A 113,055-nucleotide genomic window follows, 5' to 3' on the forward strand; every position below is an offset into this window, starting at 1 on the left:
GGTGTTCGCGCCGCCGCTGGCGGTGCCGATGGGCGGACCGCTGGCCAACGGCAACACGCCGCTGGCGCCGCCGCCCCGGCTGGTCAACTCGCCGGCGCCGGCCGGTGAAGCCAGCGTCTTCAATATGGATGGCCTGATGCGCGTGATGGGCAAGGACGCCAAGGGCCGCAGCGCCATGTTCAAGATGGTGCGCGGCGCGCTCGACAGTGGCATGGAACCGGTCGACCAGGCCGCCGTGGCGCTGCAGGAAGGGCGGCTGCGCGACGCCGCCAAGCTGTTCCACGGCCTGCGCGGCGCCGTCGGCGTACTGGGCGCCAAACGCCTGATCGACGCCACCATCGCCGCCGAAGACGCCATCGCCGACCAGCGCGAAGACGAGTTCGACAGCCGCTGCCAGGCCGTGCGCAGCGAGCTGGAACAAACCCTGGCCATGGCCCGCGCCTGGCTGGACCGCCAGCAGTCCTGAATCCCCGCGAAAGTCCGCCACCATGCCCCGGGCTCCATGCCCGGCCGCATGGTGTTTAGGCGTTTACGCAACAGTTTTGCACCAGTTTTCACGCTGCGCAGCACTTCTATAAATCATATTGATAATAATTCGCATTTACGTTTCAGAATTTTATTGTTACAATATTTCCCACTAAATTTACTCTCGACCGGCAAGCCAGACGCAGCATGAACACAGTTTCAGTGCGCAGCCAGCCCTCTCTTTTTTAACGAAAGAAGCACATGGCAATGATCAAAAGTCGCAAACATGCGCAAACGCGCTTTAACCAACACATGAGCGCAGCGCTGGCTGCGATGCTGCTGCCGGTGGCGGCCCAGGCTGCCGACGCCGTGCCGACCGAGGCGGACGCCCAGGCCAAGCCTCAGACCATGCAGGAAGTGCAAGTCAACGGTTCGCGGGAAAATGATTTCAAAGCCGAACGTGCTGCGTCGGCCAAATACACGGAAAAACTGGTCGACACCGCCCAGACCCTGACCGTCATCAAGAAAGAGCTGATCGAACAGCAAGGCGCCACCACGCTGACCGAAGCGTTGCGCAACACCCCGGGCGTCGGCGCCTTCTTCCTCGGCGAAAACGGTTCGACCAACACCGGCGACGCCATCTACATGCGCGGCTTCGACGCCTCGGGCAGCATCTACGTCGACGGCGTGCGCGACGTCGGCTCGGTGGCCCGCGACACCTTCAACATCGAACAGATCGATGTACTGAAAGGCCCGGCCGGCACCGACAACGGCCGCAGCTCGCCAACCGGCTCGATCAACCTGGTCACCAAGCAGCCACAACTGGAAAATGCCTACCAGGCGTCCGTCACCGGCGGCAGCGGCAAACAGAAACGCGGCACCGCCGACATCAACACCGTGATCGATGCCGACAGCGGCACCGCCTTCCGCCTGAACGTGCTGGACCAGGACAGCGGCAATCCGGCGCGCGACGTGGTCAAGAACAAGCGCTGGGCCATCGCGCCATCGCTGGCTTACGGCCTGAACAGCCCGACCCGCGTCTACCTGGACCTGCTGCACGTCAAGCAGAACAACATTCCCGACGGCGGCGTGCTGACCATCGGCCTGCCTGGCTACACCTCGCCGGACACCACCCGTCCGTTCCTGACCAACGCCCGTCCGGTCGATCCGAAGAACTTCTACGGTTCCACCCTGGACCACGACGATGTCAAAGCCGACATGGTCACGCTGAAAATCGAACACGACTTCGCCGGCGGCGCCAAGCTGGTCAACACCAGCCGCTACGGCAAGACCACCGAGAACTATCTGCTGACCTCGTTCATGGCGACCGCCGCCAACCTGGTGACGCCAAACGTCAACGATCCATCGACCTGGACCATGAAGCGCACCAACCTGACCTTCAAGGATCAGGTCAACGAAATCGTCGCCAACCAGACCACGCTGACCGCCGACATCACCAGCGGCGCCGTCAAGCACACGCTGGTCGGCGGCATCGAGTTCACCAACGAGAAGCAGACCAACTACACCTGGGCGGCCACCGGCGGCACCGCGCTGCCACCGACCAGCATCTACAATCCGAACCCGAACGCCGCGGTCAACGTGACCTACGCCCGCAATGGCGCCACCGGCAACGGCAGCACCAATACCGAGAGCATCTACCTGTTTGACACCGCCAAGATCGGCGACAAGTGGATCATCAACGGCGGCGTGCGCGTCGACCATTACAACACCACCTACAACGCGGTCACCGTGCAGGCTGCGGTCACCGCGCCGGCGCCGCAGGTGATCCCGGTCGGCACGCTGCTGGGCAGCTCGATCGAGAGCGGCGACACGCTGGTCAACGGCAAACTGTCGGTGGCCTACAAGCCGACCGCCGACAGCAGCGTCTACGGCCTGGTCGCCAGTTCGAAATCGCCTCCTGGCGGCACCACCTTCACCCTGAGCAGCGCCGCCAACAGCGCCGCCAACCCGAACTACGATCCGCAAACCACCACCAACTATGAAGTGGGCACCAAGTGGGATCTGCTGCAGCAGAAACTGTCGTTCACCGCTGCCGCCTTCCGCACCGAAGTGAAAAACGAGATCGAAGTCGACCCGACCAATCCGGCCGTGTACTACCAGAACGGCAAGAAACGCGTGCAGGGTATCGAGCTGGGCGTGACCGGCGAGATCCTGCCGAAATGGCTGGTCAGCGCCGGCTACACCCACCAGTCGACCAGCGTCGAATCGGGCAAGGTGGTGACCGCCAACGGCGAAAACCAGCTGAGCTACACGCCCAAGCAGGCGTTCACGCTGTGGACCTCGTACACGCTGCCGTTCGGCCTGCAACTGGGCGGCGGCGCCCGCTTCAGCGACAAGCTGCTGCGCGGCACCGACGGCGCCATCGGCACCCCGGCCTATGCCGATTCGTACTGGGTGTTCGACGCCATGGCGGCCTACCCGATCAACAAGAACATCGACCTGCGCCTGAACGTCTACAACCTGGGCGACAAGGACTATGTGCAGGCGATCAACAAGTCGGGCTACCGCTACACCCCGGGCGCACCGCGCTCGGCCAGCCTGACCGCCAACTTCAAGTTCTAAGCAACGGTCCCCGATTCCGTTGCCGACCCCGCCGTTATGCGTAACGGCGGGGTTTTTTGCTTTAGAGGAGTTTCATCATGATGCTGCACATTCCCGGCGTGCTGACGGCGCAGCAGGTGGCCGAGATGCGCCGCCGGCTCGATGCCTCGCAGTGGATCGACGGCCGCGCCACGGTTGGCGAGCAGGGCGCCAAGGTCAAGCAGAATCGCCAGTTGCCGGAAACCGCGCCGCTGGCGCTGGAACTGGGCCAGACCATCCTGGCGGCGCTGAACAATCATCCGCTGTACTTCTCGGCGGTGCTGCCGCTGCGCACCATTCCGCCGCTGTTCAACAGCTACGCCGGCGGCGAGCACTACGGCGCGCACGTGGATGGCGCGATGCGCCGCATGGCCGCCAGCGGCGACTGGGTGCGCACCGACGTCTCGACCACGGTGTTCCTGTGCGATCCGGAAGAGTACGACGGCGGTGAGCTGATCGTCACCGATGCCTATGGCGAACATGAGGTGAAACTGCCGGCCGGCGATGCCATCGTCTATCCGTCGACCAGCATCCACCGGGTGCAGCCGGTGACGCGCGGCGCCCGCGTCTGCTCGTTCTTCTGGACCCAGAGCATGGTGCGCGACGACATGCGCCGCAGCCTGCTGCTGGAGCTGGACCAGAACATCCAGAGCCTGCGCGCGCGCCTGGGCGACTGCCCGGAACTGGTCGGCCTCACCGGCCACTACCACAACCTGCTGCGCCAGTGGAGCGAGGTCTAGGCGGCGATTGAACCGTTACGCCAGCGCCTTCAGCTGGCCCTTGAACACCCCTGCCAGGGTCTGCGCCAGGAAGATCAGGATGGTCAGGCTGGCAATCGCCAGCACCACCAGCGCGATGCCGTCGGTGACCGGACTGCTGGCCTGGCCGGCATAACGGATCGCCGCACCGGCCGAGGCGGCCAGGGGGAAGCTGGCCGCCCACCACGACACGCGGAACGGCGAGCAGTGCGGCAGGTGACGCAGGCGGCCCAGCAGCACCGCCAGCACGAACACCATCAGCATGTACAGGATTTGCGCGAACAGATCGATGCCGCCGGTGGTGGTGACATAGGCGGTGAAGCCGACCGCGAACGGCGCCACCATGACCAGCAGCGAGGGCTGCATCGGCGGCGCCAGCGGCTCCTCGAGCACCAGCCGCTGGAAGATCAGCGTGAACAGCGGCACCGCGAAGAACAGGCCCACCGCCAGTCCGAACACCATCACGCCGTGCAGGCCGTCCCATTGCAGCAGTGGCACCGCCAGCGGCACGTCCAGCATGCCGACCACCGGCACGATCCAGGCTGGCGCCACTTGCGGCGCGGCCAGCCGCACCGTCATCCAACGCATGACGATGGTCCAGGCCAGCGCCGTCATGCCGATCGCGCCCAGCAGCCAAGACAGCCGCGCCAGCGCCAGGCTGTAGTCGACCAGCACGAATGGCAGCAATAGCAGACTGATCATCGGTGTGCCGAACAGGTTGGAAGCGATCGGATGATTGAACTCGGCGCGCACCGTTTCCCAGCCGGACCAGGCCTTGATGCCATAGGCGATCACCAGCGCCACGAACGCCGCCACGGCCGCCAGGCCAATCGCCTGGCTGATCCACAGCGGCGCGCCAAAGTGCTGGTGCGCCAGCTTCCAGGCCACCGACAGGCCGCTCAGGCCCATGACGCCGCCAAAAATACCAACCGGCAGGTAAGAGAGTGTGGTGGATTCGTTTTGCATGATGGTCAACCGGTAAAAGAATGGCTGCCATTGTCCGGCCGCCCGCCAGCGCTGACGATGCTCCGTAGGGTAGAGTTTTTGCTCTCCCGTCTCAATCGCTGCTCGCGGCGGTAGTTCCGATAACGCTTGCGCAGCGCATCCAGCCGACTATATACTTCGTATACGTTTCATATATGGAGATACGGATGGGCATTGTCAACATCGACGACGAGCTGCACGACCAGCTGCGCAAGGCCAGCGCGGTGGGCTGCCGCTCGATCAACGCGCAGGCGGCGTTCTGGATCAAGATCGGCATGCTGTGCGAAATGAATCCGACGCAGAGTTTCAACGACATCCTCGGGCGCGAGCTGCGCGCCGCCGGCGTCGATGCGCAAACGCTGAGGACGGTGCCGGTATGACCAAGCGGCCGGAGGAACTGGCGCTGATGGCGGAAGCGGGCCGGCTGCTGGCCAGCGTCTTCGGCCGGCTCGACCAGCTGCAGCTGATCGGCATGTCGACCATGCAGGTCAACGACCTGGTCGACCGCTTCATCGTCAACGACCTGCAATCGCGCCCGGCCAGCAAGGGCCAGTACGGCTACGCCTATGCGCTGAATGCGTCGCGCAACAGCGTGGTGTGCCACGGCGTGCCGTCGGCGGACGAGATCCTGCGGGACGGCGATATCGTAAATTTCGACATCACGCTGGAAAAGAACGGCTACCTCGCCGACTCCAGCAAGACCTATCTGGTCGGCGCCGTGTCGGCCGAGGCGCGGCGGCTGGTGGCGGTGACGTATGAAGCCTTATGGAAGGGCATCCAGGCGGTGCGGCCCGGCGCCCAGCTCGGCGACATCGGCTATGCGATCCAGCGCCACGCGCAGCGCCACGGCTATTCGGTGGTGCGGGAATACTGCGGCCACGGCATCGGCCGCGAGATGCACGAGGCGCCGCAGGTGCTGCACTGGGGCCGGCCGAAAACCGGCCTGATCCTGCGCGAAGGCATGGTGTTCACCATCGAGCCGATGCTCAACCAGGGCGAGCGCAAGGTGCATACGGAAGAAGACGGCTGGACCGTGGTCACTTCGGACGGCCAGTTGTCGGCCCAGTTCGAACACACGGTGGCGGTCACCCGCAACGGCGTGCAGGTGCTGACCCTGCGGCCCGACGAGACAGTCGCTTAACGGACGTCGAGCAGCTCGACGTCGAAGATCAGCGTGGCGTTCGGCGGAATCGGACCGGCGCCGCCTTCGCCGTAGCCCAGGCTGGCCGGCACGATCAGCGTGCGCTTGCCGCCCACCTTCATGCCCTGCACGCCATCGTCCCAGCCCTTGATGACCTGGCCGGCGCCCAGCGCAAAGCTGAACGGCTCGCGGCCGATCGAGGAGTCGAACTGCGCGCCATGCTGCGACGGCGCGGCCGGCTGGTACAGCCAGCCCGTGTAATTGACCACGGCCGTGGTGCCGGCCACCGCTTCCTTGCCGGCGCCGACCACGGTATCGATCTTCTGGAACGCCACCGCCGGCGCATCCGCCGCCGGTGCGGACGCTTGCGGCGCCGACGCCTGCGGCGCCTTGGCGCGGTCGCAGCCGGCCAGGGCCAGCGTGAGGGTCAATCCGAGGGCGCAGGAGGAGAGCAGCTTGTTCATGTGTTCTTTCGTGTTGGTTGTTGGTACGGGATGCCGCCGCAGCATACACCACGCGGCCCAAACATGATGGCCGAAAGCGAGGGTTTCTTGTCTCTTTCATCCGGTAAGCCGATCCTATAATGGATCAACAAGCAACGGATCGGGCGCACTCATGACAAGCAAGACACTACCACCGCGCCGCAAGGTTCTGATCCAGACCACTATTCCCACCACCGGCAACGATTGGGCGATTGCCCGCTTCAGCCGCCTTACCGGCTTGCTGGCGGCCAGCTTCGAGGTGCTGGCGCGCGACCGCGATCCCGGCGACGGTCCGGACAGCCTGCTGGCGCGCCTGGACAGCAGCGATATCGACGTGCTGTGGCTGATGGCGGTGGACACCGGCGCCGGCCTGCACGCCGAGGAATGCCAGGCCATCGAACGCTTCCGTCGGCGCGGCGGCGGCCTGCTGGCGGCGCGCGACCACATGGACCTCGGTTCCTCCCTCTGCGGCCTGCCCGGCATCGGCGCGGCGCATCACTTCCATACCCGCAACCAGGAAAGCGACCGCCGCCGCCACGTCAACGACGACCTCGGCACGCCCTACATCCAGTGGCCCAACTACCATTCCGGCCGCAACGGCGACTACCAGCAGCTGACGGTCAGCGGCGCGCTGCACCCGGTGCTGGCCGATCCCGACTCGGCCACCGGCGCGCTGCGCTTTTTCCCGGCGCACCCGCACGAAGGCGCGGTCAGCGCGCCGCCCGGCGAGCCGGCGCGCGTGATCGCCTGCGGCCAGAGCCAGGCCAGCACGGCGCGCTTCAACCTGATCGTCGCGTTCGAACGCAGCGCGGCGCGCGGCCGGGCCCTGGCGCACAGCTCCTTCCATCACTTTGCCGACTACAACTGGGACACCGCCAGCGGCTGTCCCGGCTTCGTCAGCGAGGCGCCGGGCGACGGCATGAGCACCAACCCGGCGGCGCTGCGCGACATCGAGCGCTATGCCGTCAACGCCACGCGCTGGCTGGCCGGCGACTGAGCACCTTTTTTTCAACCTGAGCGAGAGCCACAACATCATGAACAACCTGCTAAACCACGCCATCCAAGCACATGGCGGTCTCGACCGCTGGAATGCGTTCAGCACTTTGTCCGCGCACCTGTCGCAAGGCGGCGTGATCTGGCCGCTCAAGGGCAAGGGCGGCATGCTCGACGAGGTCGACATCCGCATCCAGCTGCACCAGCCGTGGACCTCGCACAGCCCGTTCGGCGCGCCGGAGCGCCGCACCGCAGTGACGCCGCAGCAGGTCCGCATCGAAACCGCCGCCGGCGCGCCGATCGAAGAAACGCTGGCGCCGCGCGCCTCGTTTGACGGCCACCAGCTCGATACGCCGTGGAGCGACCTGCAACTGGCGTACTTTGTCGGCTACGCGATCTGGAACTATTTCACCATGCCGTTCACGCTGGCGCGTCCGGGCTTTGCCGTGACCGAGCTGGCGCCGTGGCAGGAGAACGGCCAGGTATGGCAACGCCTGCAGGTCACCTTCCCGGCCGACGTGGCCACCCACAGCCCGGTGCAGACCTTCTACTTCTCGGCCGACGGCCTGCTGCGCCGCCACGACTACGAAGTGGCCATCAGCGGCGGCGCGCCGGCCGTGCATTACCTGTCGGAGCATGTGACGGTACAGGGCATCACGCTGCCGACCAAACACCTGATTTACGTGCGCGACGCCGACGGCGGACATCAGCCTGAACCTCTGGTGGTATCGATCCATGCCAGCGCCATTCGATTCGCCTGAGGCGGCCGCGGCAGCCACCGTGGCGGTGCACGTGCGCCACGGCGAGTCGATCGTCAACGCCGGCCTGAGCGCGCTGCTGGCGTCCTGCCCGCAGCTGCGCCTGACGGCGGCGGCGGACGACGCCGACGTCATCGTCACCGACTACGCCGACGCCCTGGCGCGGCTCGCGCACGTCGCGCCGAACGCTATCCCGCTGATGATCGTCAGCCAGCGCGAACGCGAATGGGACATCCGCACCGCGATCTCGGCCGGCGTGCACGGCTACCTGCCGCAGCGCTGCGCGGCCGGCGAACTGCTGACGGCGGTACAGGCGCTGGGCCATGGCCGGCGCTACTTCAATCCGGAACTGCTGGAGCGGGCCATGCAGCACATGGCCAGCGACAGCCTGACCTTGCGCGAAAGCCAGGTGCTGGAATTGCTGGCCATGGGCTGCTGCAACAAGCGCATCGCCAGCAAGCTCGACATCGGCGTCGGCACCGTGAAGACGCACATCAAGTCGCTGTTCAACAAACTCGGCGCTACCGCCAGGACCCATGCGGTCGTGCTGGCCACCCAGCGCGGCATGGTATCCTGAACCGGCGCCAGTCCTTCATCATCTTCTTTTTCCAGCCGGGGCAGCCGTGACAGCCAGAGTCGCATTGGTCATATTTCCCATGTTTCACATTCTCGACCTGTCGATCCTGTCGGTGTTTGGCGTCGCCAACCATTTTGCGCCGGGCAGCTACCAGGTGGACGTGGTGTCGATGACGGGCGGCCTGATCCGCAGTCAGTCGGGCGTCGGCATCGACACCATCCCCTTCTCCGACCAGCACTACGACACCGTGATCGTCGGCAGCACGCCCGGCCTGCCGGCGCCCGCGCCGGACATGGTGCAGCGGCTGCAGGTGGCCGCGCGCAGCGCGCGCCGCATCGCCAGCATCTGCACCGGCGCCTTCATCCTGGCCGAAGCCGGCGTGCTCGACGGCCGTTCGGTGACCACCCACTGGGGCTTCGCCGACGCGCTGGCGCGCCGCTTCCCCCGCATCCAGGTGGAGCCCGACAAGATCTTCGTGCGCGACGGCCATGTCTGGAGTTCGGCCGGCATGACCGCCTGCATCGACCTGGTGCTGGGCCTGATCGAGGCCGACCTCGGCCACGCGATCACCAAGCAGATCTGCAAGATCATGGTGCTCTACCACCGCCGCTCCGGCGGCCAGAGCCAGTTCTCGGTGCTGGCCGAGATCGATCCCAAGAAGGAGCGCATCCGCCGCGTGCTGACCTTCATCAAGGACAACCTGCGCGAGCCGCTGTCGATCCAGCAGCTGGCCGACCAGGTCAACTGGAGCGCGCGCCATTTCAGCCGCGCCTTCCAGGCCGAAACCGGCCTGACGCCAGCCAAGGCGATTGAAAAGCTGCGGGTCGAAGCGGCGCAGGCGCTGATTGAAAGCGGCCATACCTCGGCCGCCCGCATCGCCGACCAGACCGGCTTCGGCGACGACGAGCGCATGCGCCGCGCCTTCCTGCGCGTGCTCGGCGTGCCGCCGCAAAAGTTCGTCCGCGCATCGCGCAGCGTCAAGCTCGACGTCGGCCGCTGACGTCCGGGCCAGCATGGCCGTAATTGCGGCTTTTTGGTCCGTTTCATGCCGCAAGCGCTCCGTATAATCTTTCCAACACCCCCGCCAAGCCTGACCTGCGCACGCCCCCGACCGCAGGGCACATCTCACCGTTTTTTTTCGTTTATTGCGCAAGGAGCCTGCATGACCGATCGCCGATTCTTCCTCAAAGCCGTGGGCGCCGCCGGCGGCCTGCTGCTGCAAGTGGCCCTGCCGGCCGCCCGCGCGCGCGACGCCGCGCCGGGCGCCGACTGGGAGGCCAACGCCGTGGTGCGCATCGCCACCGACGGCAAGGTCCACCTGATCATGCCCTACGTGGAAATGGGCCAGGGCACCTATACCTCGATCCCGATGCTGATCGCCGAGGAGCTGGAGGTGGACCTCAAGGACGTGGTGCTGGAACACGCCGGCGCCGACGACAAGCGCTACATGAATCCGGCGCTGGGCTTCCAGGTGACCGGCGGCTCGACCACCATCCGCGCCGCCTGGATGCCGATGCGCCAGGCCGGCGCCGCCGCCCGCATGCTGCTGGTGCAGGCCGCCGCGCAGCAGTGGCAGGTCGCGCCGTCCAGCTGCCGCGCCGAACATGGCGCGGTGCTGCATCCGGCGTCCGGCCGCAAGCTGTCCTACGGCGCGCTGGCCGCCAGCGCCGCCAAGCTGCCGCTGCCTGCGGCCGACGCCATCGTGCTCAAACCGGCGCAGGAGTTCCGCCTGATCGGCAAGGCGGCGCGCCGCCTCGATACGCCGGGCAAGCTGAACGGCTCGGCGCAGTTCGGCATCGATGTCCAGCTGCCGGGCATGAAGGTGGCCGCGCTGGCGATCACGCCGGTGTTCGGCGGCCGCCTGGCCGGCCTGGACGAGGCGGCCGCGCTGAAGGTCAGGGGCGTGCGCCAGGTGGTGCGCCTGGACGACTGCGCCGCCGTGGTGGCCGACAACTACGGCGCCGCGCAGAAGGGCCTGGCGCTGCTGGCGCTGCGCTGGGACGACGGTGCGCACGCCAACGTGAACAGCGCCGACATCGTGGCCGACATGGTGCGCGCCGCCAACGCCGGCAGCGCCAAGGTGCGCGCCGACGGCAATCCCGAGCAGGCCTTCGCCGGCGCCGCGCGGGTGCTGGAAGCCACCTATGAACTGCCGTTCCTGGCCCACGCGCCGATGGAACCGATGAACTGCACGGTGTACGTGCAGGCCGACCGCTGCGACGTCTGGACCGGCACCCAGGTCATCACCCGCGCGCGCGCCGTGGCCGCCAAGGTCACCGGCCTGCCGGAGGAAAAAGTCCAGGTGCACAACCATCTGCTCGGCGGCGGCTTCGGCCGCCGCCTGGAAATCGACGGCGTCGAGCGCGCGGTGCGCATCGCGCAACAGGTCAGCTTCCCGGTCAAGGTGATCTGGAGCCGCGAGGAAGACATCCAGCACGATATGTACCGCCCGTATTTCTACGACCGCGTGCGCGCCGGCCTGGACGCGCAGGGCATGCCGGTGGCCTGGTCGCACCACCTGACCGGCTCGTCGGTGCTGGGCCGCTTCCTGCCGCCGGCGTTCAACAACGGCTTCGATCCGGAAACCGTGGATGGCGCCGAGGCGCCGCCGTATGCGCTGCCGGCGATCAAGATCGACTACACGCGCCACGAACCGGGCCAGATTCCCACCGCGTTCTGGCGCGGCGTCGGCCCCAGCCACAACGTGTTCGTGGTCGAGAGCTTCATCGATGAACTGGCGGCCGCCGCCAAGGCCGATCCGCTGCAATACCGGCTGGCGCTGCTGAAGCACAATCCGCGCGCCGAGCACGTGCTCAAGCTGGCGGCCGAGAAGGCCGGCTGGCAGGGCGCGCAGCACGGCAACGTCGGCCGCGGCCTGTCGGTGCAGTTCGCCTTCGGCACGTACACCGCGATGGTGGTCGACGCCCAGCTGGTCGACGGCGAGGTGCGCGTCAGCCGCGTGGTGTGCGCGGTGGACTGCGGCGTGGTGGTCAACCCGGACACCATCAAGGCGCAGATCGAGGGCGGCGTCATCTTCGGCATTTCCGGCGCGCTGTATGGCGACATCACCTTCAAGAACGGCCGCGTCGAGCAGAGCAATTTCCACGACTACCGCGTGCTGCGCATGCACGAAGCGCCGGTGATCGAAACCCACATCGTCGCCAGCAACGAAGCGCCCGGCGGCATCGGCGAGCCGGGCACCTCGGGGCTGATGCCGGCCCTGGCCAACGCGGTCCACGCCTTCAGCGGCCAGCGCATCCGCAAACTGCCGATCGCCACCGCCCTACAGCCAACTTTACAGGAGCAGCACGCATGATTTCACTGAACATCAACGGCAAAACCATGGCGGTCGACGCCGACGCCGACACCCCGCTGCTGTGGGTGCTGCGCGATGAGCTGCACATGTCGGGCACCAAGTTCGGCTGCGGCATGGCGCTGTGCGGCGCCTGCACCGTGCACATCGACGGCCAGCCGACGCGCGCCTGCGTCATGCCGGCCTCGGCGGCGGTGGGCAAGAAAATCACCACCATCGAGGCGATCGGCAACAGCGCGGTCGGCAAGCGCGTGCAGCAGGCCTGGGCCGAGATCGACGTGCCGCAATGCGGCTACTGCCAGTCCGGCCAGATCATGGCCGCCACCGCGCTGCTGAAGGCGATTCCGAAGCCGACCGACAAGGACATCGACCAGGCCATGTCCGGCAACATCTGCCGCTGCGGCACCTATCCGCGCATCCGCGCCGCCATCCACAAAGCAGCGGGGCAGGCATGATGCGCCGCCTGGGTTTGCTACTGGGCCTGGCGCTGGCCGGCCTGGCGCACGCCGCGCCGGAAAAGGGCGACGGCAAGCTGTTCGATCCGGTGGCCAGCGTGGTGATGACGCCGCGCTGCGTCAACTGCCACCAGGTGGAGGCGCCGCACCAGAAGGACATCGGCATCGTCCACGCGCAGCAGGTGGTGCGCGGCAAGGACGGCCACGGCTCGCCCGCGCTGCACTGCGCGGCCTGTCACCAGGCCAGCAACACCGCGCAGGGCAAGGTGCCGGGCGCGCCGAACTGGCACCTGGCGCCGCTCAGCATGCGCTGGCAGGGGCTGGACAAGAAGGGCGTCTGCCAGCAGATGCGCGACCCGGCCCGCAACGGCAACCGCAAGACCGGCGAACAGGTGATCGAACACATGAAAACCGATCCGCTGGTGCTGTGGGCCTGGAATCCCGGCAACAACCGCACCCAGCCGCCGATGTCGCACGAGGAGTTTGTCGCGGTGCTGGAAAAATGGGCGGCGGCGGGTATGCCGTGCCCTGACTAAGCCGGTTTCAGCAGCCCGAGCTTGATCAGGCTGTCGGCGGCGGCAACGATGGCGTCTTCGCGCGGGCGCGGCGTCCAGCCGAGCAGGCGGCGCGCCTTGTCGCTGGTGGCGTTCAGGTTCACGCCCAGCAGTGGCGTGATGCCTTTCAGCGACGGATTTTTCAGTGAGGCCAGACGCACCAGCCAGTTCGGCAGCACGCGCAGCGATACCTGGCCGGCGACGTTGCCCAGACGGCGCCGCAGCACTTTGGCGATGTCCACCATCCACATGCTGGCGCCGGCGGTGGCGATGAAGCGCTGGCCGCTGGCGGCCGGATGCGTCATGGCGCGCAGGTGCAGATCCGCCACGTCGCGCACGTCGACCACGCAGGTGTTGACCTGTGGCGACGCCTGCCCCGTCAGCATCGACTTGATCATGCGGATGGAGTGGGAATAGTCGGCGCCCAGCACCGGGCCGAGCACCGCCACCGGATTGATGGCCGACAGCTCCAGTCCGCCGCCTTCGCGGGCGATGAAGTCCCATGCCGCGCGTTCGGCCAGCGTTTTCGATTTCTGGTACGGCCAGACCTTGCCGCTCAAGTCGCTCCAGTCGGTTTCATCGAACGGCCGCTGCATCGACGTGTGGCCGGCGCAGATGGCGCCGAAGGCGGAAGTCAGCACCACGCGCTTGACGCCGGTCGCGCGCGCCGCACGCAACACCCGCAGATTGCCCTCGACCGCCGGCTGTATCCAGTCTTCCTCGCGGGTCTGGGCGCCGGACGGCGTCGGCGAGGCGCCGTGCAACACATAGCTGCAACCGGCGGCGGCCTCGGCCCAGCCGGCATCGGCGGTGAGGTCCGCCACCACGAACGACAGGCGCTCGCCGGCCTTCATGCCGCCGGTGGCGAGCTGGGTCCGCACTTCCATTTCGCGTTCCGGCGCGCGGATGGTGGTGCGCACCCGATAGCCGTCGCGCAGCAGCGCCAGGATGCAATGCTGGGCGATGAAGCCGGTGCCGCCGGTCACCAATACCAAATCTTCTTGATTCATGTGAACTCCTGTCTATATTCGATGCGGCGATCATAGAGCCCGGGTTTGGTACTGTGAATGCTTGAAAGTGCGGATTACTTGTGTGATAGTACAAAAATGCACGCCGATCCCTTTTCCGACATCCTCAAATTCACCCACGCCGAATCGCTGGTGACGGGCGGCTTCAAGGCCGGCGGCCGATGGGCGGTGCGTTTTCCGGCGCCGGAAAAGATCAAGTTCTTTGCGGTGGTGAAGGGCGCCTGCTGGGTCAGCATGGACGGCGTCGCCGAGCCGATCCGGTTTGAAACGGGCGATGTCGGACTGCTGACCGCCAGGCGCTCCTTCGTGCTGGGCAGCGATCCCGAGGTGCCGCCGCTGGATGCCATGAGCGTGTTCGCGGGCGGCAACGCGACGCTGGGCGACGGCAATGATTTCGCCCACATCGGCGGCCATGTGCTGCTCGATCCGACCAGCGGCCGCTTGCTGGCCGATGTGCTGCCGCCGTGGATACATGTGCCGGCGTCGTCACCGCAGGCGTCTACCTTCCGCTGGCTGCTCGATCATCTGATGGCGGAGCGCGCGGCCGAGTTGCCCGGCGCGCAGCTGGTTTCGGCGCAACTGGCGCAACTGTTGTTCATCCAGATTCTGCGCGCCCACCTGCAAACCGCCAGCGCCATGCCCAGCAGCTGGCTGCGGGCGCTGGGCGATCCGCGCCTGGCGCCGGCGCTGCGGCTGATGCATGGCGAACCCGCCCGCAGCTGGCACCTGGACCAGTTGGCCAAGGCCTGTGCGATGTCGCGCACCTCGTTTGCCGTGCACTTCCGCACGGTGGCCGGCGTCGCGCCGCTGACCTATCTGACAGCATGGCGCATGCGGCTGGCCGAACGCGCCTTGCGCGAAGAAATCACGCCGGTCGCGGTGCTGGCCCGCACGCTCGGCTACACTTCCGAAAGCGCCTTCAGCACGGCGTTCAAACGCGTGAACGGCAGCTCGCCCAAGGCGTTCCGGCAAGCCAGGCATCTTTCCGAGGGAAATGGATGAAGACACGATCTGTTTTGGCGCTGCTTATCGCGGCAGCAATGACATCGGGCGCCGCCTTGGCCGACCGTTTGCCGGCGGTCTCCCCCTCCGGTGTGCCGGCCTTCAGCGACGACATGCTGTCGCCGGATTTCTGGATACGTCGCGCACCCGCCGCCAATGCCGTGCTGCTGGACGCACGCCAGATCGCGGCGCAGCGCCAGCGCGTGCTCGGGCCACAGGGCGGCCTGTTCGATCTGGCCGCCATGCCCGCCACCCTGACGCAGGCACAGGTTGCGGCATGGGTGAGGGAAGCCGAGCAGACGCCGATCAAGCCCGTCATCGACGACGCTGGCCAGCCGGTCACGGAAGCGTTATTGCAATCGCTGCGCCAGAACAGCGCCGTGGCACGCATTCCGGCCAGCGCCACGGCGCGCCATGGCCTGAGCGTGCGCCGCACCTTCCTGCGCGCGCTGCCGTCCGACCGCGCCTTCTACGCCGCCAACGATGCGCGCGATTATGAAAGCCTGCAAGGCGGCGTGCTGTTTCCCGGCGAGGCGGTAATCGTCGGGCACGAAAGCGCGGACCAGCAATGGCTGCTGGTTTTCAGCACGCAGGGACCGGGATGGGTGAAGCGCAGCGATATCGGTATCGGCGCGGCCGACATGGTGTTTGCCTATACGAAGGCGCAGCCAGGCCGCGTGATCACAGGCGATCAGGTACGCACCGTGTTCACGCCGGAAGCGCCGGAGGTTTCGCAACTTGACCTCGACATGGGCGTCAGCTTGCCCGATGCCGGCGTTGCGCCGGGCGACACCATTAACGGCGCCAGCAGCTACGCCTCATGGGCGGTGCGGCTGCCGGTGCGGCGGCAGGACGGCACGCTGGCCTTCAGCAACGCCTTGATACGCCGCACGGCCGATACGGCGCGGGGCTATCTGCCGCTGACGCGCGCCAACATCCTGCGCCAGTCGTTCAAATTCCTCGGCGAACGCTATGGCTGGGGACACCAGTTCAACGCCCGCGATTGCAGCGGCCTGACCAGCGAAGTGTATCGCAGCATGGGCGTGATTCTGCCGCCCAACTCCGGCCAGCAGGGCAGCAGCGCCGCGCTGAACCATCGCGCTTTCAGCGCCGCCGACAGCCACGCCGAGCGCGTCAAGGCGCTGGCGCAGGCACAGGTGGGCGACCTGATCGTGGTGCCCGGCCATGTGTTGATGATTATCGGTCATCTCAATGGCCAGCCCTACGTGATCCAGGATGTGCCCTATGCGGTGTTCAAGGATCCGCAGACGGGACAGCGACGCAAGACCAAGCTGAATCAGGTGTCGGTCACGCCGCTGCTGCCGCTGTACGCCGACGACAACACGCTGTACGTGGACGCCATGACCAGCCTGGTGCATGTGACGCAACCGCTGCGGCCTTAGAAGGCGCTCTTCACCACGCCGCCGTCGACACGCAGCGCGGCGCCGGTGGTTGCCGAGGCCAGCGGACTGGCGACGTAGGCCACCAGCGAAGCCACTTCCTGCGGTGTGCCGAAGCGCTTGATCAAGGAGGTCGGCCGCACGTGATCGAAGAACTCGGTCTCGACCTGCTCGAAAGACTTGCCGCCCGATGTCGCCAGATCTTGAACGAAGTCGCCCACGCCGCGCGATTTGGTCGGGCCGGGCAGCACGCTGTTGACCGTGATGCCGCTGCCGGCGACCGATTCCGCCAGCCCGCGCGCCACCGCGATCTGCGCGGTCTTGGTCATGCCGTAGTGGATCATCTCGGTCGGGATCTGGATCGCGCTTTCGCTGGAGATAAAGATGATGCGGCCCCAGTCCGCCTTCTTCATTTCCGGCAGCACCAGCCGCGCCAGGCGCACGCCGCTCAGGACATTGACGTCGAAGAAACGCTGCCAGTCTTGATCGGGAATATCTTCGAAAGCCTTCGGTTCAAAGATGCCGAGATTGTTGACCAGGATGCTGATGCCCGGATGACGGCGCACCACCTCCTGCGCCGCATCGGCCTGGCTCAGGTCGCCGGCAAAGCCGTGCACCGTGCCCTTGGTTTCCGCGCGGATGCGCTCGACCGCCTCGTCGACACCCGCCTGCGTCCTGCCGTTGACGATGACGGTGGCGCCTTCCTGGGCCAGCGTCTGCGCGATGGCGTAGCCGATACCGGCCGTGCTGCCGCTGACCAGCGCCAGCTTGCCACTGAGTTTTAAGTCCATGTCGTGTCTCCTGAGTAGATTGCGGAAATGCAGCGAAGATGAAGCTTAAAATGGCGCCTGCCATATCGGCTGCCCTCCCACTCTACCAGGAAGGCGTGCGGCCAGCCTCTTCCTGTTGGCCTGGTGGCGGGGCCTTCTACCCACCTGGTTTCTGAAATTTCATTCCAAATTTTTATTTATTAATTATGCTTTGGTTTGACTTTTGGCTATTTTCCATGAGTGTTTTTAGTTTTTGAGGTACCCAGCCACTCACGGCATGATCACCATTTTTGCAATGCAATCCTGAAAAAAAGGTCGAGCACAAAAATTTATCATAGGCACTTTGTTGATAAAGAGTCTTAATGTCTTCTGTAGCGAGTAGGTAGGTGCGAATCTCACCTCCGTTGTAAAGGTTAACCATCCCGGTATACCCTCGCTCCCAGAACTCCCCGCCGAGCATGCGTCGATCTGCCTTCAGCGGCGGTGAGGGTTTCTTTTGCTGGCCAATGAAAAATTCATGAAAAACACTATCCCATTCTGATGGGATGGCTTCGCCAGCGTCACGAAAACGAAGTTTTCCATCGTCGATCGTGAAATTCTCAATATAATTTTTATCGTTGGATCGGTAAAGCAGCCAAACATTGTGATAAAACGCCGTTTCTCCGAAACGAATGATGGCAAATTGATCGACACCCCTGGCGCGTAACTGTTGTTCAGCTGCACGTGCAATTTTTTGGGTATTATCTAAAGTATTACTCAGTTGAGAAACATCTTCCGCGACCTGATTTTTTAACAAATTTTGTTGCATAAGCTCAAACGCCGTCGTTGAATCGCCATCGGCCAGAGCAGAATGTATATAAACAAATCCAATTATTAAAAATATTATTTTTTGTATCATTTTCATGATTTTGTAGAAATCATCCCATAAACCAAAAAAATAAAATACATCAAGTTAGTCCGAGTTCCAGGAGCAGCAGGATGCCGTCTAAGCCGATGCCAGGCGCATCTGCATTGCCGACTCCAGCACCATGGCTCAGGATGGTCAACAGCCGGGCAGCTTATTTTTCAGGCGCCCGGGGAGCCACAGGCTTTGCACCGGCGCGCAATAGCGCATTCACCATGTAGGTGTTCTTGCGTTCACTCGCCATTTCATAAGGCGTGCGTCCGTTTGGGCTGGTACTGTCGAGATTGACATTGACGTCGGCACCATACTGCAATAGCAGGTCGAAAACCTCCCGGTTGCTCCAATAAATCGCTGTGGTCAGCGGGATGTCATTTCGGCGCGAACGCACGTTGGGATTGGCACCATGTTCCAAGACTTTTTTGAGCAACGGAAAAGGCATTCCTTTCAAAGCACCTGCAATGTTGATGTCACGGCCTGACGTACCGTGCGCAAACATCAGGTCGGCAAGCATTGGCGCGGCGGAGTTAAATCCACTCTGAGAAACGATGGTCTGGAGCACATCGGTCCCCTTGGTGCCGGACACATCCACCAAGCCATCTAGCAAAAACTTGATAATCATTAGTCTGCCGGGATCACCCTCTGGCGTATAGGAATTCTTATAGCTGCCTACCGCGATTTGCAGTCCTTCCATAAGCTGATCGCTGCGAAGCGACGGCGTCAATTGCTTAAATTTGTCCAGGTCGCCCTCATCTATGACTTCGTACATGCGGTGGCTGGTTGCCTCCACCATAATGGTCTGGCTCATGACTTTCACCTCAACGCAAGGCCGCGCACTGGAACATTTGGCATCGTCCGCCGACACAGTACCGCTGATCATCAACAGCATCAGATTAATCGCACAAGTTTTTAACATAGGAAATCGAGAATGGTTTGCCTCACTGATCGCAAGCGTCGCACATCGTCTTTCGGGCAAAAGAGTTGCCAGCATATCAAATTACTTAAAGGAAATATTCACACATTGTCACGCCCGGCTGATCGGCTGGGTGTAAACGCGCATTGATGCCCGCCACAGGCAGCTGATCTTATAAATAAGCTCTGTATCGGGCCACTATGCTAAGTGGTTGAAAAATATAATCGTCTGTCTTGAAAAAATTTTAGGCAAATCTGTATCGTTACACTTGCGACGACTGATAGTCTCACTTTGAGAAAAGATAGTCAGTATCGGCATCCTCCAGCGCAAATAGGCGCCTTTTGACCCGACAGCGACCGTCGATGGACCAAAAAAGCTCGTTGCTGAGCCATAGAGGCTCAACTATGACCTGTATATGGGTCAAGCCAGAAAATTACAGCGGATGAAATCGGCAAAGGAACGAGATGGCCCTCTTTTGTTGGTAAGAAAATAGGGCCGTCATGCCCATTTTAGGTGCATGTAAGCCAGAAGATCTTCATTCGAAAAATTTGAAGTCTCCTGTTAGTCCTGAATTGAAAGTCTGCCGGTTAATTCCTCTTTCTGTAGGTCGTCAAGTTTAGTGGGCAGCGTTGAACTAACTTAAGTCAGGCATATCATAAATGCCGACAGCAAAAGCGCGGCGATATTTATCACCATCGTCGCGATCGCGTGCCACACGTTGTGCATGTACTCGGACCTGCAGCTTGCCGGCGAGTGCTTCCAATTGAAGAACGCCGGTCGCCGTCAGTTGGAGATAGGTGCCTTCGCCCCAAGACGCATCCTCATCTGCATCGACAGTGCCGCCCTCTCTCCACCACACAATATGCGCCATCGCGTTGCCGCAATCGTCCAAGTAAGTGATCGTTGTCCCGTACTCGACATTCCAATTCAAACGCCGCAACCATTCAGGGCAAATGCAAAACGCAACGTGTGGCATACCAGGCCAATAACTGAGAGACAGACGTCGCACGAGGAACGGTGCAGGCTCGCTTGAGAGCGGAACAACCTGATCGAACCAAATGGCGCGATCAGGCAGAAGATCGGCTATTTCCCAAGCCGGAAATTCAACGGCGCCAGCCCATGTCGGTACCCGCACGCGAATGGACTTGTACTGGCGGCGTGTCTTGCGCACATTGAATTCACTTACTTCGGCAATCACGACGCAGCTCCCCGTACTAACCGGACATAAATCTCCGTCCACCGAAGGCAGCCAGCCATGTTCAAGTGCTGCATAGCTCGGTTCGCGATCATCCGGCCGCACGATGACCGGTGGCCTGATGGCAGGCTGCGAACAAACGAAGGGATTGTAGGCAAAGCCCATGTGGTAGAGCAAAATGCCTGGTGGGGTAGGCAGCGCTCCGGCTCGTGCCAGTTCGCCGGCGACCTTCCGCAGTGCGCGTGCGGCGACAATCATATGAGGGCGCGCGTAGGTGATTTTTAGGTCCAACCGGCGGAGACAGGATTCAAGAGCTTTCGTCGCTGGAGTGCCAAAGCAGTCCAGGCCGCCCCATGCATCGATCAACATGGCAGCACGGTAGCGAATGTGCGTGGGCGAGATAGCGCCTTTAGCGATTGTCTCGACCAGATCGTCATATGCACGTGTCCAGCCAAACGGAGAGTTCACCAGCATAGCGCCTGTGTGTGGGTCGTAGAGTTCTTCAGGTGAAAAAGGTTCGATTTCGCCGAGATCCAACGAGTAAAACGTGGGTAGGGGCGTTCGCGCGAGTCGGACGGGGAACGCGAGAAATCGCGCTAACCGTTGGGCGATAGTGGCGACGGCGTAGTCGTCGTGACTCGTCAGCGCAACGATCTGAGGATGGTAATCGCGCAAGTGGTCCGCCGCCGGCTGGCATGCCAGCAAATGTATTCCGATGGCGGGGTGCTCGTCGTTCCCAGAGAGCAATAGACGCATGAGCTCCGTAAAGACTGGGCGCCCGGCGTCTGTTGCGTTCAATTCGGTGGCTGCAACATAGACATGCCGGCGCAAGTCGCTGATGCCGAGATCCAAGGCCCATACAAGCAGGCGTGCCAGTAGGCCGGCATCGTCGATTGGTGTGGGTACCCCCACCCCGTCTTCGACCCCGAGGCGGAATTCACGCGTCGACATGATCTGGTCTTGCGCGCACTCCCACATTTCGGACCAGTCCGGTTGTGCCGTGATTACTGGGAAAATGTCGTCGAATTCTGTGAGCAAGTTACGAACGGATTCGTGTTCGGCTGCCACGGTATTTACGAAGTCCGAATAAGCGGCCGCGTGAACCTCAGGCCCATCAAGACGCAGCTTTGAGCGGAAATAGCGAAAACGCTTACCGCCAAACCATGTCGCCCACGTCGCTTCAGGTCCAGTAACAGAAAGGCCGGCTAACAGTCGCCGCGCGCTTCCCAAATCACCAACGTCAATTGCCACATCGATGAGAGCGGCGCGGGCGAGTGATTCGCTCTGCAGGCCGGACCACTTCTCAAAAAGTTCCATGGCGAGCGCGTAGTTCTTTGCGCAGACCAAGCGCTTGAAAGCGTGCCCGGCTTCATAGCCAGGCGCGGGACGTCCCTCGCGTACTTCTTTTTCCATGCTGACTGCCAGAGCTTCCATCGACGTAACATCGGAATGACGCATGTCCGACGAGGTACGAGCTGGCGGAGGGCATTCAGCAGCCCACCGGACGAGAGCAGCATTGATGTCTGCGCAGTCCCCCCCCCGTTTCTCCGCTGCGAGACGCAAGTGATCAAGGAGGGCGACGCGGACGTCCGTTCGCGCTTCGATCTGAATGTGCCGGAGGAAGGCATCGCATACCGCTCTCACTTCTGATGCCAAAGCGCTGCTAATAGCGGCATCGATAAAGTCGCCCTGCTCGGATTCGCGGTAATAAGGTGCCTTGTAATAGGGCACGGTTAGTTGGCACCAGATGGGAACCGCCACCGACACCATGTCCGGCCTCCTGCGAACGAGGCCCTGGAGCGCGGCGTCCAACATGTGGGCCCAGCCGAGGGTGCCTAGCTCAGCAAGGTTCGATAAACTTGCCCATGCCGTCGTGGCGTCGCATAGTGCCGCCTCCTTGGCAACAGTGCCGGCAATGCGAAAGGCGGACGCATCCCCATCTGTGTCCATCATCCCCGCCAGAACGCGCAACATGATCTCAAGCCGACGAGCACGGCCGCCAGGTTCGCTGCGATTTGCCAAGGAAAACAAGTCGCGCCAAATCAAATACTGCGGATCTTTTTTTGGCGGGAGACTAAAGCCGAGGGACTCTTGAGGAACTTGAGTAAGCAGCGAAAGCGCTTGTGCGCGGTTACCCGTTTCGCTGTACGCGCACGCCAGATTCGCCATCGCTGCGATCTGCTGAGCGGGCGTTTGCCCGTGCAGGCTGGCGGCCACCACTCCTAGGCGGCGGGCCGCCGTTTCGCTGTCACGCGTGTGGTGGTAGATGGCGGTTGTGGCGGTGCGCAACAGGGCATCGCGCATTTCCCCCCCAACGGGCGCTTCCGCCAGAAGTTCTTCTACCACGCCGCTGACGGCGTCGAGTGCATCCTGTCCGCTGTACGCGGCCGCGTCTACCAGTGTGATGACCAAGGAGGGAGCTGCGCTTACAACTTGGTGGAAGGCGTAGAAGTCTCCGCCGCGTTGCGGCTTCATTCTGGTCAAGTAGAGTAAAACTGCGCGCGCCAACCGCGCAATTTCTGCCGCCAGAGTCGCGTCTGGAGCGCGGCGCGATCGCGCCGAAAGTTTGCCTACCGACTCCGTATGAATTTGCAAGGGACGAAGCATGCCGTTCGCGGGGCGCGGCACCTCCGGCACATCTTTGTCGAGCAGGGCCGCCAACTCAAAGTGTTCAAGGACAGCGCGAATGAGGTACGGCGGGGCATCGGACTCAGTGACCTGATCCAACTCTGCCAGCGTCGGTGCCAATAGCTGTCCAAAGAAACCCTCCGCGAGCGCGAGCGCGCCATGTCGTGCAGCCGACAAGGCCGCGCGACGACGCCAGCCGTTTGGCGTGTCGGAGAAACCGGGGTACTGCTTAGCTTGTCCAATGTAGATCAAGGCCGATGGAGCATTTCCTCGTTCGAATGCAGCGATGCCAGCCCGGAGAAAAACGGGAGCGCGGTCAGTCATGGTGAGACGGAATTGCGCACAAACAGTTTCGATGTCTGCCCCCCCCTGCGTGTCGACAGTGGCCAGCACGGCCTCTCTCCGCAAAGATGACGCGAGAGCCATTTCCTCTTCTTCCTCATGCTCTTCATGTGCAGCACGTGCGGCCGGTACCAATCGATCGATTGCCTTCAGTATCTGGTCTGGTGCGCGGAAATGGATGGCACGCCGCGCCCAATCGCACATCTCTTCGAATCGCACCGGGCTACCATAGCGGTGTTCTCGTAGCAGATCCTGGATCGGGTCTAGGTCGTCGAAGACGGCGCGCGCTCGTTCTCGTTGGCCACAGGCGATCAGCGCATCGACAACAGCGTAGCCATTGCTTGACACTTGCTCAACAAGCGAAACGGCGCCGTCCAAATCATTAACGGCGAGCAGGGCATCGATAATCTCGGGGACCTCTTCATACGCCGACCAACGACGATTCATTTCGTCGAAAATCAAGAGGATCTGGAACAGCATGACGTGATAGTCGCCGCATTGCGCCGACATCGCAGCCAGGCGCAAGTCCGCGTGCATTTCCGAAAACGGACGGCGTTCGACGAATTGCTCACGAAACCGTTGGGGGGTGCATAGGGCCAATACTGCATTATGGGAGTTCGCGCGCGCGAGATAGCGAAGTTCAAGCCAGTGTTGAGGACATGTGCGTTTGGCTTCGCGGGCCAATCCAGCGAGCTCAGTGTAGAGCTTGATTGAATAATCGCAGTCGGGGCGGCCAAAACGTAACTTCGGTTGTTCGCGAATGAACAATCGGAAACTATTATGAAAGACCTCCCAACCATGGCTGCCGTCCAAGAGCAAGTGCCTGGCCGCCTTTAGGGCGCGTTCAATGGCCGCCTCCGGCACTGATTTGACGAGTAATTCGAAGGGCATCGGCGCTTCGGAGCGCGCCAGATAGTCCAACACCAAGCGAGCGTTGTCGTCATCGGCCACGCTGCGCCAAGAGGCTTGATAGACGGTTGCTAAATCGCCTTGAAACGACAGGGCCCCGCCCAGCAAGGCCGTGCGCGTCGGCATGTCCGCCGTGCGCAAGGCTTCCACCAGATAACGTGTTACCAGTGGATGCCCGTGTGAATTGTCGTAAAGCCGCGTGCGATCTACGTCCTGATCGAGGCCCATCAGGTCGGCCATTCGTACGACGGCGTCGAGGGAAAGCGGTGCCACGCGCACTTGTCGCGCAACCGCCGCCGCTTGCTCGCGGACGGCAGGCGGCAAATCATCGAGCTCAACGCGCTGCGTGCCTAGCACGAATAGAACGCCCTCCGGAACAGCGGCGGGTAAGGGAAACTCACAGAGGAACGAACGTTGTGGCCGTTCTTCGCGCGGAACATGGTCTAAGCCATCGACGATGATCAAGGTCCGGATGCCATCGTCGCGAAAACGCTTTCCTGCCCCAATCAACAAAGTTTCGAACTGTTCCCGGCGCTGCGCCAATGAATCGTCATGGGCACGCAAACCTCCCAAGCCCGTCCGCCGCAACTGGGCGGAAACATCATCGAGAAAATCGTCCGCTTCTCCGCGGCCGACACCCTGAACGGCGTTCGGAATATAGGCAAGGTAACGCGCCACATACACTTGAGGTACGGCTTCAAGGGCGATTTGCAAAAGCGTCGATTTTCCGGCACCCGGTGGGCCAATTAGGCTCACGTATCCGCTCGGGTGTTCCTCGATGGTAGAGCGCAATTGTGCTTCCGTCTCTTCATTGCGCTGCACATAGGCACCTACTGGGAATTGATGAACACGTCGTGGTATAGAATCATCATTCCAGCCTAGTTCGTTAAGTAACTCTGCACGCGACCAGCGATCGCGATCTCGTACATCCGTAACCAAACGGGGGAGCAGCTTGGCAATTTGATCGACTAGGCGCATTTCGTCTTGCCGAAGACGGTGAACTCGTCCGAAATCAGCTGCCGTGCTGGAAACGATCCGCAATGCGCCCAAAAACCGCTCAAAGTCTCGTTCGTCAAGTCCCGCTTTTGCTTCCAACGCATCAATGAAGGAACGCCAGCGGCTTGCGCGCCACTGCGCCAGAGTAGGTGGTGGCACCGCCGTGTATTCGATAAGGAAGGTTGCGCTGTCTGAACCTGCGTCCTCGGTCAATTTGTCATCCGTCATGGCGTGGTCGTTCGTAACCAAGCGCACTTCCGTAGGCCGTCCCTCGCTACTGGCGCACAGTTGGCGCCAGGCTGCGGCCAATGGGACGAGAAGGCCATCAGCCCCCATGAGCAGCGTACGCAAACTGAATCGGCCCGGCAGGCGGGAAGTCTTGAACTGATGACCAATGACGCGGTCTGGAAAACCGAGCACAATATCATCCGCGATCCCTGCATCGCGATCGGCTACGCCGATCCATTCAAGCCCGCCCCGCTGCAAGCCAATGTAGGTCAGAACCGCAGCTTGATCGTATTGGCGCACATACCCCCGCATTGCCTGACGTTCACCCTCGGCCGGTGCTGGAGTAGGGCGCTTCTTGGCGCTGGATTTGGGAGCAAGCGGGCACATACTGGGCCGTTCATAAAAGACTACAAATTGCCCGAGTTCACGCGTTCCGCCGGCACTTGGGCCGGGCAGTTCGCCAGACAAGGGAACGTTAAAGCAGGGGCGGCTTGAAATATTATATCCGCCACACTGGATAAATACACAGCATCCGATCACTAAGTTCTTGGTATAAAAAAGAGTGGCGGAGTCAATCAGCAAGATTTTGCTGCCCATCCCTTACCCGCAATGCCGAGTACCACTAATTGTCGATTGTACGCAAATGGCACTTGGTATTCGTTGTTGATGCCGTACTCGCCAGTGTCTACATCACTTTTCTCCATCAGAATTTAGTTGGTCCCTAAAGGCAGCCATCCCATCCAGCAAATTTCTTTCGTTAGCTTAGTACGTTTGATTGAGAAAACTGTCTACCCTTCCACAAAATCATGCGTAGAAAGCGCTGAATTCATCTTGCAATATAGGTGCTGTAAGTTAATGTTTTTATAAGTATTCGGAGCATTTTGTGGGTCCATTTGCATGCAAATAGACCCATGTAAATATTTGCATCAAATGCTCCACCATCTAGCATCGCAGATCCACCACCGCTTTGCACTATGGTCCCGCCACCGATTTGCATCGCAGGCCCACCACTAACTACCAACTTCACTTGGTATCCGATAGACTAGCTTTTCTTGTTAGAAGGAGCCGCCGTGAACGAAAAAGACCGAGCAGAGCAGGCAGAAGTTTTGAGGAAGTTGATATATCAAATTGCGGCAGCCCTGCGATCTCCCTTAAGACCATTTTCTTTCACCGAGCATTTGGCTCAGGTCGAGCGTGACGTTAAAGAAGTTACCGAGTTCGTCCAGGCAGAGATCAGGCCTACTTATACCAACATCCCGTATCTATTTGCAGAGGGAGTTCGGGCGACTCGTGGCTTTGAGAACGAATTCAATCGCTTAAAATCGCGGGTACTGGACTACTACGTCGACGCATTGAGTGAACAAATTCCTGAGTTGGCGAAAGCATTGGAGGCGCCACCATTAGCGGCTACGAAAGCTGAGATGCGGCGTGAGACGCGCTCCTACGCGGCCAAAGAAATCATGCCAGTCATCGAGAAATTTTCCAGCGCAGGCGAGGATATCTGCCTGCAAATCTACGCATGGGTGTGGGATGCGGATACCACAAGTTTGGTAAATAGAGTTGCAGAGACAGGAATCGGCGCGCCGGAGTCCGTGCTTGCCACATACGGCATGCTGGGGTTGTTGATTGACGCTCGGAAAGCGTATGACGCCGGAAATGTGGAACAGGCGTATTCGTACCTGAACGACACTTCTTTCATGGTAGGCATGCGCGAAGGGTCGAGAGGCATTACTAAGCATTTACCCGAGCTAACGAAAAAGATGCACCAATCTTATCTGAGTCACAAAAGCCGTGCCAAAAAGCGCGAGGACAGTGTGAAGGCCGTGGAACTGTTCTGCAAGTTACGACCTGTAAACGCACACGGTGAGAAAATTGCATGGGATAAGGGTATCGTAGCTGCGATGGCAATATGGGAGGTGATGGAAAAGGATGCACACGAGGCGGGGATAATGCCCGCCCTCAGATTCAGTGGTTTAAAGACTTTGTGTGAGCGACTGGTGCGGGAAGAGAAAGAGGGCAGCACGCTTAATTTTGAAATTCGCTGGGTACGCGTGCCGCCTGACCGAGGCAGTTCAGTCTTTGACTAATCGTCGTCTGGTTCGTTCGACGGATCAGAGATATCAATTTCCCAATCTTCCACAGTAGTGCGTCCAACAATACGGTCTGGCTCATACTGGTCTTCATTCAAGAAGCTGGAAAAACCATTGCGCGTCAACGTGTTGACTGCTCTACGGTTGGGCTGGCCATCCAACTGGCGCGTGTATTCGTGCAGCACCTCCTCGGCACGGATGACCTGCTCACGGTGTTTCTGGCTGAGAGCTCGCATAATGGAATCGGAATTTATGCAGTCTCCCTCATTGTCGCCGTCAGGGCGTGGGATTCTGGCCAATGGTTTGATGGCGCGTACGACATCCTTAATCGTTAAGGGGGGATGCATTTTTGCTCCTTTGCTGTTACGGGAGCTCGATGATGCCTGTGCACGTTGTGAAAGTCGTCCAATCTGCTAGCAAATTTTTAAAAACTCAAGGATTGTTGCTGGTTGGCAATTGCGAGGCACCAATGGAAAGCGAAATACCTATCAAAATTCAAGTTCCATAAAGACAACATCTCAAGGCTTTTTTGACATTTCCGCCTGCTAGCTAAGTTGAAATCTCCGGCGTTCCTGGATCTCATTTTCCGTAGCCGTCAACTTACGGAGGCTGCTTGGGCCTGACATCGCATCCCATATTGGCGTGTATATTGTTCAGGCGCCCCTATCGTCGGCGTCGACTGCTTTCCATTCCCCTAAGGACATACTCTCGCCGCCCGAATTTGACTTGAGCAAATCGAGTCGGTTGGGGGCGAGTATCCACGCCATGTCAGTGCGAGTCAGCACGCTCATGTACAGCGAGGCCTTCTATTGATTTGCACGGAAATCTGAGCCACTGGGTCAGAATCAACGCAAATTAGCAATTATCCTGAAGCCGTACTTTTGACACCAACATACTTGCCTGCTAAATGTTCGGCCACCTCCGCCCTTATTGAACCAGAGGCAACGTGACTCATAATGTCATCAAAAAACTTCGATACTGCGTTATCCACTACTCCAGGCCTCATCACAAACGCACCCACGCCGGGCAAAATTTCATGGAACTCAGTCCAGGACTTTCCTGTCGAACCGGGATATAGTATGTAAGCACCATAACTTCTTCGAATAGCATCACGATAGGCATGCATTTTTAATAAATCATCTCTCTTATGGCTCGTTTGTTCGGCGGTCTCGTTGAAATCATCAGTTTCACTTACAAGCGTTTGGATATCGCTATCAACATCACCGAATATTTGTTGCAAAGTCTCGATGCGATATTTAGCATCAAAATGGATATGCGAGATTTTGCCCAGCGCCTCCGCCTCTTTTTCCTCGTAACTACCTAACCAAAACGATATTGTATAGTCCGGACGCATTTGCTCGGTCCAAGAACCCGCATCAGCGACCGAAAAATTCCGTTTAAACGTTCGGTTATAATCGAATCTAGCATTAATTTGAACTGATCCGACATGAGCTTTTCCAAAAAAACTTAAATTTCTTCCAGCTTTAAGTTTCAGTCCCAATTTATCTTTAGTTTTCTCAATCAATGTCGATAACGCCAAAGGTGATTGAGGAAATTTTTCAGAGAAAATCTTAAACAGTTTAAAAAAAGCCCAGTACTCATATAATTTCGCAACATCCCTGCGCCCTAATTCATAGGCATCGGAGCCAGCTTCCCAAAATAATTTAGCTGCTAAATCAAAATTCAGCCAGGCCTGTAGAATTTCTCGATATCCGGATTTTTGCTGAAGTACTGAGCTACTTAAAGGAATACTGTCTAAAACTGACAATCCACTCAGTGTTTTGTGATCTAATATATTTTTTAGAGAACATACTAATGAACGGCAGTCTGCTATCAATCGTGCATGCTCGCTTCGGTTAAGTTTGGAAACTGCCTCTAAAAGATTGCTAAGAAATGAAGAAAATGTTAGTAGAGCAAATCGAACAAATCGATTCTCTGGCACATCTCTGGTACGCCCCGATGACGCTACAGTTATCGATGAAGGCAGCGTACTAGCTCTTGCAGCTAAAGGGTGACCTGAAGGTACCGGAAACCTATTCCCCCCACGGGCGATCTCTAAAAGGTTTTTACCATTTGGACGAAAACCTCGCCTGATATCCTTTTGAATTAGCTGTGAGTCAATTCGTTCGTGAGGGCGACTAAGCACAAGCTGAATGGCATCTTTGAAAGATTTTCTTCCTAAGAGACCATTTAGGAAAGCGAATTGTTGATATGCGACCTGCGAATCATTCGTTGGATCTGGAAGCGCCCGCAAAGTCGTTGGCGCTCTCAATTCAAATGCTAACTCTACTGCATGTTCAGTTATCTCCTCGATCATTATACGAAGATCTTCGCGATAACCGAGCTTGCGCGAACGCACCTCAATTGCGGAACTTCCAACTACTTGCCCATCCTCATTTATAAATTGGATGGCCAATCTACCTACATAAGCCTTGAGGTCCAAAGTTCCACAATTTTTTTGACGAGGGTTGGCGCTTGGACGAAATGCCCCCACTCCTGCGAGCGATAACGCTCTAAGGGAAGGAGGATCTATCTCGTATTCATAGCGAGTAGCCTCAAATATCTGAATTTCCTCTTCGGCGTAAATCGTTGCTTCAGCAGGATCAATTCTAAAAATTGCGTCATCAGAATCGCTGGGAGCAAAGAGCCGTAATGCCCCCAAAGCGATGCCGGCTTCATTAGCGATTGGAACATCGATCGAAATCATGTGTCTTAATCTAAAAAACTAGCAAAGCCATCTTTTAAACGGCTTTGCATGCGTTCGATTTTTTCTTGGCTTAGCGTGTAGCTTTCTTTAGATACGTACGCCTCTAAACTATTCAAAACAGGCCTTAGTCGCCGTTCAGAACCATGTAGTTTTGGCATTATCCGTTGAAGAATCTGAGCATCTAGTGCCTTCAGCAAATCCCAATCCTCTCCTAAAAGTTCAGATTGAATTCGCACAAATTTGGCAATTTCAAGTGCAGTGCGATACCCAAATTCTGAACCATTAATAGAGAGCAAATCAAAGATATCAGACAAGGCTGATGCTACAGCAGAAGTATTGGCTTCTGAATTTTCAGCTTGACCAACAGACCCAGCTTCTGCCCATCGAACAAAATGGGGGCCGTACGCAAGTCCCATGCCCTCTAATACCTCTAAATCTAATGGTTGCGGTGCTACCAAGAATTGCTTTAGGTCTGCCGAAGTCATTCGAAATTCAATCACGTTTGCACGATCTAAAACTTTCGGCGAAAACATATATGTGGTTTCGTCGACGTTAACAGTGCCAATGATGAACACATTCTGGGGCAACTGCAGTCGAGGTGGAACTCCCTCTATTTCTGCGTCAGCGCCATGTAACGCAAGCGGATGTCCAGATTCCAGAGAGGAAAGCACATCGGAGAAATAGCGCTCGACATGGGATAAATTCATTTCATCCAAAATCAAGAAGTACGGCCGGCTTGGATCCTTATATGCTCTTAACAGAAGATCCAGGGAGCCGTTTGTTGGGCGCCGGTACTTACCTGGATCCAAAGCATCACGATAGCCAACAATGTTTTCATTACTGGTCCAATCCGCGCCTACGGCGACCACCTCTACTTGGCCCTCAACCTCTTCTAACCATTTGCCAAAAGCCAACGCCAGCTGGGTTTTTCCGCTTCCAGACAGGCCCGCGAGTACTACGAACCGTTTCGTCAGAAGAGATGTTATAAACCTCTCAAGCAAGCCGTCACTTAATCGCATTCGCGCGCGCAATAATGCTGTCCTACAGTCGGCTATCAGGTTTTTTGCGTGTATAACGCTATCTTGCAAAGTTATTTGGATAGCCGGCGAGGTTCCAGGCGCTGCGGAAATTAAGCTCTGGCGAGGAATTTCCTTGACGCTTACACCAGGAAATAGGCTTTCTAATTTTGACGCGTAATTACAGTTAGGAATATGGATAAAGCGAAGTGGACGTAATTCAGTCTCATTGTCAAACTGAACAAAACTTAAAATTCCATCGAAAGTCGTCCCTCTTTCCTCGCCAGAGACGAACTTGTCACATGTCGCAGAAAAAGAGTTACCAATACGTTCCAAAGCGTGTTCCGCTGTTTCATCTGGGCGCACATCTTGCTGGAGAAAAACGACCGCTAATGGTGCGTTTTGCCCTCGTTGATTTCCCTGAGGCAATCTGGTATCCAAATTGCTAATCCGCTTTGATGATCCTGTCGCGTAAATATGCTCAGCATCCATTGGCAAAGCTTCAGCAATCTTCTGCTTAATTTTTTGATATTTTTTTGTGCTTGTATTGGAAATGCCGCCAGAATATTCTGTAAGCAGTTCACGAAAAAGCTCGTTAATAATTTCAATCATTAAGATTCCGCTCCTTTGTTACGCCATCGCCTCTGCATGCTTTTTAAGGTCGCCAAGAAAAATTTTTGAATAAACAACATTAGTACATTCCAATGCTCGTCCTAAAAATCCAAGGGTCGCTCGCTGAGAAAGAGGTTTTAGATCGGTTTTGAGAAATGAAGACAGCAATTCCTGCTCACTGTTACTGGCCCAGCGACTAACTTTCGCTTTAAATAAACCTGACTCATTTCCAAAAGCAGCATCAGGCCAAGCCCCATTTGGATTCAACGTACTGAATTCAAAGGCCACCTTTTCTATTTTTCCTTGTAGCTTTTGTCCCACCCAAGTCGACAAATTGGTAGAGACCGCGTTTCCTATTAGTCTCCACCGATAACTTTGTCGCGCATCAATACCATCAAGAGAAAAATCCGTCCATCCTTCGGGGAATCCTTGAAGACGCTCTGCATCTCCAAGGCCGATTGTTCCAAAAAATTCTTTTTGAGGAAACCAAACAGCTGGAGGGGAAGCTATTCCCAGAGTCGAACCACATTTTATTGGTGGAACTCCTTCGCGCGCCCAGCCCACTCCACGTTTTCCCTCAGTCCAATAAAACCCAAAAGCGGAAGCCCCATCAACATTGTTCGGTTTTCCATCAATATCAGGTTCTACAAAATTATTATCAAATAAGACATCCTGAGGCTGTTCTTCCAAAGAAGCGAGAAGAACGACACGCGGCCTGCGCTGAGGTAACCCAAAAGATCTAGCATCCACGACGCGATATGCCCATCGATAACCCAATCGGGAAAGCTCCCCCGTAACAAATCTCATTGCTTTACCGCTATCCAATCGAAGCATATACGGTACATTTTCGATAAGAATCCAAGGAGGGCGCTTACCGAGAGCTTTTTCCTCGATGAGGGTAAGTAATTTTTTTACTAGTCCGGACCTACCGCCTTCAAGCCCTTTCTTTCCACCTGCTTGACTTAAGTCTTGGCACGGAAAGCCTGCTGTAATGATATCGGCTTGTGGTAATTTCTTAATCGTTGTGATGTCGTCGTGAAACGATGCATTGGGGAAGCGTCTTCGCAAAATAGCTTGAGCAAGTGGATCAATCTCACAAAAAAACTTAGACTGAATCCCGCTTCGCTCAAGCCCGTACTCAATACCACCAATACCTGAAAATAAACTAACTGCTTGCATATATCTATCTTACCTTAATTGATTCAACACAATTGCATATGCTAGTTTTGATGGCACCGCATTTCCGATCAATTCTTGATATTGTCTTCTGCCTAAATCACCAAAATCAAAGAAGTCCGGGAAAAACTGTACCCGCGCAGCTTCATGAGGGGTTAATGTTCGCCGTTCTAATGGATGCACAAATCGCCCCTGTCCCGTAGACCCAAACCCAGTCGTAATCGTGGGTGCAGGACGATCCCAATGCATACGACCATATACACCCGTATATGAATGACTTTTGTCTCTATGACAAGGGGGGCGCTCAGAATTGGGCAATTCATATAAATTATTATCAAACAAGAAATCGATTCTTTTCCTATTTACTTGAGAATGTGATGCGGAACTGTCGAAGATTTGCGAGGATTGTAATGACCGTAAATCATCAATTGCCCAACCTAATGTACGAGGCCGCTTAGAACCGAATGTCGGAATAGTCTCCAATGTATGGAGCTCAGATAAGCTTGCAACTAGGAAAAATCTCTTTCGAGCTTGAGCAGCGCCGAACATTTCTGCGCTCAAAACTCCATCACTCATGGAATAGCCTAATTTTTCTAATATTTTTATAGCTTCGCCTAAAGATCCAAGCTTATCGTGTCGAATTCCTTGCACGTTTTCAATTAAAATATGCTTCGGACGAAAAAGCTCAGCGAATCTCGCAACTCGCAATACTAGTTGGTTTTTTGGATCTGCCCGGCGTGTGTGATTATTAAGATCTGAATGACCTTGACAGGGAGGTCCAGCGATCACGAAGTCGACTTTTCCGAGCTTTTTTATAAACGCTATTTCTGACGAGGTTCGCTTGGAACCTACTTTACCATCCAGTAATAGTTCTAGGGGTTCTGCGGCGGAAAATAATGGGGAAAAGTTTTGACGATATACGTCCAGAGCCGTCTCGTTAATATCACTTGCAAAAACAAATTCAACAGGTATACCAAGAGCACGACAAGCTTCTCTAAGTCCAATTGACAGCCCGCCGCATCCGCTAAACAGATCTGCGACTCTTAAGGTGCTGGACTCGACTACTTCAGTTTTCGGTAAAGATAGCGATCTCAGCCATGCTACGTCGAATGCATCGGATAGATCCGCAATATCCTTAATGGATCCACGAACCGTTACAGATGAATTCCTTTCCTGCCCATTTCTCAATACTATTGTACGAGTAATGACCTTCCCTTTTTTACTAAACTTTTCGATAGATTCGGTTGAACCCGGCATCGAATTTTCCACGGTGAGCTGGCGTTCCATGCATACATCAAGCATATTGGCGTCCCTGCCGAATTTCCCCGACCACGGCGGATAATTCTTCTTCAGCATCCATCTCAAGCGCACCAGATTTGATGCAATTCATGGCCGATTTCACGAACCAATCCTTCATCGTCATACCATTTTTGGCTAAGACTGCATGAAGCTCCCGCTTCAAAAGTGGATCTATTTCGATCACGACGCGTCCGCTTCGCCCAATACTCATTTCAAACTCTCAATGTGCTATATGTAACATGGAATTTTACTCTACTGTGACTTGTCCGTGTGGCGCCATAGCTTGGCGAAGACACATCTCTCAGGTGTATCTATGGATACACCTGATGAGTGGACGAAAGAAGGATCTGGGACAAGGCTGACAATGGGTCTGCCCCTCTGATGTCTAGCGAACAAGTACTCACGATCCGTCTTGCGTTTGTTCTGCTGCTCGCCACATACCATCAAGGCGGTGAAAATCTGAACAGCAAATATTTCAAACTTTTCCGGGGTGAGAGGTCAGGCTTTAGAGTCCACGGGCACGATCAGGAAAGAGGCTGGCAGGCCCCCCGTCGATGAATTGCGACCATGTCTGCGTACCGCAGCCGTCCTATTTGGGGGGCCGTGTTGCCTTAGATAAAATAAACCCCGAGCGGCGATACAGAATTTGTTTTACCGATACAGCCTTTATTTTTACGATCACAGCAGCTAGTGAACTTCTAATCTATTCCACCGTCACGGATTTTGCCAAATTGCGTGGTTTATCCACATCCGTGCCGCGCGCCACGGCCGTGTGGTAGGCCAGCAATTGCAGCGAGACCACGTGCAGGATCGGTGACAGCAGGCCGTAGTGTTCCGGCAGGCGGATCACGTGGACGCCTTCGCCCGGGGTGATGCGCGAGTCGACGTCGGCGAAGACATACAGCTGGCCGCCACGCGCGCGCACTTCCTGCATGTTGGATTTCAGCTTCTCGATCAGCGCGTCGTTCGGCGCGACCGTCACCACCGGCATTTCCTCGGTCACCAGCGCCAGTGGGCCGTGCTTCAGTTCGCCTGCAGGATAGGCTTCGGCGTGGATGTAGGAAATTTCTTTGAGCTTCAGCGCGCCTTCCAGCGCGATCGGGTAGTGCATGCCGCGGCCGAGGAACAGGGCGTTTTCCTTGCGGGCGAAGTCTTCGGCCCAGGCGATGATCAGCGGTTCCAGCGCCAGCACCGAGGCGATCGCGACCGGCAGGTGGCGCATGGCTTTCAGGTGTTCGGCTTCCTCGGCGTCGCTCAGGCGGCCGTTGACTTGGGCCAGCGACAGGGTCAGCAGGAACAGCGCGGCCAGCTGGGTGGTGAAGGCCTTGGTCGAGGCCACGCCCACTTCCACGCCGGCGCGGGTGATGTAGGCCAGTTTGCATTCACGCACCATGGCGCTGGTGGCGACGTTGCAGATGGTCAGCGTGTGTTCCATGCCCAGGCTGCGCGCATGCTTGAGCGCGGCCAGCGTGTCGGCCGTTTCGCCGCTTTGCGAGATGGTGACCACCAGCGTGTTCGGATTCGGCACGCTGTCGCGGTAGCGGTATTCGCTGGCGATTTCAACGTTGACCGGGATCTTGGCCACCGATTCGATCCAGTACTTGGCGGTCAGGCCCGAGTAGTAGCTGGTGCCGCAGGCCAGGATCAGCACGCGGTCGATCTGCTTGAAGACGCTGTAGGCGCCGTCGCCGAACAGCTCGGGCATGATGCCGGTGACGCCTTCCAGCGTGTCGCCGATGACGCGCGGCTGTTCGAAGATTTCCTTCTGCATGTAGTGGCGGTACGGGCCCAGCTCGGCCGCGCCGGTGTGCGCCTGCACGGTTTTGACGTCGCGCTGCGCCGGCTTGCCGTTGGCGTCGACGATCCAGACGCGGCCCAGTTGCAGGTCGACCACGTCGCCTTCTTCCAGGTAGATGATCTGGTCGGTGGTGCCGGCCAGCGCCATGGCGTCCGAGGCAACGAAGTTTTCCCCCTGGCCGACGCCGACGATCAGCGGCGAACCCTGGCGCGCGGCGACCACGCGGTGCGGTTCCTCGCGGTGGAACACGGCGATGGCGTAGGCGCCGGTCAGGCGCTTGACGGCCTGCTGTACGGTGTCGAACAGGTCGCCGTTGTACATGTGGTCGACCAGGTGGGCGATCACTTCGGTGTCGGTCTGGCTCTGGAAGACGTAGCCGAGCGCGGTCAGTTCGGCGCGCAGCTCGTCGTGGTTTTCAATGATGCCGTTGTGGACCAGCGCGATGCGCGCCAGGTCGGCCGACGGCGAAAAGTGCGGGTGGGCGTTGTGCGAGGCCGGCGCGCCGTGCGTGGCCCAGCGGGTGTGGGCGATGCCGGTGAAGCCTTTCAGGTGCGCTTCCTCGATCTGCAGCTCCAGGTCGGCCACGCGCGAGGTGCTGCGCGAACGCTGCAACTGGCCATCGACGTGCAGGGCGACGCCGCAGGAATCGTAACCACGGTATTCCAGGCGTTTCAGGCCTTCGAGCAGGATGGGGGTGATATTGCGTTGCGCTACCGCGCCGACGATGCCGCACATAAGAACCTCTTCTGTTAAGTCAGGAATGCATCGTAGAGCAGCGTTGATGAAATAAGCTTTCTAATTATGACTATATTTGGCATAAAATTTCATCATCCCTACTCAATGAAATATTCTTTCGCCAAAGCCTTATGGATGAAATAGATCGTCGCATTCTCAATGCGCTGCAAGTTGATGCGTCTCAAACCAACGCCGAGTTGGCGGCCGCCGTGCACGTCTCGCCGCCGACTTGTTTGCGGCGGGTCAAGCAATTGCGGGAATCTGGCGTGATTCAGCGCCAGGTTGCCATCGTGGCGCCGGAAAAAGTCGGGCCCAGCCTGACGGCGCTGGTGGAAATCTCGCTGGATATCCAGGCCGCCGAACGCATGACGGAGTTTGAAGCGCTGGTGGCCGCCGAGGCGGCGGTGCTGCAATGCTATCGCGTGGCGCCCGGGCCGGATTTTGTGCTGGTGGTGCAGGTGGCCGACATGCCGGCGTACAACGCGCTGGCGCACCGCCTGTTCGCCAGCCATGCCAATGTGCGGAATGTGAAGGCTTACTTCTCCACTTTCCGCAGCAAATTCGAGACCCGCATCGCGTTGTGAACAAAGTTATACAGGCTTATCCCAAGGATAAATACAGCCTGTCCAGAGGCTTATACAGGGCTTTTCCTCAGCTTATGCACGTGCTTATCCATGAGGTTTTCACATGGTTAGTCACAGGCTTATCCACATTATTTTGTCAGGATGGCGCTCGTCATCAGCGCCAAGAGATAATCCCCACGTGGCGCGAATGCGGCCTGGGCACGACTCAGCAGCCGCGCGCCCGATTCGCGCACCGCTGAACAGGAAGCGTACAACGCGGATTCCGGATCTTCGTGGGCGCTCGCCATCAAGGCAACAACGCCGCTGTAGCTCCGCACAAACGCCACCCCTTCGCGAAACCAGGACACCAGCGCCTCATCCGGCGGATTGGACGCTTCGAGGTCGCGCGCCTTTTGCGTCAACGCGTTCAGGTTCTCGCGCAACAAGGCATCGGACAAGGATTCCCGCGTCGGGAAATGGCGTAGCAGCGTGGCCAGCCCGACGTCGGCGTGGCGGGCGATATCGCGCGGCGAGATGGGGCAGCCGGAGGTAATTGCGACGGTTGCGCTGTTCCTGGCGTCGGACGATTCCAGCTTCGTGAATGGGGTGGAGTTGTATGTCGACGGCGGGACCTCCGCCATCTGATCAAATAAGCGGTGGCGTGGACTTATCCCATGGTTACCCTCGGGATATTCCACGCTTTCCCACAGCTTTATGCACAGCCGTTTTGCCTTGAAAAAAGTTATCCGGCACTTATCCGCATCTTATCCAGCACTTGCTCAGGCGCTTACCCACAAAGTTATGCACATTTGCTGAAAAACAGGGCTGCCGGCAGGCTCTGCGGCCGAGAGGCAAGCCTGGTATACCTCGCTTGCGAGTAAATGGTGTACTTGCCCACCTGTTTTCCCGCGCTTGCCCAGGCCTTACTCACAATGTTATCCACAATAAAAAACGGCGCCCACAGGCGCCGCTTGGCTGCATCAGGTTGATTCCGCTTATTTTTTGACCTTGACCGGGCGGGTCCAGTTTTCGATCGTCACCTGGCGCGGACGCGATACCGTCAGCTTGCCGGCCGGCGCATCCTTGGTCAGCGTGGTGCCGGCGCCCAGGGTCGCGCCCTTGCCGACGGTGACCGGGGCCACCAGCTGGCTGTCGCTGCCGATGAAGGCGTCGTCTTCGATGACGGTGCGCGATTTGTTGGCGCCATCGTAGTTGCAGGTGATGACGCCGGCGCCGATGTTGACGCGCGAGCCGATCGTCGCGTCGCCGATATAGGCCAGGTGATTGGCCTTGCTGTGCGCGGCGACCTGGCCGTTTTTGATTTCGACGAAGTTACCCACATGCACATCCTCGGCCAGCACGGTGCCGGGACGCAGGCGGGCATACGGGCCGATCAGCGACGCTTCGCCGACCACCGCTTCCTCGATATGGCAGAACGGCTTGATCTGCGCACCGGCCAGGATGCGGGCGTTGACGATGACGTTGTGGGCGGCCACATGCACGCCGTCGCCGAGTTCGACCTTGCCTTCGAACACGCAGCCGACGTCGATGGTGACGTCGCGGCCGCACACCAGCTCGCCACGGACGTCGATGCGCGCCGGGTCCAGCAGCGTGACGCCCTGTTCCAGCAGGCGGTTGGCGATATTGCGCTGGTGGATGCGCTCCAGCTCGGCCAGCTGCACCTTGCTGTTGACGCCGGCCACTTCCCACTGCGCCGACGGCTGCGCGGACACCACCGGCACGCCATCGGCCACGGCCAGCGCGACGATGTCGGTCAGGTAGTACTCGCCCTGGGCGTTTTCGTTCCTGATCGCGCCCAGCCATTTTTTCAGCAGCGGCGTCGGCGCGACCATAATGCCGCTGTTGATTTCCTTGATGGCGCGCTCGGCCTCGCTGGCGTCTTTTTGCTCGACTATGCGCACAATGTGGCCATTCTCACGAACAATTCTTCCCAAACCGGTAGGATCATCCTGTTCGACAGTCAGAATACCGAGCTTGTCGTTGCCGGCGGCCGTCACCAGCGCCTGCAGCGAAGCGGTGGTGGTCAGCGGCACGTCGCCGTACAGGATCAGGGTAGGGACGTTGTCGTCCAGCTCGGGCAGCGCCTGGATCACGGCGTGGCCGGTGCCCAGCTGCTGCTCCTGCAGCGCGGTGGCGACCTGTTCGGGCTGTTTGGCAAGCAGCGCCTGCACGGCTGCGCCGCCGTGACCGTAGATCACGCATAATCGGCTGGCGGACAGGCTCCGCGCCGTGTCCAGCACATGCTGCAACAACGGCTTGCCCGCCAGAGGATGTAAAACTTTCGGCAGCGCGGATTGCATGCGCTTGCCCATGCCGGCTGCGAGGATGACGACGTTCATAGAGATGCCAAATAGAAAGTGATTGCAATGCAAAAGTCTAACATGCCCCCGTCTGCCCGCAGGACCCTCCAGGGCCTGTTCCTGATCGCGATCATGACCGTGCTGGCCGCCTGCAGCTCGCTGCGCCTGGCCTATAACAATGGCGACACGCTGCTGTACTGGTGGATCGATGGTTACGTCGACCTGACCTCCGATCAGAAAAGCGTGGTCAAGGAAGACATCGACAAGCTGTTCCACTGGCATCGCAAGACCCAGCTGAACGATTACGCGCAGATCCTGCAAACCGCCCAGCGCCAGCTGGCGGCCGGCGTCACCCAGGCCGACCTGCAAACCGATTTCGACGAGATCAAGAAGCGCACCGAGGCGCTGCTGCTGAAGGCGACGCCGGAGCTGGCCGAACTGGCGCGCTCGCTGCAGCCGGACCAGATCGCCACGCTGGAACGCAAGTTCGCCGCCAACAACGCCGAGTTCCGCAAGAAAAACATGCGCGGCGACCGCGAGGCGCAGCAAACCTTCCGCTACAAGAAATCGATGGAGCAGTTCGAGCTGTGGTTCGGCAGTTTCTCCAGCGAGCAGGAAGCGCAGATCCGCAAGGCCTCCGACGCCCGGCCGCTGGACAACAACATCTGGCTGGACGAGCGCATGCGCCGCCAGAACAACATCCTGGCCGCCGTGCGCCGCGTGCAGAGCGAAAAACTCGGCAAGGAAGCGACCCAGGCGCTGATCCAGGGCCTGATCAAGGACGGCTTCCAGCGGCTGGAAACCTCCGAGCGCAAAGCCTTCTTCGACAGCTATGAAGACGCCAACCTGAAGCTGGTGCTGACCGTGATCCAGCTGGCCACGCCGGCCCAGAAAGCCCACGCGCAGCGCCGCATGCAGGGCTGGATCGACGACTTCCGCAGCCTGGCGGCGGACCAGCGCTAGGCGGCTCTATGGTATGATGGCCTGTTGAATCAATGACTTAGAACAGCGTCACATGCCAAAGAAGCCCGCCAGCAAACCAGCCAGATCCGCCAAAGTCCCGGTCCACGGTCCCCAGCACAGCAACCAGGTGCGCATCATCGGCGGCCAGTGGAAGCGCACGCCGCTGCCGGTGCTGAGCGCGCTGGGCCTGCGGCCGACGCCGGACCGCGTGCGCGAGACGGCGTTCAACTGGATCAACCACCTGCGCGACGCCAACTGGGCCGGCGCGCAAGTGCTGGACCTGTTTGCCGGCAGCGGCGCGCTGGGTTTCGAGGCGGCCAGCCGTGGCGCGGCGTCGGTCAGCATGATCGACAGCAACGCCCAAGTCGTGCGCCAACTGGACGAGATCAAGACCAAGCTGAAGGCGGACAATGTGCAGATCATGCGCGGCGACGCGCTGGCGGTGGCGCAGTCGGCCGCTGCGCGCGGTCAGAAATATGACCTGATCTTCCTCGATCCGCCTTATCAACAGACCTTCCTCGAGCGCGCTTTGCCGCTCTGCACTAAGATACTGAAAGATGGCGGCCTGATTTACGCCGAATCCGGACTGGCGCTGGAATTCGCTGAAGGCGAGGCGCCCGAGTGGCTGGCGAACTGGGAAATCATCCGGGCTGACAAAGCCGGCATGGTGTTCTATCATTTATTAAAATACAAACCCTAATCGGCAGTATTTGCTGCTAAAACTGCCCCAAATTAAGGCAATTTTAAGCAAAAGCCGATTTTCAGGCATAATGCGCGTTCTATATTGGTGCATCTGCAGGGAGCCGCAATGGTAGTAGCTGTTTATCCAGGAACTTTCGATCCGCTGACCCGTGGTCACGAAGATCTGGTGCGTCGCGCATCCGGTCTGTTCGACACGCTGGTGGTGGGCGTCGCCGACAGCAAGAACAAGAAACCGTTCTTCTCGCTGGACGAGCGCCTGGAAATTGCCAATGAAGTGCTGGGCCATTATCCGAACGTGCGGGTAGAGAGTTTCTCCGGCCTGCTGAAGGACTTCGTGCGCGCGCACGACGCCCGCGTCATCGTCCGCGGCCTGCGCGCCGTGTCGGACTTTGAGTACGAGTTCCAGATGGCGGGCATGAACCGCTACCTGTTGCCGGACGTCGAGACCATGTTTTTGACGCCGTCCGACCAATACCAATTCATCTCCGGCACCATCGTGCGCGAAATCGCCATGCTGGGCGGGGATGTGTCCAAGTTTGTATTCCCATCGGTGGACCGCTGGCTGCAGAAGAAAATCGCCGCCAACAACACCGACCAGGCACAGTAAGCGAGTTCCATCATGGCGTTAATGATTACCGACGACTGTATCAATTGCGACGTTTGCGAGCCGGAGTGCCCGAACGACGCCATCTACATGGGCGCGGAAATTTACGAAATCAATCCGGACAAGTGCACCGAGTGCGTGGGTCACTTCGATGAGCCGCAGTGCCAGCAGGTGTGCCCGGTGAGCTGCATTCCGTTCAACCCGGAAGTGCGCGAGACCAAGGACCAGTTGTTCGCCAAGTTCGAGTTGCTGCAGGCCGCCAAGGCCTGATTGGGTCGAAGCGCGCGGCACCCGCGAAACCCGCACACCGCTGCGGCCAGGGTCTGACCCCGCATGGGGTCAGACCCTTTCGTTTTGGGGTGCTAATGCGGGTTGACTGAGTAATGCAAACTCATATTTATCTGCTCCCCCCGTTAAAAAAAGCATGACCGTGCGGCAAAACACGCCGCGGCGTCTCCACGGTGGTATAGTCGCTGGACACCTATCACGGAGACCTTCATGAACCGTAGAACCATCCTGCATACCCTGATCGCCAGCGCCATCTTTGCGGCGGCGCCTTCCTTCGCCTTTGCCGCCGTCGATGTGGCCGGCGTCAAGTTCGACGATACGACCACCGTGGCCGGCCAGCAGCTCAAGCTGAACGGCGCCGGCATTCGCACCAAGGTCATCTTCAAGGTCTATGCGGCCGGTTTATATCTGACGGAAAAGAAATCCACCGTGCCGGACGTGCTGGCCGTGGCCGGCCCGCGCCGCGTCGCCATCACCATGCTGCGCGAAGTGAGCTCGGAAGACTTCGGCAAGGCCTTTACCGACGGCATCAACGCCAACACCAGCAAGGAAGAGCGCAACAAGATCCTGCCGCAGATTATGAAGTTCGGTGAAGTGTTCGCGCAGACGCCAACCCTGAAGAAGGGCGACCAGCTGTCGCTGGACTGGACCCCCAACGAAGGCACCCAGTGCTATTTGAATGGCAAGAAAATCGGGGAGCTGATGCCGGACGTGGCGTTCTACAATGCGGTGCTGCGTATCTGGCTGGGTGATCACCCGGCCGACAGTTCCTTGAAGCCGGCGCTGCTCGGCGAGAAATAATGCTGCGACGCGGTATCAGACCCGCGTTGCCAGTTCACGGCGCGCAATGCGTTGCGCGCGGCTCATCTTCGGCTTGACCACCAGTACGGCTGCGCGCGCGCAGCCGACCAACAGCGGTTTGAACAGCACCAGCAGGCCACCGCTCACGGCGACCAGCAGCGCCAGCTTGATAGCGGCGAACAGAGAAAAATCTTGTATTGCGGAAATCATGATGGACACGGTTTAGCTGTAGCTTTAGAATCTGACGTAACTATAGTGCGCCGCAACATATCTATCCAATTCCATTTCACGATAACAATTATGCGTTTGGTGAATGGACTGTGCTATCGTTATTTCCTCGCCAACCTCTACCTCCCCGAGCCGCCATGAGCTTTCTGACGCTGGACCTGAACCTGCTGCGCGTTTTCGACGCCGTGATGACAGAGCAAAATCTGACACGCGCCGCCGGCCATCTGGCCATGACCCAGCCTGCCGTTTCCAACGCCATCAAGCGGCTGCGCGAAAGCCTGGGCGACGAATTGCTGATCCGTACCGCCTACGGCGTCAAGCCGACGCCGCGCGCCGAATCGCTGTGGCCGTCCGTGCGCAGCGCGCTGGCCAGCCTGGAAGCGGCGGTGGCGCCGGAAACCTTCGACGTCTCGGCCGCCCACGCCACCTTCCGGATGGCGATGGCCGACGCGACCGCCGCCATGTGGCTGCCGTCGCTGATGCGTTCGATCGAGAGCGAGGCGCCCGGCATCAACGTGCGCATGGTGCCGCTGACCACGCGCGAACCGCGGCCGATGCTGCTGCGCGGCGATATCGACCTGGCGGTGGGCTTCTTCCCCGGCGTGGCGGCGCAGCTGTCGTACGAGACCGGTTCGCCGATCCGCCACGAGCGCCTGTATTCCGGTAAATATGTGTGCGTGATGCGGCGCGACCATCCGCTGGCCAAGGTCGAGCTGAACCTGGATAACTACTGCGAAGCGAATCACCTGCTGGTGAGCTTCTCGGGCCGCGCCCACGGCCTGGTCGACGAGGCGCTGGCCCAGTTGCAGCGCGAACGCCGCATTCTGCTGACGGTGAACCAGTTCTTCACCGCCGGCCGCGTGGTGGCCAACTCGGACCTGGTGACGGTGCTGCCGCGCCACCTGATCGCGGCAACCGGCATGACCGACGCGCTGGTGCACAAGGAACTACCGTTCCCGCTGCCGGCGGTCCACCTGGACATGCTGTGGCACGAACGCGATGCGCGCAGCCCGGCGCACAAGTGGCTGCGCACCCATCTGGAAAAAATGAATACGCAGACCCAGCGCACGGTCAACAACCTGCCGACGCCGACGCAGGCGCCTGCTTCCTCCCGTTAAAACTCAGTGACTGGAGCGGTAGCCGATGCGGAAACCGCCCCAGTGCTTGCCATCCACATAGATCGGCGCCGACAGGTCATGCATGACCTCGCCTGTGTCGCGCTTGTACGTCTGTAGCAAAAACGGCTTGGTGTTCGAACCGCAGCGCTTGCCGGTGCGGTCGCTGAAGATGCGTTTGGTGCGGTTGTTGACGATGTCGATATCGTAGTTGCCCGTCAGCGGCTGCGAAAACTTCTTGTTGTGGGTGGGGAAATAGCCGTTGTTATCCACAGTGCCGGCGTAGGCCAGCTGCGGCATCGCCGCCAGCACGCCTTCCTGCAAGGGCGGCAGCACGCGGTCGGTGAAATCATCGAACCTGGTCTTGTGCTTGGGCGGATCGGTATTCGGAATCGGCGTGTAGTGGCGGTCCCACAGCGCCTCGCGCGTGATCTGGCCGCTGGCGATGGCGCGCTCGAAAATCTTGCCCACTTCCGCCGCCGCCCGCTGCGCCGCTTCACGGATGGCGTCGTGCGAGGTCTCGATCGACGATTCGCCCAGCGCGCCGGTGATGATTTCCGCCCGTTCCGCCAGCGCCATGGCCGAGCTGGCCGCGCGCGGCAGTTCCTTCTCGGTCGACAGCAGGCTGTCGCGGATGCTGGCGATGGCCTGGGCGATTTCCTCGGTGGTGGCGACGTGCTCGCGCGAGGCACGCGCGATCTGGCCGATTTCATCTTCCGACACGCCCGACGAACGCTCGATATTGCCCAGCAGTCCGTGCACGGTTTCCACATTGCCGGCCGCTTCGCTGACCTTGAGCGCCAGCGAATTCATGCCGCTGGCCGCCTTTTCCGCCTGCTGGTTAATCTCGCGCACCATGGTGCTGATTTCGTCGGTGGCTTCCTTGGTGCGCAGCGCCAGCTGGCGCACCTCGCTGGCGACCACGGCGAAGCCACGGCCCTGTTCGCCGGCACGCGCGGCCTCGATGGCGGCGTTCAGCGCCAGCAGGTTGGTGCGCGCGGAGATTTCGCTGATGGCTTCGGTAAAGCCGTAGATTTTGCGGGAGTTGCTTTGCAGCGCGGTCATCACCGCCGCCGCCGACTGCGCGTCTTCGCGCGCGGTGCGGATGCGTTGCAGGCCGTTGTCGGCCTCGGCCCGCCCGGCGACGGTTTCGCCGCGCACCTGGGCGGCGATCCTGGCGGCGCGCTCGGCATTGGCGGCGATACGCTCGGTGGTGTCGGCGTTCTGGCTGGAACTGTGGACGATGCTGCCGGCGGTGCTGACGTCCAGTTCGATCTTCTTCTTCACCGAATCGACGAAGTACGAGGTTTCCGCCGCGCCGATCATGATGGCGTCGATTTCCTCGCCAACGGTATGGGCGAAATGCCGCACGCCGCCCTCGTCGTTGTTCTGGCGTGAAGCCCACCAGGCCACGGCCGCGCCGCCCAGCGCGGCCGGAATGCCCGCCGTCACCGGGCCGGCGCCGGCCAGGTTGAACACGTAAGCGAGGCATGTGCCGCCTGCCGTCGCCCCCAAAATCCACAATCCACGTTGCACCAGCTTATGCTGCAAAAGCTTCATCTGTCCCCCGTTTTTAACAACAGGCGCCTTGGGCGGCTCCACTAATTTTATTTCTACGTTGCTATTTTATGGGCAACTTGGTGGTATTCTTAACTTCTTCCATGACGGCGTAGGTATGCGTTTCGCGCACGCCTTTCTGGAGCAGGGTTTTCCCCAGGAATTCGCGGTAGGCAGCCATGTCCTTGACGCGGGCTTTGACCAGGTAGTCGAAGCCGCCGGCAACCATGTGGCACTCCAGCACTTCCGGGATCACCTGGACGCTGTGCTTGAAGGCGTCGAACACTTCGGGCGTGGTGCGATCGAGCACCACCTCGATAAAGACAAGCAGGGAAACGTCGAGCAGCTGCGGGTTCAGTTGCGCGGTGTAACCCATGATGTACCCGGACTCGTGCAACTTGCGCACCCGTTCCAGGCAAGCGGCGGGTGACAAATTCACGCGCGCGGCCAGCTCCACATTGGAGATGCGGCCATCGCTCTGCAATTCCATCAAGATTTTTTTGCTGATCTTGTCTAACATTTCCGGGAACTCCCAAATAAATATTATTTGGTTAAATTGTCTCACTAAAAACAATCTATTGCTAGCCCCCTGCATTACCAAAATTAATCCAGAAGATTTCCCACTACAATCGAATCATTAGCAGTCCACGTCAGTAACGCCCATTTTCACGCTCGCCAGCCCCGCTGACGGGCGTGTTTTTGTAGGTGGACCGGCTCCCCAATTCATCTTCTGAGAGTACCCCATGCAAGCAGCAGTTTCCTCCGGTTTTACCCCGTTCGCCGCGCTTCAGGCTGAAATCCTGCGCGACCCGATTCCCCTGCGCGCCGCAGTGACGGCAGCCTATCGCAAGGATGAAGTCAGCGCCGTCCAGTGGCTGCTCGGCCAGTTGAACAACCACGACGAAGTCAGCCTTCAGCAGGCGCAGCAACTGGCCTATAAACTGGTCAGTTCGGTGCGCACGGAACGCACCCGCGCGTCCGGCGTGGACGCGCTGATGCACGAGTTTTCGCTGTCGTCGGACGAGGGCGTGGCGCTGATGTGCCTGGCTGAAGCACTGTTGCGTATTCCCGACAACGCCACCGCCGACCGCCTGATCGCCGACAAAATCAGCAAGGGCGACTGGCGCAAGCACCTGGGCGAATCGCCGTCGCTGTTCGTCAACGCGGCCACCTGGGGCCTGCTGATCACCGGCAAGCTGGTGTCGACCAACAGCGAAACCGGCCTCGGCTCGGCGCTGACCAAGCTGATTTCCAAGGGCGGCGAGCCGCTGATCCGCAAAGGCGTGGACCTGGCGATGCGCATGCTGGGCAACCAGTTCGTCACCGGCCAGACCATCGACGAGGCGATCAAGAACGGCCAGGCCAACGAGGCGCGCGGCTACCGCTATTCCTACGACATGCTGGGCGAAGCGGCGTTGACCGAAGAAGACGCCAAAAAATACTACGCGTCCTACGAAACCGCGATCCACGCGATCGGCAAGGCCTCGAACGGCCGCGGCATCCGCAACGGCCCTGGCATTTCGGTGAAGCTGTCGGCGCTGCACCCGCGCTACAGCCGTGCCCAGCACGCCCGCGTGATGCAGGAACTGCTGCCGCGCGTGCGCGATCTGGTGCTGCTGGCCAAGCAGTACAACATCGGCCTGAACATCGATGCGGAAGAGGCCGACCGCCTGGAACTGTCGCTGGACCTGATGGAAGCGCTGGCGCACGATCCCGCGCTGGCCGGTTTCGAGGGCATCGGCTTCGTGGTGCAGGGCTACCAGAAGCGCTGCCCGTTCGTCATCGACTACCTGATCGACCTGGCCAAGCGCAGCGGCCGCAAGTTCATGGTGCGCCTGGTGAAGGGCGCTTACTGGGATGCGGAAATCAAGCGCGCCCAGGTGGACGGCATGAGCGGCTACCCGGTCTACACGCGCAAGGTCTACACCGACGTCTCCTACCTGGTGTGCGCGCAGAAGCTGCTGGGCGCCACCGACGTGATCTATCCGCAGTTTGCGACGCACAACGCGCAGACGCTGTCGACCATCTACACCTGGGCCAAGCGCGACGGCGTCACCGACTACGAATTCCAGTGCCTGCACGGCATGGGCGAATCGCTGTACGACCAGGTGGTGGGCAAGGACAACCTGGACAAGGCCTGCCGCATCTACGCCCCGGTCGGCACCCACGAAACGCTGCTGGCCTACCTGGTGCGCCGCCTGCTGGAAAACGGCGCCAACTCGTCGTTCGTCAACCAGATCGTCGATGAAGCGATCCCGATCGAGTCGCTGCTGCGCGATCCGGTCGCTGCCGCGCGCGAGCAGGGCGGCCTGCCGCATTCTGGCATCGCCCTGCCGCTGGACATGTTTGGCGACCGTAAAAACTCGGCCGGTTTCGACCTGGCCAACGAAAACGTGCTGCGCGAAATCGCCGATGCGCTGGCGACGCCGCGCAGCTGGCATGCGGCGGCGCTGCTGGCTGGCGGCCTGAGCGTCGGCCAGCCGGTGCAGAACGTCACCAACCCGGCGCAGCGCAGCGACATCGTCGGCCAGCTGGTGGAAGCCAGCGCCGACGACGTCGAAACCGCGCTGGCCAGCGCCAGCAGCTACGCCATGGACTGGCAGACCACCGAGCCATCGGTGCGCGCCGCCGCCCTGACCAGGGCCGCCGACCTGTTCGAAGCCAACGCGCTGGAACTGATGACGCTGGCCATCCGCGAAGCCGGCAAATCGCTGCCGAACGCCATCGCGGAAATCCGCGAAGCGGTCGACTTCCTGCGCTACTACGCGGGCGAAGTGCACGGCTCGACCAACACCCTGGCGCTGGGCCCGGTGACCTGCATCAGCCCATGGAACTTCCCGCTGGCGATCTTCACCGGCCAGGTGGCCGCCTCGCTGGCCGCCGGCAACGTGGTGCTGGCCAAGCCGGCCGAGCAGACGCCGCTGATCGCGCATCGCGCGGTCGAGCTGCTGCACGAAGCCGGCATTCCGCGCGCCGCGCTGCAATTCCTGCCGGGCCGCGGCGAAGTGGTCGGCGCCGCGCTGACCGGCGACAGCCGCGTCAAGGGCGTGATCTTCACCGGCTCGACCGAAGTGGCGCAGTTGATCAACCGCACGCTGGCCAAGCGCGCCGTGGCGGAAAACGCCGACATCCCGCTGATCGCCGAAACCGGCGGCCAGAACGCGATGATCGTCGATTCGTCGGCGCTGCCGGAACAGGTGGTGCAGGATGCGATTTCGTCGGCCTTCGACAGCGCCGGCCAGCGCTGCTCGGCGCTGCGCGTGCTGTTCCTGCAGGAAGATATCGCCGACAAGACCATCAAAATGCTGAAAGGCGCGATGCAGGAGCTGAAAGTCGGCACGCCGGACCGCCTGGTGACCGACATCGGCCCGGTGATCGACGCCGAGGCGCAGCAGAATCTGCTGGCCCACATCAACAAGCTGAAGGGTACGGCGGTCGATTACTACTCGCTGGACCTGCCGGCGGACGTGACCAGCGCCGGCACCTTTGTGCCGCCAACCGTGCTGGAAATCCGCTCGCTGGCCGAGCTGACGCAGGAAGTGTTCGGCCCGGTCATGCACGTGATCCGCTACAAGCGCGCCGATCTGCCGAAAGTGGTCGACCAGATCAACGCCAGCGGCTTCGGCCTGACGCTGGGCGTGCATTCGCGCATCGATGAAACCATCGACTACATCACCAACCGCGCGCATGTGGGCAATATCTACGTCAACCGCAACATCGTCGGCGCCGTGGTCGGCGTGCAGCCCTTCGGTGGCGAAGGCAAATCCGGCACCGGCCCGAAAGCCGGCGGTCCGCTGTACCTGAAGCGTTTGCAACGCGGCGCCATCACGGCGCCGGTGCATGAACGCCAGACTTCGCCATCGCTGGACGCGCTGGTGGTCTGGTCGAAAATGCACGGCCATGAACGCATCGCCAGCCTGGCGGAGCAGTACAGCCGCTCGACCATGCTGGGCAGCCTGACCGCGCTGCCAGGGCCTACCGGCGAGCGCAACACGCTGGCGCTGGTGTCCCGTGGCGCTGTGGCCTGCGTGGCCGGCACGCTGGAGGGCTTGATGAACCAGATCGCCGCGGTACTGGCGACCGGCAATATCGCGCTGGTGACGGGCGCGACGGCGCATCTGCTGCCGGCCGACCTGCCGTCGGCGATCAGGGACCGTATTCAGACCGTTCCGGACCTGGAAAGCAGCGAGTTTCAGATTGCGCTGGTGGAATCGATGATGGCCAAGAGCCAGCACAACGTCCTGGCGGCCCGTAGCGGGGCGCTGGTGGCCTTGATCAGCACCAATGAGGAGAGCAGCATCCCCCTGTGGCGTTTGGTCGCTGAGCGGGCTCTGTGCGTGAATACGACGGCTGCAGGGGGTAACGCCAGCCTGATGACGCTGCAGGCGTCGTAAAAACCAAGTTTCGTTAGTACCCCTAACGAAAGGGGCTGACCCAGGTTCAGGGATAGGGGCTTCGCCCCGCCAGCCTATAGGCTGGCCCCTGGCCGCAGCGGTGTGCGGGGTACAGGGGTGCCGCGCGCTTTTACCCCTTGCAGAAGTTACGAATCACATCAAATGCATACCCCGCTGCCACGGTTTTGATGAAATGCATGAAATCGACGGCAGCCTCGTCGTTGGCGTTGTCGGAGATCGTCCTGATCACGGCAAACGGAATTCCCAGCTCAAAACACACCTGCGCCACCGCTGCGCCTTCCATTTCCACTGCCAATAATTGCGGCAACGCGGTTTTGATGGCCTGAATCTGCGTCAATTTGCCTATAAATTGATCACCGCTGGCAATCAGACCACGATGCACACGCGAAATTGGCGCAGCAGCGCCAGCCAATCGCTCGGTCAAGGCCACGTCGGTGGCAAAGCTCGACAACCCGGTCAGCGGAATTTCAAATCTTGGAAACAGCGGGCTGGCATCAAAATCGTGCTGGACCAGCGTGTCAGCCACCACGATATCCCCAACGTTGACGTTTTTATCCCCGCTTCCGGCAACGCCGGTGAAGACGATGTGGGTAACTCCGAACTTTTCCACAAGAATCGCAGCTGTCATTGCCGCAGCAACCTTGCCTATACGCGATAGAACGCACACAGCGTCGATTTCCCAGAGTTTCCCGGCCGTGTACTCCCTCATGCCGTGAAAGTGCCTGGAAGGGCTCTCAAGGGCTTCTATCAGCCCATGCTGTTCTTCAGCCAACGCGCTGATGATGCCTAAACGCATACTTTTCCTTCAATTTTTGAATGTGGTCTGTGGAGATCCAAGGTCTTTTCCACAACGCGTAGCGAAAAAAAGTGAATTTTAAGGCGTTTTTTGATGGGTGGATGGCTTTCAGATGCCGAACAGGCGTCCTATTTCGTCTGCGCCGCTTTTGACGTTATGCTTTTAGTTGTTTACAAAAGGTTTATATAAACATAGTGGTAGTAGTAAACGTGCAAATAGCTGTGGATAAGTTCTGTATACGTTTACAAATCATCTGTTTACGGCGTAAACAACCACATGCATAAACGCTGTACCAGCGCAGGAACAGTTTTTGGATAAAATATGGGCCTGTGGTTAAAAGTGGTGCTTAGCCACATCTCGTCCTGTGGATATCCAATTACTTATTCACAGGCTCGCACTGTTTTTGTAGTTTTTCCTCTAATTCCGGGCCTGAAATGGGCCTGGAGAGCAGGTATCCCTGACCGAAATCGCATCCGATGGCTGTCAAAGCGGCAAGTTGTTGTTGCGTTTCTATGCCTTCGGCGATCACTTTGATGCCCAGCTTGTGCGCCATGGCGATCATTGCCTCGCAAATCAGCAGTCCGTCACCACCCTGGGTGACAAATTCCGGCGCGATCTTGATGTAGTCCACGCCAAAGCGCTTCAGAAACGCCACCGAGCAGTGGCCGGAGCCGAAATCGTCCAGCGAAATCTGCATATGGGTGTGGCGCAGGTCGGCATTGTTGCTGGCGGCGTCCAGCAGCAGGTTTTCCGTGACCTCGACGATGAGGCTTTGCGGGCTGACCTTCAGTTCCTTCAGAAAATCCAGCCATCGACGGTAGTTGCTGCCGTCGTCGCGGAACTGCCAGGCCGATTTGTTCACGCTTACCTGGAATGCCGGCGAGCTGATGGCCTGAAGTTTTTGCACTTCAAGCGCTGCCTGGTGGAACACCCAGTCGCCGATGCCGATGATCAGGCCGCTGCTTTCGGCCACGTTGAGGAATTCGGCCGGATTCAGCAGCCCGCGTACCGGATGTTGCCAACGCACCAGCGCTTCGGCCTTGACCACGGCGCCATTCGACAGGTCGATGATGGGCTGGTACAGGATGCGCAGCTGGTCGTGCTGGAGCGCTTCGCGTAATTCGTTGACCAGGTGCATGCGCGCACGCGTGGCTTCCTGCATGAAGGAGGCGAAATAATTGAAGCGGTTGCGGCCCTGCTGCTTGGCGGTGTACATCGCCTGGTCGGCGTTTTTGATCAGGGTTTCCGCATCGGCGCCGTCGTCCGGGTACAGGGTAATGCCGATGCTGCTCGAAATATGGGCAACCTGCCGGTCTTCGCTGTCGCCAAGATGGAAGGGCGTGCTCATTTTCTTCAGGATTTCCTGGGCGATGCGGACCACGTCGCCGGCATTGTTCAGCTCGCTAAGGATGACGGTGAATTCATCGCCGCCCAGCCTGGCCACGGTATCGGTGCTGCGCACGCAGCCAAGCAGCCGCGTTGCCACTTGTTTGAGCAGCATGTCGCCCTTGTCGTGGCCCAGGGTGTCGTTGATTTCCTTGAAGTAATCCAGATCAACAAAGACCAGCGCCATCGGCAGCTGCGAGCGGTCGGTTTTTTTCATTTCCAGGCGCAGATGCTCGTGGAACATGCGGCGATTCGCCAGTCCCGTCAGCGTGTCGAAGTTGGCCTGGCGCCAGATCAGCTCTTCGGAGGCTTTTTTCTGCGTGATATCGCTGAGCAATGCGACGTAGCGGAACGGTTTGCCCTTTTCGTTGTAGACGGTGTTGACCACCATCGACACCAGGTATTCCTCGCCGTTTTTGCTTTGGTGCCACAACTCGCCCTTCCAGTGACCGCTGTCGGTGACGGCTTCGAAGATGCGGTCGAAAAATTCGCGGTCGTTGCGGCTGGAGGCCAGCTCGTAGGCGCGGTGGCCGATCAGTTCTTTTTCGGTGTAGCCGCTGAGTAGTGAAAAGGCCGGATTCACGGTGAGGATCAGGCCGTTTGCGTCGGTCACCATCATGCCTTCGCCGCTGTTCTGGAACAGCAGCGACGCCAGCTTCATCGATTCTTCGTTGGCCAGCAACTGGTGTTCCATTTCCCGGCTGGCGCTGTACAGCGCACGGTAGCGAAGTTCACGGTCTTCCTGACGCGAGTAAGTGCGCAGCGAAAAATGGCCGGCGCCGAACATCAGCAACAGCAGGATGGCCAGACCACCGCCGGCCGTCAGGTAATTTTGCTGCAGCAAACGGGCCGCTTCGTTGTCGTTGCTGCCGACCACGATGATCAGCGGCAGGCCATCGAGTACGTGGTAGCTGAAAACACGGGTCACGTTGTCGATCAGGCTGACGGTTTTGTAGGTGCCTGAACTGGCCCGTCGCACATTGTCGAACAGGGAAGTGGCGCTCAGATCGCGTGCGAAAGCCTGTTCGAAATTCGGCACGCGGGCGATCACCTTGCCGCCAGCGTGGATCAGCGAGATCGAGATGTCGGAATTGAAGCGTGAATTTTCAAAGACTTTGACGTAGCGGTCGACATTCAGCGGCGCGGTGACGACTCCCAGGAACTCGCCCTTGGCGTTTTCCACGCGGCGACTCAGGAAAAACAGCTTTTTCTTGCTGCGTTTGCCAATCGCAGGTTCACCGATGAAGAGTTTTCCTTTGAATTCGTTGTTGGCGTGAACTTTGAAATAGTCGCGGTCGGCGTAGGAGATGCCGGTGACGTTGCTGCCGGTAGATGTGGCAACCGCATTTCCTTTGGGATCAACAAACGTAATCCAGTAATCGCTGTCAAAACTGGAACCGAGCGAGGAAAGCAGTTCTTCCATGGTCGCTCGCGAACTGCTTTGCGTAGCGGGCAGAACTTTGATGGCGTTCGACACGCTCATCAGCGATACGTCGGCCGATTGAATCGAGTAAATCACGTGGGCTTCCATCGCCTTCACGTAATGCTCGGTCTGCACTTTGACGGAGAGTTCCCGTTCAAGGTAGGAACTGCGGAATTGGCTGACAACAACTGCAATGGCGAGTGCTGCCATCGACAACAGGCCGGTGATCAAACGTCGCCGAAACCGCAGATATGCAGGCGACCGGGTTTTTTTGCTTGATGAGGACAAAACATCTCCGGTTGAAGCTGTTTGTTTGGCAATTCGAGTATATCGGAGCTTTTATGGTTTACTCTAAAGAAGTAGATATAAAAATAGTGATAGTTGTTAACACCGACACTTTTCTGTGGATAAGTGGTCATTTTGGATTAGAATCAGGCGTTTACGCGCTGTACAAGACGGCGCGTAAACCGTGTATGAGCAAAGAACTGTTTTGGGATAAAAAAAGTCGTCCTCAACGTTCGTTTGTTTACGCACATTTGACCCCTGTGGATATCCATATGCTTATCCACAGGTGCAAACAGGGGATTTGATGACATTCGCATCACTGTTTCCGCATCCAATCATCCAGGGGCCGACCGCTGGTGGTTTCAATACGCCGGCGCAAGTCGCCGCTGTGTCCAATGCCGGCGCGCTCGGTTCGCTGGCCTGTTCCTTGTTGTCGCCGGACGTCATCCGCGAGCAAACCGCGCAGATCCGCACCCTCACCGACCGGCCTTTTTGTCTGAATTTCTTCGCGCAGGAAACGCCGAAACCGTCCGCCGCCGAGGTGGAGCGAGCGAAGGAATTCCTGAAACCGATCTGGTCGTCGCTGGGCTGGAGCGAGCTGCCGACGCCGGCCCAATGGTGCGAGGATTTCGCTGCACAGTTTGAAACGCTGATCGCGCTGCGCCCTGCCGTGGCAAGTTTTACCTTCGGCATCCTCAGCGTGGAGCAGATCCAGCGCTTGCACGACGCCGGCATTTTGGTCATCGGTACGATCACCCATCCGGATGAAGCGCTGGCCTGGGAAAGCAGGGGCGCCGATGCGGTGATTGCTTCCGGCGTGGAGTCGGGCGGCCATCGCGGCACCTTCATCGGGCCGCAGGAAGACGCCAAACTGGGCACGTTCGAGCTGCTGCCGCTGGTGGTGGCGGCGGTAAATATTCCGGTGATTTCCGCCGGCGGCATCATGGACGGCGCCGATATCAAACGCGCGCTGGATGGCGGCGCGCAGGCGGTGCAGATGGGCACGGCATTCCTGGTCAGCGACGAATCGAGTATCGGCGCGGCGTACAGGCAGCGCTTGCTGACTGCTGGCGATCATCCAACCAGGCTGACGCGCACTTTTTCCGGCCGCTATGCGCGCGGCCTGGAAAACCGCTTCATGCGCGAGATGGCGGTGCATGAACATCTGCTGCCGCCGTACCCCGTTCAAAATGCATTAACGTCGCCGATCCGCGCGGAAGCGGCCAAGCGTGGCGAGACCGAATTGATGTCGCTCTGGTGCGGCACCGGCGTGGCGCGTGCGCGGCCCATGCCGGCGGCGAAACTGATAGAAATTTTGCTGGCGGAGATCAGCGCAACATAAATCAGGAGACTGTTTTTGGAATCAGCAGGCAGCTACGATTACATCATCATCGGCGCCGGCTCGGCTGGCTGCGTGTTGGCCAACCGACTCAGCGCCGATCAAGACAAACAAGTCCTGCTGATCGAAGCGGGCGGCCGCGACGATTATGTGTGGATACACATCCCGGTCGGCTATTTGCATTGCATCGACAATCCCCGCACCGACTGGAAGTTCCGCACCGAAGCCGATCCCGGACTGGGCGGCCGCAGCCTGTTGTACCCGCGCGGCAAAGTGCTCGGCGGCAGTTCGTCGATCAACGGCATGATTTACATGCGTGGCCAGGCCGGCGATTACGATCGCTGGGCCGCGCTGACCGGCGACGACAGCTGGCGCTGGGAGTCCGTGCTGCCGCTGTTCAAGAAGAGCGAGGACTATCACGGCGGCGCGTCCGATTTTCATGGCGCCGGCGGTTTGTGGCGCGTGGAAAAACAGCGTTTGTCCTGGCAGATACTGGACGCCTTCCGCGACGCGGCCGACCAGGTCGGCATCCACAAGGTCGACGATTTCAACCGCGGCGACAACGCCGGTTGCGGCTACTTCGAGGTCAATCAAAAGCGCGGCATCCGCTGGAATACGGCCAAGGCGTTTCTGAAACCGGCGTCGCGGCGGCCGAATCTGACCATCATGACCGGGTGTCACGTGGAACGTTTGCAGATCGAAAAAGGCGTGTGCACGGGCGTGATTTTTGCCGGCGGCGGCACGCGATTCACTGCCATTGCGAACAAGGAAACCCTGCTGGCGGCTGGCACCGTTGGCAGTCCGCAGATTTTGCAGTGCTCCGGCATCGGCGCGGCGGAGCAATTGCATGCGCTGGGCATCACGCCGCTGGTCGACCTGCCTGGCGTCGGCGAAAACCTGCAAGACCACCTGCAACTGCGCATGATCTACAAACTCGGCAAGAACGCGCGCACCTTGAACACGATGGCGTCAAATTGGTTCGGCAAGATGCGCATCGGCCTGGAATACGCGATGTTCCAGAGCGGGCCGATGTCGATGGCGCCGTCGCAGCTGGGCGCGTTCGCGCGTTCCAGCGCCAGCGAGCAGACGCCGAACCTGCAATATCACGTGCAGCCGTTGTCGCTGGAAAAATTCGGCGATCCCTTGCACACTTTCCCGGCGTTCACCGCCAGCGTGTGCAACCTGCGGCCGACCTCGCGCGGCCACGTGCGCATCGGCAGCGCCGATCCTTATGCGCCGCCAAAAATTTCGCCGATGTATCTAAGCACGGCGGAAGACCGCAAGGTGGCGGCGCAAGCGCTGACATTGACGCGCCAGATCGTCGCCGCGCCGGCGCTGAAGCAGTACGCGCCGGAAGAATACAAGCCCGGCATCCACTACCGCACCGAGGAAGAACTGGCCGAGGCGGCAGGCGCCATCGGCACCACGATTTTCCATCCGGTCGGCACCTGCAGGATGGGCCGCGCCGACGATCCCGCCGCTGTGGTGGACAGCGCGCTGCGCGTAAAAGGCGTGGCCCGACTGCGTGTTGTGGATGCGTCCGTCATGCCGTTTATCACCTCCGGCAACACCAACTCTCCCACCATCATGATCGCGGAAAAAGCAGCACAGCTAATCCGCGCCGTATAGGTTTAGATCAAAAAACGACGGTAGTTATACTGTATTGTTAGCTAATTTGTTACTGTGTATGATCTAGAAAAAATTGGTACTTTGAAAAGAATAACAGGGAGACAGGATGTCCGACGTTATCTTGGAAACAAAGCATTTGACCAAGGAATTCAAGGGTTTTACCGCGGTCAACGACGTCAATCTCAAAGTGCAGCGCGGGCACATCCACGCGCTGATCGGCCCCAACGGGGCAGGTAAAACCACATGCTTCAATTTGCTGACGAAGTTCCTGGTGCCGACCTCGGGCCAGATTCTTTTCAACGGCCATGACATCACCGCAGCGCGGCCGGCGCAGATCGCCCGCATGGGCGTGATCCGTTCGTTCCAGATTTCCGCCGTCTTCCCGCACCTGACCGTGCTGCAAAATGTGCGCATAGGCCTGCAGCGCCAGCTCGGCACCAGCTTCTTTTTCTGGCAGAGCGAACGCGCGCTGGACCGGCTCAACGAGCGCGCCATGCAGCTGCTGGCCGAGGTCGACCTGACCGAGTTCGCCGACACCATCACCGTCGACATGCCCTACGGCCGCAAGCGCGCGCTGGAAATCGCCACCACGCTGGCGATGGAACCGGAGCTGATGCTGCTCGATGAACCGACGCAGGGCATGGGCCACGAGGACGTGCATCGCGTCACCGAGCTGATCAAAAAAGTCTCGGCCGGCCGCACCATCCTGATGGTCGAACACAATATGAAGGTGGTGTCCGGCATCTGCGACAAGATCTCCGTCCTGCAGCGCGGCGCCATGCTGGCCGAAGGCACGTATGCCGAGGTGTCGACCAACGCGCAGGTGATGGAAGCCTATATGGGCACCGAAGCCGCCGAGCTGGAAGGAGCGCACTGATGGCGGCCGCACTGGACATTTCCAACCTGCAGGCCTGGTACGGCGAGTCGCACATTCTGCACAACGTCAACATGACGGTGCAGCCGGGCGAAGTGGTGACCCTGCTGGGCCGCAACGGCGCCGGCCGCACCACCACGCTGCGCGCCATCATGGGCCTGACCGGCGCGCGCAAGGGATCGATCAAGGTCAACGGCGCCGAAGCGATCGGCTTGCAGACGCACAAAATCGCCCACCTCGGCATCGGCTATTGTCCCGAGGAGCGCGGCATTTTTTCCTCGCTGTCGACCGAGGAAAACCTGATGCTGCCGCCGCATCTGAACGGCGCGGACAAGGGCATGTCGGTGGCGGAAATCTACGCCATGTTTCCCAATCTCGAAGAGCGCAAGCACAGCCAGGGCACCCGATTGTCGGGCGGCGAGCAGCAGATGCTGGCGGTGGCGCGCATCCTGCGCACCGGCGCGCGCCTGCTGCTGCTCGATGAAATTTCCGAAGGGCTGGCGCCGGTCATCGTGCAGGGGCTGGCGCGGATGATCACCACGCTCAAATCCAAGGGCTACACCATCGTCATGGTGGAACAGAATTTCCGGTTTGCCGCGCCACTGGCCGACCGGTTTTATGTGATGGAACACGGGCAGATCGTGGAGACCTTTGTTGCATCCGAGTTGAGCGCCAAGATGCCGGTGTTGACCGAGCTTTTGGGTGTATAAAACCATGGTAGGGAGACAAAAATGAAAATCAAAGCCATCGCCCTTGCAGTATCCGCTTGCGCAACCTTCTCCGCCCAGGCGCAGATTTCCGGCGACACCATCAAGATCGGCCTGATCACCGACATGTCCGGCCTGTACACCGACATCGACGGCGCCGGTGGCGCCGAGGCGGTGAAGATGGCGATCGCCGATGCCGGCGGCAACATCAACGGCAAGAAGATCGAGTTCATCTCGGCCGACCACCAGAACAAGGCCGACATCGCCGCCTCCAAGGCGCGCGAATGGTTCGACCAGCAGGGCGTCGACATGCTGATCGGCGGCACCAACTCCGGCGCCAACCTGGCCATGGCCAAGGTGGCGGCGGAAAAGAAAAAAGTCTTCATCTCGATCGGCGCCGGCTCCGCCCGGCTGACCAATGAAGAGTGCACGCCGTACACGGTGCACTACGCCTACGACACCATCGCGCTGGCGCGCGGCACCGGCGGCGCCATCGTCAAGCAGGGCGGCAAGAACTGGTACTTCATGACCGCCGACTATGCCTTCGGCCAGTCGCTGGAAAAGGATACGTCGGAAGTGGTGAAGGCGGCCGGCGGCAAGGTGATGGGTTCGGTCAAGCATCCGTTGTCGGCATCGGACTTCTCGTCCTTCCTGTTGCAGGCGCAATCGTCGGGCGCGCAGATTCTCGGCCTGGCCAATGCCGGCGGCGATGCGATCAACTCGATCAAGGCCGCCAACGAATTCGGCATCACCAAGAAGATGAAGCTGGCCGGCCTGCTGATCTTCATCAACGATGTGCATTCGCTGGGCCTGAACCTGACGCAGGGCATGTACCTGACCGACGGCTGGTACTGGGACCAGAACGCCGAAACGCGCGCCTGGTCCAAGCGTTACTTCGACAAGATGAAGAAGGAGCCGTCGATGTTGCAGGCCGCCGATTACTCGGCCGCGTCCAACTACCTGAAGGCGGTGAAGGCGGTCGGCACCGACGATTCGGACAAGGTGATGGCCTACCTGAAGGCGAACAAGATCAACGACATGTTCGCCAAGAACGGCACGATCCGTCCGGACGGCCGCATGGTCCACGACATGTATCTGATGGAAGTGAAGAAGCCGGCGGAATCGAAATATCCATGGGATTACTACAAGGTCGTGGCCACCATTCCGGGCGACCAGGCTTACGCCACCAAGGCGGAAACCAAGTGCAGCCTGTGGAAATAAGCTGAGTTTTGCACAGGGTGGGCGCCGCCGCGCCTGCCTTCCCCTGATACCCTGAATGTGGATTCCCATGGAAATCTTCGGCTATCCCTTGCCCATGATAATGAGCCAGCTACTGCTGGGCCTGGTCAACGGCTCGTTCTACGCGATGCTGTCGCTCGGCCTGGCCGTCATTTTCGGCCTGCTCAATGTGATTAACTTTTCCCACGGCGCGCTGTACATGATGGGCGCGTTCCTGGCGTGGATGGGCATCGAATACCTTGGCCTCAACTACTGGGCGGTACTGGTCCTGGCGCCGCTGGTGGTCGGCGTGTTCGGCGTTGTCATCGAGAAGACCATGCTGCGCCACCTGTACAAGCTGGACCACCTGTACGGCCTGCTGCTGACCTTCGGCATCACACTGCTGGTAGAAGGCGTGTTCCGCTCGTTCTACGGCGTCTCCGGCCAGCCGTTCCAGGTGCCGGAAGCGCTGGCCGGCGCGACCGACCTCGGCTTCATGGTGATGCCGAACTATCGCGGCTGGGTGGTGCTGGCGTCGCTGGTGGTATGTCTGTCGACCTGGTTCGTCATCGAGAAGACCAAACTGGGCGCCTACCTGCGCGCCGGCACCGAGAATCCCAAGCTGGTGGAAGCCTTCGGCATCAACGTGCCGCTGATGGTGACGCTCACCTACGGCTTCGGCGTCGCTTTGGCGGGCTTTGCAGGCGTTCTGGCGGCCCCAATCATCCAGGTGCAGCCCCTGATGGGGCAGAACCTGATTATCGTCGTATTCGCCGTTGTGGTGATCGGCGGCATGGGGTCGATCATGGGTTCCATCCTGACCGGTCTCGGCCTGGGCGTGATCGAAGGCCTGACCAAAGTGTTCTATCCCGAGTTTTCGTCCACCGTGGTGTTCCTGGTGATGGTGGTCGTGCTGCTGCTGCGTCCCGCAGGTTTGTTTGGCAAGGAAAAATGATGAACAAAAAAATTGGCTATCTCATCGCCTTTGCCATCGCCTTGGCGGCGCCGTTTATCGGCTATCCGGTGTTCCTGTCCAAGCTGCTGTGCTTCGCGCTGTTTGCCTGCGCCTTCAATCTGCTGATCGGTTTTACCGGCCTGCTGTCGTTCGGTCACGCGGCGTTCTTCGGCGCGGCCGGCTATGTCGCCGGCAATGCGCTCAAGCTCTGGGGCCTGCCGTTCGAGCTGGGCCTGCTGGCCGGCGTGGCGGCCGGGGCGCTGATTGGCGTGGTGATGGGGTCGCTGGCGATCCGCCGGCAGGGCATCTACTTTTCGATGATCACGCTGGCGCTGGCGCAGATGGTGTATTTCGGCGCGCTGCGGGCAGGGGAGTTCACCGGCGGTGAGGATGGCCTGCAAGGTGTTCCACGTGGAAGGTTCCTCGGCGTGATCGACCTCGCCAACGACACCACGCTGTATTTCGTCCTGCTCGGCATCTGCGCGCTGGCCTTTGCGCTGATCGTGCGCATCGTCCATTCGCCTTTTGGCCAGGTGCTGAAAGCGATCAAGGAAAACGAGCCGCGCGCGATTTCGCTGGGTTACGACGTCGACAAATACAAGCTGCTGGCCTTCGTGCTGTCGGCCGCGCTGGCCGGCCTGGCCGGCGCCAGCAAGACCGTGGTGCTGGGCTTCGAAACCTTGACCGATGTCCATTGGACGATGTCCGGTTTGGTTATCCTGATGACGCTGGTCGGCGGCATGGGCACGCTGGCCGGGCCGATGCTGGGCGCGATCATCATCATCGCGCTGGAAAACAAGCTGGGCGACTGGGGCACGCTGCTGGCCCAGGTCACCGGGATCGAGTGGTTTAACACCATAGGCGAAGCGGTCAACATGGTGGTTGGCCTGATCTTCATTGTTTGTGTGCTGTTGTTCCGGCGCGGAATCATCGGTGAGTTCATTGCGCTGGCCGGAAAGAAGAAACCAGTGTGAGGACGCTATGCAAATCAAAACCATTGTGCTGGCGCTGGCCGGCGCCGCAGTCGCCGCCTGCGGATCGAGCAACCATCATCATGACCGCGACGAAGACCTGAACTTCAAGCCAAACTATCTCGGCGATATCAGCAGCAAAACCTACGACGGCGTCAGCGACGATCTGCTGACCGCCGGTCTGGGCAAGACCGGACTGGCAGGCGCCACACCGGCCTACGCCGACTCCAACAATCCCACCGTCGCCGAACTGCGCCGCAACGCCATCCACGCCAATTACCGCGCGGTGCTGGATATCTCCGCCAACAGCGGCTACGGCACGCTGTACGGCCCGAACGTGGACGCCAAGGGCGTTGCCGGCACGGGCGAGGGCAAGATCGCTGGCACCGAATATCTCGCCTACACCGACAACAACGTGACCTTGATGGTGCAGGTGCCGGCCGGGTTCGATGTGAAAAATCCCTGCATCGTCACCGGCACGTCGAGCGGCTCGCGCGGGATTTATGGCGCCATCGGCAGCGCTGGCGAGTGGGGGCTGAAGAACAACTGCGCCGTGGCGTATGCCGACAAGGGCAGCGGCACCGGCCTCTACACCTTTGAAGACGACAGCGTGAACCTGCAGAATGGCCTGCGGGCCACGCGCGCGGCGGCCGGCAAGAACGCCATCTTTGCGCCGGCGCTGACCGATGCCGAGCCGGCGGCTTTTGCATCGGCGTATCCGGGACGCGTCGCCTTCAAGCATGCGCATTCGCAGCAGAATCCGGAAAAGGATTGGGGCAAGTTCACCTTGCAGGCGGTGGAGTTTGCCTTTTACGTGTTGAACGAAAAGTACGGTGCGCTGGCCAGGGACAACACGCGGCACGTGATTGCGCTTGATCCGAAGAACACGATCACGATCGCGTCCAGCATCTCCAACGGCGCCGGCGCGGCGCTGCTGGCGGCGGAGCAGGACAGCAGGGGCCTGATCTCCGGCGTCGCCGCGACCGAGCCGCAGATCCAGCCCAAAACTGCCAGCGGCTACACGGTGCGGCAGGGCGCGGCGGCGGTGACGGGGCAGGGCAAGGCGCTGTTCGATTACTCGACCTTTGCAGCGCTGTATCAGCCGTGTATTGCCGCGACGGCGGCGGCGCCGGGACGCTGCACGGCGCTGGTGTCGCGCGGCCTGTTGAGTGGCGCCGATCTGACAGCGCAGCAGAACGATGCCAAGGCGCGCCTGAAAGCCTACGGCTGGTTGCCGGATTCGGATGTGTTGCAAGCGGCGCACGCGGGCACCAACATCCTGGTCGCCGTCACCTACGCCTACGCTTACGGCAAGTTTTCTGTGACGGACAAGATTTGTGGTTTCACATTTGCGCAGACTGATGCGACCGGAGTGCCGTTGGTCTTTACGGCGGCGCAGAAGGCCAGCAGCTTCGCCACGCAGAACGGCATCATCGGCAGCGTGGTGTATGAGGATTCGGTGGGCGGCGCCAAGGCGTACAACTTCGGGGTGTCGCCGGTGAGCGGAATTGTGGATCAGTCGCTGGATGGTTTCCTGTGCCTGCGTTCGCTGGCGACGGGTGTGGATGCGGTGACTGGCATGGCGTTGACGGGCACGCTGGCCGCGCAGAGTGCGCGCATCAAGGCCGGCGTGACGGAGGTGGCGGCGAGTGGGAATCTGCATGGCAAGCCGGCCATTATCGTGCAGGGGCGTAGCGATACGCTGATACCGGTGAACTTCGCTTCACGTGCCTACCTGGGGTTGAATGCGTCGGTGGAGGGCAGCGGCAGCAAGCTGCGCTACATCGAAGTCACCAATGCCAACCATTTCGACTCGTTCACCAATGCCCTGCCGGCGAACATTGTGCCGCTGCACGTGTACCTGTTCCGGGCGTTGGATGCGATGTTGGCGAATCTGCGCAGCTCGGCAGCGCTGCCACCGTCGCAGGTGGTGCGGACGGTTACCCGTGCGGACAACACCACTGCGATCACCGTTGCCAATGTGCCGGCGTTCGCCACAACCCCAACGTCGGCGAACGCCATTACCGTAAGCGCGACAACAATCACAGTGCCTGATTGAGCGGCGCAGAGGAACCCGGCAAGTCGGGGTCTGACCCCTTTGGGGTCAGACCCCTGCGGCTCGCAGTGCGGGGAATTAAAACGCCGCAGTATAGATAGCCCTGGCATCCTCGCGCGTGACGAGGCGGGGGTTATTGCCGAGAAGCCGGGTCTGAAGCATCGCATCATCCGCCAACCGATCCAGATCCGACTCCTTGATCCCCACTTGCTGCAAGGTCCGCTCAATCCCCGTCACAGTGGCTATTTGTTGCATCGCAACAGCCAATGCCTCCGCCCTCGCCTCGACGCTGCCTGTGGCCGCCGGCACCACAATCTCCGCCAGTTCCGCATACAGCCCCGCCGCCTCCGGCGCATTGAACCGCAGCACGTGCGGCAGCACCAGCGAATTCGACAGCCCATGTGGCACGTGAAATATCCCGCCTATCGGATACGCCAGCGCATGCACCGCCGCCACCGGCGCATTGGAAAACGCCTGCCCGGCCAACATCGCTCCCAACAGCATGCCCTGCCGCGCAGCCAGATTCCCGCCATTCTCGCAAGCCATGATCAGATTCGCGGACAGCAACTGCAACGCCTTCCGCGCCAGCACATCCGACAAAGGGTTCTTCTTATGCTTGCTGGTATAAGCCTCAATCGCATGCACCATGGCGTCGATACCCGTGGCCGCAGTCACCTGCGCCGGCAATCCGAGCGTCAACTCCGCATCCAGCAATGCCAGATCGGCATAGAGCTGCGGCGCCACCACGCCCATCTTTGTGGTAGCACCGGTGGTCACGATCGCGATGTTGGTCACCTCCGAACCGGTGCCAGCCGTGGTCGGAATCTGCACCAGCGGCAGCCGCACACCCTTCACATTGCCGATGCCATAGATCGCGCTGATCGGTTGGCTGCTGCCGGCCAGCACCGCAATCAGCTTCGCCACATCCATCGAACTGCCGCCGCCCAGCCCGATAACAATGTCGGCCCGGAACGCCCGCGCAGCGCCTACCGCCTCCAGCACCACCACCTCCGGCGGGTCCGCCACCACCTTGGAATACACCTCGACCGCCAGCCCGGCCGCCCGCAGGCTGGCGACCGGATCGTCCACCAGGCCGGTTTTCAGGAAGCCAGGATCGGTGACCAGCAGGGCGCGTCCAGCGTCGGGAAAGCGCTGCGCGATGTGGTGGCCGAGCCGTCCGGCAGCGCCCAGTTCGGAAACGATGTTGGCCACGGTGCTGAAAGAAAAGGCAGGGAAATCTGTCATGACGGCGTCCATTCAGAAAAGACAACACCACCTAGCTTACTCCAAGCCATGCCGGATGCGCATAAGCTAGTGCAGATTTCTTCCGTACAATAGAGGCTTTTGCACGTTGGGGATGGCGGGATCATGGTGGACTTCTGGGTGTTAGGTATTGCTGCGTTTGGCGCAGGCTTGGTCGATGCGGTGGTTGGCGGAGGAGGGCTGATACAGCTGCCTACCATGTTCACGGTGTTCCCCAACATGGCGCCGGCCACCATCATCGGCACCAACAAGCTGGCCAGTATCTTCGGCACCAGCGTGGCTGCGGTCAGCTATGCGCGCCGGGTGACGATCGCCTGGTCGGTGGCGACGCCTGCCGCGATGTCGGCATTGGTGTTCGCCTTCCTGGGCGCCTTCACCGTCACCCATGTCTCGGCCGATTTCATGCGCACCGCGTTGCCGGTCGTGCTGCTGCTGGTGGCCATCTACACCTTCGCCAAGAAGGATTTCGGCAGCGTCCACGCGCCGATCCACTCGGGCACCAGGGAGCAGACGTTGGCGCTGGTGGTCGGCGCCGCCATCGGTTTCTACGACGGCTTCTTCGGTCCGGGCACCGGCAGCTTCCTGGTATTCCTGTTTGTTCGCGTGTTCGGCTTCGACTTCCTCGGCGCCTCGGCGGTGGCCAAGATCGTCAACGTGGCGTGCAACTTTGCCGGCCTGGTGTGGTTCGGCTACAGCGGCCACCTGATCTGGCAGCTGGGTCTGACGATGGCGGTGTGCCAGATCGCCGGTTCGCTGATCGGCTCGCGCATGGCGATGAAGCACGGCAGCGGCTTTGTGCGCAAACTGTTCCTGGTGGTGGTCTCGGTGCTGATCGTTAAAACTGGCCACGATGCATGGTTGCGTTGGTGATATTGTTTCACGTGGAACAAAGACAGGGACACTTCGGTGTCCCTTTTTCATTGTTTCACGTGGAACATCCGAACTATATTTTTGCCTAAAAAAGTCGCAGCACCAAAAAGACTCTATAATTTGACCTTGATCCCCTTCGCTTTAAATATCTCCACCATGTTATTTCCTACGAATTTCGACGTCATCGTTGTCGGCGGTGGTCACGCCGGGACCGAGGCCGCCCTCGCTTCGGCCCGCATGGGTCAGAAGACCTTGCTGCTCACCCACAATATTGAGACGCTGGGCCAGATGTCGTGCAACCCATCCATCGGCGGTATCGGCAAAGGCCATCTGGTCAAGGAAGTCGATGCGCTGGGCGGCGCCATGGCGATCGCCACCGACGAGTCGGGCATCCAGTTCCGCATCCTGAATTCCTCCAAAGGCCCTGCCGTGCGCGCGACCCGCGCCCAGGCCGACCGTATTCTGTACAAAGCCGCCATCCGTTCGCGTCTGGAAAACCAGCCGAACCTGTGGCTGTTCCAGCAGGCCGTGGACGACCTGATGGTGGAGGGCGACCGCGTGGTCGGCGCCATCACCCAGATCGGCCTGAAGTTTTTGGCGCCAGCCGTGGTGCTGACCGCCGGTACTTTCCTCGACGGTAAAATCCACGTTGGCCTGAACAACTACTCGGGCGGCCGCGCCGGCGATCCGCCAGCGATTTCGCTGTCGTCCCGCCTGAAGGAACTGAAGCTGCCGCAAGGCCGTCTGAAGACCGGCACGCCGCCGCGTATCGACGGCCGCAGCATCGACTTCTCGCAGATGACCGAGCAGCCAGGCGACCTGGACCCGGTGCCGGTGTTCTCGGTGATGGGCAAAGCCTCCATGCACCCTGAGCAGATGCCATGCTGGATCACGCACACCAACCAGAAAACCCACGACATTATTCGTGGCGGCCTGGACCGCAGCCCGATGTACACCGGCGTGATCGAAGGCGTCGGCCCGCGTTATTGCCCGTCGATCGAAGACAAGATCCACCGCTTCTCGTCCAAGGAATCGCACCAGATTTTCCTGGAACCGGAAGGCCTGACCACGCACGAATTCTATCCAAACGGTATCTCCACCAGCCTGCCGTTCGACGTGCAAATCGAACTGGTGCGCTCGATGAAGGGCCTGGAAAACGCGCACATCCTGCGTCCTGGCTACGCCATTGAATACGATTATTTCGACCCGCGCGGTCTGAAAGCGTCGCTGGAAACCAAGGCCATCAACGGCCTGTTCTTCGCTGGCCAGATCAACGGCACCACCGGTTACGAGGAAGCGGCGGCACAAGGCCTGCTGGCCGGCGTCAACGCCGCGCTGCAAACCCAGGGCCGCGAAGCCTGGACGCCGGCGCGTTCCGAAGCCTATCTGGGCGTGATGGTGGATGACCTCGTCACGCAAGGCGTGATGGAGCCATACCGCATGTTCACCAGCCGCGCCGAGTATCGCCTGAGTCTGCGTGAAGACAACGCCGACATGCGCCTGACCGAAATCGGCCGCAAGCTGGGCGTGATCGGCGATGCGCAGTGGGAATCGTTCGACCGCAAACGCGAGGCCGTGGCCCGCGAACTGGAGCGCCTGCGCTCCACGTGGGTAAATCCACGCATCCTGGAAGCTGCGGAATCCGAGCGCGTGATTGGCCAGGCTATCGAACGCGAATACTCGCTGGCCGACCTGTTGCGCCGTCCGGGCGTCGCCTACGACAAGCTGATGACGCTGAAAGGTGCCGATGGCCGCGACCTGGCAGGCCCAGGCGAGACCGACGAAGCGGTCAAGGAACAGCTGGAAATTCAGCTCAAATATTCGGGCTATATCGACCGCCAGACGAAAGAAGTGGAACGCCACGAGCACTACGAAAACCTGAAACTGCCGGAGAACTACAACTACCTGGACATCACCGCGCTGTCGGTGGAAGTGCGCCAGAAGTTGCATGCGCAACGTCCGGAAACCTTGGGCCAGGCATCGCGTATTTCGGGCGTCACGCCGGCGGCGATTTCGCTGCTGCTGGTGCACCTGAAGAAGGCCGGTTTCGGCGGTTTCGTGAATAAAGAAGAGGCAGCTTAATGAAGGTGTTTGACCGCAATGTAGTAGCGGATGTTTTGAAACAAGGCATCAACCAGCTGCAACTGGAGTTGAGCGAGGCGCAGGTGGAGCAGTTGCTGGACTACCTGGCCCTGCTGAACAAGTGGAATTCGGTGTACAACCTGACCTCGGTGCGTGACCCCATGGAAATGGTCAAGCTGCACCTGCTGGACTCGCTGACGGCAGTGCCGGCCTTCAAAGGCGCGACGAATGTGCTGGACGTGGGGGCGGGCGGTGGACTGCCGGGCATGGTGCTGGCGATCAGCCGCCCGGACATGAAGGTGTCGATGATCGACACCGTGCACAAGAAGACCGCCTTCCTGAACCAGGTGAAGGCGGAGCTGGGACTGGGCAACGTGACGGTGTACACGAAGAAAGTGCAGGAGCTGGAAGTGAAGACGAAATTCGACGTCATCACCTCCAGGGCGTTCGCGGACCTTTCCGACTTCGTCAACTGGTCGGGGCACCTGCTGGCAGAGGGCGGTCAATTCATCGCCTTGAAAGGCACGGCGCCGGCAGAGGAGCGAGAGCGGCTGCCAGCCCCATGGAAAGTGCAGAAACTGGAGCCTTTGGCGGTTCCAGGGCTGGACGCGGAACGTCACCTGGTGTTCATCCAGGCTGAAACGAAGTAAACGGTTTATACGGTATAAATGGTTTATATCATATAAATAGTATAAATCGTTTATATCGTTTATACCGTATAAATCAAAGCAACAACACACATAAGAAATACATGGCAAAAATTTTTTGCGTAGCAAATCAAAAGGGCGGCGTAGGCAAGACCACCACCACGGTCAACCTGGCAGCCGGTCTGGCAAAACTGGACCAGCGCGTGCTGCTGGTCGACCTGGACCCGCAGGGCAACGCCACCATGGGAGCAGGCATCAACAAGGCAGGGCTGCCGGCGTCGACGTATGAAGTCATGCTCGGCACCAGCGACGTGGCCACGGCGCGCCAGCGTTCCGAGCCGGGGCACTTCGACGTGCTGCCGTCCAACCGCGAGCTGGCCGGCGCCGAAGTCGAGATGGTGGAACTGGACAACCGCGAGCGCCGCCTGAAGGAAGCGCTGGCGCTTGTGGATAAGGAGTACGATTTCATCCTGATCGACTGTCCGCCGGCGCTGTCGATGCTGACGCTGAACGGCCTGTGCGCCGCGCACGGCGTGATCATTCCGATGCAGTGCGAGTACTACGCACTGGAAGGCCTGTCCGATTTGGTCAACACCATCAAGAAGGTGCACGCCAACCTGAACCCGGACCTGAAGATCATCGGCCTGCTGCGCGTGATGTTCGATCCGCGCATGACGCTGTCGCAGCAGGTATCGGCGCAGCTGGAGCAGCACTTCGGCGACAAAGTCTTCAAGACCATCATCCCGCGCAACGTGCGTCTGGCGGAAGCGCCGTCGTATGGCGTGCCGGGCGTCACCTTCGATCCGACCTCCAAGGGCGCGCAGGCGTACATCGCCTTCGGCGCCGAGATGGTCAAGCGCATCAAGAAAATGTAAGGCATTCACATGGCAACCAAAAAACTCAAAGGCCTGGGTCGCGGCCTGGACGCGCTGCTGGGCGGCGACGGCGACATGAACACGGCGGACGCCAACACGCCGTCCGAACTGAAGGTCGGTCAGATGCAGGCTGGTAAATACCAGCCGCGTACCCGCATGGACGAAGGCGGCCTGCAGGAGCTGGCCGCCTCGATCAAAACCCAGGGCATCATGCAGCCTATCCTGGTGCGCCCGGTCGGCAAGGACAAATACGAGATCATCGCCGGCGAACGCCGTTTCCGCGCCGCGCAACTGGCGGGCCTGGAAGTGCTCCCGGTTTTGGTGCGCGACGTGGACGACCAGGCCGCCGCCGCGATGGCGCTGATCGAAAACATGCAGCGCGAGGATCTGAATCCGCTGGAAGAGGCGCAGGGCATCCACCGCCTGATCACCGATTTCAGTTTCACGCACGAGCAGGCGGCCACGGCCGTCGGCCGCTCGCGCAGCGCCGTGTCCAACCTGCTGCGCCTGATGAATCTGGCGGCGCCGGTGCAAACCATGCTGATGGCCGGCGATATCGACATGGGCCACGCGCGCGCGCTGCTGGCGGTCGACGCCGCCACCCAGATCAACCTGGCCAACACCGTGATTGCCAAAAGGTTATCGGTGCGCGAAACCGAGAAGCTGGTCACCAAAACGCTGGAAGAATTGAAATCGTCGCCGAAAGAGGCGCGATTGAAAGAAAAGTCCGGCGACATCGTGCGCCTGGAAGAAGAACTGTCCGACGCGCTGGCGACGCCGGTTGTGTTCAAGATGGGCGCCAAAGGCCGCGGTCAGATGATCATCGACTTTGCCGACCTCGACATCCTCGACGGCGTCCTCGCCCGCCTGCGCGCCTAAACCCGGGGTCAGGTCCCCCATTTCTACACGAGCTCGGCCTTAGCAGCTGTTATGGCCGAGCTCGTGTAGAAATGGGGGACCTGACCCCGGAGTTTTCACCATCTGGAAAACGTCTAACTGATTCCAACTTGGTGCAACAACATCTGAAATGTTTCTAAAAGCGTCTCATTCGTGCACCAAATGCTCTGCTGCGGTGCAGCATGTTTGACGCGATACATGAAAGACACATATAATCACGCGTCTTTGGGGTTTAATCGGTTTTTAAGGAGGCTCGCAGTGAGTAGTCCGACGAGCATTTCCAAACCGGTGTTCCGAGTCGTCGCCCTCCAGTTCGCAATTGTGACTGGATTCGCCTTGCTCGCCTGGAATATTGGCGGAGTAATCAAAGCTTGGTCGGCCGCCTATGGCGGAGCAATCGCAGTCATCGGGAGCCTGATGTACGCGATGATTGTTGCGCGCGGATCAAATGACGCCAAAACCGCTTTGCGCGCGCATGTGCGCGCCGAAGTGACAAAGATATTTATCACGGTCGTGCTGTTTGTTGTAGCACTCGTGTTGTTTCAGTCGGCCTCATGGTTATGGCTGATCTTGGGTTTCGCGGTGGCAACCTTGGCATACTGGTTGTCACTGCTCGCAATTTAATCACCAAAATCTTATATTTTTATGACCACTGAACACGTAGGGCACGAAGCGCCCACTAATATTGAGTACATTCAGCACCACCTGAGCCACCTGAAATCGGCAGACGGCGCCTATAACCTGGACACGTTCTGGGTTTCGGCCATTCTGGGCCTGATTTTCCTCGGTGTGTTCTGGCTGGCCGGCCGCCGCGCCACCGCCGGCGTGCCGGGCAAGCTGCAAAACTTCGTCGAAGCCGTGATGGAACTGGTCAACGAAGTGGTCAACTCGGCCTTCCACGCCAAGAGCAAGGTCATCGCCCCGCTGGCGATCACCATCTTCTGCTGGGTCTGGCTGATGAACGCCATGGACTTCCTGCCGGTCGACCTGCTGCCTAAACTGTTGAGCTACGCCGGCGTGCACAAGCTGCGCGTCGTGCCGACCGCCGACGTCAACCACACTTTCGGCATGTCGTTCGGCGTCATGCTGTGCATTATTGGTTTCTCGATCAAAGCCAAAGGTCTCGGCGGCTGGGGTAAAGAGCTGTTCACCGCGCCGTTCCACGCCCATGGCTTCATGGCCATCGTGCTGGCGCCGGTCAACTTCATCTTCCAGATGATCGAGTTGCTGGCCAAGCCACTGTCGCTGTCGCTGCGTTTGTTCGGCAATATGTACGCCGGCGAACTGCTGTTCATTCTGATCGCTCTGCTGCCATGGTGGGCGCAGTGGCTGCTGGGTGGTCCTTGGGTTATCTTCCACATCCTGGTGGTGACCCTGCAAGCGTTTGTGTTTATGGCGTTGACGGTTGTGTATCTGAGCCTTGCGGTTGAGAAGCACTAAGCAACACTGGTTTTAACTTTTTTAGTATCTGTAGTCTTTTTTAAATCTTAGGAGAAATTTCAATGCAAGCTCTGATCGCACAAGTACAAAGCATGACCGTTCTGGCAGCCGCTATCATCATCGGCCTGGCCGCTATCGGCACCGCTCTGGGTTTCGCCATTCTGGGCGGTAAATTCCTGGAAGCGTCGGCCCGTCAACCAGAACTGATGCCACAACTGCAAACCAAGCTGTTCGTTATCGCTGGTCTGCTGGATGCGATCTCGATGATCGGCGTTGGTGTTGCTCTGCTGTACACCTTCAGCAACCCATTCCTGGCTGCTGTTCTGTCCGCTGCTCAGTAATTCGCTCCACCCTAGGAGAAACTTTTAGTTAGGAGCAAAGGTATGGACATCAATATGTCTCTCATCGGTCAGATGATCACCTTCGCGGTGCTGGTCTGGGTGTCGATGAAGTTCGTATTTCCATCGCTGAATGCAGCGTTGGATGAGCGTGCCAAGCGTATCGCTGACGGTCTGGCTGCGGCCGACCAGGGCCAGCAAGCAATGGTTGTCGCTGAAAAGCGCGCCAGCGAAGCACTGGCCGGTGCACGCGAAGAAGCTTCGCAACGCGTTGCCGACGCTGAAAAGCGCGCGCAACTGGTCGCTGAAGAAATCAAAGCGAATGCACAAGCCGAAGCAGACCGCATCATTGCGCAAGCCAAGGCCGAAGCCGAGCAGCAACTGGCCAAGGCGCGCGAAGCGCTGCGCGCTCAGGTGGCTGACCTGGCTGTGAAGGGCGCCGAGCAAATCCTCAAGCGCGAAGTCAACGCCTCGGCCCACGCCGATCTGTTGTCGCGCCTGTCTGTCGAGCTGTAATCATGGCAGAAAACGCAACCGTCGCCCGTCCCTACGCGGAAGCTTTGTTCCGCGTAGCCCAAGCAGGTAAGGAATCGTTCAACCTCGCGGCGTGGTCCGAACTGGTGGCCGAACTGGCCCAGATCGCGGCCCACCCCGAGGTGCAAGCATTCGCCCGCAACCCGAAAGCGTCGGCCAGCGATATCGTCGCCGCCTTCAAGGCCCTGGTGAAAACCCCGGTCAGCCCGGAAGCCAATAACTTCCTGACGATGCTGGTGGAAAACGGCCGTATCAGTCTGCTGCCGGAAATCGGCGCGCAATTCCTGGCGTTGAAAAACGCCGCGGAAGGTGCGGCAGACGCGGTCATCACCAGCGCCTTCGAGCTCGACGCTGCGCAAGTAAGCACGCTGATCGCGACGCTGGAAAAGAAATTCAGCCGCAAGCTGCACCCGGTCGTCAGCGTGGACCCGGCCCTGATCGGCGGCGTGCGCGTGGTGGTCGGCGACGAAGTGCTGGACACTTCGGTGCGCGCCAAGCTGCAGCAAATGCGTGTTGCACTGGTCGCTTGAGTTCAACCTCGGCGACCGGCTTAGAACAGATTCTTCATCTCGCGCAAGCTGAGAGAAACACTTTTAGGAGTTAGTATGCAACTCAACCCATCTGAAATCAGCGAGCTGATCAAGAGCCGTATCGAAGGCCTTGATGGTGGCGCTGAAGTACGTAACCAAGGCACGGTTATTTCCGTCGCCGACGGTATCGTCCGCATTCACGGCCTGTCGGACGTGATGCAGGGCGAGATGTTGGAATTCCCTGGCAACACCTTCGGTCTGGCCATGAATCTGGAGCGCGACTCGGTCGGCGCCGTGATTCTGGGTGCTTACGAGCACATCTCGGAAGGCGACACCGTCAAAACCACCGGCCGCATCCTGGAAGTCCCAGTCGGTCCGGAACTGAAAGGCCGCGTGGTCAACGCGCTGGGCCAGCCAATCGACGGCAAAGGCGCCATCGACGCCAAGCTGACCTCGCCAATCGAAAAGATCGCACCAGGCGTGATCGCCCGCGAATCCGTGTCGCAGCCGATGCAGACCGGCCTGAAATCGATCGACGCGATGGTCCCAATCGGCCGTGGCCAGCGTGAGCTGATCATCGGCGACCGTCAAACCGGTAAATCGGCAGTTGCGGTTGATGCGATCATCAACCAAAAAGGCCAGGGCATGACTTGCATCTACGTTGCAATCGGCCAAAAAGCTTCGACCATCAAGAACATCGTGCGCTCGCTGGAAGAGCACGGCGCGCTGGAGTACACCATTGTGGTCGCCGCCTCGGCGTCGGAATCGGCTGCCATGCAGTACATTTCGGCTTACTCGGGCTGCACCATGGGCGAATACTTCCGCGACCGCGGCGAAGACGCGCTGATCGTCTACGATGACCTGTCGAAGCAGGCAGTTGCCTACCGTCAGATCTCGCTGCTGCTGCGCCGCCCACCAGGCCGCGAAGCGTACCCAGGCGACGTGTTCTACCTGCACAGCCGTCTGCTGGAACGCGCCGCCCGCGTCAACGCCGACTACGTCGAAGCGTTCACCAAAGGCGCCGTCACCGGCAAGACCGGTTCGCTGACCGCCCTGCCGATCATCGAAACCCAGGCAGGCGACGTGTCCGCGTTCGTGCCGACCAACGTGATTTCGATCACCGACGGCCAGATCTTCCTGGAAACCTCGCTGTTCAACTCGGGCATCCGTCCTGCGATCAACGCCGGTATCTCGGTGTCGCGCGTCGGTGGTGCCGCACAGACCAAGGTCATCAAAAACCTGTCCGGCGGTATCCGTACCGACCTGGCCCAGTACCGTGAACTGGCTGCGTTCGCGCAGTTCGCTTCGGACCTGGACGAGTCGACCCGCAAACAGCTGGACCGCGGCGCCCGCGTGACCGAACTGCTGAAACAGAAGCAGTACTCGCCACTGTCGATCTCCCTGATGGCCGCCTCGCTGTTCGCAGTGAACAAGGGCTACCTGGATGACGTCGAAGTCAAGAAAGTACTGTCGTTCGAAGCCGGCCTGCATGCGTACCTGAAGACCAAACAAGCTGACCTGCTGTCGAAGATTGAATCGTCGAAGCAACTGGACAAAGACGGCGAAGCAACGCTGTCGGCCGCCATTGCCGACTTCAAGAAATCCGGCGCATTTTAAGGTGCTTGGCGCCCCGGTCAAACCTGGGGCGCCGTCAGCGCAGAAGGAGTAAGGACTCATGGCAGTAGGCAAAGAGATACGTGGCAAGATCAAAAGCGTAGAAAATACGAAGAAGATCACCAAGGCGATGGAAATGGTCGCCGCATCGAAAATGCGCAAAGCGCAGGATCGCATGCGCGCCGCCCGTCCCTACAGTGAGAAGATTCGTAACATCGCTGCAAATCTGGCGAACGCAAATCCGGAGTACACGCACCCGTTCCTGGCCGATGAAGCCAAGGAATCGGCCAAGGCGGTTGGCTTCATCGTTGTGACGACCGACAAGGGTCTGTGCGGCGGCATGAACACCAACATCCTGCGTCTGGTGACGAACAAATCGCGTGAGCTGGAAGCCGCCGGCAACAAGATTGCCGCCGTGGCGATTGGTAACAAGGGTTTGGGTTTCCTGAACCGCGTCGGCGTGCCGGTGGTTGCGCAAGTGACCCAGATCGGCGACACCCCGCACCTGGAAAAACTGATTGGCCCCGTTAAAGTCATGCTGGAAAAGTTCCAGAACGGCGAGGTTGATGCGGTTTACCTGTGCTACACCAAGTTCATCAACACGATGAAACAGGAACCGGTCGTGCAGCAGCTGCTGCCACTGCCGGCTGCCAGCAAACAGGCTGACGCAGGTAATCACAACTGGGATTACATCTACGAGCCGGATGCAGCAACTGTCATCGATGAACTGCTGGAGCGCTATGTAGAAGCGCTGGTGTACCAGTCGGTCGCGGAAAACCTGGCGTCCGAGCAATCGGCGCGGATGGTGGCGATGAAGGCGGCAAGCGACAACGCAGGTAGCGTGATCGGTGAACTGAAACTGATCTACAACAAAACCCGCCAAGCTGCGATTACCAAAGAACTCTCCGAAATCGTCGCCGGTGCGGCAGCGGTTTAAACGAATTTAACTATATTTGAAGGAACGAACATGGCTGATGGCAAAATCGTTCAGTGTATCGGCGCGGTGGTTGACGTTGAGTTTCCACGCAACGCAATGCCCAAGGTATTTGATGCCTTGAAGATGGAAGGCTCCGAGCTGACGCTGGAAGTACAACAACAATTGGGTGACGGCATCGTGCGTACCATCGCACTGGGTTCGTCGGACGGCCTGCGTCGCGGCATGCAGATCCAGAACACCGGCAAGCCGATCATGGTGCCAGTGGGTAAAGCGACCCTGGGTCGCATCATGGACGTGCTGGGCAATCCGATCGACGAATGCGGCCCGGTCGCTCACGACCAGATCGCCTCGATCCACCGCGCGCCTCCTGCCTACGACGAACTGTCGCCATCGCAGGATCTGCTGGAAACCGGCATCAAGGTGATTGACCTGGTGTGCCCGTTCGCCAAAGGCGGTAAAGTGGGTCTGTTCGGTGGCGCCGGCGTCGGCAAGACCGTGAACATGATGGAACTGATCAACAACATCGCCAAAGCGCACTCGGGTCTGTCCGTGTTCGCCGGCGTGGGTGAGCGTACCCGTGAAGGTAACGACTTCTACCACGAGATGGCCGATGCCAAAGTCGTCGATCTGGAAAATCCAGAGAACTCGAAAGTGGCGATGGTCTACGGTCAGATGAACGAACCACCAGGCAACCGTCTGCGCGTCGCGCTGACCGGTCTGACCATGGCCGAAGCGTTCCGTGACGAAGGCAAGGACGTTCTGTTCTTCGTGGACAACATCTACCGCTTCACGCTGGCCGGTACCGAAGTATCCGCACTGCTGGGCCGTATGCCTTCCGCCGTGGGTTACCAGCCGACCCTGGCCGAAGAGATGGGCCGTCTGCAAGAGCGCATCACCTCGACCAAGACCGGTTCGATCACCTCGATCCAGGCCGTGTACGTGCCAGCGGATGACTTGACCGACCCGTCGCCAGCGACCACCTTCGGTCACCTGGATTCGACCGTCGTGCTGTCGCGTGACATCGCCTCGCTGGGTATCTACCCTGCGGTGGACCCGCTGGATTCGACCTCGCGTCAGCTGGACCCGCTGGTCGTTGGCCAGGACCACTACGACACTGCGCGTGCCGTACAGGGCACCCTGCAGCGCTACAAGGAACTGCGCGACATCATCGCGATTCTGGGTATGGACGAACTGGCGCCGGAAGACAAACTGCTGGTGGCTCGCGCCCGTAAGATGCAGCGTTTCCTGTCGCAGCCGTTCCACGTTGCTGAAGTGTTTACCGGCGCGCCTGGTAAATACGTTTCGCTGAAAGACACGATCAAAGGCTTCAAGATGATCGCGTCGGGCGAACTCGATCACCTGCCAGAGCAAGCGTTCTACATGGTCGGCACGATCGAAGAAGCCATCGAAAAAGCCAAGAAACTCAACTAATTGTTTGAGTTGTTCGCCCCGGCCGTAACGCCGGGGCGTTCCACCCGATAGGACACACATGGCAAACACTATTCACGTTGACGTGGTTTCCGCCGAGGAGTTGATCTACTCCGGCGAAGCCGAATTCGTCGCGTTGCCGGGTGAGCAGGGCGAGCTGGGTATCTACCCGAAGCACACGCCGCTGATTACCCGTATCCGTCCGGGCGCGGTGCGCATCCAGGTTCCAGGCCAGGCTGAAGAAGAGTTCGTCTTCGTTGCCGGCGGTCTGCTGGAAGTGCAGCCGGGCGCCGTGACGGTGCTGGCGGACACCGCGATCCGCGGCAAGGATCTGGACGAAGCCAAAGCGACTTCGGCCAAGAAACGCGCCGAGGAAACGCTGGCCAACAACAGCTCCGGTATCGACTACGCGAAAGCGCAAGCCGAACTGGCAGCGGCCATCGGCCAGCTGGCAGCGATCGCCAAACTGCGCGCGAAGCACTAAGCAACGCTCTAGCAGCACCCGCAAAAAAGGCAGCCTCGGCTGCCTTTTTTTACGCCTGTGCATGTGACAGCGGCCACATCTTGAGAAAAGCGGCAGGCCTATAATCGGCGCTCTTTGATTAAAAAATAATAAAATGAATCGAGCGCTGCTGACTATTTTGTCGACTGTCGTGCTGAGCGCGATCGGCATTGGATTGACCATGCCGATCATTCCGCAGCTGATGCGTGATGTTGGCCATACGGCGGAACTGGGATGGCGCTTTGGCGCTTTCACTGGTTTGTATGCGCTGATGCAGTTTGTGTTTTCGCCCATCCTCGGCATGATGAGCGATCGCTACGGCCGGCGGCCGATTCTGCTGCTGTCGCTGGCCGGCGCGGTGGTCGATTATCTGTTCATGGCGATCGCGCCATCGCTGTCGCTGTTGTTTGTCGGCCGCGCGATTGCCGGCATCACCGGCGCCAGCATGGCCGTCACCTCGGCCTACATAGCCGACGTCACGCCGGAAGAGCAGCGTTCGCGCCGTTACGGGCAGCTGGGCGCGTGCTTCGGTATCGGCTTCATCATCGGCCCGGTGCTCGGCGGCTTGCTTGGCGCCTGGTGGGTGCGTGCGCCGTTCCTAGCCGCCGCCGCGATGAATGCGCTGAACCTGCTGCTGACGCTGTGGCTGGTGAAGGAGTCGCACACCGCCAAGGACAGCGCAGAGCGCATTTCCTTGAACCCATTGGCCAGCCTGCGCTGGGCCCTCAGCTTCAAGGCCTTGCTGCCATTGCTGGGCGTCTACGTGATCCTGGTCCTGGTGGGCGAAATCGGCGGCACCATCTGGGTGCTGTATGGCGAAGACAAGTTCGCCTGGGATGCGCTGACCATCGGCCTGTCGCTGGCCGGCTTCGGCGCCTTTCACGCGCTGGCGCAGGCGTTTGTGGTGGGGCCGATTGCCGAACGCTGGGGCGAACGTGCCGCGCTGCTGATCGGTATCGTCTCCGACGGCACGGCGTATGTGATCCTGGCGTTGACTGTCCACGGCTGGGTGGCGTTTGCGCTGATGCCGCTGTTCTGCCTGGGCGGCATCGGCGCGCCGGCGTTGCAGTCGCTGGTGTCGGGCAGCGTCGGCTCGGATCAGCAGGGCAAGCTGCAGGGCGTGATGGCCAGCACCGCCAGTCTGGCGTCGGTGATCGGTCCAGTCGCCATCAGCACGATTTACTTCATGTCACGCGGTACGTTCCCAGGCATGGTGTGGATCATCGGCGCATGCCTGTATCTGCTTTGCTTGCCGGTGCTGCTACGCCGCGCGTAGTGTGCCGTCGATGACGGTGACCGCTTTGCCGCCGATCCAGGGATCGCCATCGGCGTAGGTGACGGTAACACGTCCATCGCGGCCCAGCGCTGTGCCTTGTCGGGCGCTGTAGTCGCGGGCGGGCAGCAGGCGGGCGATGCAGGCGTTGGCGCTGCCGGTGACCGGGTCTTCGATCTGGATGCCGTTTTCCAGGAACAGCGCGCGCACTTCGTAGTCTGCCGGGCCGCCGGCAGGATGTGGGCCGTAGATGGCGACGCCGTTGCTGGCGGTGCGGCGCATCAGTTCATCCAGCGCGGCGGCATTAGGTATCACGGCGAGGCAATCGGCCGCCGTATCCAGTCGCACGGCCAGCCAGCAGATGCCCATGTTGACCACCACCGGCGGATGGCTGTCGGCCAGCGCTTCCGAACCCAGCGTTGTGTGTAGCAGCGGCAGCAGGCTGCTGTTCATTGTCTCCAGCCGCGCCGCTGGTGCGCGAAACGCCAGGCCGCCATCGCTGGCGATGTTGACGGTGACCAGGCCGACGCCGCATTCCTGAATCAGAACGCCCGGCGTTTTTGGTTGCAGCCCAGCTTCCAGCAGCGCGTGCGCGGTACCCAGCGTTGGATGGCCAGCAAACGGAAACTCTTCCTGCGTGGTGAAGATGCGCACGCGATAGTCGGCCGCTGGATCGGTAGGCGGCAGCACAAACGTGGTCTCGGACAAATTGGTCCAGCGCGCAATCGCCTGCATCTGCTCGCTGCTGAGTCCTTCAGCATCGAGAATCACCGCCAGCGGATTGCCTTTGAACGGCGTGGAAGTAAAAACGTCTACCTGTTTGAAACGGCGGGTCATGATTGTTCCTTGCAACTGCGGCGATAGTCGGCGGGCGGCTTGCCGACCAGTTTTTCGAAATCGGTGGTGAAGTGGGCCTGGTCGTAGTAGCCGAGCGCCTGCGCCAGCGAGGCCAGGTCGACGTCGCTGCCTTTGGCGAGCAAGTCGGAGGCATCCAGCAGGCGGTTGCGGCGGATGACCCATTTGGGCGTCGCGCCGACGTATTCCTTGAACAGCATTTGCAGCCGGCGCACGCTGATGTCGACCTGTTCCGCCAACTGCTGCACCTGCGTGATGTCCGGATTGTTTTGGATGGTGTCGAGGACGAAAGCGATACGCTCGGTTTGCGGATCGACCGTCGGCAGCGCGGTGCGGATGATGGCGCTGGCGGCGGCCACCATGCCGGCATCGTCGGCCGCGCCGAGCACGCTGCGTTCCGCCTCGGCGTCATCGCAATCAAACACGGCGGACAGTGGCAGCTCGCGATTGGTGGCCGTCTGCACCGGCTGCCCCAGGAAACCGCGAAACGCGCCCGGCCGGAAGCGCAGGCCCAGCACGCGGCCGCTGCCGCGCAGCGTGTATTCGAACGCGCCCGTCATCACGCCAAACACCGCCGTGCGGCCGGTGTCGAACACCACGTGGATGCACGGCGAAGGCAGGGTGCGCTGTACGTGCACCACGCCGTCCGGCAGCGTCCACGCCACCAGCCAGAAGTGCTCGATGAAAGGCGCAAGGTCGGCGTCGGGCAGGTAGCGTTCCAACCGAAATATTTTTTCGCCCGCCGCCGGATTCACCACACCACGGGTAGGACGCGGTACACTTTGCAGCGTTGTCATAAGGCGTTCGCGTTTTTACAAGACCACCATCTTAGCAAGAGTTATCGTGAGTTTTCACCCACCCGAAGGAGAAATTCATGGCACCGCAACTGACCTTGTACCACTGCCCGCATTCGCGCTCCACCGGCGTGCTGACCTTGCTGGAAGAACTGCACGCCCCCTACGCGCTGCATGTGATGAACATGCGCAAGGGCGAGAACCGCGAAGCCGCCTACCTGGCCGTCAATCCGATGGGCAAAGTCCCGGCCATCCGCCACGGCGACGCCGTCGTCACCGAACAGGTGGCGATCTACCTGTATCTGGCCGACCTGTTCCCGGACGCCAAGCTGGCGCCGCCGCTGGGCGATCCACTGCGCGGTCCCTACCTGCGCTGGATGGCGTTCTACGGCAGTTGCTTCGAGCCAGCCATTGTCGACCAGTGGATGAAGAACAAGCCGGCCGACAAGCAGGCCTGCCACTACGGTGACTTCGACACCATGTTCGCCACGTTGATCGAGCAGCTTTCCAAGGGGCCGTACCTGCTGGGCGAGCAGTTCAGTGCGCTCGACATCCTGTGGGGCACGGCTTTCGGCTGGATGATGATGTTCGGCCTGGTGCCCAAGCTGCCCGTCATCGAACAATACGTCGCGCGCGTGCAGGGCCGCCCGTCCGCCGTCGCCGCCAATGAAAAAGACGCGGCCCTCGCCGCGGAACAGGCCGCCGCCGCATGATCGACACCGTCATCGGCCTGCTGCTGGCGATGGGCCTGCCCACGCTGTTCGCCCTGTTGTACCGCGACAGCAAGAGCGGGCCGATGAACATGCGCCGCCATCTGCTGACGATGTGGGGCTGCTGCCTGGTCCTGCTGGCGTGGCTGCTGTTGTGGGAACAGCGTCCGCTGTCGAGCATCGGTATCGCCGGCGGCAATTACCTGGCCTGGCTGATCGGCCTCGCGCTGGGCCTGACCATTCTGGCCACCTCGGTCATGTCGGTGATCCAGGCCAGCAAGGGCGGCAAGGCGGCGTTGCCGGAAGGTTCCGAGCAGGGCCTGATGCGCCTACTGGCCACACCGGCCTGGTTCCGCTGGGCCGTGGTGCTCACGGCCGGCATCACCGAAGAAATCATGTTCCGTGGCTACCCGATCGAGCGTCTGGCCGAGATGACCGGCAAGCTGTGGCTGGCCGCGCTGATCCCGCTGGTGGTGTTCACGCTGGCGCACATGGGCGGCTGGACGCTGAGCCACATGGTGGGCGTGCTGTTCGGCGGCGGCATTCTCACCGGCCTGTACCTGTGGCAGCGCGACCTGATCGCCTGCATGATCGCGCACGCGCTGATCGATGCGCTGATTATCTTCCTGCCCGCGCTGCTGAAAAAACTGGCAGCGCGCCAGCCTACAGCGGTTCCAGCCCGCGCGCCTTGAGGATGGCCTTGGCGGCTGGCTGCGCCAGCGCGTTGACGAAGGCCTGCGCGGCTGCACGGTCGCTTGCCGTGGCCGACGGCGCCGCCGAGAAGGTCGAATACACCTGCACCTCGGCCGGCAATGGCCCGGCCAGTTGGGCTTCCGGCGAGTCGAAGATTTCGCTAATCTGCGTAAAGCCCATTTCCGCCTGACCGGCCGCCACCGCCTGCGGCGCGGTGATTTTGCTGATGATGACGGTTTTGGCACCCATGGCTTCCGTAATGCCGAACTGCTCGAAGATCTTCTTCATCGTCGGCCCGGTCGCGCCCTGTGCCGAGTAGGTGATGGATTTCGCCGCCAGCAGCGTGCGCTTGAAGTCGTCGGCGTTGCCGATGGCCGGCTTGGACGCGGTCCTGGCCACCGTCACGCCGACGCCGCTGCGCGCCACCGCGACCTTGCCGGCGGCGTCCAGCTTGCCCTGCCTGGCCAGATCGTCCAGCGCGGCGGCGGTCAGGAAGGCGACGTCGAAGTGCGCGCCTTTCTCGATGTCGGACTTCAGTTCGCCGGTGGTGGCGATGTGCAGCGTGACCTTGTGGCCGCTGCTCGCCTCAAACGCCGGGGCGATCTGCTCCAGCGCCGACTTGGCGGCCACGGTGCCGAACACGGTGATGTCCGCCGCCTGGGCGCCGCCACAGGCAGCCAACAGGAAGGCAGATGCTGCTACGAAACGATAGCTCATTATTGTCACACTCCTTGGTAAGAGGGAAGCCCCAGAATGTTCATCGCCGCGTTCAGGCGTTCCTTGAATTTTTGCAGGCTGGGCATCTGGTTTGCCGCCTTCTCGTCATCGTAGCCATGCTCTGTTAGCCAATCGACTTGCTCGGCACTGGAGAGCTCGCGGCCATAGGCAGCGTCGAGTGCATCCTTGAGGGCATGCGGGGATTTGTCGTTGCCGGACATATCTTCCAGCGCCGCGCAATGCTGATAAGGATGCGCTTTTGCTGCACACAGCAGCCAGGCTTCCGATTTTGGTTTGGGTAGCATGGGCACGCCGCATTCTCCCAGCTCTGACCTGGCAAAGCCCTCTACCATCGCTTTCCACTTCTGATCCCATAGACCGGCAGGGGTAGAATTGGTGCCATCACAGTCACGGAACAAAATGGCAATCGCTTGGTCCCCGTTCTCTTGTTGCAAGCGCAGGGTTTCTTTACCCAGTACCCAGGCATTGATTCGAAAATATCCTGTGTCTTGGCCGTTCTTTTTCCCTGTTAAGGAGATGCTTTCCTTGCCGGCCTTGCGTTGTGCTGCCAACGCCATTAACTGTGACTTGCGGATATAGATGTATTGCGCCGGCGTGACTTCCAGCATGGAATAGTGCAGACGCTGCGCGAGGATCTGGTCGACAAGCAAGGTCATTGGACCGTGGACAAAATCCGGAACCTGACATTGACCTTGGCTGTTATTGCAATCGCCCAGATCGGACTTGCCTTCGCCGCTCAGTACAACCATCATGGCTGCACCGGCATGGACGCTTTCTTCGCTTGGAGAAATGTCTCGGTCAGCCGATTAAGGTTGGTATCGACGAACGCCTCACCTGGTCCCATGTAAGCCAGCTTTTCTGCCGTCGCAGGCAAGGAGAAGAACGGCTGAACGTCGGTACGGCCGCTGGTATCCTTGAAGACAAATTTCACTGCCGTTTTTGCGATATCGTCAGCCATATAATTCAGGATCATTGGACTGTGCGTGGTGACGATAATCTGGGCCGGGCACTGCACCAGCAAGTCCACCAGCTTCTCTGTGATTTCCGGATTGATGCCGTTTTCGATTTCATCCAGCACCAGGATATTCGTGCTGTCATATTCGAGCTGGGCCAGTATCGCCAGTACCCGGAGCAGGCCGTCGTTGACGTGGCTGGCGTGCATTATCAAGGTTTGCTTGCCGTCCACTCCCTGTTGCGTTAGCTGTTCGCTGATCATCAATCGCCGCGAGCCCATCGGCATGGTAACCACCGTAAAACCGGTGATGTTGGGATAGAACACCCGCAGCATTTTTTCCAGGCGTTCTTTGGACGAGCCTTGTATCTTGTCGAGGAAGGCGGGCAAGCCATCGCCTCCCGCACTTAAACCGCTGTGGTCGGTGAGGCGAGAATTGCGGCGCAGCAGATGCGGTGCCAGCAGGTAAAGCGAGCGCATATTGATGAGCGCTGTTTTTAATTCAAGCAGTGGTTCTGGCAAGAGTTTGTCCCTGAACTGGGACAGCATCGAACCCTCGTAATTGAATGCAATATCGAGCATGACGCCGTCAAGCGTAAAATGTTCCGCGCTGGTAGAGAGCAGTTGTTCTGACGGCGCACTCATGAGGACGGCAACTTCGTCCATCAGTTGCAAACGCGTGGAACTAAAAGAGGCTGTCCAGCTTAATAGGTCGCCGCTTTGCAAGCGAAACCGCACCTCCACAGTACCGGAATTCAATCCCGGATTGACGCCGCCGTGGAAGAGCAAATCCTCGCCAGACCAGCCGCGCTCATCAAGCCAATCGCTAACATTTCCGCGCATTTGCTGGGCAATAAAATCCAGCGCCTGCAGAATGGTGGTTTTTCCTGCACCGTTTAAACCGACAAAACAATTAAACTTGCCGAAATCGATGGTGACATCGGCCAGGGATTTAAAGTTTTTAACGGTGATTTGTTCGATCATTAATGCCCGCCGCAGTGGCGCCTCCCGATGATTTTTTCATTCTAGCACCGCAGCGCGGGCATGCTGGTGAATGTTGTTCTGTGACAAACACGGCTGCAAGGCGCTGGTAATGACAGCGAGTGCTAACTCCGGCTGCGCTTTGCCGCACATGAAGATGTCTGCGGCGGCAAAGCCGCATTCCGGCCAAGTGTGGATGGTGATATGCGACTCCGCCAGCAGCACCACGCCGGTCACGCCCTGGCCTTCGCCGAAGGCGTGGAAATGGCTGAACAAGACTTGCGCGCCGGCCGCTTCGGCGGCGTTGCGCAACAGCGTTTCCAAGGCGGCGCAGTTGCTCAATTTTTCGGCAGCGATGCCGCTCAGGTCAGCCAGCACATGAGTGCCGGACGGCGCGTGCGCGGGCGCCGCGCCAGGAGGTGCCGACGGCAGGAGTTCGCGTTTCACTTGTGGCCTCCGCCGCCGGAACCGCCGCCCCAACTGCCACCGCCGGCGCCGGTGTGCGACGTCCAGGCGCTGCCGCGATAGCCGCTGCCGGTGCTGCCGCCGCCCAGCATCCGCGTCCAGCTGCTGCCGGCGCTGAACAGCACGACGATGACTGCATAGATAAAGAATTTGCTCATGTCTTGTCGTTGTTATCGAGGAAGGTCGCCGGCAGGTAGATCGCCAGCGCGGCGATCGCCGTCAGGAACCAGGTACCGGAAAAATTGAATAGCAACGGCACCGCGTTCAGCACCAGCATGAACCAGATGATGTACTTGGCGGTGGTGCGGTAGCGGTTATTCCCGAACGGCTGGGACCTGGACGGCGACTTCACGCGGCCCTTGAAAGCGCTGCCGAACCACAGCGACAACTGGTCCGCCGACACCGGCGAGGAGCGCGACCACGTCATCTCCTGCGCGGTGGTCTCGGACGCCAGCCGCAGCTGGCCCGCCTGGAATTCCTCCACGCGCGTCTTGTCGCCGACGGCCACGCGCCAGTTGAAGGCGCCCACCGCGTACGTCACTTCCGAGCCGTAGTCGTACAGGCGGGAAAACTGCACCTTATCCACAAGCACTTTCGGCGCGCCGGGCGTGTAGTTCATCGGCCACTCGGCCAGCACATTGGCGCCGGACCAGCCGTCGTCGGTCTCCACCAGCCACGAGAAGCCGGCGCGCGGGCCGTACATCAGGTATTCGTTCCACTGCGTGCCTTCGTCGTCGGCGCGGCGCATCATGCCGATGATGGTGAATTCCTGGTTGTTGATTTTGGCCGTCGCACCCAGCTCCAGCGTCAGCGGCACGGCGGCCACGCGTTCGCCGGCCGCCACCACTTGCGCTTTCGGGCTGGCGGCGTCGATCTGCGTGGCGCAGGCCGGGCACACCAGGTTGGCGGTGATGCCGGGCAGGTATTTGATCGGCGTGCCGCACGATGGGCAATCGAGCGCATCGAGCTTGCCGCGATATCGGCCGGCCGCGCGCTGGATGGTGTCGTCGTCGCGCAGCAGCTGGCATTGCAGGCTGTCGAGCGTGACGGCCAGCCCCGTGTAGACCACCGGACGTGGCGAATCCGAGTAATCGAGCGTGATGAATTCCACGCCACGGCGGAAATCCGCCACCTTGGCCTGGTAGCCGTCGCCCACCGCAAACGGCAGCTCGCCCTGGCCGCCGATGCAATCGGCCACGCGGATTTCGGCCGCCGTGTAGGGCGCGCCGTTGATCGGGTAGTTCCGGCCCGGCGTCAGCTGCTCGAAGGCCGGCAGCTGCGCGTCGCCCTGGTATTCCGCCGTGATGGTGTACATGCCGGACGAATCGCCGAGCCACGAGGTTTTGCCGTCGTCAAACAGCAGATACCACTCGTTCCACATGCCGGCCGAATAGCGCAGCTGGATGCGGCCCACCACCGTGAACGGCCGGCCGCCCAGCACGCCGGCGGTGCCGATCTGGATCGGCGAATAATCCTCCAGCACGGACGACATCTTGCCCAGGTCTTTGACGGCGTCGGCGTCCTTGAGCACGCGCGTGCTGCAATACTCGCAGACCGCCATGACCGAGGCGTGCGAGCGGAATTTGACTTCCGCGCCGCAGCTGGGACAGGAAACGATTTGCATGCAGTGTTAGCCGATCAGTTTTTTCAGCAGCTCGGCCTTGGTGCTGTCGTAGTCGGCGGCCGAAATCAGGCCCTTATCCAGCAGACCTTTGAGTTGCCCCAGCCGCGCCTCGACCGAATCGTCGGCTGCGGCAGCAGGAGCCGCGGCCGCGGCAGCCTGCGGCGCCAGCGTGCTGCCCAGCGTCTGGCCGATCACCTGGCCAACCGTCATGCCGGCGCCCAGTCCCGCGCCGATGCCGGCCAGGCCGCTTTCGTTCCCGGCCGCCAGCGGAATCGCGCTGGCCACCTGGTACTTGGTGAAGCCGGCCATCTTGTCCGCGCTCATGCCGCCTTTCATGCCGGCCGAGATGCGCTCGTCCAGCGCCGCCTGCAGTTCTTCCGGCAGGCTGACGCTGGCCACGTTGAATTCATCCAGCGCGATGCCGTAGCGCGCAAACGCGGCGGTCAGGTCGCCCTTGACCTGTTGCGCCATCAGCGCCTGGTTGGCCGCCATGTCGAGGAACGGCACCTGCGACGCGCCCAGCGAACTGGCCATGGTCGCCATCAGGATGCCGCGCAGCTGGTCTTCCACTTCGTCGCGGGTGTAGACCTCGCGCGTGCCGCTGATTTCGGTGAAGAAGGCGCGCGCATTGGTCACGCGGTACGAGTACATGCCGAAGGCGCGCACGCGCACCATGTCGAAGTCCTTGTCGCGGATGGTGATCGGCTGCGGCGTGCCCCATTTGCGGCCGGTCTGCACGCGGGTGCTGAAGAAGTACACGTCCGACTTGAACGGCGAGTCGAACAGCTTGTCCCAGTTTTTCAGATTGGTCAGCAGCGGCAGGGTCTGCGTGGTCAGCTTGTGGGTGCCGGGGCCGAACACATCGGCGATCTGGCCTTCGTTGACGAACACCGCCACTTGCGATTCGCGCACCACCAGCACGCCGCCGTTCTGGATCTCCTGGTCCGCCATCGGATAGCGCCAGGCCAGGACGCCGTCGGTGTCCTCGTTCCATTGCAGTACATCGATAAACTGCTTCTTGATAAAGCTGCCGATACCCATGATGGTCCTCGCTTAGGAAATGCCGGCGCCGTTGATCACGCCGATGGAAATGGAGATGGCGCCCAGCAGGCCGCCGAACGCAGTGTTATTCGCTTCGATCTGGTCCTTCGACATATTCAGCACGCGGGTGGTGATGGCATAGGCCAGCATCTGGATCACCATCGCGCCGAAGGCCCAGGCAAAGAACTGCTGGTAATCGAGAGTATGCATCAGTGCCGAACCGATAGTGATGGAAAAACCTATCAATGCCCCGCCCAGCGATAGTGCGGCAGCCTGGTTCCCCTCGCGTATCAGCTTCACCTCGTCGAAAGGCGTCATCCAGGTGTAGGCTTTGAAGAAGACAGCCAGCAGCAAAGCGGCCAGCAACAGGTGAACGAGATAATTTAGGATGGCGGGCACGGCGCACCTTCAGGTAAAGTATTTACTTACTTGATAATAATGCAAATGAGCAGAAATGACCAAAAAGATTCTGATCCTGTCCGTCTTCGTGGTGGCGTCCTGTGGGCTGGCGTATGAACTGATCGCCGGTGCGCTGTCGAGCTATCTGCTGGGCGACTCGGTGCTGCAATTCTCCACGATTATCGGATGCTACCTGTTCGCGATGGGCGTGGGCGCGCATTTCTCCAAGTATGTGAAGGACGAGGACGTGCTGTCGCGCTTTGTCGATATCGAACTGGCGGTCGGCCTGATCGGCGGCGTGTCGGCGGCGGTGCTGTTTCTGACCTTTTCTTGGATGGCGGCGCCGTTCCGCACGCTGCTGTACACCATGGTGTTCCTGGTCGGCGCCTTCGTCGGCATGGAGGTGCCGCTGGTGATGCGTGCGCTGAACGCGCGGCAGACGGAATTCAATGAACTGGTCAGCCGGGTGCTGACCTTCGACTATCTGGGCGCGCTGGCGGTGTCGCTGCTGTTCCCGCTGGTGCTGGCGCCGTATCTGGGCCTGGTGCGCACCGGCTTTTTGTTCGGCATGCTGAATGTCGGCGTGGCCCTGTGGACAATCAAGGCGTTTTCCACAGAGCTGAAAAACGTCACCGGCCGGCTGCTGCGCGCCAGCGCGGTGCTGTGCGCACTGGTGTTCGGTTTCGCCTTCGCCGACAAGCTCACTTACTGGGGCGAGCATGGCTTGTTCGGCGATGAAATCGTGTTCGCCACCACCACGCCGTATCAGCGCCTGGTGATCACCAAGTGGAAGGACGATACGCGCCTGTACATCAACGGCAACCTGCAATTCTCGTCGCGCGACGAGTACCGCTATCACGAAGCGCTGGTGCATCCGGTGCTGCAACCGATGCCGTGGGCGCGGCGCGTGCTGGTGCTGGGCGGCGGCGACGGCCTGGCGTTGCGCGAGATCCTGCGCTATCCGAACATCGAGCATGTGACGCTGGTCGATCTCGATCCGGCCATGACCGGCGCCTTTACGCATCGTGAGGAACTGGTCAAGCTCAATCACGGCTCCTTCAGCGACAAGCGCGTGTGCGTGGTGAATGCCGATGCGGCCATCTGGCTGCAGCATAACGACGATATGTTCGACGCGGTGATCGTCGATTTCCCCGATCCATCCAGCTTCGCGCTCGGCAAACTGTATTCGGTGCCGTTCTACGGCATGGTGCGCAAGCATCTGGCGGCGAATGGTTTGATGGTGGTGCAATCGACGTCGCCGTTCTTCGCGCCGCATGCCTACTGGACCATCGATTCCACGCTGCGCGAAGTTGGCCTGAAAACCTATCCCTATCACGCCTATGTGCCGTCGTTCGGCGAATGGGGCTTCATCCTGGCGACGCCGCAGGCGAACTACACGCCGCCGACCAGCTACCGCCTGCCGATGCGCTATCTGAACGCCGATACCACGCGTGAGATGTTCATCTTCCCGCCCGATATGAAGGCGCTGCCGATGGAACCGAACCGCCTCAACACCCAGTCGCTCGTGCATGAATTCGAGCAGGACTGGCGCGGGGTAATCCGCTGATGCTGCGCCGGTCATTCCTGGTCTGGGCTGGCGCTTCAGGGCTGGCTGCCGCCGGCAGCGGGCTGGCATTCCAGCGCTGGCAGGAGATTACGCCGACGGTACATTACGTCGGCCGCGACGAAGGCCACTTCCTGCGCGACCGCCGCGCGCTGCCGCCACCGTCGCAGGTTATCCACACCGACATTGCGATACTCGGCTCCGGCGTCTCCGGCCTCACCGCCGCGTGGAAGCTGAAAAAACTCGGCAAGACCGACGTACTGATGATCGACGGCCCTCAGCCCTACGGCAACGCGGCCGGCGGCGCCTTCGACGAATACGAGTATCCGACCGGCGCGCACTATCTGCCGCTGCCGTCGCCCGAATCCACGCACGTGCGCGAAATCCTCGCGGACCTCGGCATCATCCAGAAGGATGCGTTTGCGGAGAAGCCTTATTACGACGAGCGTTTCATCCTGCACGCGCCGGAAGAACGGCTGCTGTTCAACGGTCACTGGCAGGACGGCTTCATTCCCACCGACGGCGTACCGCAATGGGAGCTGGAGGAGCACAAGCGCTTCTTCGACGAAGTGCATCGCCTGCGCCAGACGCGCGGCGCCGATGGCCGCCGCGTGTTCGTGTTCCCGACCGTGCTGTCGTCGGAAGACCCGAAGTGGCAGGCGCTGGACGGCATCTCGCTCAAGCAGTGGATGGACCAGAACAACTACAAATCGCCGACGCTGCACTGGTATCTGAACTACTGCTGCCGCGACGACTACGGCACGCGTTACGACAAGGTATCCGCCTGGGCGGGCCTGCACTACTATTGCAGCCGCTGGGGACAGGCCGCCAATGCCGGCAACGGCGCGTGGCTGACATGGCCGGGCGGCTTGCAGCCGCTGGCCTCCGGCATCGAGCGCGCGGCGCAGATCAAGCGCATGGCCGGCACGGCGATCTCGCTGAAGAAAACGGCGGACGGCGTCGAGGCGCTGTGCTTCAAGCTGGAAAACGGCAAGCCGACCAGCTATCTGGTGCGCGCCCGCAAAGCCATCTGCGCGATGCCGACCTATGTAGCGGCGCGGGTTGTGGATAACATCGGCGAATACGGTTTCGACGTCGCCAGACACGTGCCGGAATATGCGCCGTGGATGGTGGCGAACTTCCTGCTCAAGCGCTTTCCCGAAGAACTGCCGAACCAGCCGCTGTCGTGGGATAACGTGGTGTACAGCGAGCCGGGACTGGGCTTCGTGGTCTCCACCCACCAGGACATCCGCGTGCGGCCGCCGGAAAAGACAGTGTTCAGCGCCTACGTCGCGCTGTCCGACCGCAAGGCCGGCACGGCGCGGCACTGGATGGCGTCCGCCAGTCCGGAAGAACTGCTGGCGCTGGCCGGCGCCGACCTGAAAACCGCCTATGGCGCGCAGTTTGCCTCCTGTGTGGAGCGGGTCGACATCACCCTAAGGGGACATGCGATGGCTGTCCCTTGGCCCGGTTTCCGCAACAACGCCGGCATGAGAGCATTGCGCGAGGTGGATGGTCCCATCCTGTTTGCTCACGCCGACCTTTCCGGCTTCTCCGTTTTCGAGGAAGCCGCCTGGTGGGGATACCGCGCGGCACAGTTAGCCGCTCAATGATAAGCTCAAGCCATGACACATAATGCCCGCCAGCGCTTTCGCGCCCCTAAAAAACTGAAACTGCGTGAAGAGGATGCCGATGATGCGGCTTTCTCCAGCCGCGCCGCCAATCCCGACCTGGGCAAGTCCAAGGCCAAGGCGTTGGACCTGAAGCGCACCGCCGCGCTGATCGACCGCATCGCGGCCTTGCAGGACAAGCTGTACGCGCAGCACAAGCAGAAAGTGCTGTTGGTCCTGCAGGCCACCGACACCGGCGGCAAGGATGGTACGGTGCGTGCGCTGTTCAACGGCATCAGTCCGATGGGCCTGCGCGCGGTGGCGTTCAAGTCGCCGACCGACAACGAGCTGGCGCACGATTACCTGTGGCGCGTGCATGAGCATGTGCCGGCCAGCGGCGAGATCGTCATCTTCAACCGCAGTCATTACGAAGATGTGCTGATCACGCGCGTGCAGGGCTGGATCGATGACGAGGAATGCCAGCGCCGTTACGCGCAGATCCGCGATTTCGAACGCATGCTGGCGGAGACGGGCACGGTGATCATCAAGGTGTTCCTGCACATCTCGAAGGAAGAACAGCGCGAGCGTTTGCAGGAGCGCCTGGACGACCCGGACAAGCAGTGGAAATTCAATCCGGAAGACATCAAGCAACGCGAAAAATGGGACGACTATCAGCGCGCGTACGAAAAGGCGATCCGCGAAACGGATGCGCCGCACGCGCCGTGGTATGTGGTGCCGGCCAACTCCAAGACCCATCGCAACCTGGTGATCGCCAGCCTGCTGCTGGAAACGCTGGAAGGCATGGAGCTGAGTTATCCACCACCACATCCGGACCTGTCGTCATTCACCGTGGAGTAAGGGAGATGACTTATGCTGCAATTGAAAAATCCGAGCCTGCTGCGACAGCAGGCCTACATCAACGGCGCGTGGACCGGCGCTGACGGCGGCGCCACGCTGGCCGTCACCAATCCCGCCACCGGCGAGCAAATCGGCACCGTGCCGGTGATGGGCGCCGCTGAAACCAGGCGCGCCATCGAGGCCGCCAACGTCGCCTGGCCGGCCTGGCGCAAGAAGCCGGCCGCCGAGCGCGCCCGCATCCTGCGCAAGTGGAATGACCTGATCCTGGAAAACACCGACGATCTGGCGCTGCTGATGACGGCGGAGCAGGGCAAGCCGCTCGGCGAATCGCGCGGCGAGGTGGCCTATGGCGCGTCCTTCATCGAATGGTTCGGCGAGGAAGCCAAGCGCGTGTCCGGCGAGACGCTGGCGTCGCCGTGGCCGGACCGTCGCATCCTGGTGACCAAGGAACCGATCGGCGTCTGTGCCGCCATCACGCCGTGGAATTTTCCGATTGCGATGATCACCCGCAAGGCCGGCCCGGCGCTGGCGGCCGGCTGTCCAATGGTGCTCAAGCCGGCCGAATCCACGCCGTACAGCGCGCTGGCGCTGGCGGTATTGGCGGAGCGTGCCGGCGTGCCGGCGGGCGTGTTCAGCGTCGTCACCGGCAAGTCGAAGGACATCGGCGGCGAGATGACGTCCAATCCGCTGGTGCGCAAGGTGAGCTTCACCGGCTCGACGGCCGTCGGCCGGCTGCTGATGGAGCAGAGCGCGCCGACGATCAAGAAGCTGTCGCTGGAACTGGGCGGCAATGCGCCATTCATCGTCTTCGATGACGCCGATCTGGATGCTGCGGTGGAAGGCGCCATCGCCTCGAAGTACCGCAACGCCGGCCAGACCTGCGTGTGCGCCAACCGCATCTATGTGCAGGACGGCGTGTATGAAGCGTTCGCGCAAAAGCTGGTGGCCGCCGTGGGCAAGCTCAAGGTCGGCAACGGCGTGGACGAAGGCGTCACGCAAGGCCCGCTGATCGACGAGAAGGCGGTGCAGAAGGTCGAGCAGCATGTGGCCGATGCACTGGCCAAAGGCGGTCGCCTGCTGTTGGGCGGCAAGCGTCACGAACTGGGGCACAGCTTCTTCCAGCCCACCGTGATCGCGGATGTGACCAGCGACATGATCGTCGCCAGGGAAGAGACTTTCGGCCCGCTGGCGCCGCTGTTCCGCTTCCAGACCGACGACGACGCCATCGCGCTGGCCAACAACACCGAGTTCGGCCTGGCCAGCTACTTCTATTCGCGCGACGTCGGCCGCATCTGGCGCGTGGCGGAAGGGCTGGAAAGCGGCATGGTGGGCGTCAATACCGGCTTGATCTCGACCGAGGCGGCGCCGTTCGGCGGCGTCAAGCAATCCGGCCTGGGGCGCGAAGGTTCGCACCTTGGCATCGAGGACTACCTGGTGGTCAAGTACATCTGCCTCGGCGGCATATAAGCGCAATGGTGGGGGAGCTGGTCAGCCGGTCCACCATGCGTTTGACGGCCGCCATCTGGCGGCCATTTTTTTGCGCGTAGCGCGTGTCGTCGTAGGCCCACCAGTCCCAGCACGCGTTGGGATTCATGAAGGTGGCGACGGTTTGCGGATACAGGATGATCAGGCGGTTGTTGTCGGCCCAGGCGTTGTAGCCGGCGTGGCGCACGAAGGTGACGCCGATGTTGTCCAGATTCTGCTGGCAGCCGTGGAAGGCCACGTGCAGCCGGCAGCCGGCGCTGTTTTCGCAGGCCGCCGGCACGTACAGGTAGCCGGTGTCCGCCATGCCGTGCCAGGCCGGCAGGGCGATGAATTCGGTCTGGTCGAAGGCGACGAAGCGGCCGGTCAGCGTGCCGCTGTTGCGCGCGGCCAGCGGGCCGTAAATCCATTTCAGCAGTTCGCCGGCGGCGTCGTAGTTGCAGTTGCTGATGTAGGGCGAGCCGAGGGCGGAGCAGGCGTTGCCGTAGCTGTCTGTGGGGATGCTGTGTTCGGCGCTGAGGTCGCGCTTGTAGGCGATGCGGTTGGCGTCGATGTAGTGCCGATAGTAGGTGAGCAGGTCGTTCATCACCGCCTGCGGCACCACCGAGTCCAGCGTGCCGGACAGCATCCACACGCGGTGGTTGGCCAGCGCGCTGGGCGCATCGATGGTTTGCGTGGCGGCAAACCAGTCGGTGAGGGCGATCAAATCCGGCACGCGGGTGCCGCCGGGGCGCACGCGGCAGGCGAACAGTTCGGTGGTGCAGGTACAGCTGGTGGTGGCGGTGAATACGCTGCCTTGCGAGCAGAAATAGGGGCCGCCGGCGATGACGCCGGCGCCGATCACGGTGCGCGAAAACGCCACCTCGAACTGCACCGCCATGAAGGCGCCGGAAGACAGTCCGGACACGCTGACCTGGCCGGCATGCATGGCGGGCAAGGACTCCACCTGCGCCTGCGCCGCGCTGAAAAACAGCCACAACAAACACAATAGAATGCGCATGATCACCCCCGTCGTTCCCGCGCAGGCGGGAACCCATCGGACGCATGGATTCCCGCCTGCGCGGGAATGACGATAACGCTGCGGGGTGCAATTTGCTTAATCTGCCTCAATCGTGCGACGGGCACCAATTTGGACTAGAATGAATTTTCTTTCATTCTTTCTTCTCCGACACCATGTCCAAGACGCTTGCCCAACTGTGCCTCGTTTCCTCGCTGACCGTACTGGCCGGCGCTCCCGCGTTTGCACAAACGCCTGCCGCGGCGCCGGCGGCTGCGGCAACTGCTCCCGGCAGCTGCCCGGTCATCCTCAAGCAAACCTTCAAGCGCCTGCAGGACGATACGCCGCAGGATTTGTGCCAGTACGCCGGCAAGGTGATCCTGGTGGTCAACACTGCCAGCTACTGCGGTTACACCAACCAGTACGAAGGCCTGGAAGGCCTGTACGCCAAATACGGCAGCAAAGGCCTGGTGGTGCTGGGCTTCCCGTCGAACGATTTCGGCCAGCAGGAACCGGGCAGCAGCAAGGAAATCGCCGATTTCTGCTACAACACCTACGGCGTGAAATTCCCGATGTTCGCCAAGTCGGTGGTGTCGGGCAAGGAGCCGAATCCCCTGTTCGCCAACCTGATCAAGGCTACCGGCAAGGCGCCGGCATGGAACTTCCACAAATACCTGATCGACCGCAACGGCAATGTCGTCACCAACTTCGGCAGCAAGATCACGCCAACCGACAAATCCTTGGTGGCCGCCGTCGAAAAAGCGCTGGGTTCCTAAGCACGGGCCAGCTCGAAACCTTCATCGAGCCAGCCGGTGACGCCGCCGGTCATCAGCTTGACCGGCCGGCCCAGTTGCGCCAGACGCACGGCCGCGCGCGCCGCGCCGTTGCAGTGCGGACCGGCGCAATACACCACGAACAATGTCTCCGCCGGAAACTCGGCGAGCTTCGAACCGATGATCTTGCGATGCGCCAGATCCAGCGCACCGGGCACGTGGCCGGCCGCGTACTTTTCCGTTCCCCGTACATCCAGCAGCACAAAGTCCGGCTGGCCGCCGGACATGGCGTCGTGCACGTCCCAGCAATCGGTTTCGTAGCGGAAGCTGGCGTCGAAGTGGGCCAGCGCGGCGGCGCTGTCGGCGGCGGGAATGGCGGTAACGAGGGACATCGGAAACTCCTGTGTTGGGTGAACGATGACGTCATTGTGCGTGGCCGCAGCCGCGCCCAGAAGTGGCGCATATGCCATTCTGCGGTAAGATTGCGCCATGAAAAAACATCTGGTGGTGGCGCTGGCTTACGATCGCCTGTGCACGTTCGAGTTCGGCTGCACGGTCGAACTGTTTGCGCTGGAACGCCCGGAACTGGGCGTGGACTGGTACGATTTTGCCGTCTGCGCCGTGGAAGAGGGACCGATCCGCGCGGCCGGCGGCATCACCGTGCAGGCGCCATACCGGCCGGAATTGCTGGCGCTGGCCGACACCATCATCATACCCGGCTGGCGCGACGCCGACGAACTGCCGCCGCCGCCATTGCTGGCGTGGATACGCGCCGCCCACGCGCGCGGAGCGCGCCTGTGTTCGATCTGCTCCGGCGTCTTCGTGCTGGCTGCCGCCGGCGTGCTGGACGGCCAGCGCGCCACGACCCACTGGCGCTACGCCGAGCGGTTGGCGCAGCGCCATCCGCGCATCGAGGTGCAGCCCGATCATCTGTATGTGGATAACGGCCAGGTTATCACCGCCGCCGGTTCGGCCGCCGGGCTGGACATGCTGCTGCACCTGGTGCGGCGCGACCATGGTGCGCGGATCGGCAACCAGGTGGCGCAGCGGCTGGTGGTGGCGCCGCACCGCGAGGGCGGCCAGGCACAGTTTCTGCCGCGTCCCATGGCGCAGGGCGAGCAGGGACGCTTGTCGAAGCTGATGGACTGGCTGCGCAGCCATCCGGCGCAGCAGCACACGGTGGCCAGCATGGCGGAGCGCGCGGCCATGAGTCCGCGCACCTTGCAGCGGCAGTTCCAGCAGGCCACCGGACTGGGGCCGGTGGAGTGGCTGATCCGCGAGCGGGTGGCCATCGTCAAGGAGATGCTGGAGGAACCGGATGTGCCGCTGGCGCAGATTGCCGAGCGCGCCGGCTTCGGTTCGGAGGAATCGTTGCGCCATCATTTCCGGCGGCTCGCGGCCACCACACCGGGCGCGTATCGGAAGCGCTTCGTGCTAACCTGAAGTCCTCACCACCTGGGAGACAGTCATGGCCTACGTAGACGGTTTTGTGATTCCGGTGCCCAAGGACAAGCTTGAGGCGTACAAGAAAATGTCGCGGGAATGCGGCGCGGTGTGGCGGGAGCTCGGCGCGCTGGAGTTTCGCGAGACGGTGGCGGACGATGCGCCGCCAGGGAAGCTGACCTCGTTTCCGCAGAGCGTGATGCTGGAGGAGGGGGAGGTGGTGGTGTTTTCGTGGATTGTTTTTGAGTCGCGTGCAAGGCGCGATGAGATCAATGGCAAGGTGATGAAGGATGCGCGGGTTGCGGCTTTCATGGATCCGGTGAATATGCCGTTTGATGCCAAGCGCATGATTTATGGCGGGTTTGAGATGATGATTGATCTTTGAGGGTTTGACGCTGCTTGTCGCTTTAAAAGCATACGGCACCAGCGAAACCCGCACACCGCTGCGGCCAGGGTCTGACCCCGCAGGGGTCAGACCCTTTCGTCAGGGGTACTAACAACGCGCAATGCGCCGCGCAGCGCGTTGCATAGGATGATTTCTTCTGCTGCCGCCAACATGGCGCGGGTTATGACCCCTTCGCTGGCGTTCCAGTCCGGATCGTCCAGCAGCACCCCACGCATCACGCCGGGCAGCACGCCGCTGCTCAGTGGCGGGGTCAGCCAGCGGCCGGCCACCCGCACGAACACGTTGCTACGCCCACCCTCCGTCAACTCTTCGCGCTCGTTGAAGAACAAGGTATCAAACGCCCCCACCGCCTCGGCATCACGCCACGCCGCATCGTAGCGCTGCCGAATGCTGGTCTTGTGCCGCAAGAACAAGTCATCGCTGCTGGTGGCATCCTCGGCCAGCAGCACGCGCACCGGTTCGATCAGCGGCATCAGCGGCGCATGCTGCACCGAGAACGCTCCGGACGGGTTCAGCGCCAGCCGCAGCCGGTAAGCCGCATGCTGCGGCTCCAGCATGGCGCAGACGGTATCCAGATACGCCTCCGCCGCTTTCGCATCCCACGGAAAACCGAAATACACAGCCGACGACGCCAGCCGCTGCAAATGCCGCTCGCGATGACGCACGCCACCACCCGGCGTCGCACGCATGGTTTCGAAAATGTCGAAGTCGTTTTGCAGGCCGGTGAGGAAGCGTGCCTTCAGTTTGCACTCGGCATATTCGTCGCTGGCATTGCTGTCGAAAACGATGCCGGCGCCAACGCCCATCTCGCCACGGCGCACGCCATCCGCACCCTGCGGCTGCAAGGTCAGCGTGCGGATCGGCACCGACATGCAGAAGTCGCCAACCTTGCCATCAGCGCGCGGATCGAACCAGCCGATGGCGCCGGTGTAGAGGCCGCGCGCATCGGGTTCCAGCTCGCGGATGATTTCCATGGTGCGGCGTTTTGGCGCGCCGGTGATCGAGCCGCAGGGATACAGCGCGTCGAAGATGTCGGCCAGCGCGGCCTCTTCGCGCAGCCGCGCGGTGATGGTCGACGTCATCTGCAGCACGCTGGCATAGCGGTGCACTTCAAACAGCGCCGGCACTTCCACGCTGCCGGTGACGGCCACGCGCGCGATGTCGTTGCGCAGCAGGTCGACGATCATCAGGTTCTCGGCGCGGTTCTTCGGATCAGCGGCCAGGTTGGTGGCGCGCAGGATGTTCTCGGCGGTCTGCGCCGGCGGCGCGGCCGGCGCCGTGCCTTTCATCGGCCGTGCGGTCAGCACGCCGGCCTCGTGGCGCACGAACAGTTCCGGCGACAGCGACAGCACCGCCGTGCCGTCGTCCAGCGCGATCAAGGCGCCGTAGGGCACCGGCTGGCGGCCGCGCAGCCGCGCGTACAAGGCGTGGATGCCGCCAAACGCGTCAAAACGCAGCCTGAAGGTGTAATTGACCTGGTAGGTGTCGCCGGCCGCAATGTAGTCGTGAATGCGCGCCAGCGCGCCGCTAAACGCTTCCTGATCGATGTTGGGACGGATGTTGGCGATGCCGGCCGGGCGATCGATAGGGAAGGAGCGCGCCGCCAGCCAGTCGCCCACTTCGGCCGCCGTCAGCAGCGCGCAGTCCCTGAACAGCAGGATCTGCGCCAGCGGCGTGGCGCGCGCGCGCGGCGGCGCCTGGTGCGGCGCCAGCGCCAGCAGTGCTTCGCCAAGTTCGTAGCTGCACACGCTCACCGCGTATTCGCCGCGCGCCAGCGCCGCCTGCATCCGGTCCAGCAGTTGCGGCCACTGCGCGATGTCGTCGCAGCGCAGCGTGCCGGTGTGGCCGGTGTACAGGCGCGACCGGCTGCCGGTCTGGAGACCTTGCGGGCTGGCGTCATCCAGCAGGGCGAATACTTCGGTGGTCATGACTTACGATAGCAACAGGGTGATGTGCAGCGCCGCATCCTGCGACGGGTTGTTCTTGAAGCCGCTCTTGGCATAACGGTGCCAGCGGCCGATGACAAAGCTGGTCAGCATCGCGGCGCGCGCGGTAGTGTCGGCTTCGTGCGCCTGGCCTTCGCTGGCGGCCAGACGCAAAGCCTGTTTCAGCGCCAGCTCGACGCGGTCGTAGAACTGGTTCATGCGCAGTTGCAGGCGTTCGTCTTCATTGACCAGCGCTTCGCCGATCAGCACCCGCGTCATGCCCGGATTCTGGCTGGCGAAGTTGAGCAGCATGCCGACGATGTCGCGCGCCTGCGCCAGGCCGTCGGTCTGGCGGTCGGCGATCTGGTTGATCAGGCCGAAGACGGTCGATTCGATGAACTCGATCAGTCCTTCGAACATCTGCGCCTTGCTGGCGAAATGCCGGTACAGCGCGGCTTCCGAAAACGCCAGCTTGCGCGCCAGCGCAGCCGTGGTGATCTTGTCGCCCTTGGGCTGTTCCAGCATCTCCGCCAGCGCCTGCAGAATCTGCAAACGGCGCTGGCCTGGCGGTGTGCTTGCCATATGATCTCGCGGGTTAAATAGTGAGTTGGTCAGCGCAACTGGTGCAGGCGCGACGGCAGGTTCCTGACGGATTTTACTTTGACATCGACATAAGCGGGCCGAATTAATCTTTTTTGCGGATGGGCCAGGCCGGCGCTGTCGCCGATGGTCAGGTACTGCGTGACCCAGGCGGTGCGCATGCCCAGCTCGCGCGCGCTGCGCAGGTTGGCCAGCGTGTCTTCCACCAGGATGCAGCGGGCCGGCGTCAATTGATGACGGCGCATCAGCTTGCGCAGCATCAGCTTGGACGGCTTGGGCCGCATGTGGCGGTGCACCGTCATTGCCTCCACCGCGATGTGGTGCTGGAAGTGGCGCTGCAAGCCCAGGTGCCGCAGCACCTGCGACGAATAGCGGTGCGGCGCATTGGTCAGCAGGATCTTGCGGCCGGGCAGGCGGCGCAACAGCTGGCGCAGGCCGCGCTCGGCGCGGATCATCGCGTTGAGGTCATCGAAACGGTGGGTTTCATCGAGAAAGTGCGTGGCCTTGACGCCGTGGTGCTTGACCACGCCCAGCGTGGTGGCGCCGTAGCGCTGCCAGTACATGGTGCGGGTGGCGTTGACCAGCTCTTCGCTGGCGGGCGTGACGCCGTCTCCCAGCAGCCGCGCGAGGTAAGCGTTCATGCCCGCCATGATCGAGGGGAAGATGGCGTGCGAGGCGTTGTGCAGGGTGTTATCAAGATCAAACAGCCATACGGGTGTGGAGCGGGTAATATTCACGTCATCTCTATCAGCAAAGGTCACGAATGCGCCGCCAGATTATAGTGTTGTTCTGCAGTTTGTTCTTTTTTGCCTTCGGTCCGGCCGTGGCGGAGCAGCAGGGCGCGGCGCCGAACCGCGGCGCGCTGTTCAAGGTGCAGCAGGGCGGGCACACGCTGTACCTGTTCGGCACCATCCACGTCGGCGCCAGGGATTTCTATCCGCTCGAGCCGCGTCTGGCCGGCCTGCTGAAGAACGCGCCGGCGCTGGCGCTGGAGATCGATCCGCTCGGCGATCCGCAAGCGCTGGCGCGCGCGGTGCAGCAGCACGGCCTGGCCGCCAAGGGCGCGCCGGCATTGGCGCCGGCGTGGCGCCAGCGGCTCGACCGTTTGCTCCAGCAGTACAACATCGAACCGCAGACCGTGGCGGCGATGAAGCCGTGGCTGCTGGCCAGCCTGCTCACCGTCAGCGAATTTGCCGCGCAGGGTTACGAGGCCTCGCTGGCGGTGGATGCGCACCTGTCGAAGCAGGCGCATGACGCCGGCCAGAAAATCGTCGAGCTGGAATCGGCCGACAGCCAGATGGCGCTGTTCGACCAGATGTCGGCGGCCGAACAGCTGGTGTTCCTGCAGGAGGCGATCGAAGGCATCGAGGACAAGGAGCAGGCTTACCAGGCGCGCGAGATCGCCGATGCGTGGCGCCATGCCGACGTCAAGGCGCTGGAGGCGCTGGCGTTGAAGGCGGAGCAGGACCAGACCTTCTCGGGCCGCTTCGTGCAGAAGGTGTTGCTGGAAGGCCGCAATCCGGCGCTGGCCGATGGCATGGTCAAACTGATGGCGCGTGAAAACAACAGTGTGGCGGCGATCGGCGTGCTGCATCTGATCGGCAAGACAAGCGTGCCGGAACTGCTGCGCAAACGCGGGCTGACGGTGGAACGGATTTACTAAGGGGGAAGGGGACTGCAGGAGAGATGGTGCCCTTTACGTGGATTGAACACGTGGCCTCTCCCTTACCAAGGGAGTGCTCTACCACTGAGCTAAAAGGGCATACAAATGTGGCGGTTTCACCGACTTCCGGCGAGACCGCCTTTTTTTCAGTGAGACCGGATCATAGTGCCAAATGCCTGCTCGGTCAAGACTTCGAGCAACAAAGAATGCTCAATTCGTCCATCAATGATGTGAACGGTGTTGACGCCGGACTTGGCCGCATCCAGGGCTGATGAAATTTTAGGCAGCATGCCGCCCGAAATCGTGCCGTCGGCGAACATCTCGTCGATCTCGCGCGCCGACAGGTCGGTCACCAGGTTGCCCTGCTTGTCCTGCACGCCGGCGATGTTGGTCATCATGATCAGCTTTTCGGCTTTCAGGATTTCCGCGATCTTGCCGGCGACGACGTCGGCGTTGATGTTGTAGGCCTGGCCGTCCTGGCCGAAACCGATCGGCGAAATGATCGGGATGAAGGCGTCGTCCTGCAGCGCTTTGACGACCGCCGGATTGATGGCTTCGATTTCGCCGACGAAGCCGATGTCGAGCGTCTGGCCTGGATTGTCCTTGTCGGGCATGGCCATCTTGCGGGCGCGGATCAGGCCGCCGTCCTTGCCGGTCAGGCCGACTGCCTGGCCGCCGTAGTGATTAATCAACATCACGATGTCCTGCTGCACTTCGCCGCCCAGCACCCACTCCACCACTTCCATGGTTTCTTCGTCGGTGATGCGCATGCCTTGCACGAAGGTGCCTTGCTTGCCGATTTTTTTCAGTGCGTTGTCGATCTGCGGACCGCCGCCGTGCACGACGACCGGATTCATGCCCACCAGTTTGAGCAAAATGACATCGCGCGCGAAGCCGTGTTTCAGGCGTTCGTCGGTCATGGCGTTGCCGCCGTATTTGATGACGATGGTTTTGCCGTGGTAGTTACGGATGTAAGGGAGAGCCTCAGCCAAAATCTGCGCCTTGATTTGCGGAGCGACCGCAGTCAAATCGTCATTCATGCCTAAGTTCAAATTGGTCAGTTGGGTCATGGCGAGTCCGGTAGAAAGATTTTGGGCGCAATTTTACAGCCTGTTGGCGCTTCAAGTACGCATTATAGGGCCATCCGGTTGTAATTTCCTGCAAGCTCCATTACGCTAAGGCGATGAGTACCTGTTCCCGCTGCGGCACGCAGTTCTCCTGCGCCATGAAGGATGCCGATCCAGCCCTCGCCGACCAGCCTTGCTGGTGCACCTACCTGCCGCCGTCGGTGCCGGTGCCGTCCGCGCCCGGCGCCAGCTGCTGGTGCCCGGCGTGCCTGAAGCAGCACATCATTGAGCAGTCGCAAACCTTGCCCGATAAGCCACTCGACAATAGCGCATAACCCCTGCATGGGAGCGCTCCAATGAACTCCACCTCGCTTGACAATCAAAGTAGCGCTACACAAGATGGCCATCTAGTCCGCATCGTGCGGCTGGAGACCAATATGGACAACGTCACCAGCATCCTCGCTTCCTTGCAGCGCACGGAGGAGACGCACCATCAGGAAATGCTGACGCGTTTCGACGAACTGCGCGACCGCATCGACGACGGCCGGCGCGAAGCCCAGGCGCGCTTCGAAGCAGTGCAGCGCGAGCTGCACGCCAAATACGAGCAGGGCCGCCAGGAAGCCCAGGCGCGGCTGGAGCAGTCTCGTCAGGAGGGCCAGACGTGGTTGGAGCAAAGTGAAGCCCGCTATCAGCAGGGCCGCCAGGAAGCGCAGTTGCAGTTAGAGCAAAACGAAGCCCGCCATGAAAAAGCTCGACAGGAAGCGCAAGCGCGGCTGGAGCAGTCGCGCCAGGAGGCCCAGACGTGGTTAGAGCAAAACGAAGCCCGCCATGAGAAAGCCCGACAGGAAGCGCAAGCGCGGCTGGAGCAGTCTCGTCAGGAGGGCCAGACGTGGTTAGAGCAAAACGAAGCCCTCCATGAGAAAGCCCGGCAGGAAGCGCAAGCGCGGCTGGAGCAAGCTCGTCAGGAAGCTCGGACTTGGTTGGAGCAAAGCGAAGCCCGCTATCAGCAGGGCCGGCAGGAAGCACAAGCACGTCTGGAGCAAGCTCGTCAGGAAGCTCGGGCTTGGTTAGAGCAAAGCGAAGCCCGCTATCAGCAGGGCCGGCAGGAAGCACAAGCATGGCTGGAGCAGGCTCGCCAGGAGGGCCGGACTTGGTTAGAGCAAAACGAAACCCGCCATGAGAAAGCCCGGAAGGAAGCACAAGCGCGGCTGGAGCAGTCTCGTCAGGAAGCCCAGACGCGCTTTGAGCAAGGCGAGGCGCGGTCGGAGCAGATTCGTCAAGATGCGCTGGCGAGGTCTGATGCAACGCGGGCCCGCACCGATCAGGTCCACGATCTGCTGGTGGCGCGAATGGATCTTCATGATCAGCAAGCCGTCATGCGCGATCAGAACCTGACGAACCGCATCGACAAGCTCACCTTCTGGATGGCCGGGCTGATGGTCACCAATGTGCTCACCATCGCCGGTCTCGTCCTCCGAAAGTTTTAATCAGCTCACCGTGCGGAAGAAGCGCAGCATTTCGCGGCTGGCGTCCGGTCCTTTGGCGTCGGTGTAGCTGCCGGACGAACTGCCGCCCGACCACGCATGGCCGGCGCCGTGCACCACCCAGTGCTCGCCCAAGGGCGTGCCATCCGCCGTGGTGTGCGTGGTCTGCGTGTAGCTGTAGCCATTCGGCACCGCGCCCGATTGCACCGACGGCCGCGCGCCGCGATGGTGATGCAGCCGCTGCGCCATCACCTGCTCGCCATTGCGCGGATTGACTGTGGTGTCGCTGTCGCCATGGAACACGATGATCGGCTGCGAACCATTGCCAGCCTTGGCTGCCTTGCTGACGCCGCGCTTCATCGCCGTCAGCGCCGACGGCAAATCCTGCGCCGATGCAAACGGCAATCCCGAGTGCACACCGACCGCCGCAAACAGCTCCGGATACAGCGTGCCGACAATCACCGCCATGGCGCCGCCGGCCGACAACCCCGCCACATACACCTGGCGCTCGTTGACCGGATAGCCCTCGATAATCTGCTGCGCGATGCCGGCAATGATGGACGGCTCGCCCTGTCCACGCTGCTGGTCGATGGCGTTGAACCAGTTCCAGCACTTGGAGTGATTGGCGTTGGCCGGCTGCTCCGGATAGACCACGAAACAGCCCATCTCCTCCGCCACCTGATTCATCTGCGTGCCGGCCGCGAAGTCGTCCGGATTCTGCGTGCAGCCGTGCAGCATCACCAGCAGCGGCATGGCATGGCCGTGGTAGCTCGACGGAATGTACAGCTTGTAGTTGCGCATGCCGGCGTGGTTGCTATAGCTACCGCGGATAAATTGCGCACCTTCCGGCAACGGCTCCGACGCCGGCGCATGATGCAGCGAACCGAGATCGATGGCGCGGTCCAGATTGGCCTGCAAATCCAGCTTGATGCCCATGCGGTTGAGCATGTCCTGCGCGAACTCGGCCGGATGGGTGGCCGGATTCGGCGCCTGGCCGCGCGCATGCGTCGTCTCCGGCTCCGGCGTGGACGGCGCCGCGTTGGGCGGCGGTGGATTAATATCGCGCATGGACGGTTGTGCGGCCGGGCGATGCAGATGCATGCCCTTGCTGAGTATCTGCTGCGCAGCTTCGCGCATTTGCGTTAAAAAATTGAGCTTCATGGCACTCCTTAATGGATGCGCGTCGCCAGTGCGGTCTTGAGGACAGCGCTGGCGTGCAGCGAGCCGAGTACAAAAATGGATTCGATCGTCGCCAGCGCCAGCTCGACCGAAACGTCGCTGGCGATGCTGGCCAGGCCCAGTACCTGAATCTGCAGCCGTTCGCCTGCCGCCTGGATCGCTTCCAGGTCGGCGCGCGAATAGTGCTGCATGCCCAGTACCAGGCTCTTGCGCGCCACGGTCTGCTTGACCACCTCGGCGTGCTGGTTCAGCTGATTGCGGATTGCCGTGCGTATCAGATCGGTACGATTCGAGTAAAACCCTTCCTGTACCAGCAGGTCAATCTGTCCTAAGTCGATCGGACCGAGATTGATGGTGATCTTTTCTGATTCGGCAGTCTTCAGCTTGATTTCTTGCTTGGCCACGTATATCTCCATCTATTAGCCATCTATATGGATGGTGAGTCTACGCTTTCAAGCCCCCAAGTCAAGCGGCTTCGCGGCATAATGGCTGCATGAGTGAAGTAAACAACATAAGCGCGCCGCTTGTCCCCTCCCCTTGTGTCAGTCTGTGCAAGATGGACATGGAACGGCGCTATTGCATGGGCTGCCTGCGCACCATCGAGGAAATCATCGCCTGGAGCAAGGCCGACGACGCCTACAAGCGCGCGGTGTGGGCCGAATTGCCGCTGCGCCGGCAAACCATCCGATTCGACGAGGAAGAATGAACGCGCTGCCGGATTCGATACAGGTGTTTGAGCGCGGTTGGCTCTCGTCCAACAACATCGTGCTGCTGGGCCGCCACGACACGGCGATTATCGATACCGGCTACGTCAGCCACGCGCCGCAGACGCTTGAACTGGTGCGCCACGTGCTGCACGGCCGCCATCTGGACCAGATTCTCAATACCCATTTGCATTCCGACCATTGCGGCGGCAACGCCATCCTGCAGGCGCACTTCGGCTGCAAGACCTCGATTCCCGTGGCCGAGGCCGACAAGGTGCGCCACTGGGACGTGGAAGCGCTCAGTTTCAAGGCCACCGGCCAGCGCTGCGACCGCTTCACCTTCGACGCCACCATCTCGCCCGGCGACGTGCTGCAACTGGCCGACATGGAATGGCAGGCGCTGGCCGCGCCGGGCCACGATCCGCACTCGCTGATCTTTTACTGTCCGCAAGAGAAGGTGCTGGTGTCCGCCGACGCTCTGTGGGAAAACGGCTTCGGCGTCATCTTTCCCGAGCTGGAAGGCGAGTCCGGTTTTGCCGAAGAGCGCGCCACGCTGGACCTGATCGCCGGGCTGGACGTGCGCGTGGTCATTCCCGGCCATGGCGCGCCGTTCAGCGATGTGGCCGGCGCCTTGTCCCGTGCCCGGTCGCGGCTGGAATACCTGTCGGCCGATCCCGTGCGCAACGCGCAGAACGCGCTGAAGGTGCTGCTCAAGTTCCTGCTGCTGGAACGCCAGCGCATCGCGCTGACCGATGTGCCGGTGTTGCTGACCTCGATGCCGGTGTTTGCCGCGGCCAATACCAACTTCCTCAAGCAGACGCCGGAGGAACTCGGCAAGTGGGCGGTGAGCCAGCTGGTAAGAAGTGCAGCGGCCCGCATCGATGGTGAGTACTTACTCAACGACTAAATGTAGAGGGATCGCCCTAGTTTAGGCACGATCGTACTATTTTCGATCTATAATCGTCCGCACCGATCAACTCACGTCAGCGAGTACGCCATGACCCTGCCAGCAGTCTTGCAAAACCTCACCCTTCCCGTCATCGCCTCCCCGATGTTCATCGCCAGTGGTCCGGCGCTGGTGGCGGCCCAATGCAAGGCTGGCATCGTCGGCTCCTTCCCGGCGCTGAATGCGCGCCCGGCCGAGCTGCTGGACGTGTGGCTGACCGATCTGCAAAAAGAGCTGGCCGAGTTCCAGGCCGCCAATCCGGACAAGCGCGTCGGCCCGATCGCCGTCAACCAGATCGTGCACCAGTCGAACGACCGCCTGGCGCATGACGTGGAAGTGTGCGTGAAGCACCAGATTCCGATCATCATTTCCTCGCTGCGCGCGCCGCCGAAAGAGATGCTGGACGCCATCCACAGCTACGGCGGCATCGTGCTGCACGACATCGTTTCGATCCGCCACGCGGAAAAAGCGCTGGAAGCGGGCGTTGACGGCCTGATCCTGGTGGCCAGTGGCGCCGGCGGCCATGCCGGCACCTTGTCGCCGTTCGCGCTGGTGGGCGAGGTGCGCAAGTTCTTCAAGGGACCGATCGCGCTGTCCGGTTCGATCGCCACCGGTGATGCCATCCTGGCGGCGCAGGCCATGGGCGCGGACTTCGCGTACATCGGCTCGCGCTGGCTGGCGACCAAGGAATCCAATGTCAGCGACGGCTATCGCGAGGCCATCGTGGAGTCGACGGCGGCGGATATCGTCTATTCGAATCTGTTCACCGGCGTTCACGGCAATTACCTGAAAAAATCCATTGTCGCCGCCGGCCTCGACCCGGACGCGCTGCCGACCGCCGACAAGACCGCCATGAACTTCGGCTCCAGCAGCGCCAAAGCCTGGCGCGACATCTGGGGCGCCGGCCAGGGCGTGGGCCTGATGGACGACATTCCGTCGGCCGGCGAAATGGTCGAACGCCTCAAGCGCGAGTACGACGCGGCCCGCGCCCGCCTGGCCTTGTAAAGATATTGCATTTTTCAATTGCTTTTCAGGTAATATGGCCTGAACACAATTGGGAAATGCCATGAAAATGCAGCACATCTTGTTTGTCGCGGCGCTGGCCCTGAGCAGCGCCGCTGCTCACGCAGACGTCGAGACCGTGATCGTTCCGTCGCCTGCCGTGCATTGCGTGCAGCCGTCGATTCCTGCCATGTCATCTTCCACCGTCGGCGTGAAGCGCGTTGCCCGGCAAATCGCCCAGTGGCGCGAGTGCACCGGCGAGTTGATGGCGCGTGACCGCAGCGAAGAAACGCAAGCTGCCATCGCCGTCGTGGAAGCCCGCGTCGCCGCCTGGATGAACGCTACCGCGCGCTACAACAACGGCCAGGCCCAGGGGCGCGTCGCACAAACTCAGATGGAACGCGATTGGCGCGAAGCGTATGTCACACGCACCGGCAGCTACGCCGGCGTGCGCTATAACGCACCGGCGCCGGACAACGCCAACTGGCTCGAAGTGACTCAATAATTACTCGGTAACGGCCAGGCTGGCGCGCGCCGTCGGCCTGCCACGCACCCACACGGTGTCGACCGTGTCGTAGGCGCGCACGTCCTTCAGCGGCGACTCCTTCATCAGCACCAGATTGGCCAGCTTGCCCGGCTCGATGGTGCCCACGTCCTTCTCCACATGGAAGGCGCGCGCATTGTTGATGGTGGCCGCCTTGAAAATCTGCTCCAGCGACAGGCCGGCGTTGCGCAGGTTCTGCATCTCCAGGTAGCCGTTCAGGCCGGGGATGTTGCCGTAGGTTGGCGACGATGGCGTGTCGGTGCCGAACAGGAAGTTGGCGTTCCTGCTCGCCAAATAGGCAACCACCTGGCGCTGGCGGCGCAGCGGCGCTTCCATGCCCTGGCGGACTGCTTCGTCGGTTTGATCCTCTTCCGCCACTTCTTCCTTGAACCAGTTGCCTTCTGGCGTTTTCAGCCAGGCCAGCATGGCCGGCGGCAGCAGCCTGGCCAGCGCCGGCGTGTTCAAATATTCCGGATCGACATAGGCGCGCAGGCCGTACAGCACCTGCATGGTCGGCTGGTAGCCGATGTTGCGGTCGACGATTTTATCCAGCAGCTGCTTGATTTCGTCCGGCAGCTCGGACGCGTTGTTCAGCGCGCCCCAGTGCCACATGCCGTGGGCCAGCACGTCGACGCCGCCGTTGACGGCGAAGGTCTGCGCCTCGAAGGAATTGCCGTGCGTGACCAGCGTCAGGCCAGCCTTGGTCGCGGCCGCGCGCACTTCGCCGTAGATGGCCGGACTCATCACCGGCAGGTTGCGCTGGTTGCCGAAGCCGTGTTCGTAGTGGGTTTTGACGCAGACCGCGCCGTCCGCCTTGACGCGGGCGACGCCTTTGGCCGGCGTGTAATCCTCCGGCTTGTAGCGCGCGGGGATTTTGTCGGCCTGCGCCGGGTCGTAGATGAAGTTGGAAAACACCTCGAAACGGTGTTCGGGCGGCGCATAGGAAGACGGGTAGCCGTTGGCAAACACCAGCGGCGCGCCGCAGTCGTAGATATCCGGATGCAGCGGCATGGCCTTGACCCTGTCGATGAATTCGCGGCTGCCGGCAGCCAGGTCGATCACCGTCGTATAGCCATAATAGAGGTAGGATCGCGGCATTTGCGCGAAGTAGGCCTTGGCCATCTCCTGCATGTGGTCGGCCTGTTCGAAGCTCATGCCGGGCACGGCAAACAGGTGGACGTGCGAGTCGATCAGGCCGGGCGTCAGGTAGTAGCCCTTGCCGTCGATGCGGGTGGCGCCTTTCGGACTGGCGGCCCGGGCGTTGCGCTCCACGCGGACGATGTGCTCGTCCTGAATCAGAACGCTGCCGGTCTCGATGCGCTCCAGTTTTTCCGGCGACACCAGCTTGACGTTGGTGATCCAGGTCTGGCCGGCGAGGGCCGGTGCGCAGATGAACAGGCTGGCGAGAAGGGCGGTGATTTTCATGCTGGGCTCCTTGTTGAGATGGCCCAGTGTCGCGTCGCCAGCGCCGTTTTGCGTCGCAAATGATGATTTGGCACCCGCTACGCGGCGGTTTTGGCCTGCTCGCGGAATTCGCCCGGCGTCATGCCGGTCGCTTTTTTAAATGCCCTGTTCATCGCGCTTTTGCTGTTAAATCCAGCGATCAGCGACAGGTCGAGGATGCTGGTGCTGGTCTGTTGCAGGGAGATTTTGAGCGCCTCGACACGATAACGGTTCAGGTAATCGGCAAAATTGGCATTGCAATGCTGGTTGATCAGCTGGGACAGTTCGTGCGGCGTCATCGCCACCTGCGCGGCCAGGTCTTCCAGCTTCAGTTCGCCGTTGCGGTAGGGCTGGTCGCGTTCCATGCAGGCGGTCAGGCGCGCTAGAAAGGCGTCGCGGTCGGCTGCGGATAACTGTTTGTCGGCGTAGCGTGGCTTGGGCTGTGGCAGCGCCTGTGGACGGTAGCCCAGCGGCAGGCGCATCGCGATGTAGGCGGTGGCGAACACGAACAGCATCAGCGCGCCGCCATCGACCGCCTCGACCGACAGCGGCAGGTCGGCGTCAACGGCCGCCATGATCACCGCCGCCACGCTCAAGACCGCGCTGAGCAGCCAGGTGCGCATCAACCGGCGCAGGTCGGCCACCAGCGCCGAACCGGCCGGCACGCGCCGCACCAGGCAGTAGCCGGCGCGCAGGTAAAAAAACAGGATCAGCAGTTTGGCCACCGCCGCCAGCGCCAGATACCACGGCCAGCCATGCCACTGGCGCATCCAGGCCAGTTTTTCGTCAGCCGAACGCAAGTAGAAAGGCAGCATGGCAAAGGTGGCGACCACGAACGGGACAAAATGCAGCCACGCGCGGCGGCCCAGCGGCTGGTCCGACAGCATCGCATGCAGGTAGAGATACAGCAGTGGCCCCACCGCCAGCCCAAGCGTGACGATGGCCAGCGCGCTGTGCGGATAGTCGCGGTACAGATGATTCAGGCCCAGCCAGGCGTGGCCGATGATGGCTGAAAAAATCAGCAGCAGCGCCGACAGCAGCCGGTTGGCGGTGCGCATTTCCGGCTGGCGCGGGTTGAGCAGCGCGATGCTGAGAAAAACAGCCTGGGCGATTGCCGCCAGAAACAGCCAGGAAATGATTGTATTCACCATGATACAAATCCTGACATTTTTTATAACTCAAAGCAATTACAATTCACTCAATATTGCGGAGGGATGAACGATGAAAACTGGAGTTGCAGTGGGGTTGTCGCTGGCGCTGGTCTGTGCCGCCGGTCATGCGTCGGTGTTGCCGAACAAGGCGGCCGAACCGTTGGTCAATGAAGCCAATGTGCTGGTCGCGCAGGGCAAGTATCAGGAAGGGATCGCCAAATTCCAGGAGGCCGCCAAGGCCGATCCGGCCGCCTCGGGACCGCTGTCGGGCATCGCCAATGTGCTGTTCAAGGCCTCGTTCAACGCCAAAGGCGATGCGGCGGTCAAGCTGCGGCAGCAGGCCGAGGGCGTGGCGCGGCAGGCGCTCACGCTGGGGGCCGACGATCCGCTGGCGCAGGAAGTGCTGCGCAACCTCACCGACGACAAACCGGCGCCGCTACACATGCCGAACCAGGCGGCATGGAAGGCGATGCAGGAAGGCGAAGTGCTGTTCCATTCGAACAAGCTGGACGAGGCGCTGGCCAAATACGATGAATCGCTGCGGCTCGATCCCTTGTATTCCACCGCCGCAGTGAATGCCGGCGATTGCTTCTTCGTGCAAAAGAAATGGCCGGAAGCCGAAGAACGCTTCCGCAAGGCCACCGGGATCGAACCGCTCAATGGCCAGGCATGGCGTTTCCTGGCCGATGCGCTGGGATGGCAGGGCAAATGGTCTGCCTACGAAACGGCGCTGTTCAACGGCGTTGCGGCGCAGCCGAACCAGTTGCCGACGTGGGACAAGCTGGCGTCCTACCGCAACAAACAGGGTTATCCCCTGACGGCGCTGAACCTGAAGCGCAAGTCGCGCGTGGTGCTGGACCCGGAAAGCGGCAAGTTCACCATCAAGCTCGACTCCGACTTCACCGCCGCCGGCAAGCAGGTGCCGGATGGCGCGCTATGGCTGGCGGTGGCGCAATATGAGGTCAACGCCCGTAGCAAAAACCAGCAGGAGAAAGTCGCGGACCAGCCGTTTGCGATCGAGGTGCAGGCCTGGCGCACCGGCCTGGCCATCATCGATGAAACGGTGGCCAACGGCGGCGCGGACATCAGCGATCCGGCGTTGCTGAATCTCCGCATGCTGGCCAAAGACGACCAGCTGGAAGCAGGGCTGCTGCTGCTGGCGTACCGCGAATCCTGGCGCGCCGAATTCGAAGCGTGGAAAACAGCGCACCCGGACGGCATCCGCAAATTCGTGAATACCTACGCGCTGCGTCCTTAGCCTTCGGTGTTAATCGCCCACAGGCCCGGCAGGTTGCGCCAGTAGCCGTAGGCATCCATGCCGAAGCCGACCACGAAGCGGTTCGGGATGGTGATGCCGACGATGTCGGCCTGCACCGGCTTGCTCTTGCCAATGGCCTTGTCGGCAAACACCGCCAGGATCACTTCCTTGGCGCCCATGTCCAGCAGGCGCTGTTTGACGTGGGCCAGCGTTTCGCCTTCATCCAGAATATCGTCCAGCACGATCACGGTGCGGCCGCTGACGTTCGAACGCGGCACCACTTTCCACACCACTTCGCCGCCCCTGTCCTCGTCGCCGTAACGGCTGACGTGGATGTAGTCGAATTCCAGCGGGAAGGTCAGCTGCGGCAGCAGGTTGCCGGTAAAGATCACGGCGCCGCCCATCACGCCCAGCACCAGCGGGAATTCCTCGCTGTCCGGCCGGTCGTAGCG

At 60.7% G+C, this 113,055-nt stretch carries 106 protein-coding genes, 1 tRNA gene and 1 pseudogene (1 of these 108 only partly in view); 64 read left to right on the forward strand and 44 right to left on the reverse strand.

Annotated elements, in window-relative coordinates; translation table 11 throughout:
* The 3 genes from GJ695_RS07425 to GJ695_RS07435 form a co-directional block, all read left to right on the forward strand.
* On the forward strand, positions 1–466 hold a 466-nt coding region (locus GJ695_RS07425), incomplete at its 5' end, for an Hpt domain-containing protein (protein WP_166455392.1).
* 260 nt (positions 467–726) lie between these two features.
* Positions 727–3,048 carry a catecholate siderophore receptor Fiu gene (locus GJ695_RS07430; protein ID WP_154363425.1) on the forward strand — a complete coding sequence of 774 codons (2,322 nt, stop codon included), beginning with the start codon at positions 727–729 and terminating at the stop codon, positions 3,046–3,048.
* 77 nt (positions 3,049–3,125) lie between these two features.
* Entirely contained in the window at positions 3,126–3,806 is a 681-nt protein-coding gene (locus GJ695_RS07435; RefSeq protein ID WP_154363426.1) for a Fe2+-dependent dioxygenase, read from the forward strand.
* Positions 3,807–3,821: 15 nt separating this feature from the next.
* On the opposite strand, the gene GJ695_RS07440 is transcribed toward GJ695_RS07435, so the two are convergent.
* Positions 3,822–4,790 carry an SLAC1 anion channel family protein gene (locus GJ695_RS07440; RefSeq protein ID WP_154363428.1) on the reverse strand — a complete coding sequence of 323 codons (969 nt, stop codon included), beginning with the start codon at positions 4,788–4,790 and terminating at the stop codon, positions 3,822–3,824.
* A gap of 185 nt (positions 4,791–4,975) precedes the next feature.
* Here GJ695_RS07440 and GJ695_RS07445 point away from each other — a divergent pair, with 185 nt between their 5' ends.
* Both GJ695_RS07445 and map read left to right on the forward strand, forming a co-directional pair.
* Positions 4,976–5,188, forward strand: coding sequence for a ParD-like family protein (locus GJ695_RS07445; RefSeq protein ID WP_154363430.1), 213 nt, complete (start codon positions 4,976–4,978; stop codon positions 5,186–5,188).
* Entirely contained in the window at positions 5,185–5,949 is a 765-nt protein-coding gene (gene map, locus GJ695_RS07450; protein ID WP_154363432.1) for a type I methionyl aminopeptidase, read from the forward strand. Before GJ695_RS07445 ends, map begins: the two co-directional genes overlap by 4 nt.
* Here the strand turns inward: map and GJ695_RS07455 are convergent.
* Positions 5,946–6,413 (reverse strand): FKBP-type peptidyl-prolyl cis-trans isomerase, encoded by a 468-nt coding sequence (locus tag GJ695_RS07455; RefSeq protein WP_154363434.1) that lies wholly within the window; start codon positions 6,411–6,413, stop codon positions 5,946–5,948. The genes map and GJ695_RS07455 overlap by 4 nt on opposite strands.
* Before the next feature lie 151 nt (positions 6,414–6,564).
* Here GJ695_RS07455 and GJ695_RS07460 point away from each other — a divergent pair, with 151 nt between their 5' ends.
* The 7 genes from GJ695_RS07460 (at position 6,565) to GJ695_RS07490 (ending at position 13,063) form a co-directional block, all read left to right on the forward strand.
* Positions 6,565–7,428 carry a hypothetical protein gene (locus GJ695_RS07460; RefSeq protein WP_154363436.1) on the forward strand — a complete coding sequence of 288 codons (864 nt, stop codon included), beginning with the start codon at positions 6,565–6,567 and terminating at the stop codon, positions 7,426–7,428.
* 37 nt (positions 7,429–7,465) lie between these two features.
* Entirely contained in the window at positions 7,466–8,185 is a 720-nt protein-coding gene (locus tag GJ695_RS07465) for a hypothetical protein (RefSeq protein ID WP_154363437.1), read from the forward strand.
* Positions 8,160–8,759: a response regulator transcription factor gene (locus GJ695_RS07470; protein WP_154363439.1), complete on the forward strand. Its 600-nt coding sequence runs from the start codon at positions 8,160–8,162 to the stop codon at positions 8,757–8,759. The genes GJ695_RS07465 and GJ695_RS07470 overlap by 26 nt, the downstream gene beginning before the upstream one ends.
* 79 nt (positions 8,760–8,838) lie before the next feature.
* Positions 8,839–9,759 (forward strand): GlxA family transcriptional regulator, encoded by a 921-nt coding sequence (locus tag GJ695_RS07475; protein WP_229260300.1) that lies wholly within the window; start codon positions 8,839–8,841, stop codon positions 9,757–9,759.
* 162 nt (positions 9,760–9,921) lie between these two features.
* A complete protein-coding gene (locus GJ695_RS07480; protein ID WP_154363443.1) occupies positions 9,922–12,075 on the forward strand; it encodes a xanthine dehydrogenase family protein molybdopterin-binding subunit in 2,154 nt (717 codons plus the stop codon).
* On the forward strand, positions 12,072–12,527 hold the full coding sequence (locus tag GJ695_RS07485) for a (2Fe-2S)-binding protein (RefSeq protein WP_154363445.1): 456 nt from the start codon (positions 12,072–12,074) through the stop codon (positions 12,525–12,527). The genes GJ695_RS07480 and GJ695_RS07485 overlap by 4 nt, the downstream gene beginning before the upstream one ends.
* On the forward strand, positions 12,524–13,063 hold the full coding sequence (locus GJ695_RS07490) for a hypothetical protein (protein ID WP_154363447.1): 540 nt from the start codon (positions 12,524–12,526) through the stop codon (positions 13,061–13,063). Before GJ695_RS07485 ends, GJ695_RS07490 begins: the two co-directional genes overlap by 4 nt.
* Here the strand turns inward: GJ695_RS07490 and GJ695_RS07495 are convergent.
* Positions 13,060–14,091: an SDR family oxidoreductase gene (locus GJ695_RS07495; RefSeq protein ID WP_154363448.1), complete on the reverse strand. Its 1,032-nt coding sequence runs from the start codon at positions 14,089–14,091 to the stop codon at positions 13,060–13,062. The two genes, GJ695_RS07490 and GJ695_RS07495, sit on opposite strands and share 4 nt — an antisense overlap.
* A gap of 57 nt (positions 14,092–14,148) precedes the next feature.
* On the opposite strand from GJ695_RS07495, the gene GJ695_RS07500 reads away from it, so the two are divergent.
* Positions 14,149–15,111, forward strand: coding sequence for an AraC family transcriptional regulator (locus GJ695_RS07500; protein WP_154363450.1), 963 nt, complete (start codon positions 14,149–14,151; stop codon positions 15,109–15,111).
* A 14-nt stretch (positions 15,112–15,125) separates the two neighbouring features.
* Entirely contained in the window at positions 15,126–16,514 is a 1,389-nt protein-coding gene (locus GJ695_RS07505) for an SH3 domain-containing protein (protein WP_208024205.1), read from the forward strand.
* Here the strand turns inward: GJ695_RS07505 and GJ695_RS07510 are convergent.
* The 4 genes from GJ695_RS07510 to GJ695_RS07525 form a co-directional block, all read right to left on the reverse strand.
* Positions 16,511–17,302 carry an SDR family NAD(P)-dependent oxidoreductase gene (locus tag GJ695_RS07510; protein ID WP_154363452.1) on the reverse strand — a complete coding sequence of 264 codons (792 nt, stop codon included), beginning with the start codon at positions 17,300–17,302 and terminating at the stop codon, positions 16,511–16,513. The two genes, GJ695_RS07505 and GJ695_RS07510, sit on opposite strands and share 4 nt — an antisense overlap.
* A gap of 172 nt (positions 17,303–17,474) precedes the next feature.
* Positions 17,475–18,185: a hypothetical protein gene (locus GJ695_RS07515; protein ID WP_154363454.1), complete on the reverse strand. Its 711-nt coding sequence runs from the start codon at positions 18,183–18,185 to the stop codon at positions 17,475–17,477.
* A 154-nt stretch (positions 18,186–18,339) separates the two neighbouring features.
* Positions 18,340–18,990 carry an ankyrin repeat domain-containing protein gene (locus GJ695_RS07520; RefSeq protein ID WP_154363456.1) on the reverse strand — a complete coding sequence of 217 codons (651 nt, stop codon included), beginning with the start codon at positions 18,988–18,990 and terminating at the stop codon, positions 18,340–18,342.
* Positions 18,991–19,729: 739 nt separating this feature from the next.
* Positions 19,730–25,990 carry an ATP-binding protein gene (locus tag GJ695_RS07525; RefSeq protein WP_154363458.1) on the reverse strand — a complete coding sequence of 2,087 codons (6,261 nt, stop codon included), beginning with the start codon at positions 25,988–25,990 and terminating at the stop codon, positions 19,730–19,732.
* A 473-nt stretch (positions 25,991–26,463) separates the two neighbouring features.
* Here GJ695_RS07525 and GJ695_RS07530 point away from each other — a divergent pair, with 473 nt between their 5' ends.
* Positions 26,464–27,480 carry a hypothetical protein gene (locus GJ695_RS07530; protein WP_154363460.1) on the forward strand — a complete coding sequence of 339 codons (1,017 nt, stop codon included), beginning with the start codon at positions 26,464–26,466 and terminating at the stop codon, positions 27,478–27,480.
* On the opposite strand, the gene GJ695_RS07535 is transcribed toward GJ695_RS07530, so the two are convergent.
* From GJ695_RS07535 to glmS, 7 genes are all read right to left on the reverse strand, one after another.
* Complete coding sequence (locus tag GJ695_RS07535) at positions 27,477–27,830, reverse strand: hypothetical protein (protein WP_154363462.1); 354 nt, start codon at positions 27,828–27,830, stop codon at positions 27,477–27,479. The genes GJ695_RS07530 and GJ695_RS07535 overlap by 4 nt on opposite strands.
* 515 nt (positions 27,831–28,345) lie before the next feature.
* On the reverse strand, positions 28,346–30,190 hold the full coding sequence (locus GJ695_RS07540) for a DUF2357 domain-containing protein (protein WP_154363464.1): 1,845 nt from the start codon (positions 30,188–30,190) through the stop codon (positions 28,346–28,348).
* Positions 30,191–30,195: 5 nt separating this feature from the next.
* Positions 30,196–31,818, reverse strand: coding sequence for an McrB family protein (locus tag GJ695_RS07545; RefSeq protein WP_154363466.1), 1,623 nt, complete (start codon positions 31,816–31,818; stop codon positions 30,196–30,198).
* Between the two features lie 18 nt (positions 31,819–31,836).
* Positions 31,837–32,997, reverse strand: coding sequence for a DNA cytosine methyltransferase (locus tag GJ695_RS07550; protein ID WP_154363468.1), 1,161 nt, complete (start codon positions 32,995–32,997; stop codon positions 31,837–31,839).
* A 9-nt stretch (positions 32,998–33,006) separates the two neighbouring features.
* The gene (locus GJ695_RS07555) at positions 33,007–34,281 is read right to left on the reverse strand and encodes a DNA cytosine methyltransferase (protein ID WP_154363469.1); all 1,275 of its coding nucleotides are present in this window, start codon (positions 34,279–34,281) and stop codon (positions 33,007–33,009) included.
* A 7-nt stretch (positions 34,282–34,288) separates the two neighbouring features.
* A complete protein-coding gene (locus GJ695_RS07560) occupies positions 34,289–34,477 on the reverse strand; it encodes a hypothetical protein (RefSeq protein ID WP_166455006.1) in 189 nt (62 codons plus the stop codon).
* Between the two features lie 519 nt (positions 34,478–34,996).
* On the reverse strand, positions 34,997–36,826 hold the full coding sequence (gene glmS, locus GJ695_RS07565; protein WP_154363475.1) for a glutamine--fructose-6-phosphate transaminase (isomerizing): 1,830 nt from the start codon (positions 36,824–36,826) through the stop codon (positions 34,997–34,999).
* A gap of 131 nt (positions 36,827–36,957) precedes the next feature.
* Between glmS and GJ695_RS07570 the strand changes: the two genes are divergently transcribed.
* Complete coding sequence (locus GJ695_RS07570) at positions 36,958–37,410, forward strand: Lrp/AsnC family transcriptional regulator (RefSeq protein ID WP_154363477.1); 453 nt, start codon at positions 36,958–36,960, stop codon at positions 37,408–37,410.
* 128 nt (positions 37,411–37,538) lie between these two features.
* Here GJ695_RS07570 and GJ695_RS07575 read toward each other — a convergent pair whose 3' ends face one another.
* Positions 37,539–37,943, reverse strand: a complete 405-nt coding sequence (locus GJ695_RS07575; protein ID WP_166455033.1) for a TetR/AcrR family transcriptional regulator — start codon at positions 37,941–37,943, stop codon at positions 37,539–37,541.
* Between GJ695_RS07575 and GJ695_RS07580 the strand changes: the two are divergent.
* Positions 37,909–38,034: pseudogene (locus GJ695_RS07580) on the forward strand (SDR family oxidoreductase); the annotation flags it as partial. The gene GJ695_RS07575 and the pseudogene GJ695_RS07580 overlap by 35 nt on opposite strands.
* A 350-nt stretch (positions 38,035–38,384) precedes the next feature.
* Here GJ695_RS07580 and glmU read toward each other — a convergent pair.
* A complete protein-coding gene (gene glmU, locus GJ695_RS07585) occupies positions 38,385–39,749 on the reverse strand; it encodes a bifunctional UDP-N-acetylglucosamine diphosphorylase/glucosamine-1-phosphate N-acetyltransferase GlmU (protein WP_154363479.1) in 1,365 nt (454 codons plus the stop codon).
* Between the two features lie 42 nt (positions 39,750–39,791).
* Between glmU and GJ695_RS07590 the strand changes: the two genes are divergently transcribed.
* The 5 genes from GJ695_RS07590 (at position 39,792) to GJ695_RS07610 (ending at position 43,068) form a co-directional block, all read left to right on the forward strand.
* On the forward strand, positions 39,792–40,673 hold the full coding sequence (locus GJ695_RS07590) for a DUF6279 family lipoprotein (protein WP_154363481.1): 882 nt from the start codon (positions 39,792–39,794) through the stop codon (positions 40,671–40,673).
* Between the two features lie 52 nt (positions 40,674–40,725).
* Positions 40,726–41,373: a 16S rRNA (guanine(966)-N(2))-methyltransferase RsmD gene (rsmD, locus tag GJ695_RS07595; RefSeq protein ID WP_154363483.1), complete on the forward strand. Its 648-nt coding sequence runs from the start codon at positions 40,726–40,728 to the stop codon at positions 41,371–41,373.
* Between the two features lie 108 nt (positions 41,374–41,481).
* Positions 41,482–41,982 (forward strand): pantetheine-phosphate adenylyltransferase, encoded by a 501-nt coding sequence (coaD, locus tag GJ695_RS07600; protein WP_154363485.1) that lies wholly within the window; start codon positions 41,482–41,484, stop codon positions 41,980–41,982.
* Positions 41,983–41,994: 12 nt separating this feature from the next.
* A complete protein-coding gene (locus GJ695_RS07605; RefSeq protein ID WP_154358018.1) occupies positions 41,995–42,249 on the forward strand; it encodes a YfhL family 4Fe-4S dicluster ferredoxin in 255 nt (84 codons plus the stop codon).
* A gap of 228 nt (positions 42,250–42,477) precedes the next feature.
* Positions 42,478–43,068 (forward strand): chalcone isomerase family protein, encoded by a 591-nt coding sequence (locus tag GJ695_RS07610; protein ID WP_154363487.1) that lies wholly within the window; start codon positions 42,478–42,480, stop codon positions 43,066–43,068.
* Positions 43,069–43,083: 15 nt separating this feature from the next.
* Here the strand turns inward: GJ695_RS07610 and GJ695_RS07615 are convergent, their stop codons facing one another.
* Complete coding sequence (locus GJ695_RS07615; protein WP_154363489.1) at positions 43,084–43,278, reverse strand: hypothetical protein; 195 nt, start codon at positions 43,276–43,278, stop codon at positions 43,084–43,086.
* A 155-nt stretch (positions 43,279–43,433) separates the two neighbouring features.
* Here GJ695_RS07615 and GJ695_RS07620 point away from each other — a divergent pair, with 155 nt between their 5' ends.
* The gene (locus GJ695_RS07620; protein ID WP_154363491.1) at positions 43,434–44,414 is read left to right on the forward strand and encodes a LysR family transcriptional regulator; all 981 of its coding nucleotides are present in this window, start codon (positions 43,434–43,436) and stop codon (positions 44,412–44,414) included.
* A 3-nt stretch (positions 44,415–44,417) separates the two neighbouring features.
* On the opposite strand, the gene GJ695_RS07625 is transcribed toward GJ695_RS07620, so the two are convergent.
* Complete coding sequence (locus GJ695_RS07625) at positions 44,418–45,971, reverse strand: methyl-accepting chemotaxis protein (RefSeq protein ID WP_154363493.1); 1,554 nt, start codon at positions 45,969–45,971, stop codon at positions 44,418–44,420.
* 61 nt (positions 45,972–46,032) lie between these two features.
* The gene (locus tag GJ695_RS07630; RefSeq protein ID WP_008443393.1) at positions 46,033–46,488 is read right to left on the reverse strand and encodes an Lrp/AsnC ligand binding domain-containing protein; all 456 of its coding nucleotides are present in this window, start codon (positions 46,486–46,488) and stop codon (positions 46,033–46,035) included.
* Between the two features lie 223 nt (positions 46,489–46,711).
* On the opposite strand from GJ695_RS07630, the gene putA reads away from it, so the two are divergent.
* Positions 46,712–50,362 (forward strand): trifunctional transcriptional regulator/proline dehydrogenase/L-glutamate gamma-semialdehyde dehydrogenase, encoded by a 3,651-nt coding sequence (gene putA, locus GJ695_RS07635; protein ID WP_154363495.1) that lies wholly within the window; start codon positions 46,712–46,714, stop codon positions 50,360–50,362.
* A 130-nt stretch (positions 50,363–50,492) separates the two neighbouring features.
* Here the strand turns inward: putA and GJ695_RS07640 are convergent, their stop codons facing one another.
* The gene (locus tag GJ695_RS07640; RefSeq protein WP_154363497.1) at positions 50,493–51,179 is read right to left on the reverse strand and encodes a 5'-methylthioadenosine/adenosylhomocysteine nucleosidase; all 687 of its coding nucleotides are present in this window, start codon (positions 51,177–51,179) and stop codon (positions 50,493–50,495) included.
* Positions 51,180–51,555: 376 nt separating this feature from the next.
* The gene (locus GJ695_RS07645) at positions 51,556–54,198 is read right to left on the reverse strand and encodes a bifunctional diguanylate cyclase/phosphodiesterase (RefSeq protein ID WP_154363504.1); all 2,643 of its coding nucleotides are present in this window, start codon (positions 54,196–54,198) and stop codon (positions 51,556–51,558) included.
* 379 nt (positions 54,199–54,577) lie between these two features.
* On the opposite strand from GJ695_RS07645, the gene GJ695_RS07650 reads away from it, so the two are divergent.
* The 8 genes from GJ695_RS07650 to GJ695_RS07685 all read left to right on the forward strand — a co-directional run bounded on the left by GJ695_RS07650 (position 54,578) and on the right by GJ695_RS07685 (position 64,025).
* A complete protein-coding gene (locus GJ695_RS07650; RefSeq protein WP_154363506.1) occupies positions 54,578–55,615 on the forward strand; it encodes an NAD(P)H-dependent flavin oxidoreductase in 1,038 nt (345 codons plus the stop codon).
* Between the two features lie 15 nt (positions 55,616–55,630).
* Positions 55,631–57,241, forward strand: a complete 1,611-nt coding sequence (locus GJ695_RS07655) for a GMC family oxidoreductase (protein ID WP_154363507.1) — start codon at positions 55,631–55,633, stop codon at positions 57,239–57,241.
* Positions 57,242–57,347: 106 nt separating this feature from the next.
* Positions 57,348–58,118 carry an ABC transporter ATP-binding protein gene (locus GJ695_RS07660; protein ID WP_154363509.1) on the forward strand — a complete coding sequence of 257 codons (771 nt, stop codon included), beginning with the start codon at positions 57,348–57,350 and terminating at the stop codon, positions 58,116–58,118.
* Positions 58,118–58,825, forward strand: a complete 708-nt coding sequence (locus GJ695_RS07665; protein WP_154363511.1) for an ABC transporter ATP-binding protein — start codon at positions 58,118–58,120, stop codon at positions 58,823–58,825. The genes GJ695_RS07660 and GJ695_RS07665 overlap by 1 nt, the downstream gene beginning before the upstream one ends.
* A 21-nt stretch (positions 58,826–58,846) precedes the next feature.
* The gene (locus GJ695_RS07670; RefSeq protein WP_154358030.1) at positions 58,847–60,043 is read left to right on the forward strand and encodes an ABC transporter substrate-binding protein; all 1,197 of its coding nucleotides are present in this window, start codon (positions 58,847–58,849) and stop codon (positions 60,041–60,043) included.
* Between the two features lie 67 nt (positions 60,044–60,110).
* A complete protein-coding gene (locus tag GJ695_RS07675; RefSeq protein ID WP_154363813.1) occupies positions 60,111–60,995 on the forward strand; it encodes a branched-chain amino acid ABC transporter permease in 885 nt (294 codons plus the stop codon).
* A complete protein-coding gene (locus GJ695_RS07680) occupies positions 60,995–61,969 on the forward strand; it encodes a branched-chain amino acid ABC transporter permease (RefSeq protein ID WP_154363816.1) in 975 nt (324 codons plus the stop codon). The genes GJ695_RS07675 and GJ695_RS07680 overlap by 1 nt, the downstream gene beginning before the upstream one ends.
* A gap of 7 nt (positions 61,970–61,976) precedes the next feature.
* Positions 61,977–64,025 carry a 3-hydroxybutyrate oligomer hydrolase family protein gene (locus GJ695_RS07685; RefSeq protein ID WP_154363513.1) on the forward strand — a complete coding sequence of 683 codons (2,049 nt, stop codon included), beginning with the start codon at positions 61,977–61,979 and terminating at the stop codon, positions 64,023–64,025.
* A 75-nt stretch (positions 64,026–64,100) separates the two neighbouring features.
* On the opposite strand, the gene GJ695_RS07690 is transcribed toward GJ695_RS07685, so the two are convergent.
* Complete coding sequence (locus GJ695_RS07690; protein ID WP_154363515.1) at positions 64,101–65,267, reverse strand: iron-containing alcohol dehydrogenase; 1,167 nt, start codon at positions 65,265–65,267, stop codon at positions 64,101–64,103.
* Positions 65,268–65,390: 123 nt separating this feature from the next.
* On the opposite strand from GJ695_RS07690, the gene GJ695_RS07695 reads away from it, so the two are divergent.
* The 15 genes from GJ695_RS07695 (at position 65,391) to tet (ending at position 79,255) form a co-directional block, all read left to right on the forward strand.
* Positions 65,391–66,155 (forward strand): sulfite exporter TauE/SafE family protein, encoded by a 765-nt coding sequence (locus GJ695_RS07695; RefSeq protein ID WP_154358034.1) that lies wholly within the window; start codon positions 65,391–65,393, stop codon positions 66,153–66,155.
* A gap of 156 nt (positions 66,156–66,311) precedes the next feature.
* Positions 66,312–68,237, forward strand: a complete 1,926-nt coding sequence (gene mnmG / locus GJ695_RS07700) for a tRNA uridine-5-carboxymethylaminomethyl(34) synthesis enzyme MnmG (protein ID WP_154363517.1) — start codon at positions 66,312–66,314, stop codon at positions 68,235–68,237.
* Complete coding sequence (gene rsmG, locus GJ695_RS07705; RefSeq protein WP_154363519.1) at positions 68,237–68,887, forward strand: 16S rRNA (guanine(527)-N(7))-methyltransferase RsmG; 651 nt, start codon at positions 68,237–68,239, stop codon at positions 68,885–68,887. The genes mnmG and rsmG overlap by 1 nt, the downstream gene beginning before the upstream one ends.
* Positions 68,888–68,988: 101 nt before the next feature.
* A complete protein-coding gene (locus tag GJ695_RS07710) occupies positions 68,989–69,759 on the forward strand; it encodes a ParA family protein (protein WP_154358037.1) in 771 nt (256 codons plus the stop codon).
* Between the two features lie 9 nt (positions 69,760–69,768).
* Entirely contained in the window at positions 69,769–70,638 is an 870-nt protein-coding gene (locus GJ695_RS07715) for a ParB/RepB/Spo0J family partition protein (protein ID WP_154363521.1), read from the forward strand.
* 276 nt (positions 70,639–70,914) lie between these two features.
* A complete protein-coding gene (locus GJ695_RS07720) occupies positions 70,915–71,280 on the forward strand; it encodes an ATP synthase subunit I (protein ID WP_371866508.1) in 366 nt (121 codons plus the stop codon).
* A gap of 21 nt (positions 71,281–71,301) precedes the next feature.
* Complete coding sequence (gene atpB / locus GJ695_RS07725) at positions 71,302–72,096, forward strand: F0F1 ATP synthase subunit A (protein ID WP_154358040.1); 795 nt, start codon at positions 71,302–71,304, stop codon at positions 72,094–72,096.
* A 62-nt stretch (positions 72,097–72,158) separates the two neighbouring features.
* Complete coding sequence (gene atpE / locus GJ695_RS07730; protein ID WP_135200866.1) at positions 72,159–72,437, forward strand: F0F1 ATP synthase subunit C; 279 nt, start codon at positions 72,159–72,161, stop codon at positions 72,435–72,437.
* Between the two features lie 42 nt (positions 72,438–72,479).
* The gene (locus tag GJ695_RS07735; protein ID WP_154358041.1) at positions 72,480–72,950 is read left to right on the forward strand and encodes a F0F1 ATP synthase subunit B; all 471 of its coding nucleotides are present in this window, start codon (positions 72,480–72,482) and stop codon (positions 72,948–72,950) included.
* A gap of 2 nt (positions 72,951–72,952) precedes the next feature.
* Positions 72,953–73,498 (forward strand): F0F1 ATP synthase subunit delta, encoded by a 546-nt coding sequence (locus tag GJ695_RS07740; RefSeq protein WP_154358042.1) that lies wholly within the window; start codon positions 72,953–72,955, stop codon positions 73,496–73,498.
* A gap of 75 nt (positions 73,499–73,573) precedes the next feature.
* Positions 73,574–75,115 (forward strand): F0F1 ATP synthase subunit alpha, encoded by a 1,542-nt coding sequence (gene atpA, locus GJ695_RS07745; protein WP_154358043.1) that lies wholly within the window; start codon positions 73,574–73,576, stop codon positions 75,113–75,115.
* Positions 75,116–75,173: 58 nt separating this feature from the next.
* A complete protein-coding gene (gene atpG / locus GJ695_RS07750) occupies positions 75,174–76,049 on the forward strand; it encodes a F0F1 ATP synthase subunit gamma (protein ID WP_154358044.1) in 876 nt (291 codons plus the stop codon).
* Between the two features lie 30 nt (positions 76,050–76,079).
* Positions 76,080–77,480 carry a F0F1 ATP synthase subunit beta gene (gene atpD, locus GJ695_RS07755; protein WP_154363525.1) on the forward strand — a complete coding sequence of 467 codons (1,401 nt, stop codon included), beginning with the start codon at positions 76,080–76,082 and terminating at the stop codon, positions 77,478–77,480.
* Positions 77,481–77,538: 58 nt separating this feature from the next.
* Positions 77,539–77,961, forward strand: a complete 423-nt coding sequence (locus tag GJ695_RS07760) for a F0F1 ATP synthase subunit epsilon (protein ID WP_154358046.1) — start codon at positions 77,539–77,541, stop codon at positions 77,959–77,961.
* A 133-nt stretch (positions 77,962–78,094) separates the two neighbouring features.
* The gene (tet, locus tag GJ695_RS07765; RefSeq protein WP_154363527.1) at positions 78,095–79,255 is read left to right on the forward strand and encodes a Tet(A)/Tet(B)/Tet(C) family tetracycline efflux MFS transporter; all 1,161 of its coding nucleotides are present in this window, start codon (positions 78,095–78,097) and stop codon (positions 79,253–79,255) included.
* On the opposite strand, the gene GJ695_RS07770 is transcribed toward tet, so the two are convergent.
* Both GJ695_RS07770 and GJ695_RS07775 read right to left on the reverse strand, forming a co-directional pair.
* Positions 79,241–80,089 carry a PhzF family phenazine biosynthesis protein gene (locus tag GJ695_RS07770; RefSeq protein ID WP_154363529.1) on the reverse strand — a complete coding sequence of 283 codons (849 nt, stop codon included), beginning with the start codon at positions 80,087–80,089 and terminating at the stop codon, positions 79,241–79,243. The two genes, tet and GJ695_RS07770, sit on opposite strands and share 15 nt — an antisense overlap.
* On the reverse strand, positions 80,086–80,904 hold the full coding sequence (locus tag GJ695_RS07775; RefSeq protein WP_154363531.1) for an AraC family transcriptional regulator: 819 nt from the start codon (positions 80,902–80,904) through the stop codon (positions 80,086–80,088). Before GJ695_RS07775 ends, GJ695_RS07770 begins: the two co-directional genes overlap by 4 nt.
* Positions 80,905–80,981: 77 nt before the next feature.
* Here GJ695_RS07775 and GJ695_RS07780 point away from each other — a divergent pair, with 77 nt between their 5' ends.
* Both GJ695_RS07780 and GJ695_RS07785 read left to right on the forward strand, forming a co-directional pair.
* Positions 80,982–81,614 carry a glutathione S-transferase family protein gene (locus GJ695_RS07780; RefSeq protein WP_154363533.1) on the forward strand — a complete coding sequence of 211 codons (633 nt, stop codon included), beginning with the start codon at positions 80,982–80,984 and terminating at the stop codon, positions 81,612–81,614.
* Positions 81,611–82,303: a CPBP family intramembrane glutamic endopeptidase gene (locus GJ695_RS07785; RefSeq protein WP_154363535.1), complete on the forward strand. Its 693-nt coding sequence runs from the start codon at positions 81,611–81,613 to the stop codon at positions 82,301–82,303. The genes GJ695_RS07780 and GJ695_RS07785 overlap by 4 nt, the downstream gene beginning before the upstream one ends.
* Here the strand turns inward: GJ695_RS07785 and GJ695_RS07790 are convergent.
* Genes GJ695_RS07790 through GJ695_RS07825 form a run of 8 tightly spaced genes read right to left on the reverse strand, consistent with a single transcriptional unit; the run spans position 82,275 to position 88,504 of the window.
* Positions 82,275–83,021, reverse strand: a complete 747-nt coding sequence (locus GJ695_RS07790; protein ID WP_154363537.1) for a molybdate ABC transporter substrate-binding protein — start codon at positions 83,019–83,021, stop codon at positions 82,275–82,277. The genes GJ695_RS07785 and GJ695_RS07790 overlap by 29 nt on opposite strands.
* A gap of 5 nt (positions 83,022–83,026) precedes the next feature.
* Entirely contained in the window at positions 83,027–83,794 is a 768-nt protein-coding gene (locus GJ695_RS07795; RefSeq protein WP_154363539.1) for a hypothetical protein, read from the reverse strand.
* Complete coding sequence (locus tag GJ695_RS07800) at positions 83,791–84,978, reverse strand: AAA family ATPase (protein ID WP_154363541.1); 1,188 nt, start codon at positions 84,976–84,978, stop codon at positions 83,791–83,793. The genes GJ695_RS07795 and GJ695_RS07800 overlap by 4 nt, the downstream gene beginning before the upstream one ends.
* Positions 84,979–85,014: 36 nt before the next feature.
* A complete protein-coding gene (speD, locus tag GJ695_RS07805; RefSeq protein WP_166455028.1) occupies positions 85,015–85,422 on the reverse strand; it encodes an adenosylmethionine decarboxylase in 408 nt (135 codons plus the stop codon).
* Positions 85,419–85,598, reverse strand: coding sequence for a hypothetical protein (locus tag GJ695_RS07810; RefSeq protein WP_154358054.1), 180 nt, complete (start codon positions 85,596–85,598; stop codon positions 85,419–85,421). Before GJ695_RS07810 ends, speD begins: the two co-directional genes overlap by 4 nt.
* Positions 85,595–87,064, reverse strand: coding sequence for a DUF4178 domain-containing protein (locus GJ695_RS07815; RefSeq protein WP_154363543.1), 1,470 nt, complete (start codon positions 87,062–87,064; stop codon positions 85,595–85,597). Before GJ695_RS07815 ends, GJ695_RS07810 begins: the two co-directional genes overlap by 4 nt.
* 6 nt (positions 87,065–87,070) lie before the next feature.
* A complete protein-coding gene (locus GJ695_RS07820; protein ID WP_154363546.1) occupies positions 87,071–88,105 on the reverse strand; it encodes an SPFH domain-containing protein in 1,035 nt (344 codons plus the stop codon).
* 12 nt (positions 88,106–88,117) lie between these two features.
* Positions 88,118–88,504 carry a DUF350 domain-containing protein gene (locus GJ695_RS07825; RefSeq protein ID WP_371865288.1) on the reverse strand — a complete coding sequence of 129 codons (387 nt, stop codon included), beginning with the start codon at positions 88,502–88,504 and terminating at the stop codon, positions 88,118–88,120.
* A gap of 55 nt (positions 88,505–88,559) precedes the next feature.
* Between GJ695_RS07825 and GJ695_RS07830 the strand changes: the two genes are divergently transcribed.
* Genes GJ695_RS07830 through GJ695_RS07845 form a run of 4 tightly spaced genes read left to right on the forward strand, consistent with a single transcriptional unit; the run spans position 88,560 to position 94,003 of the window.
* Positions 88,560–90,071, forward strand: a complete 1,512-nt coding sequence (locus tag GJ695_RS07830) for a polyamine aminopropyltransferase (protein WP_154363547.1) — start codon at positions 88,560–88,562, stop codon at positions 90,069–90,071.
* Positions 90,071–91,681 (forward strand): NAD(P)-binding protein, encoded by a 1,611-nt coding sequence (locus GJ695_RS07835; RefSeq protein WP_154363550.1) that lies wholly within the window; start codon positions 90,071–90,073, stop codon positions 91,679–91,681. Before GJ695_RS07830 ends, GJ695_RS07835 begins: the two co-directional genes overlap by 1 nt.
* Before the next feature lie 12 nt (positions 91,682–91,693).
* Positions 91,694–92,536: a PPK2 family polyphosphate kinase gene (locus GJ695_RS07840; RefSeq protein WP_154363551.1), complete on the forward strand. Its 843-nt coding sequence runs from the start codon at positions 91,694–91,696 to the stop codon at positions 92,534–92,536.
* Positions 92,537–92,548: 12 nt separating this feature from the next.
* Positions 92,549–94,003 (forward strand): NAD-dependent succinate-semialdehyde dehydrogenase, encoded by a 1,455-nt coding sequence (locus GJ695_RS07845; RefSeq protein ID WP_154363553.1) that lies wholly within the window; start codon positions 92,549–92,551, stop codon positions 94,001–94,003.
* On the opposite strand, the gene GJ695_RS07850 is transcribed toward GJ695_RS07845, so the two are convergent.
* Positions 93,975–95,018, reverse strand: a complete 1,044-nt coding sequence (locus tag GJ695_RS07850) for an extracellular catalytic domain type 2 short-chain-length polyhydroxyalkanoate depolymerase (RefSeq protein ID WP_229260299.1) — start codon at positions 95,016–95,018, stop codon at positions 93,975–93,977. The genes GJ695_RS07845 and GJ695_RS07850 overlap by 29 nt on opposite strands.
* Before the next feature lie 173 nt (positions 95,019–95,191).
* Between GJ695_RS07850 and GJ695_RS07855 the strand changes: the two genes are divergently transcribed.
* Positions 95,192–95,791 (forward strand): glutathione peroxidase, encoded by a 600-nt coding sequence (locus GJ695_RS07855; protein ID WP_154363555.1) that lies wholly within the window; start codon positions 95,192–95,194, stop codon positions 95,789–95,791.
* On the opposite strand, the gene GJ695_RS07860 is transcribed toward GJ695_RS07855, so the two are convergent.
* Positions 95,788–96,180, reverse strand: coding sequence for a rhodanese-like domain-containing protein (locus GJ695_RS07860; RefSeq protein ID WP_154363557.1), 393 nt, complete (start codon positions 96,178–96,180; stop codon positions 95,788–95,790). The genes GJ695_RS07855 and GJ695_RS07860 overlap by 4 nt on opposite strands.
* A gap of 97 nt (positions 96,181–96,277) precedes the next feature.
* Here GJ695_RS07860 and ftrA point away from each other — a divergent pair, with 97 nt between their 5' ends.
* Positions 96,278–97,231: a transcriptional regulator FtrA gene (gene ftrA / locus GJ695_RS07865; RefSeq protein WP_154363559.1), complete on the forward strand. Its 954-nt coding sequence runs from the start codon at positions 96,278–96,280 to the stop codon at positions 97,229–97,231.
* Between the two features lie 25 nt (positions 97,232–97,256).
* Positions 97,257–97,616 (forward strand): DUF1428 domain-containing protein, encoded by a 360-nt coding sequence (locus GJ695_RS07870; RefSeq protein WP_154363561.1) that lies wholly within the window; start codon positions 97,257–97,259, stop codon positions 97,614–97,616.
* 86 nt (positions 97,617–97,702) lie between these two features.
* On the opposite strand, the gene pabB is transcribed toward GJ695_RS07870, so the two are convergent.
* Genes pabB through GJ695_RS07885 form a run of 3 tightly spaced genes read right to left on the reverse strand, consistent with a single transcriptional unit; the run spans position 97,703 to position 100,899 of the window.
* A complete protein-coding gene (gene pabB, locus GJ695_RS07875; protein WP_154363563.1) occupies positions 97,703–99,565 on the reverse strand; it encodes an aminodeoxychorismate synthase component I in 1,863 nt (620 codons plus the stop codon).
* A 3-nt stretch (positions 99,566–99,568) separates the two neighbouring features.
* Positions 99,569–100,144: a nucleoid occlusion factor SlmA gene (gene slmA / locus GJ695_RS07880; protein WP_154363565.1), complete on the reverse strand. Its 576-nt coding sequence runs from the start codon at positions 100,142–100,144 to the stop codon at positions 99,569–99,571.
* Positions 100,145–100,173: 29 nt separating this feature from the next.
* Positions 100,174–100,899 carry an HAD-IA family hydrolase gene (locus GJ695_RS07885; RefSeq protein ID WP_166455027.1) on the reverse strand — a complete coding sequence of 242 codons (726 nt, stop codon included), beginning with the start codon at positions 100,897–100,899 and terminating at the stop codon, positions 100,174–100,176.
* Positions 100,900–100,958: 59 nt separating this feature from the next.
* Here GJ695_RS07885 and GJ695_RS07890 point away from each other — a divergent pair, with 59 nt between their 5' ends.
* Positions 100,959–101,825 carry a TraB/GumN family protein gene (locus tag GJ695_RS07890; protein ID WP_229260298.1) on the forward strand — a complete coding sequence of 289 codons (867 nt, stop codon included), beginning with the start codon at positions 100,959–100,961 and terminating at the stop codon, positions 101,823–101,825.
* A gap of 24 nt (positions 101,826–101,849) precedes the next feature.
* On the opposite strand, the gene GJ695_RS07895 is transcribed toward GJ695_RS07890, so the two are convergent.
* Positions 101,850–101,924 (reverse strand) — tRNA-Thr (locus tag GJ695_RS07895).
* Between the two features lie 47 nt (positions 101,925–101,971).
* Positions 101,972–102,865, reverse strand: coding sequence for an acetylglutamate kinase (gene argB, locus GJ695_RS07900; protein WP_154358068.1), 894 nt, complete (start codon positions 102,863–102,865; stop codon positions 101,972–101,974).
* A gap of 143 nt (positions 102,866–103,008) precedes the next feature.
* Here argB and GJ695_RS07905 point away from each other — a divergent pair, with 143 nt between their 5' ends.
* On the forward strand, positions 103,009–103,227 hold the full coding sequence (locus tag GJ695_RS07905) for a cysteine-rich CWC family protein (protein WP_154363569.1): 219 nt from the start codon (positions 103,009–103,011) through the stop codon (positions 103,225–103,227).
* 21 nt (positions 103,228–103,248) lie between these two features.
* Entirely contained in the window at positions 103,249–104,379 is a 1,131-nt protein-coding gene (locus GJ695_RS07910) for a coiled-coil domain-containing protein (protein ID WP_154363571.1), read from the forward strand.
* Here the strand turns inward: GJ695_RS07910 and GJ695_RS07915 are convergent, their stop codons facing one another.
* Together GJ695_RS07915 and GJ695_RS07920 are read right to left on the reverse strand one after the other, a co-directional pair.
* On the reverse strand, positions 104,380–105,513 hold the full coding sequence (locus GJ695_RS07915; protein ID WP_154363824.1) for an extracellular catalytic domain type 1 short-chain-length polyhydroxyalkanoate depolymerase: 1,134 nt from the start codon (positions 105,511–105,513) through the stop codon (positions 104,380–104,382).
* A 32-nt stretch (positions 105,514–105,545) separates the two neighbouring features.
* The gene (locus GJ695_RS07920; protein ID WP_166455026.1) at positions 105,546–105,959 is read right to left on the reverse strand and encodes a ribbon-helix-helix domain-containing protein; all 414 of its coding nucleotides are present in this window, start codon (positions 105,957–105,959) and stop codon (positions 105,546–105,548) included.
* A 158-nt stretch (positions 105,960–106,117) separates the two neighbouring features.
* Between GJ695_RS07920 and GJ695_RS07925 the strand changes: the two genes are divergently transcribed.
* From GJ695_RS07925 to GJ695_RS07940, 4 genes are all read left to right on the forward strand, one after another.
* Positions 106,118–106,261, forward strand: coding sequence for a DUF1289 domain-containing protein (locus GJ695_RS07925; protein ID WP_308492365.1), 144 nt, complete (start codon positions 106,118–106,120; stop codon positions 106,259–106,261).
* Positions 106,258–107,166: an MBL fold metallo-hydrolase gene (locus tag GJ695_RS07930; RefSeq protein WP_154363576.1), complete on the forward strand. Its 909-nt coding sequence runs from the start codon at positions 106,258–106,260 to the stop codon at positions 107,164–107,166. The genes GJ695_RS07925 and GJ695_RS07930 overlap by 4 nt, the downstream gene beginning before the upstream one ends.
* A 90-nt stretch (positions 107,167–107,256) precedes the next feature.
* Positions 107,257–108,210 (forward strand): NAD(P)H-dependent flavin oxidoreductase, encoded by a 954-nt coding sequence (locus GJ695_RS07935; RefSeq protein WP_154358074.1) that lies wholly within the window; start codon positions 107,257–107,259, stop codon positions 108,208–108,210.
* Between the two features lie 61 nt (positions 108,211–108,271).
* Complete coding sequence (locus tag GJ695_RS07940; protein ID WP_154363578.1) at positions 108,272–108,712, forward strand: hypothetical protein; 441 nt, start codon at positions 108,272–108,274, stop codon at positions 108,710–108,712.
* Here GJ695_RS07940 and GJ695_RS07945 read toward each other — a convergent pair whose 3' ends face one another.
* Both GJ695_RS07945 and GJ695_RS07950 read right to left on the reverse strand, forming a co-directional pair.
* Positions 108,713–110,176: an amidohydrolase family protein gene (locus GJ695_RS07945; RefSeq protein ID WP_154363580.1), complete on the reverse strand. Its 1,464-nt coding sequence runs from the start codon at positions 110,174–110,176 to the stop codon at positions 108,713–108,715.
* A 77-nt stretch (positions 110,177–110,253) separates the two neighbouring features.
* Complete coding sequence (locus tag GJ695_RS07950; protein WP_154363582.1) at positions 110,254–111,345, reverse strand: helix-turn-helix transcriptional regulator; 1,092 nt, start codon at positions 111,343–111,345, stop codon at positions 110,254–110,256.
* A gap of 70 nt (positions 111,346–111,415) precedes the next feature.
* On the opposite strand from GJ695_RS07950, the gene GJ695_RS07955 reads away from it, so the two are divergent.
* The gene (locus tag GJ695_RS07955) at positions 111,416–112,603 is read left to right on the forward strand and encodes a tetratricopeptide repeat protein (protein WP_154363584.1); all 1,188 of its coding nucleotides are present in this window, start codon (positions 111,416–111,418) and stop codon (positions 112,601–112,603) included.
* Here GJ695_RS07955 and GJ695_RS07960 read toward each other — a convergent pair.
* Positions 112,600–113,055, reverse strand: the 3' portion of a protein-coding gene (locus tag GJ695_RS07960) for a hypoxanthine-guanine phosphoribosyltransferase (RefSeq protein WP_154363586.1). 114 nt of this gene lie beyond the right edge of the window; 456 of the gene's 570 nt are visible here — the last part of the coding sequence; its start codon lies beyond the right edge, outside the window — the gene reads right to left on this strand; its stop codon occupies positions 112,600–112,602. The two genes, GJ695_RS07955 and GJ695_RS07960, sit on opposite strands and share 4 nt — an antisense overlap.

The sequence above is a fragment of the Duganella alba genome, from assembly GCF_009674495.1.
GTDB lineage: Bacteria > Pseudomonadota > Gammaproteobacteria > Burkholderiales > Burkholderiaceae_D > Rugamonas > Rugamonas alba.

Excerpts from the sequence above, each read along its gene's own strand:
- GJ695_RS07430 (WP_154363425.1), top strand. The coding sequence starts at position 727 with ATGGCAATGATCAAAAGTCGCAAACATGCGCAAACGCGCTTTAACCAA.
- GJ695_RS07435 (WP_154363426.1), top strand. The coding sequence starts at position 3,126 with ATGATGCTGCACATTCCCGGCGTGCTGACGGCGCAGCAGGTGGCCGAG.
- GJ695_RS07440 (WP_154363428.1), bottom strand. The coding sequence starts at position 4,790 with ATGCAAAACGAATCCACCACACTCTCTTACCTGCCGGTTGGTATTTTT.
- GJ695_RS07445 (WP_154363430.1), top strand. The coding sequence starts at position 4,976 with ATGGGCATTGTCAACATCGACGACGAGCTGCACGACCAGCTGCGCAAG.
- map (WP_154363432.1), top strand. The coding sequence starts at position 5,185 with ATGACCAAGCGGCCGGAGGAACTGGCGCTGATGGCGGAAGCGGGCCGG.
- GJ695_RS07455 (WP_154363434.1), bottom strand. The coding sequence starts at position 6,413 with ATGAACAAGCTGCTCTCCTCCTGCGCCCTCGGATTGACCCTCACGCTG.
- GJ695_RS07460 (WP_154363436.1), top strand. The coding sequence starts at position 6,565 with ATGACAAGCAAGACACTACCACCGCGCCGCAAGGTTCTGATCCAGACC.
- GJ695_RS07465 (WP_154363437.1), top strand. The coding sequence starts at position 7,466 with ATGAACAACCTGCTAAACCACGCCATCCAAGCACATGGCGGTCTCGAC.
- GJ695_RS07470 (WP_154363439.1), top strand. The coding sequence starts at position 8,160 with ATGCCAGCGCCATTCGATTCGCCTGAGGCGGCCGCGGCAGCCACCGTG.
- GJ695_RS07475 (WP_229260300.1), top strand. The coding sequence starts at position 8,839 with ATGTTTCACATTCTCGACCTGTCGATCCTGTCGGTGTTTGGCGTCGCC.
- GJ695_RS07480 (WP_154363443.1), top strand. The coding sequence starts at position 9,922 with ATGACCGATCGCCGATTCTTCCTCAAAGCCGTGGGCGCCGCCGGCGGC.
- GJ695_RS07485 (WP_154363445.1), top strand. The coding sequence starts at position 12,072 with ATGATTTCACTGAACATCAACGGCAAAACCATGGCGGTCGACGCCGAC.
- GJ695_RS07490 (WP_154363447.1), top strand. The coding sequence starts at position 12,524 with ATGATGCGCCGCCTGGGTTTGCTACTGGGCCTGGCGCTGGCCGGCCTG.
- GJ695_RS07495 (WP_154363448.1), bottom strand. The coding sequence starts at position 14,091 with ATGAATCAAGAAGATTTGGTATTGGTGACCGGCGGCACCGGCTTCATC.
- GJ695_RS07500 (WP_154363450.1), top strand. The coding sequence starts at position 14,149 with ATGCTTGAAAGTGCGGATTACTTGTGTGATAGTACAAAAATGCACGCC.
- GJ695_RS07510 (WP_154363452.1), bottom strand. The coding sequence starts at position 17,302 with ATGGACTTAAAACTCAGTGGCAAGCTGGCGCTGGTCAGCGGCAGCACG.
- GJ695_RS07515 (WP_154363454.1), bottom strand. The coding sequence starts at position 18,185 with ATGAAAATGATACAAAAAATAATATTTTTAATAATTGGATTTGTTTAT.
- GJ695_RS07520 (WP_154363456.1), bottom strand. The coding sequence starts at position 18,990 with ATGAGCCAGACCATTATGGTGGAGGCAACCAGCCACCGCATGTACGAA.
- GJ695_RS07525 (WP_154363458.1), bottom strand. The coding sequence starts at position 25,990 with ATGGGCAGCAAAATCTTGCTGATTGACTCCGCCACTCTTTTTTATACC.
- GJ695_RS07535 (WP_154363462.1), bottom strand. The coding sequence starts at position 27,830 with ATGCATCCCCCCTTAACGATTAAGGATGTCGTACGCGCCATCAAACCA.
- GJ695_RS07540 (WP_154363464.1), bottom strand. The coding sequence starts at position 30,190 with ATGATTTCGATCGATGTTCCAATCGCTAATGAAGCCGGCATCGCTTTG.
- GJ695_RS07545 (WP_154363466.1), bottom strand. The coding sequence starts at position 31,818 with ATGATTGAAATTATTAACGAGCTTTTTCGTGAACTGCTTACAGAATAT.
- GJ695_RS07550 (WP_154363468.1), bottom strand. The coding sequence starts at position 32,997 with ATGCAAGCAGTTAGTTTATTTTCAGGTATTGGTGGTATTGAGTACGGG.
- GJ695_RS07555 (WP_154363469.1), bottom strand. The coding sequence starts at position 34,281 with ATGGAACGCCAGCTCACCGTGGAAAATTCGATGCCGGGTTCAACCGAA.
- glmS (WP_154363475.1), bottom strand. The coding sequence starts at position 36,826 with ATGTGCGGCATCGTCGGCGCGGTAGCGCAACGCAATATCACCCCCATC.
- GJ695_RS07570 (WP_154363477.1), top strand. The coding sequence starts at position 36,958 with ATGGATGAAATAGATCGTCGCATTCTCAATGCGCTGCAAGTTGATGCG.
- glmU (WP_154363479.1), bottom strand. The coding sequence starts at position 39,749 with ATGAACGTCGTCATCCTCGCAGCCGGCATGGGCAAGCGCATGCAATCC.
- GJ695_RS07590 (WP_154363481.1), top strand. The coding sequence starts at position 39,792 with ATGCCCCCGTCTGCCCGCAGGACCCTCCAGGGCCTGTTCCTGATCGCG.
- rsmD (WP_154363483.1), top strand. The coding sequence starts at position 40,726 with ATGCCAAAGAAGCCCGCCAGCAAACCAGCCAGATCCGCCAAAGTCCCG.
- coaD (WP_154363485.1), top strand. The coding sequence starts at position 41,482 with ATGGTAGTAGCTGTTTATCCAGGAACTTTCGATCCGCTGACCCGTGGT.
- GJ695_RS07605 (WP_154358018.1), top strand. The coding sequence starts at position 41,995 with ATGGCGTTAATGATTACCGACGACTGTATCAATTGCGACGTTTGCGAG.
- GJ695_RS07610 (WP_154363487.1), top strand. The coding sequence starts at position 42,478 with ATGAACCGTAGAACCATCCTGCATACCCTGATCGCCAGCGCCATCTTT.
- GJ695_RS07615 (WP_154363489.1), bottom strand. The coding sequence starts at position 43,278 with ATGATTTCCGCAATACAAGATTTTTCTCTGTTCGCCGCTATCAAGCTG.
- GJ695_RS07620 (WP_154363491.1), top strand. The coding sequence starts at position 43,434 with ATGAGCTTTCTGACGCTGGACCTGAACCTGCTGCGCGTTTTCGACGCC.
- GJ695_RS07625 (WP_154363493.1), bottom strand. The coding sequence starts at position 45,971 with ATGAAGCTTTTGCAGCATAAGCTGGTGCAACGTGGATTGTGGATTTTG.
- GJ695_RS07630 (WP_008443393.1), bottom strand. The coding sequence starts at position 46,488 with ATGTTAGACAAGATCAGCAAAAAAATCTTGATGGAATTGCAGAGCGAT.
- putA (WP_154363495.1), top strand. The coding sequence starts at position 46,712 with ATGCAAGCAGCAGTTTCCTCCGGTTTTACCCCGTTCGCCGCGCTTCAG.
- GJ695_RS07640 (WP_154363497.1), bottom strand. The coding sequence starts at position 51,179 with ATGCGTTTAGGCATCATCAGCGCGTTGGCTGAAGAACAGCATGGGCTG.
- GJ695_RS07645 (WP_154363504.1), bottom strand. The coding sequence starts at position 54,198 with ATGGCAGCACTCGCCATTGCAGTTGTTGTCAGCCAATTCCGCAGTTCC.
- GJ695_RS07650 (WP_154363506.1), top strand. The coding sequence starts at position 54,578 with ATGACATTCGCATCACTGTTTCCGCATCCAATCATCCAGGGGCCGACC.
- GJ695_RS07660 (WP_154363509.1), top strand. The coding sequence starts at position 57,348 with ATGTCCGACGTTATCTTGGAAACAAAGCATTTGACCAAGGAATTCAAG.
- GJ695_RS07665 (WP_154363511.1), top strand. The coding sequence starts at position 58,118 with ATGGCGGCCGCACTGGACATTTCCAACCTGCAGGCCTGGTACGGCGAG.
- GJ695_RS07670 (WP_154358030.1), top strand. The coding sequence starts at position 58,847 with ATGAAAATCAAAGCCATCGCCCTTGCAGTATCCGCTTGCGCAACCTTC.
- GJ695_RS07675 (WP_154363813.1), top strand. The coding sequence starts at position 60,111 with ATGGAAATCTTCGGCTATCCCTTGCCCATGATAATGAGCCAGCTACTG.
- GJ695_RS07680 (WP_154363816.1), top strand. The coding sequence starts at position 60,995 with ATGAACAAAAAAATTGGCTATCTCATCGCCTTTGCCATCGCCTTGGCG.
- GJ695_RS07685 (WP_154363513.1), top strand. The coding sequence starts at position 61,977 with ATGCAAATCAAAACCATTGTGCTGGCGCTGGCCGGCGCCGCAGTCGCC.
- GJ695_RS07690 (WP_154363515.1), bottom strand. The coding sequence starts at position 65,267 with ATGACAGATTTCCCTGCCTTTTCTTTCAGCACCGTGGCCAACATCGTT.
- GJ695_RS07695 (WP_154358034.1), top strand. The coding sequence starts at position 65,391 with ATGGTGGACTTCTGGGTGTTAGGTATTGCTGCGTTTGGCGCAGGCTTG.
- mnmG (WP_154363517.1), top strand. The coding sequence starts at position 66,312 with ATGTTATTTCCTACGAATTTCGACGTCATCGTTGTCGGCGGTGGTCAC.
- rsmG (WP_154363519.1), top strand. The coding sequence starts at position 68,237 with ATGAAGGTGTTTGACCGCAATGTAGTAGCGGATGTTTTGAAACAAGGC.
- GJ695_RS07710 (WP_154358037.1), top strand. The coding sequence starts at position 68,989 with ATGGCAAAAATTTTTTGCGTAGCAAATCAAAAGGGCGGCGTAGGCAAG.
- GJ695_RS07715 (WP_154363521.1), top strand. The coding sequence starts at position 69,769 with ATGGCAACCAAAAAACTCAAAGGCCTGGGTCGCGGCCTGGACGCGCTG.
- atpB (WP_154358040.1), top strand. The coding sequence starts at position 71,302 with ATGACCACTGAACACGTAGGGCACGAAGCGCCCACTAATATTGAGTAC.
- atpE (WP_135200866.1), top strand. The coding sequence starts at position 72,159 with ATGCAAGCTCTGATCGCACAAGTACAAAGCATGACCGTTCTGGCAGCC.
- GJ695_RS07735 (WP_154358041.1), top strand. The coding sequence starts at position 72,480 with ATGGACATCAATATGTCTCTCATCGGTCAGATGATCACCTTCGCGGTG.
- GJ695_RS07740 (WP_154358042.1), top strand. The coding sequence starts at position 72,953 with ATGGCAGAAAACGCAACCGTCGCCCGTCCCTACGCGGAAGCTTTGTTC.
- atpA (WP_154358043.1), top strand. The coding sequence starts at position 73,574 with ATGCAACTCAACCCATCTGAAATCAGCGAGCTGATCAAGAGCCGTATC.
- atpG (WP_154358044.1), top strand. The coding sequence starts at position 75,174 with ATGGCAGTAGGCAAAGAGATACGTGGCAAGATCAAAAGCGTAGAAAAT.
- atpD (WP_154363525.1), top strand. The coding sequence starts at position 76,080 with ATGGCTGATGGCAAAATCGTTCAGTGTATCGGCGCGGTGGTTGACGTT.
- GJ695_RS07760 (WP_154358046.1), top strand. The coding sequence starts at position 77,539 with ATGGCAAACACTATTCACGTTGACGTGGTTTCCGCCGAGGAGTTGATC.
- tet (WP_154363527.1), top strand. The coding sequence starts at position 78,095 with ATGAATCGAGCGCTGCTGACTATTTTGTCGACTGTCGTGCTGAGCGCG.
- GJ695_RS07770 (WP_154363529.1), bottom strand. The coding sequence starts at position 80,089 with ATGACCCGCCGTTTCAAACAGGTAGACGTTTTTACTTCCACGCCGTTC.
- GJ695_RS07775 (WP_154363531.1), bottom strand. The coding sequence starts at position 80,904 with ATGACAACGCTGCAAAGTGTACCGCGTCCTACCCGTGGTGTGGTGAAT.
- GJ695_RS07780 (WP_154363533.1), top strand. The coding sequence starts at position 80,982 with ATGGCACCGCAACTGACCTTGTACCACTGCCCGCATTCGCGCTCCACC.
- GJ695_RS07785 (WP_154363535.1), top strand. The coding sequence starts at position 81,611 with ATGATCGACACCGTCATCGGCCTGCTGCTGGCGATGGGCCTGCCCACG.
- GJ695_RS07790 (WP_154363537.1), bottom strand. The coding sequence starts at position 83,021 with ATGAGCTATCGTTTCGTAGCAGCATCTGCCTTCCTGTTGGCTGCCTGT.
- GJ695_RS07795 (WP_154363539.1), bottom strand. The coding sequence starts at position 83,794 with ATGATGGTTGTACTGAGCGGCGAAGGCAAGTCCGATCTGGGCGATTGC.
- GJ695_RS07800 (WP_154363541.1), bottom strand. The coding sequence starts at position 84,978 with ATGATCGAACAAATCACCGTTAAAAACTTTAAATCCCTGGCCGATGTC.
- GJ695_RS07810 (WP_154358054.1), bottom strand. The coding sequence starts at position 85,598 with ATGAGCAAATTCTTTATCTATGCAGTCATCGTCGTGCTGTTCAGCGCC.
- GJ695_RS07815 (WP_154363543.1), bottom strand. The coding sequence starts at position 87,064 with ATGCAAATCGTTTCCTGTCCCAGCTGCGGCGCGGAAGTCAAATTCCGC.
- GJ695_RS07820 (WP_154363546.1), bottom strand. The coding sequence starts at position 88,105 with ATGGGTATCGGCAGCTTTATCAAGAAGCAGTTTATCGATGTACTGCAA.
- GJ695_RS07830 (WP_154363547.1), top strand. The coding sequence starts at position 88,560 with ATGACCAAAAAGATTCTGATCCTGTCCGTCTTCGTGGTGGCGTCCTGT.
- GJ695_RS07835 (WP_154363550.1), top strand. The coding sequence starts at position 90,071 with ATGCTGCGCCGGTCATTCCTGGTCTGGGCTGGCGCTTCAGGGCTGGCT.
- GJ695_RS07840 (WP_154363551.1), top strand. The coding sequence starts at position 91,694 with ATGACACATAATGCCCGCCAGCGCTTTCGCGCCCCTAAAAAACTGAAA.
- GJ695_RS07845 (WP_154363553.1), top strand. The coding sequence starts at position 92,549 with ATGCTGCAATTGAAAAATCCGAGCCTGCTGCGACAGCAGGCCTACATC.
- GJ695_RS07850 (WP_229260299.1), bottom strand. The coding sequence starts at position 95,018 with ATGCGCATTCTATTGTGTTTGTTGTGGCTGTTTTTCAGCGCGGCGCAG.
- GJ695_RS07855 (WP_154363555.1), top strand. The coding sequence starts at position 95,192 with ATGTCCAAGACGCTTGCCCAACTGTGCCTCGTTTCCTCGCTGACCGTA.
- GJ695_RS07860 (WP_154363557.1), bottom strand. The coding sequence starts at position 96,180 with ATGTCCCTCGTTACCGCCATTCCCGCCGCCGACAGCGCCGCCGCGCTG.
- ftrA (WP_154363559.1), top strand. The coding sequence starts at position 96,278 with ATGAAAAAACATCTGGTGGTGGCGCTGGCTTACGATCGCCTGTGCACG.
- GJ695_RS07870 (WP_154363561.1), top strand. The coding sequence starts at position 97,257 with ATGGCCTACGTAGACGGTTTTGTGATTCCGGTGCCCAAGGACAAGCTT.
- pabB (WP_154363563.1), bottom strand. The coding sequence starts at position 99,565 with ATGACCACCGAAGTATTCGCCCTGCTGGATGACGCCAGCCCGCAAGGT.
- slmA (WP_154363565.1), bottom strand. The coding sequence starts at position 100,144 with ATGGCAAGCACACCGCCAGGCCAGCGCCGTTTGCAGATTCTGCAGGCG.
- argB (WP_154358068.1), bottom strand. The coding sequence starts at position 102,865 with ATGAATGACGATTTGACTGCGGTCGCTCCGCAAATCAAGGCGCAGATT.
- GJ695_RS07905 (WP_154363569.1), top strand. The coding sequence starts at position 103,009 with ATGAGTACCTGTTCCCGCTGCGGCACGCAGTTCTCCTGCGCCATGAAG.
- GJ695_RS07910 (WP_154363571.1), top strand. The coding sequence starts at position 103,249 with ATGAACTCCACCTCGCTTGACAATCAAAGTAGCGCTACACAAGATGGC.
- GJ695_RS07915 (WP_154363824.1), bottom strand. The coding sequence starts at position 105,513 with ATGCGCGAAGCTGCGCAGCAGATACTCAGCAAGGGCATGCATCTGCAT.
- GJ695_RS07925 (WP_308492365.1), top strand. The coding sequence starts at position 106,118 with ATGGAACGGCGCTATTGCATGGGCTGCCTGCGCACCATCGAGGAAATC.
- GJ695_RS07930 (WP_154363576.1), top strand. The coding sequence starts at position 106,258 with ATGAACGCGCTGCCGGATTCGATACAGGTGTTTGAGCGCGGTTGGCTC.
- GJ695_RS07935 (WP_154358074.1), top strand. The coding sequence starts at position 107,257 with ATGACCCTGCCAGCAGTCTTGCAAAACCTCACCCTTCCCGTCATCGCC.
- GJ695_RS07940 (WP_154363578.1), top strand. The coding sequence starts at position 108,272 with ATGAAAATGCAGCACATCTTGTTTGTCGCGGCGCTGGCCCTGAGCAGC.
- GJ695_RS07945 (WP_154363580.1), bottom strand. The coding sequence starts at position 110,176 with ATGAAAATCACCGCCCTTCTCGCCAGCCTGTTCATCTGCGCACCGGCC.
- GJ695_RS07950 (WP_154363582.1), bottom strand. The coding sequence starts at position 111,345 with ATGGTGAATACAATCATTTCCTGGCTGTTTCTGGCGGCAATCGCCCAG.
- GJ695_RS07955 (WP_154363584.1), top strand. The coding sequence starts at position 111,416 with ATGAAAACTGGAGTTGCAGTGGGGTTGTCGCTGGCGCTGGTCTGTGCC.